Origin of the sequence: Salinirubellus salinus, from assembly GCF_025231485.1 — an archaeon.
GTDB classification, from domain to species: Archaea; Halobacteriota; Halobacteria; order Halobacteriales; family Haloarculaceae; genus Salinirubellus; species Salinirubellus salinus.
Window position 1 is genome coordinate 110,354 of record NZ_CP104003.1, and the last position, 108,052, is coordinate 218,405.

General features: G+C 70.3%; 118 protein-coding genes, 1 tRNA gene and 1 pseudogene (2 of these 120 cut by a window edge). 68 read left to right on the top strand and 52 right to left on the bottom strand.

What is annotated here, in order from left to right:
• Together N0B31_RS00600 and N0B31_RS00605 are read left to right on the top strand one after the other, a co-directional pair.
• Positions 1-71: the final stretch of an MGMT family protein gene (locus N0B31_RS00600; protein ID WP_260593783.1), read on the top strand. Its footprint begins 394 nt before the window's first position; the window shows 71 of its 465 coding nt (coding positions 395-465); its start codon lies beyond the left edge, outside the window; its stop codon occupies positions 69-71.
• Complete coding sequence (locus N0B31_RS00605; protein WP_260593784.1) at positions 68-481, top strand: hypothetical protein; 414 nt, start codon at positions 68-70, stop codon at positions 479-481. The genes N0B31_RS00600 and N0B31_RS00605 overlap by 4 nt, the downstream gene beginning before the upstream one ends.
• 43 nt (positions 482-524) lie before the next feature.
• On the opposite strand, the gene N0B31_RS00610 is transcribed toward N0B31_RS00605, so the two are convergent.
• Positions 525-1,316 (bottom strand): CPBP family intramembrane glutamic endopeptidase, encoded by a 792-nt coding sequence (locus N0B31_RS00610; protein ID WP_260593785.1) that lies wholly within the window; start codon positions 1,314-1,316, stop codon positions 525-527.
• 1 nt (position 1,317) lies between these two features.
• Positions 1,318-3,459, bottom strand: coding sequence for an ATP-dependent protease LonB (lonB, locus tag N0B31_RS00615; protein ID WP_260593786.1), 2,142 nt, complete (start codon positions 3,457-3,459; stop codon positions 1,318-1,320).
• A 310-nt stretch (positions 3,460-3,769) separates the two neighbouring features.
• Between lonB and N0B31_RS00620 the strand changes: the two genes are divergently transcribed.
• The 8 genes from N0B31_RS00620 to N0B31_RS00655 all read left to right on the top strand — a co-directional run bounded on the left by N0B31_RS00620 (position 3,770) and on the right by N0B31_RS00655 (position 10,392).
• A complete protein-coding gene (locus N0B31_RS00620) occupies positions 3,770-4,291 on the top strand; it encodes a nicotinamide-nucleotide adenylyltransferase (protein ID WP_260593787.1) in 522 nt (173 codons plus the stop codon).
• 7 nt (positions 4,292-4,298) lie between these two features.
• Positions 4,299-5,084 (top strand): SAM hydrolase/SAM-dependent halogenase family protein, encoded by a 786-nt coding sequence (locus N0B31_RS00625; protein ID WP_260593788.1) that lies wholly within the window; start codon positions 4,299-4,301, stop codon positions 5,082-5,084.
• Complete coding sequence (locus N0B31_RS00630) at positions 5,084-5,707, top strand: trimeric intracellular cation channel family protein (protein WP_260593789.1); 624 nt, start codon at positions 5,084-5,086, stop codon at positions 5,705-5,707. Before N0B31_RS00625 ends, N0B31_RS00630 begins: the two co-directional genes overlap by 1 nt.
• 509 nt (positions 5,708-6,216) lie before the next feature.
• The gene (locus N0B31_RS00635) at positions 6,217-7,140 is read left to right on the top strand and encodes a rhomboid family intramembrane serine protease (RefSeq protein WP_260593790.1); all 924 of its coding nucleotides are present in this window, start codon (positions 6,217-6,219) and stop codon (positions 7,138-7,140) included.
• On the top strand, positions 7,141-7,908 hold the full coding sequence (locus N0B31_RS00640) for an endonuclease V (RefSeq protein WP_260593791.1): 768 nt from the start codon (positions 7,141-7,143) through the stop codon (positions 7,906-7,908).
• 48 nt (positions 7,909-7,956) lie between these two features.
• Positions 7,957-8,781 (top strand): SDR family oxidoreductase, encoded by an 825-nt coding sequence (locus tag N0B31_RS00645; protein WP_260593792.1) that lies wholly within the window; start codon positions 7,957-7,959, stop codon positions 8,779-8,781.
• 6 nt (positions 8,782-8,787) lie between these two features.
• On the top strand, positions 8,788-10,149 hold the full coding sequence (locus N0B31_RS00650) for a glycerate kinase type-2 family protein (protein ID WP_260593794.1): 1,362 nt from the start codon (positions 8,788-8,790) through the stop codon (positions 10,147-10,149).
• A gap of 24 nt (positions 10,150-10,173) precedes the next feature.
• The gene (locus N0B31_RS00655; RefSeq protein WP_260593795.1) at positions 10,174-10,392 is read left to right on the top strand and encodes a hypothetical protein; all 219 of its coding nucleotides are present in this window, start codon (positions 10,174-10,176) and stop codon (positions 10,390-10,392) included.
• A 14-nt stretch (positions 10,393-10,406) separates the two neighbouring features.
• Here the strand turns inward: N0B31_RS00655 and N0B31_RS00660 are convergent, their stop codons facing one another.
• The 3 genes from N0B31_RS00660 to N0B31_RS00670 all read right to left on the bottom strand — a co-directional run bounded on the left by N0B31_RS00660 (position 10,407) and on the right by N0B31_RS00670 (position 13,266).
• On the bottom strand, positions 10,407-11,522 hold the full coding sequence (locus N0B31_RS00660) for an ArsA family ATPase (protein ID WP_380628433.1): 1,116 nt from the start codon (positions 11,520-11,522) through the stop codon (positions 10,407-10,409).
• Between the two features lie 24 nt (positions 11,523-11,546).
• Positions 11,547-12,092, bottom strand: coding sequence for a hypothetical protein (locus N0B31_RS00665; protein ID WP_260593797.1), 546 nt, complete (start codon positions 12,090-12,092; stop codon positions 11,547-11,549).
• Positions 12,093-12,165: 73 nt separating this feature from the next.
• Positions 12,166-13,266, bottom strand: coding sequence for a pyridoxal phosphate-dependent aminotransferase (locus tag N0B31_RS00670; RefSeq protein ID WP_260593798.1), 1,101 nt, complete (start codon positions 13,264-13,266; stop codon positions 12,166-12,168).
• 86 nt (positions 13,267-13,352) lie between these two features.
• Here N0B31_RS00670 and N0B31_RS00675 point away from each other — a divergent pair, with 86 nt between their 5' ends.
• A complete protein-coding gene (locus N0B31_RS00675) occupies positions 13,353-13,874 on the top strand; it encodes a CinA family protein (RefSeq protein WP_260593799.1) in 522 nt (173 codons plus the stop codon).
• Positions 13,875-13,911: 37 nt separating this feature from the next.
• A complete protein-coding gene (locus N0B31_RS00680) occupies positions 13,912-14,454 on the top strand; it encodes a metal-dependent hydrolase (RefSeq protein WP_260593800.1) in 543 nt (180 codons plus the stop codon).
• 10 nt (positions 14,455-14,464) lie between these two features.
• On the opposite strand, the gene N0B31_RS00685 is transcribed toward N0B31_RS00680, so the two are convergent.
• Both N0B31_RS00685 and N0B31_RS00690 read right to left on the bottom strand, forming a co-directional pair.
• Positions 14,465-15,217 carry a PHP-associated domain-containing protein gene (locus N0B31_RS00685; protein ID WP_260593802.1) on the bottom strand — a complete coding sequence of 251 codons (753 nt, stop codon included), beginning with the start codon at positions 15,215-15,217 and terminating at the stop codon, positions 14,465-14,467.
• Positions 15,218-15,243: 26 nt separating this feature from the next.
• Positions 15,244-15,684 (bottom strand): methylated-DNA--[protein]-cysteine S-methyltransferase, encoded by a 441-nt coding sequence (locus N0B31_RS00690; protein ID WP_260593803.1) that lies wholly within the window; start codon positions 15,682-15,684, stop codon positions 15,244-15,246.
• A 123-nt stretch (positions 15,685-15,807) separates the two neighbouring features.
• Here N0B31_RS00690 and N0B31_RS00695 point away from each other — a divergent pair, with 123 nt between their 5' ends.
• A complete protein-coding gene (locus tag N0B31_RS00695) occupies positions 15,808-16,095 on the top strand; it encodes a DUF7565 family protein (RefSeq protein ID WP_260593804.1) in 288 nt (95 codons plus the stop codon).
• A 21-nt stretch (positions 16,096-16,116) separates the two neighbouring features.
• On the opposite strand, the gene N0B31_RS00700 is transcribed toward N0B31_RS00695, so the two are convergent.
• The 6 genes from N0B31_RS00700 to N0B31_RS00725 form a co-directional block, all read right to left on the bottom strand.
• Positions 16,117-16,494, bottom strand: a complete 378-nt coding sequence (locus N0B31_RS00700) for a YybH family protein (RefSeq protein WP_260593805.1) — start codon at positions 16,492-16,494, stop codon at positions 16,117-16,119.
• Positions 16,495-16,651: 157 nt separating this feature from the next.
• The gene (locus tag N0B31_RS00705; RefSeq protein WP_260593806.1) at positions 16,652-17,089 is read right to left on the bottom strand and encodes a transcription elongation factor Spt5; all 438 of its coding nucleotides are present in this window, start codon (positions 17,087-17,089) and stop codon (positions 16,652-16,654) included.
• A gap of 1 nt (position 17,090) precedes the next feature.
• Positions 17,091-17,264 carry a protein translocase SEC61 complex subunit gamma gene (locus tag N0B31_RS00710; RefSeq protein ID WP_260593807.1) on the bottom strand — a complete coding sequence of 58 codons (174 nt, stop codon included), beginning with the start codon at positions 17,262-17,264 and terminating at the stop codon, positions 17,091-17,093.
• A gap of 119 nt (positions 17,265-17,383) precedes the next feature.
• Positions 17,384-18,556, bottom strand: a complete 1,173-nt coding sequence (gene ftsZ / locus N0B31_RS00715; RefSeq protein ID WP_260593808.1) for a cell division protein FtsZ — start codon at positions 18,554-18,556, stop codon at positions 17,384-17,386.
• 341 nt (positions 18,557-18,897) lie between these two features.
• On the bottom strand, positions 18,898-20,247 hold the full coding sequence (locus N0B31_RS00720; protein ID WP_260593809.1) for a D-aminoacyl-tRNA deacylase: 1,350 nt from the start codon (positions 20,245-20,247) through the stop codon (positions 18,898-18,900).
• Between the two features lies 1 nt (position 20,248).
• Positions 20,249-21,568, bottom strand: a complete 1,320-nt coding sequence (locus N0B31_RS00725) for a calcium:cation antiporter family protein (protein WP_260593810.1) — start codon at positions 21,566-21,568, stop codon at positions 20,249-20,251.
• Between the two features lie 164 nt (positions 21,569-21,732).
• Here N0B31_RS00725 and N0B31_RS00730 point away from each other — a divergent pair, with 164 nt between their 5' ends.
• The 5 genes from N0B31_RS00730 (at position 21,733) to N0B31_RS00750 (ending at position 24,925) form a co-directional block, all read left to right on the top strand.
• Complete coding sequence (locus N0B31_RS00730) at positions 21,733-22,530, top strand: shikimate dehydrogenase (RefSeq protein WP_260593811.1); 798 nt, start codon at positions 21,733-21,735, stop codon at positions 22,528-22,530.
• Positions 22,531-22,580: 50 nt separating this feature from the next.
• Positions 22,581-23,159: a helix-hairpin-helix domain-containing protein gene (locus N0B31_RS22545; protein ID WP_303655782.1), complete on the top strand. Its 579-nt coding sequence runs from the start codon at positions 22,581-22,583 to the stop codon at positions 23,157-23,159.
• A gap of 127 nt (positions 23,160-23,286) precedes the next feature.
• A complete protein-coding gene (locus N0B31_RS00740) occupies positions 23,287-24,159 on the top strand; it encodes an aminotransferase class IV (protein WP_260593812.1) in 873 nt (290 codons plus the stop codon).
• 152 nt (positions 24,160-24,311) lie between these two features.
• Positions 24,312-24,482, top strand: coding sequence for a hypothetical protein (locus tag N0B31_RS00745; RefSeq protein ID WP_260593813.1), 171 nt, complete (start codon positions 24,312-24,314; stop codon positions 24,480-24,482).
• 26 nt (positions 24,483-24,508) lie between these two features.
• On the top strand, positions 24,509-24,925 hold the full coding sequence (locus N0B31_RS00750) for a dual specificity protein phosphatase family protein (RefSeq protein WP_260593814.1): 417 nt from the start codon (positions 24,509-24,511) through the stop codon (positions 24,923-24,925).
• On the opposite strand, the gene N0B31_RS00755 is transcribed toward N0B31_RS00750, so the two are convergent.
• Positions 24,922-25,212: a transcriptional regulator gene (locus N0B31_RS00755; RefSeq protein ID WP_260593815.1), complete on the bottom strand. Its 291-nt coding sequence runs from the start codon at positions 25,210-25,212 to the stop codon at positions 24,922-24,924. The two genes, N0B31_RS00750 and N0B31_RS00755, sit on opposite strands and share 4 nt — an antisense overlap.
• A 102-nt stretch (positions 25,213-25,314) precedes the next feature.
• Here N0B31_RS00755 and N0B31_RS00760 point away from each other — a divergent pair, with 102 nt between their 5' ends.
• Positions 25,315-26,280 carry a nucleotidyltransferase family protein gene (locus tag N0B31_RS00760; protein WP_260593816.1) on the top strand — a complete coding sequence of 322 codons (966 nt, stop codon included), beginning with the start codon at positions 25,315-25,317 and terminating at the stop codon, positions 26,278-26,280.
• Positions 26,281-26,451: 171 nt separating this feature from the next.
• On the opposite strand, the gene N0B31_RS00765 is transcribed toward N0B31_RS00760, so the two are convergent.
• Complete coding sequence (locus tag N0B31_RS00765; protein ID WP_260593817.1) at positions 26,452-27,198, bottom strand: diphthine--ammonia ligase; 747 nt, start codon at positions 27,196-27,198, stop codon at positions 26,452-26,454.
• Between the two features lie 107 nt (positions 27,199-27,305).
• On the opposite strand from N0B31_RS00765, the gene N0B31_RS00770 reads away from it, so the two are divergent.
• The 5 genes from N0B31_RS00770 to N0B31_RS00790 all read left to right on the top strand — a co-directional run bounded on the left by N0B31_RS00770 (position 27,306) and on the right by N0B31_RS00790 (position 30,090).
• Positions 27,306-27,848 carry an FxsA family protein gene (locus N0B31_RS00770; RefSeq protein WP_260593818.1) on the top strand — a complete coding sequence of 181 codons (543 nt, stop codon included), beginning with the start codon at positions 27,306-27,308 and terminating at the stop codon, positions 27,846-27,848.
• Positions 27,849-28,023: 175 nt separating this feature from the next.
• Positions 28,024-28,674 (top strand): TVP38/TMEM64 family protein, encoded by a 651-nt coding sequence (locus N0B31_RS00775; protein WP_260593819.1) that lies wholly within the window; start codon positions 28,024-28,026, stop codon positions 28,672-28,674.
• Between the two features lie 70 nt (positions 28,675-28,744).
• A tRNA-Ile gene (locus tag N0B31_RS00780) sits at positions 28,745-28,819 on the top strand.
• A 130-nt stretch (positions 28,820-28,949) separates the two neighbouring features.
• Positions 28,950-29,441, top strand: coding sequence for a hypothetical protein (locus N0B31_RS00785; RefSeq protein WP_260593820.1), 492 nt, complete (start codon positions 28,950-28,952; stop codon positions 29,439-29,441).
• 298 nt (positions 29,442-29,739) lie between these two features.
• Positions 29,740-30,090, top strand: a complete 351-nt coding sequence (locus tag N0B31_RS00790) for a four-helix bundle copper-binding protein (protein ID WP_260593821.1) — start codon at positions 29,740-29,742, stop codon at positions 30,088-30,090.
• A 158-nt stretch (positions 30,091-30,248) separates the two neighbouring features.
• On the opposite strand, the pseudogene N0B31_RS00800 reads toward N0B31_RS00790, so the two are convergent.
• Positions 30,249-31,498 (bottom strand): annotated as a pseudogene (locus N0B31_RS00800) (acyl-CoA dehydrogenase family protein).
• A 155-nt stretch (positions 31,499-31,653) separates the two neighbouring features.
• On the opposite strand from N0B31_RS00800, the gene N0B31_RS00805 reads away from it, so the two are divergent.
• Entirely contained in the window at positions 31,654-32,505 is an 852-nt protein-coding gene (locus N0B31_RS00805; RefSeq protein ID WP_260593823.1) for a hypothetical protein, read from the top strand.
• Between the two features lie 10 nt (positions 32,506-32,515).
• On the opposite strand, the gene N0B31_RS00810 is transcribed toward N0B31_RS00805, so the two are convergent.
• Positions 32,516-34,468, bottom strand: coding sequence for an AMP-dependent synthetase/ligase (locus tag N0B31_RS00810; protein WP_260593825.1), 1,953 nt, complete (start codon positions 34,466-34,468; stop codon positions 32,516-32,518).
• A 134-nt stretch (positions 34,469-34,602) separates the two neighbouring features.
• Between N0B31_RS00810 and N0B31_RS00815 the strand changes: the two genes are divergently transcribed.
• Positions 34,603-35,298, top strand: coding sequence for a helix-turn-helix domain-containing protein (locus N0B31_RS00815; RefSeq protein ID WP_260593826.1), 696 nt, complete (start codon positions 34,603-34,605; stop codon positions 35,296-35,298).
• Positions 35,299-35,380: 82 nt separating this feature from the next.
• Here N0B31_RS00815 and N0B31_RS00820 read toward each other — a convergent pair whose 3' ends face one another.
• The 3 genes from N0B31_RS00820 to N0B31_RS00830 all read right to left on the bottom strand — a co-directional run bounded on the left by N0B31_RS00820 (position 35,381) and on the right by N0B31_RS00830 (position 37,171).
• Complete coding sequence (locus N0B31_RS00820) at positions 35,381-35,635, bottom strand: MTH865 family protein (protein ID WP_260593827.1); 255 nt, start codon at positions 35,633-35,635, stop codon at positions 35,381-35,383.
• A gap of 110 nt (positions 35,636-35,745) precedes the next feature.
• A complete protein-coding gene (locus tag N0B31_RS00825) occupies positions 35,746-36,267 on the bottom strand; it encodes an ester cyclase (RefSeq protein WP_260593828.1) in 522 nt (173 codons plus the stop codon).
• An 82-nt stretch (positions 36,268-36,349) separates the two neighbouring features.
• The gene (locus tag N0B31_RS00830) at positions 36,350-37,171 is read right to left on the bottom strand and encodes a M48 family metallopeptidase (RefSeq protein WP_260593829.1); all 822 of its coding nucleotides are present in this window, start codon (positions 37,169-37,171) and stop codon (positions 36,350-36,352) included.
• Between the two features lie 186 nt (positions 37,172-37,357).
• Between N0B31_RS00830 and N0B31_RS00835 the strand changes: the two genes are divergently transcribed.
• On the top strand, positions 37,358-37,945 hold the full coding sequence (locus tag N0B31_RS00835; protein ID WP_260593831.1) for a hypothetical protein: 588 nt from the start codon (positions 37,358-37,360) through the stop codon (positions 37,943-37,945).
• Positions 37,945-39,714 carry a GMC family oxidoreductase N-terminal domain-containing protein gene (locus N0B31_RS00840; RefSeq protein ID WP_260593832.1) on the top strand — a complete coding sequence of 590 codons (1,770 nt, stop codon included), beginning with the start codon at positions 37,945-37,947 and terminating at the stop codon, positions 39,712-39,714. The genes N0B31_RS00835 and N0B31_RS00840 overlap by 1 nt, the downstream gene beginning before the upstream one ends.
• On the opposite strand, the gene N0B31_RS00845 is transcribed toward N0B31_RS00840, so the two are convergent.
• The gene (locus tag N0B31_RS00845) at positions 39,711-40,064 is read right to left on the bottom strand and encodes a thioredoxin family protein (RefSeq protein WP_260593833.1); all 354 of its coding nucleotides are present in this window, start codon (positions 40,062-40,064) and stop codon (positions 39,711-39,713) included. The genes N0B31_RS00840 and N0B31_RS00845 overlap by 4 nt on opposite strands.
• Before the next feature lie 61 nt (positions 40,065-40,125).
• Positions 40,126-40,716: a nitrous oxide reductase accessory protein NosL gene (locus N0B31_RS00850; RefSeq protein WP_260593835.1), complete on the bottom strand. Its 591-nt coding sequence runs from the start codon at positions 40,714-40,716 to the stop codon at positions 40,126-40,128.
• Positions 40,717-40,856: 140 nt separating this feature from the next.
• Between N0B31_RS00850 and N0B31_RS00855 the strand changes: the two genes are divergently transcribed.
• From N0B31_RS00855 to N0B31_RS00865, 3 genes are read left to right on the top strand one after another with little or no spacing between them, the layout of a single operon-like run.
• A complete protein-coding gene (locus N0B31_RS00855; protein ID WP_260593837.1) occupies positions 40,857-42,821 on the top strand; it encodes a NosD domain-containing protein in 1,965 nt (654 codons plus the stop codon).
• Positions 42,818-43,690 (top strand): ABC transporter ATP-binding protein, encoded by an 873-nt coding sequence (locus N0B31_RS00860; RefSeq protein ID WP_260593838.1) that lies wholly within the window; start codon positions 42,818-42,820, stop codon positions 43,688-43,690. Before N0B31_RS00855 ends, N0B31_RS00860 begins: the two co-directional genes overlap by 4 nt.
• Positions 43,687-44,565, top strand: a complete 879-nt coding sequence (locus tag N0B31_RS00865) for an ABC transporter permease subunit (protein WP_260593840.1) — start codon at positions 43,687-43,689, stop codon at positions 44,563-44,565. Before N0B31_RS00860 ends, N0B31_RS00865 begins: the two co-directional genes overlap by 4 nt.
• Positions 44,566-44,584: 19 nt before the next feature.
• On the opposite strand, the gene N0B31_RS00870 is transcribed toward N0B31_RS00865, so the two are convergent.
• Positions 44,585-45,163: a conditioned medium-induced protein 4 gene (locus N0B31_RS00870; protein WP_260593841.1), complete on the bottom strand. Its 579-nt coding sequence runs from the start codon at positions 45,161-45,163 to the stop codon at positions 44,585-44,587.
• Positions 45,164-45,295: 132 nt separating this feature from the next.
• Between N0B31_RS00870 and N0B31_RS00875 the strand changes: the two genes are divergently transcribed.
• On the top strand, positions 45,296-45,613 hold the full coding sequence (locus N0B31_RS00875) for a hypothetical protein (RefSeq protein ID WP_260593842.1): 318 nt from the start codon (positions 45,296-45,298) through the stop codon (positions 45,611-45,613).
• On the opposite strand, the gene N0B31_RS00880 is transcribed toward N0B31_RS00875, so the two are convergent.
• Entirely contained in the window at positions 45,610-46,857 is a 1,248-nt protein-coding gene (locus N0B31_RS00880; protein ID WP_260593843.1) for a GNAT family N-acetyltransferase, read from the bottom strand. The genes N0B31_RS00875 and N0B31_RS00880 overlap by 4 nt on opposite strands.
• Positions 46,858-46,963: 106 nt before the next feature.
• Between N0B31_RS00880 and N0B31_RS00885 the strand changes: the two genes are divergently transcribed.
• Both N0B31_RS00885 and N0B31_RS00890 read left to right on the top strand, forming a co-directional pair.
• A complete protein-coding gene (locus tag N0B31_RS00885; protein WP_260593844.1) occupies positions 46,964-47,215 on the top strand; it encodes a DUF7996 family protein in 252 nt (83 codons plus the stop codon).
• A 90-nt stretch (positions 47,216-47,305) separates the two neighbouring features.
• Entirely contained in the window at positions 47,306-47,572 is a 267-nt protein-coding gene (locus N0B31_RS00890; protein ID WP_260593845.1) for a DUF8006 family protein, read from the top strand.
• 218 nt (positions 47,573-47,790) lie between these two features.
• Here N0B31_RS00890 and N0B31_RS00895 read toward each other — a convergent pair whose 3' ends face one another.
• From N0B31_RS00895 to N0B31_RS00905, 3 genes are all read right to left on the bottom strand, one after another.
• Entirely contained in the window at positions 47,791-47,985 is a 195-nt protein-coding gene (locus N0B31_RS00895; RefSeq protein ID WP_260593846.1) for a cold-shock protein, read from the bottom strand.
• Between the two features lie 130 nt (positions 47,986-48,115).
• Positions 48,116-49,162 (bottom strand): siroheme decarboxylase subunit beta, encoded by a 1,047-nt coding sequence (ahbB, locus tag N0B31_RS00900; RefSeq protein ID WP_260593847.1) that lies wholly within the window; start codon positions 49,160-49,162, stop codon positions 48,116-48,118.
• Positions 49,163-49,220: 58 nt separating this feature from the next.
• Positions 49,221-49,697 (bottom strand): redoxin domain-containing protein, encoded by a 477-nt coding sequence (locus N0B31_RS00905; RefSeq protein ID WP_260593848.1) that lies wholly within the window; start codon positions 49,695-49,697, stop codon positions 49,221-49,223.
• 210 nt (positions 49,698-49,907) lie between these two features.
• Between N0B31_RS00905 and N0B31_RS00910 the strand changes: the two genes are divergently transcribed.
• The 4 genes from N0B31_RS00910 to N0B31_RS00925 all read left to right on the top strand — a co-directional run bounded on the left by N0B31_RS00910 (position 49,908) and on the right by N0B31_RS00925 (position 53,395).
• Positions 49,908-50,867, top strand: coding sequence for an SDR family NAD(P)-dependent oxidoreductase (locus tag N0B31_RS00910; protein ID WP_260593849.1), 960 nt, complete (start codon positions 49,908-49,910; stop codon positions 50,865-50,867).
• Between the two features lie 93 nt (positions 50,868-50,960).
• Entirely contained in the window at positions 50,961-52,028 is a 1,068-nt protein-coding gene (locus tag N0B31_RS00915) for an anthranilate phosphoribosyltransferase (RefSeq protein WP_260593850.1), read from the top strand.
• Positions 52,028-52,771 (top strand): DUF7125 family protein, encoded by a 744-nt coding sequence (locus tag N0B31_RS00920; RefSeq protein ID WP_260593851.1) that lies wholly within the window; start codon positions 52,028-52,030, stop codon positions 52,769-52,771. The genes N0B31_RS00915 and N0B31_RS00920 overlap by 1 nt, the downstream gene beginning before the upstream one ends.
• A 57-nt stretch (positions 52,772-52,828) precedes the next feature.
• Positions 52,829-53,395, top strand: coding sequence for a peptidylprolyl isomerase (locus N0B31_RS00925; protein WP_260593852.1), 567 nt, complete (start codon positions 52,829-52,831; stop codon positions 53,393-53,395).
• Between the two features lie 35 nt (positions 53,396-53,430).
• Here N0B31_RS00925 and N0B31_RS00930 read toward each other — a convergent pair whose 3' ends face one another.
• Together N0B31_RS00930 and N0B31_RS00935 are read right to left on the bottom strand one after the other, a co-directional pair.
• Complete coding sequence (locus N0B31_RS00930; RefSeq protein ID WP_260593853.1) at positions 53,431-54,195, bottom strand: class I SAM-dependent methyltransferase; 765 nt, start codon at positions 54,193-54,195, stop codon at positions 53,431-53,433.
• Positions 54,196-54,240: 45 nt separating this feature from the next.
• Positions 54,241-55,500, bottom strand: coding sequence for an NAD(P)/FAD-dependent oxidoreductase (locus N0B31_RS00935; RefSeq protein WP_260593854.1), 1,260 nt, complete (start codon positions 55,498-55,500; stop codon positions 54,241-54,243).
• Positions 55,501-55,653: 153 nt separating this feature from the next.
• On the opposite strand from N0B31_RS00935, the gene N0B31_RS00940 reads away from it, so the two are divergent.
• On the top strand, positions 55,654-56,253 hold the full coding sequence (locus N0B31_RS00940; RefSeq protein ID WP_260593855.1) for a DUF6149 family protein: 600 nt from the start codon (positions 55,654-55,656) through the stop codon (positions 56,251-56,253).
• Positions 56,254-56,474: 221 nt separating this feature from the next.
• The gene (locus N0B31_RS00945; RefSeq protein ID WP_260593857.1) at positions 56,475-57,323 is read left to right on the top strand and encodes a hypothetical protein; all 849 of its coding nucleotides are present in this window, start codon (positions 56,475-56,477) and stop codon (positions 57,321-57,323) included.
• A gap of 31 nt (positions 57,324-57,354) precedes the next feature.
• On the opposite strand, the gene N0B31_RS00950 is transcribed toward N0B31_RS00945, so the two are convergent.
• Entirely contained in the window at positions 57,355-58,659 is a 1,305-nt protein-coding gene (locus tag N0B31_RS00950; RefSeq protein ID WP_260593859.1) for an NAD(P)/FAD-dependent oxidoreductase, read from the bottom strand.
• A gap of 63 nt (positions 58,660-58,722) precedes the next feature.
• Positions 58,723-59,745 carry a hypothetical protein gene (locus N0B31_RS00955; protein ID WP_260593860.1) on the bottom strand — a complete coding sequence of 341 codons (1,023 nt, stop codon included), beginning with the start codon at positions 59,743-59,745 and terminating at the stop codon, positions 58,723-58,725.
• Positions 59,746-59,829: 84 nt separating this feature from the next.
• On the opposite strand from N0B31_RS00955, the gene N0B31_RS00960 reads away from it, so the two are divergent.
• Positions 59,830-60,708 carry a homoserine kinase gene (locus N0B31_RS00960; protein ID WP_260593861.1) on the top strand — a complete coding sequence of 293 codons (879 nt, stop codon included), beginning with the start codon at positions 59,830-59,832 and terminating at the stop codon, positions 60,706-60,708.
• On the opposite strand, the gene N0B31_RS00965 is transcribed toward N0B31_RS00960, so the two are convergent.
• Together N0B31_RS00965 and N0B31_RS00970 are read right to left on the bottom strand one after the other, a co-directional pair.
• Positions 60,705-61,802, bottom strand: coding sequence for a phosphotransferase family protein (locus N0B31_RS00965; protein ID WP_260593863.1), 1,098 nt, complete (start codon positions 61,800-61,802; stop codon positions 60,705-60,707). The two genes, N0B31_RS00960 and N0B31_RS00965, sit on opposite strands and share 4 nt — an antisense overlap.
• Before the next feature lie 215 nt (positions 61,803-62,017).
• Entirely contained in the window at positions 62,018-62,440 is a 423-nt protein-coding gene (locus tag N0B31_RS00970) for an SCP2 sterol-binding domain-containing protein (protein ID WP_260593865.1), read from the bottom strand.
• A gap of 192 nt (positions 62,441-62,632) precedes the next feature.
• Between N0B31_RS00970 and N0B31_RS00975 the strand changes: the two genes are divergently transcribed.
• From N0B31_RS00975 to N0B31_RS00985, 3 genes are all read left to right on the top strand, one after another.
• On the top strand, positions 62,633-65,014 hold the full coding sequence (locus tag N0B31_RS00975; protein ID WP_260593866.1) for a hypothetical protein: 2,382 nt from the start codon (positions 62,633-62,635) through the stop codon (positions 65,012-65,014).
• A gap of 63 nt (positions 65,015-65,077) precedes the next feature.
• Positions 65,078-65,224, top strand: coding sequence for a hypothetical protein (locus tag N0B31_RS00980; protein ID WP_260593868.1), 147 nt, complete (start codon positions 65,078-65,080; stop codon positions 65,222-65,224).
• Positions 65,225-65,307: 83 nt separating this feature from the next.
• The gene (locus N0B31_RS00985) at positions 65,308-66,474 is read left to right on the top strand and encodes a thiolase family protein (RefSeq protein ID WP_260593870.1); all 1,167 of its coding nucleotides are present in this window, start codon (positions 65,308-65,310) and stop codon (positions 66,472-66,474) included.
• Between the two features lie 159 nt (positions 66,475-66,633).
• Here N0B31_RS00985 and N0B31_RS00990 read toward each other — a convergent pair whose 3' ends face one another.
• A complete protein-coding gene (locus tag N0B31_RS00990) occupies positions 66,634-68,067 on the bottom strand; it encodes a DUF7504 family protein (RefSeq protein WP_260593872.1) in 1,434 nt (477 codons plus the stop codon).
• A 255-nt stretch (positions 68,068-68,322) separates the two neighbouring features.
• On the opposite strand from N0B31_RS00990, the gene N0B31_RS00995 reads away from it, so the two are divergent.
• From N0B31_RS00995 to N0B31_RS01020, 6 genes are all read left to right on the top strand, one after another.
• Positions 68,323-70,938, top strand: coding sequence for a DNA topoisomerase I (locus N0B31_RS00995; RefSeq protein WP_260593874.1), 2,616 nt, complete (start codon positions 68,323-68,325; stop codon positions 70,936-70,938).
• A gap of 57 nt (positions 70,939-70,995) precedes the next feature.
• Positions 70,996-71,505 (top strand): universal stress protein, encoded by a 510-nt coding sequence (locus tag N0B31_RS01000; protein WP_260593875.1) that lies wholly within the window; start codon positions 70,996-70,998, stop codon positions 71,503-71,505.
• Between the two features lie 103 nt (positions 71,506-71,608).
• Positions 71,609-72,736: a polymer-forming cytoskeletal protein gene (locus N0B31_RS01005; protein ID WP_260593877.1), complete on the top strand. Its 1,128-nt coding sequence runs from the start codon at positions 71,609-71,611 to the stop codon at positions 72,734-72,736.
• Positions 72,737-72,778: 42 nt separating this feature from the next.
• On the top strand, positions 72,779-73,570 hold the full coding sequence (locus tag N0B31_RS01010; protein WP_260593878.1) for a sugar phosphate isomerase/epimerase family protein: 792 nt from the start codon (positions 72,779-72,781) through the stop codon (positions 73,568-73,570).
• 26 nt (positions 73,571-73,596) lie between these two features.
• A complete protein-coding gene (locus tag N0B31_RS01015) occupies positions 73,597-74,769 on the top strand; it encodes a thiolase C-terminal domain-containing protein (protein ID WP_260593879.1) in 1,173 nt (390 codons plus the stop codon).
• Complete coding sequence (locus N0B31_RS01020; RefSeq protein ID WP_260593881.1) at positions 74,766-75,197, top strand: Zn-ribbon domain-containing OB-fold protein; 432 nt, start codon at positions 74,766-74,768, stop codon at positions 75,195-75,197. Before N0B31_RS01015 ends, N0B31_RS01020 begins: the two co-directional genes overlap by 4 nt.
• 25 nt (positions 75,198-75,222) lie before the next feature.
• Here the strand turns inward: N0B31_RS01020 and N0B31_RS01025 are convergent, their stop codons facing one another.
• A complete protein-coding gene (locus N0B31_RS01025) occupies positions 75,223-75,579 on the bottom strand; it encodes a MoaD-like domain-containing protein (protein ID WP_260593883.1) in 357 nt (118 codons plus the stop codon).
• Positions 75,580-75,732: 153 nt separating this feature from the next.
• Between N0B31_RS01025 and N0B31_RS01030 the strand changes: the two genes are divergently transcribed.
• On the top strand, positions 75,733-76,914 hold the full coding sequence (locus N0B31_RS01030; protein WP_260593884.1) for a redox-regulated ATPase YchF: 1,182 nt from the start codon (positions 75,733-75,735) through the stop codon (positions 76,912-76,914).
• On the top strand, positions 76,911-77,126 hold the full coding sequence (locus tag N0B31_RS01035) for a hypothetical protein (protein WP_260593886.1): 216 nt from the start codon (positions 76,911-76,913) through the stop codon (positions 77,124-77,126). The genes N0B31_RS01030 and N0B31_RS01035 overlap by 4 nt, the downstream gene beginning before the upstream one ends.
• 1 nt (position 77,127) lies before the next feature.
• Here the strand turns inward: N0B31_RS01035 and N0B31_RS01040 are convergent, their stop codons facing one another.
• From N0B31_RS01040 to N0B31_RS01060, 4 genes are all read right to left on the bottom strand, one after another.
• Positions 77,128-77,553 carry a hypothetical protein gene (locus N0B31_RS01040; RefSeq protein ID WP_260593888.1) on the bottom strand — a complete coding sequence of 142 codons (426 nt, stop codon included), beginning with the start codon at positions 77,551-77,553 and terminating at the stop codon, positions 77,128-77,130.
• 39 nt (positions 77,554-77,592) lie between these two features.
• Entirely contained in the window at positions 77,593-78,507 is a 915-nt protein-coding gene (locus tag N0B31_RS01045) for an ornithine cyclodeaminase family protein (protein WP_260593890.1), read from the bottom strand.
• Between the two features lie 39 nt (positions 78,508-78,546).
• Positions 78,547-79,728: a lycopene cyclase domain-containing protein gene (locus tag N0B31_RS01055; RefSeq protein WP_368389210.1), complete on the bottom strand. Its 1,182-nt coding sequence runs from the start codon at positions 79,726-79,728 to the stop codon at positions 78,547-78,549.
• 68 nt (positions 79,729-79,796) lie between these two features.
• Positions 79,797-80,918 (bottom strand): pyridoxal phosphate-dependent aminotransferase, encoded by a 1,122-nt coding sequence (locus N0B31_RS01060; protein ID WP_260593891.1) that lies wholly within the window; start codon positions 80,916-80,918, stop codon positions 79,797-79,799.
• A gap of 96 nt (positions 80,919-81,014) precedes the next feature.
• On the opposite strand from N0B31_RS01060, the gene N0B31_RS01065 reads away from it, so the two are divergent.
• From N0B31_RS01065 to N0B31_RS01085, 5 genes are all read left to right on the top strand, one after another.
• Positions 81,015-81,824 (top strand): DUF429 domain-containing protein, encoded by an 810-nt coding sequence (locus N0B31_RS01065; RefSeq protein ID WP_260593893.1) that lies wholly within the window; start codon positions 81,015-81,017, stop codon positions 81,822-81,824.
• A gap of 141 nt (positions 81,825-81,965) precedes the next feature.
• Complete coding sequence (locus N0B31_RS01070; RefSeq protein ID WP_260593895.1) at positions 81,966-82,841, top strand: NmrA/HSCARG family protein; 876 nt, start codon at positions 81,966-81,968, stop codon at positions 82,839-82,841.
• A gap of 71 nt (positions 82,842-82,912) precedes the next feature.
• Positions 82,913-84,640, top strand: coding sequence for a radical SAM protein (locus tag N0B31_RS01075; RefSeq protein ID WP_260593897.1), 1,728 nt, complete (start codon positions 82,913-82,915; stop codon positions 84,638-84,640).
• A 199-nt stretch (positions 84,641-84,839) separates the two neighbouring features.
• Positions 84,840-85,079 (top strand): hypothetical protein, encoded by a 240-nt coding sequence (locus N0B31_RS01080; RefSeq protein ID WP_260593899.1) that lies wholly within the window; start codon positions 84,840-84,842, stop codon positions 85,077-85,079.
• Positions 85,080-85,250: 171 nt separating this feature from the next.
• Complete coding sequence (locus N0B31_RS01085; protein WP_260593901.1) at positions 85,251-87,056, top strand: flippase-like domain-containing protein; 1,806 nt, start codon at positions 85,251-85,253, stop codon at positions 87,054-87,056.
• A 9-nt stretch (positions 87,057-87,065) separates the two neighbouring features.
• Here N0B31_RS01085 and N0B31_RS01090 read toward each other — a convergent pair whose 3' ends face one another.
• On the bottom strand, positions 87,066-87,599 hold the full coding sequence (locus tag N0B31_RS01090) for a DUF84 family protein (RefSeq protein ID WP_260593902.1): 534 nt from the start codon (positions 87,597-87,599) through the stop codon (positions 87,066-87,068).
• Positions 87,600-87,815: 216 nt separating this feature from the next.
• Between N0B31_RS01090 and N0B31_RS01095 the strand changes: the two genes are divergently transcribed.
• The 4 genes from N0B31_RS01095 (at position 87,816) to N0B31_RS01110 (ending at position 90,908) form a co-directional block, all read left to right on the top strand.
• On the top strand, positions 87,816-88,775 hold the full coding sequence (locus tag N0B31_RS01095; RefSeq protein WP_260593904.1) for a transcription initiation factor IIB: 960 nt from the start codon (positions 87,816-87,818) through the stop codon (positions 88,773-88,775).
• A 79-nt stretch (positions 88,776-88,854) separates the two neighbouring features.
• A complete protein-coding gene (locus N0B31_RS01100; protein WP_260593906.1) occupies positions 88,855-89,286 on the top strand; it encodes a hypothetical protein in 432 nt (143 codons plus the stop codon).
• A 76-nt stretch (positions 89,287-89,362) separates the two neighbouring features.
• The gene (locus tag N0B31_RS01105; protein ID WP_260593908.1) at positions 89,363-90,556 is read left to right on the top strand and encodes a redox-regulated ATPase YchF; all 1,194 of its coding nucleotides are present in this window, start codon (positions 89,363-89,365) and stop codon (positions 90,554-90,556) included.
• A 40-nt stretch (positions 90,557-90,596) separates the two neighbouring features.
• Entirely contained in the window at positions 90,597-90,908 is a 312-nt protein-coding gene (locus tag N0B31_RS01110; RefSeq protein WP_260593909.1) for a DUF1330 domain-containing protein, read from the top strand.
• Positions 90,909-90,917: 9 nt separating this feature from the next.
• Here the strand turns inward: N0B31_RS01110 and N0B31_RS01115 are convergent, their stop codons facing one another.
• From N0B31_RS01115 to N0B31_RS01125, 3 genes are read right to left on the bottom strand one after another with little or no spacing between them, the layout of a single operon-like run.
• Positions 90,918-91,412 carry a DUF7109 family protein gene (locus N0B31_RS01115; protein ID WP_368389211.1) on the bottom strand — a complete coding sequence of 165 codons (495 nt, stop codon included), beginning with the start codon at positions 91,410-91,412 and terminating at the stop codon, positions 90,918-90,920.
• Positions 91,409-92,506, bottom strand: a complete 1,098-nt coding sequence (locus N0B31_RS01120) for a glycosyltransferase family protein (protein ID WP_260593911.1) — start codon at positions 92,504-92,506, stop codon at positions 91,409-91,411. Before N0B31_RS01120 ends, N0B31_RS01115 begins: the two co-directional genes overlap by 4 nt.
• Before the next feature lie 24 nt (positions 92,507-92,530).
• Positions 92,531-93,748 carry an MFS transporter gene (locus tag N0B31_RS01125; protein WP_368389212.1) on the bottom strand — a complete coding sequence of 406 codons (1,218 nt, stop codon included), beginning with the start codon at positions 93,746-93,748 and terminating at the stop codon, positions 92,531-92,533.
• 147 nt (positions 93,749-93,895) lie between these two features.
• Here N0B31_RS01125 and N0B31_RS01130 point away from each other — a divergent pair, with 147 nt between their 5' ends.
• Both N0B31_RS01130 and N0B31_RS01135 read left to right on the top strand, forming a co-directional pair.
• The gene (locus tag N0B31_RS01130; RefSeq protein ID WP_260593912.1) at positions 93,896-94,066 is read left to right on the top strand and encodes an HVO_0758 family zinc finger protein; all 171 of its coding nucleotides are present in this window, start codon (positions 93,896-93,898) and stop codon (positions 94,064-94,066) included.
• 92 nt (positions 94,067-94,158) lie between these two features.
• The gene (locus N0B31_RS01135; RefSeq protein ID WP_260593913.1) at positions 94,159-95,715 is read left to right on the top strand and encodes an alpha/beta fold hydrolase; all 1,557 of its coding nucleotides are present in this window, start codon (positions 94,159-94,161) and stop codon (positions 95,713-95,715) included.
• Here N0B31_RS01135 and N0B31_RS01140 read toward each other — a convergent pair whose 3' ends face one another.
• Entirely contained in the window at positions 95,716-96,801 is a 1,086-nt protein-coding gene (locus N0B31_RS01140; RefSeq protein WP_260593914.1) for an aldo/keto reductase, read from the bottom strand.
• A gap of 84 nt (positions 96,802-96,885) precedes the next feature.
• On the opposite strand from N0B31_RS01140, the gene N0B31_RS01145 reads away from it, so the two are divergent.
• Positions 96,886-98,007 (top strand): NAD(P)/FAD-dependent oxidoreductase, encoded by a 1,122-nt coding sequence (locus N0B31_RS01145; RefSeq protein ID WP_260593916.1) that lies wholly within the window; start codon positions 96,886-96,888, stop codon positions 98,005-98,007.
• A 17-nt stretch (positions 98,008-98,024) separates the two neighbouring features.
• Here the strand turns inward: N0B31_RS01145 and N0B31_RS01150 are convergent, their stop codons facing one another.
• Both N0B31_RS01150 and N0B31_RS01155 read right to left on the bottom strand, forming a co-directional pair.
• Complete coding sequence (locus N0B31_RS01150; protein ID WP_260593918.1) at positions 98,025-98,582, bottom strand: Hsp20/alpha crystallin family protein; 558 nt, start codon at positions 98,580-98,582, stop codon at positions 98,025-98,027.
• The gene (locus tag N0B31_RS01155) at positions 98,579-98,737 is read right to left on the bottom strand and encodes a DUF7559 family protein (RefSeq protein WP_260593920.1); all 159 of its coding nucleotides are present in this window, start codon (positions 98,735-98,737) and stop codon (positions 98,579-98,581) included. Before N0B31_RS01155 ends, N0B31_RS01150 begins: the two co-directional genes overlap by 4 nt.
• Positions 98,738-98,871: 134 nt before the next feature.
• On the opposite strand from N0B31_RS01155, the gene aspS reads away from it, so the two are divergent.
• Positions 98,872-100,176, top strand: a complete 1,305-nt coding sequence (gene aspS / locus N0B31_RS01160) for an aspartate--tRNA(Asn) ligase (RefSeq protein ID WP_260593921.1) — start codon at positions 98,872-98,874, stop codon at positions 100,174-100,176.
• A gap of 139 nt (positions 100,177-100,315) precedes the next feature.
• On the opposite strand, the gene N0B31_RS01165 is transcribed toward aspS, so the two are convergent.
• The 5 genes from N0B31_RS01165 to N0B31_RS01185 form a co-directional block, all read right to left on the bottom strand.
• Positions 100,316-101,758 (bottom strand): NAD(P)(+) transhydrogenase (Re/Si-specific) subunit beta, encoded by a 1,443-nt coding sequence (locus tag N0B31_RS01165; RefSeq protein WP_260593922.1) that lies wholly within the window; start codon positions 101,756-101,758, stop codon positions 100,316-100,318.
• Positions 101,759-101,761: 3 nt separating this feature from the next.
• A complete protein-coding gene (locus tag N0B31_RS01170) occupies positions 101,762-102,043 on the bottom strand; it encodes an NAD(P) transhydrogenase subunit alpha part 2 (protein ID WP_260593923.1) in 282 nt (93 codons plus the stop codon).
• A gap of 19 nt (positions 102,044-102,062) precedes the next feature.
• Entirely contained in the window at positions 102,063-103,316 is a 1,254-nt protein-coding gene (locus N0B31_RS01175) for a Re/Si-specific NAD(P)(+) transhydrogenase subunit alpha (RefSeq protein ID WP_260593924.1), read from the bottom strand.
• A 55-nt stretch (positions 103,317-103,371) separates the two neighbouring features.
• Positions 103,372-104,148 (bottom strand): SDR family NAD(P)-dependent oxidoreductase, encoded by a 777-nt coding sequence (locus N0B31_RS01180; RefSeq protein WP_260593925.1) that lies wholly within the window; start codon positions 104,146-104,148, stop codon positions 103,372-103,374.
• Between the two features lie 159 nt (positions 104,149-104,307).
• Positions 104,308-105,978 (bottom strand): flavin-containing monooxygenase, encoded by a 1,671-nt coding sequence (locus tag N0B31_RS01185; RefSeq protein ID WP_260593926.1) that lies wholly within the window; start codon positions 105,976-105,978, stop codon positions 104,308-104,310.
• Positions 105,979-106,125: 147 nt separating this feature from the next.
• Between N0B31_RS01185 and N0B31_RS01190 the strand changes: the two genes are divergently transcribed.
• Positions 106,126-106,632, top strand: coding sequence for a monooxygenase family protein (locus N0B31_RS01190; protein ID WP_260593927.1), 507 nt, complete (start codon positions 106,126-106,128; stop codon positions 106,630-106,632).
• Positions 106,629-107,066, top strand: coding sequence for an SHOCT domain-containing protein (locus N0B31_RS01195; RefSeq protein WP_260593928.1), 438 nt, complete (start codon positions 106,629-106,631; stop codon positions 107,064-107,066). The genes N0B31_RS01190 and N0B31_RS01195 overlap by 4 nt, the downstream gene beginning before the upstream one ends.
• On the opposite strand, the gene N0B31_RS01200 is transcribed toward N0B31_RS01195, so the two are convergent.
• Positions 107,003-107,647, bottom strand: a complete 645-nt coding sequence (locus N0B31_RS01200; protein ID WP_260593930.1) for a TetR/AcrR family transcriptional regulator — start codon at positions 107,645-107,647, stop codon at positions 107,003-107,005. The two genes, N0B31_RS01195 and N0B31_RS01200, sit on opposite strands and share 64 nt — an antisense overlap.
• A gap of 99 nt (positions 107,648-107,746) precedes the next feature.
• Between N0B31_RS01200 and N0B31_RS01205 the strand changes: the two genes are divergently transcribed.
• A protein-coding gene (locus N0B31_RS01205) for a DUF7522 family protein (protein WP_260593931.1) crosses the window boundary here: on the top strand, positions 107,747-108,052 show its 5' portion. Its footprint extends 114 nt past the window's final position; 306 of the gene's 420 nt are visible here — the first part of the coding sequence; the start codon lies at positions 107,747-107,749; the stop codon falls past the right edge of the window.

Here is a 108,052-nt window from a genome sequence, read left to right on the forward strand (position 1 = left end):
GGGTCCGCGACGGGCCGAGCGCCGCCCCGCCGGCCATCGAACAGCGGTTGCGCTCGCTCGAGGGGCTGTGAGCGGCCGTCGCCGCACGCTACTGGCGCTCGGGCTGTTGCTCGTCCCCGCGCTCCTCCTCGGGGTGTTCGTCGTCGGCCTCGGGAGTCCCGACACCGACGGCGCCCCCAGCGCCACCTACGGTATCGACTACGATGGCGAGACGCTCGTCGTCACGCAGAAGACCGGCCGGGTGCCCTCGGGGACGCTGTACGTCCGCTACGCCACCCCGAACGGCACCGACCGCGCGACGTGGGTCGCCCCCAACGGCACCGGCTACGACAACGGCGGGGCCGGCCACCCGGTCCAGCCGGGCGAGCAGTTCGTCTTCGCCGCCGACGTCGACGGCGCCGTCGAGGTGGTGTGGGTGGCTGGCGACGGCGAACGGCGAGCGACCCTGAAGGAGAAACGGTTCGAGACGCGGCCGGCCTGAGCGCCGTCGAGACGCGACCACCGACCCGCCGACCGGTGACCGACTACTCGGCCAGCGGGTTCAGCCCCAGTTCGTGGCCGACGAACTCCAGCGCGTTCACGAGGTAGTGCGCGACCACCACCGCGAGCAGACTCCCCGTGAGGACGAACAGCGCGGCCAACAGGAAGCCGAGCGTCCCCGTCACGGCGATGCCGACCGGCCCCTGTGCGCCGTGGCCGAGCGCGAACGCGACCGACGACAGGACGGCCAGCAGCCACGGCGAGAGGCCGAAGCCGGCGGCGAACACGCCGATCAGCACGCCACGGAAGAGGAGCTCCTCGAACCCCGCCACGATCGGGAGCGCGACCCCGAGCAGGAGCACCCAGCCGCGGGTCGTCTCCGGGGTGAGCAGTTCGCGGAGGTCAGCGCTCGGGTCGTAGCCCGCGTACGCCGCCAGCAGGCCGGCGGCCGTGTTCGCCCCGGAGAGCGCGACTCCCGCGAGGGCGCCCACCGCGAGCGCCTCGATGCCGAGTGCCGGAGTCGACAGCCCGAGCGCACTCGCCGGCACCTGCGTCAGGAACGCCCCGCCGAGCAGCAGGAACGCGAACACGCCCTGCGAGAGCGCGACGTTCACGACGAGCAGCGCGGTGGAGTAGCCCTCCTGTGGCGGCTCGGCCGGCCGGGTGGCCGTGCTCACGTCGAGGTGGTCGGCGTCGCTCTCCAGCGCGTCGAGCCACCGGAGGTCGCCCGGCCCGAGTCGCGGACCGTCGATGCCTCTCGCCGAGAGGTGTGCCAGAACGAGCAACAGGCCGAGGACCGCGAGCGCGATTCCCGCGAACGCGGCCCAGTCGGTCACCTTACTGCGGCGACGGGGAGCCGCCGGTGCCGGTACCGGTGCCGGACCCCGACCCACGCCCGACCTTGCGTTCGAGCGCGGAGCCGGTGATGTTCTTGAGGCGGTCGACCAGCGAGTCCTTCTCGGGCTCGCCGGCGAGGGCGACCTCGAGGACCTCCGAGATGTGGGTGACCGGGATGATCTCGATCTGGTCCTTGAACTCGTCCTCGATCATGACGTCCTGCTCGTTCGCGGCCGGGATGATGACCTTGTCGAGGCCGGCCTTCGCGGCCGCCTCGATCTTGTGTGTCACGCCCCCGACCGGGAGCACGTCACCGCGGACCGATAGGGAGCCGGTCATGGCGATGTTCTGCTCGACCGGGACGTCCTCCAGCGCCGAGATGACCGCCGTGGCCACAGTGACCGAGGCGGAGTCGCCCTCGACGCCCTCGTAGGACTGGACGAACTGGATGTGGATGTCGCGCTGGGAGATGTCCTCGTCGGAGAACTTCTTGATGATGGCCGAGACGTTCTGCACGGCCTCCATCGCGATCTCCTGCAGTTTGCCGGTCGCGATGACCTCGCCCGGCCCCTGCGACGGCGTGACCTCCGCCATCACGGGCATCACGATGCCCGAGTCCTCGCCCATGACGGCGAGACCGTTGACGCGGCCGACCACTTCGCCCTCGTTGACGTTGAGCTCGTAGTCCTTGCGGCGCTCGATGTAGTCGTCGGCCAGCTGCTGCTCGATGGAGCGGCTGCGGCGCTTGGCCTGCAGGACGTGCTCCCGGGTCGTCTCGGGGGCGTCCTCGGCCCGCGCGATGTCGCCGGCGACCCGAACCAGGCCACCGAGGTTACGCAGTTCGAGCGTGAGGTGCCCCTTCCGGCCCGAGCGGCGCTGGGCCTCGAGGATGACCTCCTCGACGGCCTGTGCGCTGAAGTGGGGCAGTCGGCCGTCCTTCTCGACCTCCTGGGCGATGAACCGGGCGTACTTCCGGCGCATCTCCGGGGTGTCGTCGATGGTGTCGTCCATGTACACCTCGTAGCCGTACCCCTTGATGCGCGAGCGGAGCGCCGGGTGCATGTTCTCCATCGCGTCGAGGTTCCCCGCCGCGACCATGATGAAGTCCGTCGGGACCGGTTCCGTCTGGACCATCGCGCCCGAGGAGCGCTCGGACTGGCCGGTGATGGAGAACTTCCCCTCCTGGATGGCGGTCATCAGTTTCTGCTGAGACCGGATGTCGAGGGTGTTGATCTCGTCGACGAACAGCACGCCCTTGTTGGCCTTGTGGATGGCCCCTGCCTCCACGCGGTCGTGGCTGGGGGTCTCCATCCCACCGGACTGGAACGGGTCGTGGCGAACGTCGCCGAGCAGTGCACCGGCGTGGGCGCCCGTGGCGTCCTCGAACGGGGCGGTCTGCCGGCCGGCGTTGTTGACCAGCAGGTTGGGGATCATCGCGTCGCTCCCGCGGCTGGAGTAGCGGAAGGCGAGGTAGATGACACCCGCCGCGAGGATGCCGAGCAGGAGCTGCCCGGCGATCAGCAGCGAGTAGCCGAACACCACCGCGATGATGATCCACATGAGGAACGAGCGCATCTGGTTGCGCTTGCGTGCCTCCTCCTTGTGGGCCTCGACGATCTGCTCGCCCTTGCCCGCCGGGACGGTGCGAACCTTCGGTTCGTTCCCGTCGTCGGGGTTGTGGTAGACGAGGATGTCCTGCAGTTCCTCGCGCGGGAGGAGCTGGCTCATCGCCTTCGCCAGCATCGACTTGCCCGTCCCGGGCGAGCCGATCATCATCACGTGTCGGCGCTGTTTCGCGGCCTTCAGGATGATGTCGCGGGCGTGGTCCTGCCCGATGACTTGGTCGACGAGTCGGTCTGGGACCTGGATGTCCTGCGTGGTCTCTATCTTCAACCCGCCGAGGAGGTTCTCCTCCTCGTCCGGGTCGTAGTCCGCACCAGGGCCGACGTCGACGTCGCTGCCGAGGTCCGAGCCGTTCCGGATCTCGTCCGGGTCGGTCGGCGTCGGGGCGTTACTGTTGTCCCGCCCCGGCCCGGTGGGGTTGTCGTACTCGTCCCGGTTCTCGTGCGGGACGCCCGGCTGTGAAGGGGCGTCCTCGTCGGCGGAACCGGGGGTTCCGTCTTGGTTCGGGTCGTTGCTCATAGAACGGGTTTCTTCATCAGACACAACGGCCCATCGGCTGATATACTTTCTCCCCGGTCTGCCCTTCGAAATCCCGAGAAACCGCAAGAGGGCGGCGGAATCGGTGTTCTCACAGACTCCCCGTGAGTGTCTCGCACGAGTACATAAAGGAGGCCAGCGCCCCCCCCACCGCGCCGGGCGTGACGTGGCCCGGTGTCGGAGGTGCGCGCCGGGGGCGCGGTCCGGTTCACGGTCTGCGTGGCGTCTCGCCTCGGCCCACGCCTCGCCCTCGCCGGAGTTAAGAGGTACAACGTAGAGCGTGTGGGTAGAGATGACGCGGGGGTTCTACATCGGCCGGTTCCAGCCCTACCACCAGGGCCACCACGAGATGGTGCGGCGCATCGCCGAGGAGGTGGACGAACTCGTCCTCGGTATCGGGAGCGCCGACCAGTCCCACACCCGCCGCAACCCGTTCACCGCCGGCGAGCGAATCATGATGATAACGAAGGCCACCATCGACATGGACCTCGTCACCTACGCGGTGCCCATCGAGGACCTCAACCGCAACTCGGTGTGGGTGAGCCACGTCCAGTCGATGTCCCCCCGGTTCGAGGTGGCCTACTCGAACAACCCGCTCGTCGTCCGCCTGTTCCGGGAGGCGGGCGTCGAGGTCCGGCAGTCCCCCATGTTCCGCCGCGAGGAGTGGGAGGGGACCGAGGTGCGCGGCCGGATGCGCAACGACGGTGACTGGGAGTCGCTCGTCCCCGCCCCCGTCGCCGAGGTGGTCCACGAGATCGACGGCGTCGGACGCATCCAGCAGGTGTCCGACTCGGACTCGAACGGCGAGGCCTGACCGGGGGATGATAACGCTCAGCTCCGACTTCGGGTCGCCCTACCCCGCGGCGATGAAGGGCGTGCTGCTCCAGCACACGGCCGCCCGCCTCGTCGACGTGAGCCACGAGTTCCCCCGACAGGACGTCCGCACGGCCGCCTTCTGGCTCCGCGAGGTACTCCCGTACTTCCCGCCAGCGGTCCACCTCGCCGTCGTGGACCCCGGCGTCGGCACCGACCGCGGCGCGCTCGTCGTCCGCGCCGGTGAGCACGCGCTGGTCGCTCCCGACAACGGCCTCGTCCTGCCGGTCGCCCGCCGACTCGCCGCCGTGAGCGACGCCGAGGACGCTACCGTCGAGGTGTTCGAGTGGGCCTACGACGACCCGGCGAGCCACACCTTCCACGGTCGGGACGTGTTCGCCCCGTGTGCCGCCGCGGTCCACGAGGTCGGCATCGACCGGCTCGAGACGCTCGACGCCGCCACGCCGGCCGACGAGTACGAGGACCGAACCTTCCCCGAACCGACGCTCCCGACCGCGGAGGCCGAGGCTCCCCGCGGCGAGGTGCTCGTCGTCGACGGCTTCGGCAACGTCGTGACGAACCTCCCGGCCTCGGTGCTAGAGGGCCACTACGGCGCGCACGTCACCGTCCACGGCACCAGCGGGCGCGTGGCCCGGGCGTACGACGAGGTCGACCCCGGCACCCGCGTCGTCACCGTCGGGAGCCACGGCAACGTCGAACTCGCGGTCAACCGCGGCCGTGGGGACAGCTCGTTCGGCCTCGAACCGGGGGACGAGGTGCGCCTCTCGTTCTGATGGTCTGGGTCGATCCCCTCGACCCCTTCGCGGTCGCCAACGTCGTGGGCCTGCTGGCGTTCGCGATAGCCGGGGCGCTGAAGGGCGCGGACGCGGATCTCGACCTGTTCGGCGTCGTCGTGCTCGGTGTCCTCACGGCGCTCGGCGGCGGGATGCTCCGCGACGTGCTCGTCGGCCGCGTGCCGGTGGCGCTGACCACGACGAGCGACGTGACCGTCGTCCTCGTCGGCCTCGCCTTCGCCGTCTTCCTCACCAGGCGGCTCGACCGGCGCCTGCGCGACCACCCCGCGTTCCTCCTCTCGGACGCGGTGGGGCTGTCAGCCTTCGCCGCGACGGGGGCGCTCGTCGGCGCCGGTGCGGGCGTCTCCCCGTTCGGTGTGGTCGTCCTCGCCACGCTCACCGGCGTCGGCGGGGGGTCGCTCGCGGACCTGCTGTTGACGCGCGTGCCGGCCGTCCTCCGCGAGGACTTCTACGCCACCCCTGCGGCCGTGGGTGGGGTCGCGTTCGTCCTCGCCCGGGTGGCGGGACTGGGGGCGCCGGTGCCGTCGGTGGCGTGCTTCGGGGCGGCGCTGGGGTTGCGCGTGCTGGCGCTTCGGTACGACTGGCACCTCCCGAGCGTGTAGGTCGTCCGCTCGTCACGCTTCGTTGGCGGAGCGGTCGGTGTGGTCGTGGTGAGGGTGTGGTCGGCGAGCAGTCGCGCGAGTCACGGTACGAGGTGACCCGCACCGCAGGAGGGGCCGGCCGTCGCTGACGCGACGGCACGGCGCGCCTGCCCTCCCCCGCGTGTCCAGCCGCGCTCGCGGTCGCGCGCGCGCCGGCCGGACAGGCCACGTGGGTCGGCCGGTCCGGGCGAGAGAGACGGCCTGCGGCGCGTCTCGTCGCGCCGAAACGGGGGAGCGTGGGGTGGCCGTGTACGCTCGCAGGGCGCACCGGCCATCCCTGCGGTGTCGTGCAGTTCAGTCGGACCGCGATAGCAGTCGGTGGCCCGCTCAGTCCCCACGATAGACACGCGGGTCCCCCTTCGGGCACCTCTGGACGCGGGGGACTCACCGCTCGCGCCCACGGCTCTCGAGACACACCACACGCGGCTCCGACCCGAAACGACTTGCGTCCCCCACGACTACCCGAACCAATGGCAACGTGCGACGTGTGCGGGAAACAGGTGGACCTCCCGTACAACTGCAGTCGCTGTGGCGGCACCTACTGCGGGGAGCACCGCCTCCCGGAGAACCACTCCTGTGCCGGACTGGACCAGTGGGACGACCCGAGGGGCGTGTTCGACTCCGGGTTCGACGACAGCGTGGACCAGCGCGGCGGCTCCTCGTCGTGGAGCGACCGCCTGCCCGGCACCAGCACGGGGGGCTTCTTCGGCTACTTCCGCGGGAACGTCACCTACCTGTTCCTCGCGATCATGCTCGTCGTCTACGTCCTCGAGTTCGTCGTCATCGGCCTGAGCAACGCGGGCGTACTCTGGCCGACGGCGTTCCAGGACATCTTCGTCCTCACCTCCGCGAACCCCCAGTACGTCTGGACGTGGGTGACGAGCGTGTTCTCGCACTCGCCGGCGACGTTCACGCACATCTTCGGGAACGGCATCGTGCTGTTCTTCTTCGGCCCGGTGGTCGAGCGCCGCATCGGGTCGAACCGGTTCGTCGCCCTGTTCCTCGCCAGCGGTATCGTCGCCGGCCTCGGGCAGATCGCCCTCGGGTTCGCGCTCGGCGACCCCGTTCCCGGCGTGCTGGGCGCGAGCGGCGCTGCCCTCGCCATCCTCGGCGTCCTGACGGTGCTGAACCCCGACCTGAAGGTCTACCTCTACTTCATCCTCCCCGTCCCCATCTACGTCCTCACGTTCGGCTACGCGGCGCTCTCGGTGCTCGGCATCGTCGCGCAGGGCGGCATCCTCGGCAACGTCGCCCACGGCGCCCACCTCGTGGGTCTCCTGCTCGGACTCGCCTACGGCAGCCGCGTGAAGGGCGAGGTGCGTGCGCCCGGCGAGTTGCAACTCGGGCGCGGTGGTGGCCCCGGCGGTCCCGGCCGCGGCCGTGGGCCGTTCTGAATGGAGCCGCCACCGGACCGCGAGCGGTTCCGCCCCACGCCCGGCCGCTCGCGCGAGGAGATGGAGGCTCTCCAGCGCGACATCGCCGCGAGCGCCCGATTCGCGGACGACCTCCCGTTCGACCCGGCGACGGTGGGCGACCCGGACGGCCCCCTCGTCGCCGGCGTCGACCAGGCGTTCCTGACCGACCGCGACCCCGAGATGGCGGTGAGCGCCGTCGTCGTCCGCCGTGGCGACGAGGTGATAGAGCGCGTCCACGCCATCTCGCCCGTCGAGATACCCTACGTTCCCGGCCTCCTCGCGTTCCGCGAGGGCGGGCCGATCCTCGACGCGTTCGCCGAACTCGAGACGGACCCCGACCTCGCGCTGTTCGACGGGTCGGGGCGTATCCACTTCCGGGAGGCCGGCCTCGCCACGCACGTGGGGGTGGCGCTCGACCTGCCGAGCGTCGGCGTGGCGAAGTCGTTGCTCTGCGGGACCCCCGCGCGTGACACCGCCGCCCTCGCCGCGGGTGAGCGCGTCCCCATCAGGGGCGACGACCGGATGTCCGCGTCGGCCACCGACACCGTCGTGGGCTACGCCTACCAGTCCAGACAGTACCCCGACTCGCGGCGCATCAACCCACTGTACGTCTCGCCGGGGCACCGCGTGAGCGCCGAGACGGCCGTCGACTGCGTCGCGCGGTGTGGCGGTGACTACAAACTCCCCGAACCCACCCGGCTGGCCGACGCGTACGCCGACGAGGTGAAGCGCTCGCTCGCCGAGTGAGTCCGCGCGACGGGAACGTCTATGTGCGGAGGCGCCGACGCCCCGGCTATGAGTCAGAAGACGGCCCTGATAACGGGCTGTTCGTCCGGTATCGGTCGCGCCACCGCGTGGGCGTTCCTCGACGACGACTGGAAGGTGTACGCTACGGCCCGCAACCCCGCCGACATCCAGACGCTCGGCGAGCACGAGGACTGCGACATCAACACGCTCGACGTGACCGACGACGAGGACGTCGCGCGCGTGGTCGACCGGATGGTGGACCAGGACGGCCGCATCGACGCGCTGGTCAACAACGCCGGCTACGGCGGGCACGGCCCGCTGGAGGACGTGACCGTCGAGCACCTCCACGAGCAGTTCGACGTGAACGTCTACGGTCCCCACCGCCTCGCCCGTGCCGTCCTGCCTCACATGCGCGCGGCGGGCGACGGCACCATCGTGAACGTCTCCTCCGTCGCGGGCCGGGTCGCCGCACTCGGCATGGGTGCGTACTCGGGGTCGAAACACGCGGTGGAGGCGATGAGCGACACGCTCCGGCTGGAGACCGAGCGGTTCGGCGTCGACGTGGTCGTCGTCCAGCCGGGTCCCGTCGAGACGCAGTTTCGCGAGCGGGTCGGCGAGGAACTCGACCGGTACGACCGGAGCGACGCCTACGAGGACATCTACGACTTCCAGGAGGACGCCAACCTGCTCGGCGGCGACGGCCCGTTCGCCGTCTCGCCCGACGAGGTGGCCGACGCCATCCTCGAGGCGGCCGTCTCCCCCTCGCCGAAGGCGCGCTACCCCGTGGGTCGGTTCGCCGAGTACGCGATGCTCGCCCGGTTCCTCCCCGACGGGATCCGAGACTCCGTGTTCGGCCTCCTGCGGAGACTGTAGTCCGCGATGTTCGAGGCACGCGAGCGCCACGCCCGGTCGCCCGCCCACGAGACCGCGCTCGCCTGTCTGGAAGCCGGTATCGAGGCGGCCGCCCCCGCACGGGCGGTCGAGCGCGCCGTCTCGCTCGACGGTGACGCCCTCCGCGTCGTCGACGCGACGTACGACCTCGGCGCGTTCGACCGCGTCCTCGTCCTCGGCGCGGGGAAGGCCACCGCGGCGCTCGTGCGGGCGCTCGAAGCCCGGCTCGGTGACCGACTCGACGGTGGGCGAGTCGTCGTCGACGCCCCGCCCGACCCACCGCTGGCCCGCGTCGAGGCCGCTGTCGGCGAACACCCGGTCCCCGGTGCGGGGTCGGTCGCGGGCGCCGAGCGCGTCCTCGAACTCGCCGAGACCTGTGACGAGCGGACGCTCGTGCTCGCGGCGTTCACCGGCGGCGGGTCGGCGCTCCTCGCGGCCCCCGTGGCGGGCCTCGCGCTGTCGGACCTCCGGGCCGTCACCGGGGCCCTGCTCTCCGCCGGCGCCGGCGTGGCCGAGGTGAACGCGGTCCGCAAGCACTGCTCGGCGGTGAAGGGCGGCCGGCTCGCCGGGGCCTGCGCGCCGGCGACCGTCGTCACGCTTCTCGTGAGCGACGTGGTCGGCGACGACCCGGCCGTGATAGCGAGCGGCCCGACCGTCTCCGACCCGACGACGTTCGCCGACGCGCTCGCCGTGCTCGACCGGTACGGAGTCGAGGCACCGGCGGTCCGTGCCCACCTCGAACGTGGCCGCGACGGCGAGGTCGCGGAGACACCGACCCCCGGCGCCCCGGCGTTCGACCGCACCGCGACGCACCTGCTCGCGAGCGGTCGGACCGCGCTCGAGGCGGCGCGCGAGACGGCGGCCGAGCGGGGCTACGCGACCTGCCTGCTCTCGGCGAGCGTCGAAGGCGAGGCCCGCGAGGCAGGACGGTTCCACGCCGCTATCGCCCGCGAGACGGCCGAACGGGGGGACCCGGTCGCGCCACCCGCCGTCCTGCTCTCGGCCGGAGAGTGTACCGTCACGGTCCGGGGCGACGGAACGGGCGGCCCGAACGCGGAGTTCGCACTCGGGGCGGCGCTCGACCTCGCCGAACTCCCCGACGGCGTGGTCGTCGGCAGCGCCGACACGGACGGTCGTGACGGCAGTACGGCCGCCGCGGGCGCGCTCGTCGACGCCCGGACGGTCGAGGACCTGCCCGAGGCGCGGGCCGCCCTCGCGGCCAACGACAGCTACGGCTACCTCGACGGCCGCGGCGCCCTCCTCCGGACGGGCCGGACGGGGACGAACGTGAACGACCTGCGAGTGGTCGTCGTCCACCCGCCGGCCGACGACGCGGGGAGCGGCGTTTAATCCCCCTCCCCGCGTAGGAGGGGTATGGGCTACGCGCAGTACTTCGCCGTCGGCGAGTACGACTGGACGCAGTGGGTGGTGTTCGGCGGGCACGCCGTCGTCGCGTTCCTCTTCCTCGCGGGTGCGGTGAACACGCTCAACAGTGGCGGCGAACCCCTCGGGGCGGGGTTGCAGGCGACGCTGGCGCTCCTCGTCGTCGGACTCGGTCTCACCGTCGCGCGGATGATGGGTCGACGGGAGTAGCGGGGGGTCGCCGGTCAGTCGAGACAGGCCGCGACGACGCGCAGCATCTCCTCGCCGTGGACCTCGTCGGCGAACAGGGGGACTCGCTTGACCGCACGACCACGGAACAGGTTCTGCGAGCGCGAGAGCGCGTTCCGCTGGACGTCCCAGCGGCGCTGGCAGAACTCGCAGTGTTCGAGGTCGGGCGCGACGAACCACTCCGTCTCGACGCCCGTCACGTCCGCGAGGTCCTGCATCACCCGGTTGACGACGAGCGTGGAGACGGGGATGCCGAACTCGGTCAGGCGCTCCACCAGCCGCTCGCTCTCGACGACGCTCATCTCCTCGGGGACCATCACCACCCGGAAGTCGGTGCGTGCCGGGTCGCGCAGCGCCGCGCGCAACCGCTCGATGCGCTCGGCCATCTCGCGCAGGTCGGCCATCCCCGCCTGCGGGTCGGTGTCGGCGCCGAACATCCCCTTCACGGAGTCCATCATCCCGGAGAGCCGCTCGCGCATCGCCATCATCCGGCCCATCATCGAGTCCATCAGCTCCGGGAGCTCGAGCAGTCGGAGGGTGTGCCCCGTGGGCGCCGTGTCGACCACGACGCGGTCGAACCGCGCGTCGTCCATGTACCGCAGGAGGAGTTGCATCGCGGCCGCCTCGTCGGCACCGGGCATCGTCCCCATCCCGCCGCCCATCGGGTCCGCACCCGCACCCTCGCCGTCTGCGCCCCCGAGGGGACCGTCTTCCCCGAGCAGTGCGTCCACCCCGCCCATCCCCATCGGGTCCGCACCCTCGCCGTCGGCGAACGGGCCCTCGTCCATCCGTTCGGGGTCGATCTCGACGCCGTAGAGGGGGACGTCCTCGCGCAACCGCGTCGGCTCGCCGGGCACCTCGACGCCCAGCGAGTCCGACAGCGAGTGGGCGGGGTCGGTGGAGACGGCGAGCGTGGCCGTCCCCTCGCGGGCGGAGGCGAGCGCCGTCGCCGCCGCCATCGTCGTCTTGCCGACGCCGCCCTTCCCGCCGTACAGCACGTACTCGGGGGCGTCGACGGTCACGTCGTCGTCCAGCGACTCGACGGCCTCCACCGAGAGTTCGCTCATACCCTCGCGTGCGAGATGGGGACCTATGGGTCCGTCGCTTGGGATTTCCTTCGCTTGATTGCGTATCGCTTAGCTTTCGCTCTTACCGCTCTCTATCTGCTTCGATATCTGCCGCAACGCACCCAAGACTGCAAAATATACGTCTTTCTCGTCGGTGGAGCGGATGGTCATCCTGAAGCCATATCCCCTGATACTGACGTGACTCATCATCTCCCCATCCGAACCAGAATCCTCGAACTGCTCAAACCCACGGTAGGCGATACTGTCGACTGAATCGAACTCATCCATAGACAGCCCAAAAGAGTCCTGCAAATCTGTGAACTGAACTACTCCGGCCCCCTCCGGGTCGACTGGTGTACAGCGGAACACAAGCGATGTTTGAGCAGGTGGACGAACTCTGACCTCCAATAGGTCCGGCGTTATTCTGTAGCCGCCTACCTCGATAGGTTCGATATCGGCAACGACGCCTCGAACGTTCGCTCTGACGGTGTAGGTGTAAGAGAGAACTGCTACTGTCAACGATGCCCCGGCGACGAATGACCCGACAACAGACGGGCCAGCGTTGCTAAATATGCGGATTATCTCGTTGACCGGCAACTGCGAGACGACATGCATCACTCTCTGTCGTATATCATTCTCGCTCAGTTATGTGTCTGTGGGGCGGCATGGTTCCGGAACCCCACAAATCTCAGCCGAGGTAGTCGGTCAGCCGCGCGGCCGCCTCGTCCACCCGCGGGGTCACCAGCGCGAACCGGAGCCACTCGGTCCGCGAGGAGCCGAAGGCCTCGCCCGGCATCCCGGCGACGCCGGCCTCGTCGATCAGGCGCTCGACGTTCTCGAGGGTCCCGGGGAAGCCGTCGAACCGAACGAGGACGTAGAACGACCCCTCGGGCGCGGTGTAGTCCGCGCCGGCCTCGTCCAGCGCCGCGGTGAACGTCTCGATACGGTCCTCGACGAGCTGGCGGTTCGCCTCGTAGTAGGCGTCGGGCGTCTCGCGCAGCGCCCGCAGGACGGCCGCTTGCGCCGGCCGCGAGGCGGCGATGGTCGTCAGCATGTGCCGGGTCCGGACCGCGTCCTGCAGGTGCGCTGGGACGACGCAGTAGCCCACCCGGAGGCCGGTGATGGCCATCGACTTCGAGAAGCCGTTCGTGACGACGCGGTTCGGCGAGTCGAACGCGAGCGCCGAGGTGAACCGCCCGGAGTGGTCGAACGCGTCGTACACCTCGTCACTGACGAGACAGGCGTCGTGGTCCTCGCACAGGTCGACGAGCGCCCGCTTCGTCTCGCGGCCGTAGACGGCACCGGTCGGGTTGTTCGGGGAGTTCACGACGACCACCGCGGTGTCGTCACCGATCGCCTCGGCCACCCGGTCCGGGTCGAGGTGGCCATCCGCGTCGGCGTCGACGTAGCGCGTCTCGGCCTTCAGCAGGTCGTTGCGCCCCGCGTAGTAGGGATAGACGGGGTCGGTCAGCAGTACCTCGTCGCCGGGGTAGGCGTCCAGCGCGCAGGCGGTGGCGACGTGGTTCGCCTCGGCGGTCCCGTTCGTGACGAACACGCTCTCGGTGTCGACGCCGTGTCGATCGGCGATGGCCGCACGGAGCGGCCGGTCCCCCTCGCTCGCTGAGTACTGGAACGCCTCGGGCTCCCGGTCGGCGAACTCCCGGAGGCCCTCGCGGAGCGCCTCGGGGGGCGCCCAGTCCGGGTTGCCGCTGACCATGTCGACCACGTCGCGGTCCGCGGCGTCGGCGTACTGCATCACCCGGAAGAACAGCGGCCGGTCGTAGTCCATACTGGCGAGGCGGGCCGCTCCGACGAGTCGGTTTCGGCTCCCGGTGGGGGAGGGGGATTCAATGCCGAGGCCGCCGAGCCACGGCCATGGACGATGCAGACGACACGCCGATCGAACGCCGGGTCGGCGAGGTGCTCCGTGAACGCGGCGAGACGGTGGCCGTCGCCGAATCCGCGACGGGCGGCCTCGTCGGGTCGCTGCTCACCGACGTGCCCGGCTCCTCGGACTACTTCGACCGCTCGCTCGTCACCTACGCCTACGACGCGAAACTGACCGAACTGGCCGTCTCGCGCGAGTCGCTGGACGAACGGGGCGCCGTCTCCGAACCGGTCGCCCGGCAGATGGCCGCCGGCGTCCGCGACGTCTCGGGGACCACGTGGGGCGTCGCCACCACCGGCATCGCCGGGCCCGACGGCGGCACCGAGGCGAAACCGGTCGGCACCGTCTACGTCGGCGTCGCCCACGCGGGCGAGTGGGGGAGCGGTGAGTCGTACACGAGCGTCGAACGCCACGAGTTCGACGGTACCCGCACGGCGGTGAAAGGCCGGTTCGCCCGGCAGGCACTCACGGACCTGCTGGCCGCCCTCACCGAACGGGACGGCGTATGACGGAAACCCTTAGGAACCGACCCGCGTCGTCTCGGGCGTGAACAAGAAGGGTCACGTCCTGAACGCCGTCCTCCTCGGTATCGGGCTGGCATACGTCCTCGAACCCGCGGGCGACGTCCAGACGTTCGTCACCATCGCCGAGGTGACGATACCGGTCACGCTCGGGGCGCTCCTCCCCGACGTGGACACGGCGTTCGGCAAGCACCGGAAGACGTTCCACAACCTCCCGACGCTGGTCGTCTTCCTCGCGTTCCCCCTCTACTTCGGGAACCTCCAGTGGGTCTGGGTCGGCGTCCTCACGCACTACGTGCTGGACGTGCTCGGGAGCAAGCGGGGCATCGCGCTGTTCTACCCGTTCTCGCCCCGCGAGTTCGGGTCGCCCACCGGCGTCACCACCTCCAGCAAGTACGCCGACGTGGTCACGCTCGTCGTCACGGCCTTCGAACTCGGCGTCGCGGCCGTCCTGGTCCACGTCGTCCCGGGGCTCGTCCAGCGGGTCCTCCAGGCGCTCCCCGGCGACGTCGGCAACGCCGCCTCAGAACTCGCCGCGACGCTGCTCGCCGTCCCGTTCCCGCTCTGAACCCGCCGGGTCAGTACACGGCGACGTCGTCGAACCGCCCCTCGTAGGCCGGGTTCCGCGGGTGCGTCGCCTCCTGCCCCTTCAGCACGACGCGTTCGAACTTCTCCCACGTGTTCTCCCAGCTCAGGTGGGCGAACTCCGCGTGACACCGGAGCCGGTGGCGACGGCCGGGGCGGTGGAACACCCGCCGCGGCTCGCCCGCTCTCAGGGCCGCCGCGAGGCCGTCGGCCGTCTCGAACGGCTCCTCGAACGCCGTCCACACCTCGCCCACGGTGGGCGTGAGGTGGGCGTACGATGAGGCGAACGGCGGGAGGCCCGTGTCGCCCGCCAGCGCCCGCGCCCGCTCGTTGTGCCCCGTCCGGTGTTTCGGATTGTACACCTCGATGCCGTCCAGCTGGTCACCGTAGGCGGCCAGCTCCGCGGCCCCGAAACTCACCGTCGCGAACTCCGGGTGCGGGACGAGCGTCGCGCAGTCCTGCCGGTCGAGTTCGGCCATCGCCCCCTCCAGCGTGACGAAGTCCGGGATGGGGTCGCTCGGGGCGACCGCGAGGACGTGCTTGCGGTCACGCCACGACCCGGTGAACACCTCGCGGGCGGGGACGACGAGCAACTCGTCGTCGGAGAACCGCTCGGCGCGCGCCTCGACGTCGGAGAGGTGGGTGAAGTGCGGCGCGTAGACGAGCGCGTCGAGACCACGGGCCTTCGCACGCTCGACGACGCGCTCGTCGAGTATCTTCACGTGGGGGTCGACGCGGAAGGTCACTGCCCTCGGGTACCGGCGGCCGAGGTTTAGCGGTTACCGTTCGCCCCGTACCCAGCCAGCGAGGCCTGCCGCTCGCCCCCGGCGTGCTCCCGCTCGTGGGCCAGGAGCGCTCGCTTCAGGTCGACTCCACCCTCGGCGGAGAACCCACCCAGCCTGTCTCGCCCGACCACGCGGTGACACGGGACGACGAGCGGCACCGGATTCCGCCCGCAGGCCCCACCGACGGCGACCGGGCTGGTGTCGAGTTCGCCCGCGAGGTCACCGTACGTCCGCGTCTCGCCGTAGGGGATGGCCGCCATCGCGTCCATCACCCGTCCCGTGAAGTCGTCCGGGACGGCGACCGTGAGGTCGAACGCGTGGCGCTCGCCACGCTCGTACTCGCGGACCTGTCGACGCACCTCGGCCGGCGACTCGGTGATCCGCGACTCGTCCACCTCGAACCTGTAGCCCCAGAGTGCGACCTCCATGCGCGTCGCTGGTGCCCGACCGGTATCTACCTTGGCCGAGCGGGGTGGAACTGGAGGGTGGACGACGCGACACGCCGGCCCCTCGTCGGAACGTTCTTGCCCACCGCCCCGGACCCGACGGGTATGTGGGAGTGTGCCATCGAGGGTTGTGGCGAGCGGACCGAGACGGCCGAGGAACTCCTCTTCCACCAGGCCACCGACCACGAGCGCGTCCGCTGTGCGGTCTGTGGTACGACCGTCGCCGACGGCTACTTCGCCATGCGTCACACCGCCTCCGAGCACACCCGGACCCAGTACCTCAGGGCCTACGACGCCGACCGCGAGGACCTGAAACACCGCGAAGCGGTCCTCGAGCGCGTCGAAGCCGAGGCCGACGTGGCGTCGGTCCTCGACCGCTTGCGGGACGAGTGATCCGTTCCCGTCCCGCCCGGTTCACTCCTCGCCCATCCCGTTCCAGACGTCGCGGTGGATGCGCCACGTCCCGTCCTCGGGTCTCCAGACCTCGACGAACTTGACGTGGTCCAGCACCTCGCCCGCCGTGTCCTTCATCCAGGCCTCGCCGGTCCGCATCGCCAGCTCGTCGTCTCGCTCCACGTCGCGGGCCTCGATGTCTACCGACGCGACACCTGCCTCTGCGACGTCTTGCCAGTACGACACGACGGACGGCACTCCCGCGACGAAGTCGCCGTCCGGCGGGAGCAACTCCGCGTCCCGCGTGTAGAGGTCGCCGAGTCGCTCGGCGTCGCCGCTCGGCAGCACCTCGCTCACCGACTCGATGCGCTCCTCGAACGCTGTCTCTCCCATCGCCATCGGTCTCTCCCTCGGCGCCTGCCACCGGCCGTGTCCACGACCGGTCGCTGACGCGCCGCACAACTACGGGTCGGGGGATGTTAACAGTTCGCAAGAGTCGTTCCCCGTGACACTCCCGGCCGGAGGCGGGTCCGTGCTGGTACCGGTGGACGAGTCGCTACCGTTCTTCCGAGTCGAGGACGCGAATCTGGTCGCCGCGGACCGTCACCGGGATGGGGACCGTCGCCTCGTAGAGTTCGACCGTCACCTGGTCCTTGCCCTCGTCGATGCGCTGGACCTGTGCCTTCTCGCCCTTGAACGGGCCGGCGATGAGTTCGACGATGTCGCCCTCGGCGATGCCCTCGACGTCCGGCTTGGGCGAGAGGAAGTGCTCCACCTCGGCGATGGAGGACTTGCCCTGCACGACCCCACGGGCGTGGGGGATCTCGTCGAGGATGCGCTCGAACACGCTGGCGTCGTCGGCCTCCACCATCACGTAGGAGGTGAGCGAGTCCGGCGCCAGCGCCGCGTGGACCGACGCCTCCTCGCGGTTCATGATCATGTCCGCGACGGTCCGCTCCTGCGAGGCGGTGGTCTTGACCGCGAAGATGGCCATCCTAGATCCCTCCGGGCATGAACGTCATGATGACGAAGATGACGAAGCCGAGGAACCCCACGAGCATGATACCCGCACCGGCGACGAGCGAGACCTGCGAGAACTCCTCGGTAGAGGGCGTGCTGGCGAGCTTCAGCACGCGGACGTACGAGGTGAGGTCTTTGGGTACTTCCATACCTGCGGTATCCTCGCGGGCACTTCTATACCTGTTGGTCCGTCACGGAATCGCTCGCGGGCGTCCGCGGCGCTCGTGGGTGTCGAAAGAACGGAGAACGTCGGGGCCGACGGACGGCGTTACTCGATGAAGTCGATGCCGCCGTCGGAGGTGGCCGGCTGCTGGCTCCCACCCTGCTGGCGGGCGGCGCGTTCGCGCTCGGCCTCCGACTTGCCGTATATCTGCGGGCTCTCGACACCCGTGACGACGACCATCGTCTCCATCTTCCCGTCGAACTCGTTGTTGACCGAGGCGCCCCAGATGATGCGGGCGTCGGGGTCGATGCGGTCGTAGATCTCCTCGACCACACCCTCCGCCTCCTCGATGGACATGTCGGGGCCACCGACCACGTTGACGAGCGCCGAGTTCGCGCCGTCGAACTCGACGTCGAGCAGCGGCGAGCGCAGCGCCGAGCGCATCGAGTCCTGCGCCTTGTTCTCGGAGTCGGACTCGCCGAGGCCGATCATCGCGACGCCACCGTTCTCCATGATGGTCTTCACGTCGGCGAAGTCGACGTTGACGAGGCCGGGCTTCGTGATGAGCTCGGTCATCCCCTTGACCGAGCGCATCAGGACGCGGTCACAGATCTTGAACGCGTCCTGCAGGGGCAGGTTCGGCGCGTAGTCGAGCAGTCGGTCGTTCGGGATGACGATGACCGTGTCCGCCACCGCACGGAGCCGTTCGAGACCCGCGTCGGCGTTGGCCCGCCGTCGCTCGCCCTCCGCGGTGAACGGGATGGTGACGACGGCGATGGTGAGCGCGCCGGCCTCCTGCGCGGCCTGCGCGACGACCGGGGCGCTCCCGGTGCCGGTGCCGCCACCGAGGCCGGCGGTGACGAACACCATGTCCGAGTCGTCGATGGACGCCTGGATGTCGTCGATGTTCTCCTGTGCCGCTTCCTCGCCGATCTTCGGGACCGAACCCGCCCCGCGGCCGCCGGTCCGCTGGCGACCGATGAGGATCTTCGTGTCGGCGATGACCTGCTGGGCGAGGTGTTGGGCGTCGGTGTTGGCCGCGACCAGCGAGGCCCCGTGGATGCCCTCCTGGGCCATCCGCGTGACCGTGTTGCCGCCGGCACCGCCGCAGCCGACGACCGTGATGTTCGTCTCGAGGTCCTTGACGACCTGCGCCAGCTCGTCGTCGGTCATCGTCCCCGACGTGTTCGGGCTGGCGCCGCCAGCACCCGACTCCCCAGTCGGGCTCTCCCCGTGCTCCTCGGCCTCTTCGATGGCGTCCTCGATCAACGAGTCCATGCTACTCGGCGCCTTGCGTGTGCATCATATGTATCTATCGCCGGCGTCTGACGCCTGTCATACGGTCTCGGGCCGTCTGTGGGCCGATTTCCCGGTTCGAGCGTAAACCGCTGACCGCGATATAGAATCCTGTCGGTCGGGGTCCAGTGGGTGCCGCGGGTGTCTGACGCGAGCGCGCCAGCCGTGGTGAGCGCCCGTAGCGTCGAGTGGTGGGTCGGTGTCCGTGGGATTGAGCGGGGGTAGCGTGGTACAACGTGAACCGCACCCGCACCGCACCAGCACTGCTTCCGCACCGCTTCCGAACCGCCTCCGCACCGCGTCCCTCCCCTCGACCTACCGACCTACACCTCGAACGTCTCCTCCCGCACGCTCGTCACCGCCTCGGGGTCGATGGTCCGACCGCCGACCTCAACGGCCTGCCCGCTCGCCAGTTTGCCGAACGCCGGCCCCTCGCTCACGCCGAGGGTCGCCGCCTTCTCTGGGTCGAACTCGCGCGTGCGTACGGTGACAGTGTCGCCGTTCCGGGTCACCTCGTCGTAGCGCGTCTCCAGCAGCGGGACGAGGGCGTCGACGACGGCGTCCCGGTCGGCCCCGTCGACGAGCAGCACGGGGCCGGTCGGGACCGTGCCGCCCTCGTCGGTGGCGAACGCCACGCTGCGTTCGGCGACGGCCGCCCGCGCGCGGTCACGGTCGATGCCGACGCACTCCTCCAGCAGACGCTCGGGAAGGGTCGCCTCGACGAACGCGTCGGGGGCGGTCTCGCCGGCGATGTCACCGAAGCGGGTCCCCTCGTCGACGCTCCCGAAGCGATGTTCGACCCGCTCGACCACGTCGAGCGGGACGCCACTCGTCTCGCGGAGCCACGTCTCGCTCACCACGTCGTAGCCGAGGTCCGCGACCAGTTCGCGCATCGCGTCGGTGTCGCCGTCCCCGTCCAGGAGCGCGCGGGTCGCCGCCGACGCCTCGAACGCCTCGCGGAACACCGCGGGGTGCTCCCGTGGGTCGCCGACGTCCCCGAGCGCCCAGTCCGAGGCGACGTGGCCCACCGCCCAGTCCGTCTCGACGACGAGGCGCTCGAACCGGTGGACGTAGTGGCCCCCACCGAGGCCGACGACGCTTCGCTCGCGGTGCGGGTCGACGCCACGGAGGTCGAGGACCGCCCGGGCGACGGCCTCGGCGCCCGCCTCGTCTCCCCACTGCGGTTCGTCGCTCCCGAGTTCCGCGAACAGCGACGGACACCCCACGTCGGTCGGGCCGTGGTGGGTACACTCCATCCCCACCTCGTAGCCGTCGGGGGCGTGCTCGGCGAACGCCTCGCGGATGCGGGCCAGCGCGTTCGGGGCGGCCTCGGCGAGCGCGTAGTCCTCGCCGCCGAACTCGGCCGGCCCGAAGTTGCCGGTGGTGTGGGCCGTCAGGAGGGCGTCGGTGTCGCCGGCGTGCCGGGAGGCGAACACGAGCAGGTCGGGTGTCCCGGAGAAGGCGTCCGCGGGTCGTCCGAGGTGGAGGTGGAGTGCCTCGAAGGTACGGAGTTCGACGGCGCCCGGAGCGCCTTCCAGTCGGTGGTAGGTCCCGCCACCGTCGCTCTCGGGTCGCTCGCGGTCCTCGTGGGTGGTCCAGTCGGCCAGTTCGAGCAGTCGGTCACCGACGTTGACGGAGGCCTCGTCGGCCCGCGAGACGACGATCGCCAGCACGTCAGTCGGCGCGCTCCGGCGTCGGTTCCTTCGACCCGAACGCCACCTGCACGGTGTCGCTCGCGCGGCCGACCAGCCGTCGCAGCGAGTCGCGCCGCCGGACGAACATCGCGGTCCCGACGATCATGTAGATGGCCGTGTAGATCAGCAGGAGTTCGTAGCTCGTCAGCACCTCCGGGACGAACCCACGGATGAGGCCGAACTCGAGGAACACCTGCGAGAGGAACAGCACCAGCAGCGCGACGGCCTCGCGGAGACTGATGTCGAAGTTGACGAGGATGGCCAGCGCGAAGTACGACTGGGCCGCGGTGATCCATATCTCGGCCGCCTGCTTCTCGTCGAACGGGAGCGGTCCGTACGCGCCGAGCCCGATGGAGTAGACGACGACGAGCGTCCCGATGAGCAGCGTCCACTGGTTCAACTTCGAGGAGATGAGCGCGTTGAACCCCGCGGTCGAACGGGCCTTGTTCACGAGGTAGGCGACGACGATGAGTTCGGGTGACTCGCTCGCGAGCGGAGCGATCCACTGGACCATGAAGAACGCGGGGATGCCGAAGTCCTCGCCGAGCACCTCCAGCCCGTGCGCGAACGGCTCGACGGCCGTGAATATCATGAGTCCGGAGTAGGCGAACAGACCGATGACGATGGGGACGCGTGCCGCACGGGCGAACGACTGGAAGTAGGCGGGGACCCCGACCTGCTCTTCGACCTCCTCCACGTCGCCCCTGAGGACGACGGCGATGTAGGCGACGTAGAGACCGACGAGGAAGAACGCGTCTATCGCGTCGATGCCGCCACCGAGGGGGACGAGGAATGCCCACATCGTGGCGAGGAAGAGGAACATGACCTCGAGCGAGATGTCGCGGTCGAGGTTGACCCTGTCCGCGAGGAAGCCACGGCGCGTCTCGACGGCGGGGTCGTCGGTGGCCTTGGCCTTGTAGACGGTGAACAGCGCGATACCGGACCAGCCCAGGCCGATGAGGATGCGGTTCGCGCCGGTCATGTTCGCGACGGCGAGGTTGGCGGACTCGGGGTCCCCCCGGCCAGCCTGGAAGGCGTAGAGGGCGTCGACGGCGTACTCCGGCGCGACGGCGAGCACCGCGAGGACGGCGATGGCGAACGCCCGTGGGACGTCCTTCTCGGCGGTCTCGGCGCCCCACGCGAGGAGGAACGAGGCGCCGAGGACGGACAGCCCGGCGACGGTGACGACGGTGATGTTCGAGAATCCGCCGACGGCGCCGAAGAGGCTCGACCCCACCCACGGGGCCGTGAGGAGGAGCGCCATCGCGACGCCGACGAGCGGATGACGGAGACGACTCATTGGCCGGACAGGGGCGAGGTACGCACCTAACTCTGACGCTCTGGGGCCGGGTGTGCGGGCCGGTCCCACCGCTCGGACGCCGTCTCGCCGGCTGCCTGTCTGCCGCCGTGACCGCCGTCGCCGCCACCGTCACCGTTTACCCGACGCCCCCCGCACCGCGGGGTATGCAGGTGTACGGTTTGCTCGGCAACCCGGTGGGGCACTCGCTCTCTCCGCCGATGCACGAGGCCGCCTACGAGACGCTTGGGCTGGACGCCCGCTACGTCACCTTCGAACCGGCCCGCGACGACCTCGCCGCCGCCCTCTCGGGGGCCGAGGCGCTCGGCATCCGGGGGCTGAACGTCACCATCCCGTTCAAGGAGGACGTGTGCTCGCTCGTGGACACGGACCCCCTCGCCGAACGTATCGGCGCGGTGAACACCGTCGACCTCTCGGGTGAGCGCCCGACGGGGCACAACACCGACGCACTCGGGGTGACACGGGCGTTCGAGCACCACGGCGTCGACATCGCGGGGACGGCGGTGGTCGTCGGTGCCGGCGGGGCGGGCCGGGCCGCCGCGTTCGGCCTCGCCGACGAGGGTGTCGAGGTGCGTATCGCCAACCGGACCGTCGAACGGGCCGAGTCGCTGGCGAGCGAGGTGCCGGGCGCGAGCGCCCACGGCCTCGACGCGCTGGGTGACCTGCTCGCCGACGCGGACCTCCTCGTCAACGCGACGAGCGTCGGCATGGAGACAGACGAGACGCCGGTGTCGAAGGCCGCGCTCCACGCGGACCTCGCCGTGCTCGACGCGGTGTACCGACCGCTCGAGACGCGACTGCTCCGGGAGGCGAGCGCCGTGGGCGCGCTGACCGTCGACGGGGCGTGGATGCTGCTGTTCCAGGGGGCCGCCGCGTTCGAGCGCTGGACGGGCCACGAGGCCCCCGTGGACCCGATGAACCGGGCATTACGGGCCGGTCTATAAGTGCCACCGTTGTGTACGAGTTTAAGTAGTGTCGTTCACTTGTAACCACTATGAGCGTACTCGGCATCATCGGGGACATCCTGTCCATCTTCGGACTGGGGTCCTCACGTAGCGACCGTGGGAAGTCGAACGGGTCGTCCAGCACGGACGTGCGCATCGAACGCGAGAGCGGTGACGGCGAGGCCGCCACGGAGAACGAGGCGGCCGTCAAGGGGACGGAGGAGTCGCCCGAGCACGAGGAGAGCGAGGCGGTCGACGCCGACACCGAGGACGAGGAGCCGGTGGCCGCCGAGACGGACGCCACGGCCTCCACCGGGTCGATGGCCGACGAGTCCGGCGAGAGCGAGGTGGCCGAGGACGCGGAGGCCACGGGCGTCACGGAACACGCGGGCACGGAGGAGTCGGCGGCCGAACCCGCCGAGGCGGCCGGTCCCGTCCCGACCGAACCCGAAGCAGGCGAGGAACCGGTCGACTCCGTCAGCGGTATCGGCCCAGCCTACGCCAAGCGCCTGAACGAGGCCGGCGTCGAGAGCGTCGCGGACCTCGTCGCGGCCGACGCCGCCGAGGTGGCCGACGAGACGGGTATCTCCGAGAAGCGCGTCCGTGGCTGGCAGGACGCCGCGGAGTAACACCGCCCCGCCGCCGCTTCTCCGACCTGCACGCCCGTCAGCGGCGGCGCCGGGTCGCATCACGCCAGCCGTGGGCCGGGCGCCCCGCACCCAAACAGGGAAACCGCCGTGCCCCGACCGTGAGCGCATGTACCACGTCGACGGCGACCTCGTCGCCCGCGAGGACGCCACAGTCAGCGTCGAGGACCGGGGATTCCGCTACGGCGACGCCGCGTTCGAGACGATGCGGGTCTACGGCGGTACCGTCTTCGAGTGGGAGCGTCACCTCGCGCGACTCCGGCGGACCTGCGAGACGCTCGGGATGCCCGACGCCGTCCCCGGCGACCTCGCTGCGCGCGTCTCCGAGACGCTCGCGGCCAACGACCTGCGCGAGGCCTACTGCCGGGTCTCGGTCACGCGCGGCGTCCAGCCCGGGAAACTCACGCCCGACCCCGAGGTGGACCCGACGGTGGTCGTCGTCGTCCGAGAACTCCCGGTGGGAGGTGTCGGCGGCGGGAAGTCGTGGACCGACCCCGCGGTGGTCCGTAGCGTCGAGACGCGGCGGGTGCCCGACGCGTGCCTGCCGGCGGACGCGAAGACGCACAACTACCTGAACGGCATCCTCGCCCGCGTGGAACTCCGGCGGGCGGCGGCCGAGGGCGACGGACGGGTCGCCGACGAGGCGCTGATGCGGGACACCGAGGGGTTCGTCGCCGAGGGCGCCTCGAGCAACCTGTTCTTCGTCGACGACGGGACGCTCCACACCCCCGCGGCGGGTGACCTCCTCCCCGGCGTCACCCGCGAGGTGGTCCTCGAACTCGCGGCCGAGGAGTCGTTCCCGGTCGAGGAGGGGCGCTACACCGTCGGTGAGGTCCGTGGGGCCGACGAGGTGTTCCTCACGAACTCCACGTGGGAACTCCGTCCGGTCGCGAGTGTCGACGGTGTGATCACCAGTGACGGGCCGATCACGAACCTGCTGACACGCCTCTACGAGGGGCGCGTCGAGGCACGGTGCTACTGAGTGACGTGTGTAGCACTCGCACGAACTGTCGGGCCTCTATACAGTGTGTGTGGCCAACAGGTTCTTGCTGTCTCGCCGTGTTCCGCCTCACGGATACCATCGTGAGCAGAACGTGTCGGCTCTGCGGGGACAGGTCGGGGACGTACCGTACGGTGCAGGTTGGCGACGGCCTGAGCCGTCGGTGGGCGGTCTGTGACCCCTGCGTCGACACGCCCCGTGGGGCCACGTGGCTGTCGGTGGACGAGGCGGGCGACCCGGAACGGGTGGTCCTCCGGGTCGAACCGGAGTCGGTGGTGGGAGCGATGTGGGACGACGAGACGTGAGCGTGCCGCTTCCGAGCTGAACGACGATGGACCGAGTCACGCCGAACCTCTACGTCGGGTCGCTCGCCGACGCTGGCGACGTGGCGACACTCCACGACGCCGGCGTCGAGACCGTGATTCGACTCACGCACGAGACACCGAGCGACGCTCCGACCGACCCGAGGGTCCACGCCCGCCCGATGGTCGACGGGCCACGGAACGACGCCGAGCGTTTCGCGGCGGCCGCTCGCGCGGCGGTGGCGGCGCTCGAACGCGGCGAGACGACACTGGTCCACTGCTCGGCGGGGGCCTCACGCAGCGTGTCGGTGGCCGCCGCGGCACTCGCGGTCCACGACGGGACCGACGTTCGCGAGGCGTTCGCTCGCGTCGGCGCGGCCCGCGACGAGGCGGACCCGCACCCGGCGCTCGTCAGGCGGGCGGCGGCGTTCGTGGAGCGGGCCTAGTCGATGGTGAACGACGGTTCCTCCACGTTCTCGGACTTGCACTCCGGGCACCGTGAGGGGCGATTGACGAGGTCGTCGAAGTCGGTGAACCCGCAGTCGCGGCACTCCGGCGGGGCGACGAGGAGTTCCTCGTCGGTGCCCTGCAGCGACGCCGCGATGTGTTCGACGTGCGTGAGCGCCGTGTTCGTGGTGACGCCGAACTCGTTGGCGAGGGTCCCACCCTTCGCGGGTTCGTGACGGAGGTACTCGGCGATGCGCTGGCGGGTGGTCCGTTCGGCACCCTGCATACCACCCGTTCGCGTCGCCCGAACAAGTGCCTTCTCCCCGCCACGGCCCGCGAAACTGTCGAAGGGAAAGGGACTTACCGGCCCGGAGATAGGTCACACGCCATGAGAGCAGTCGTCCTGGCCGGCGGGTACGCCACCCGCCTGTGGCCGATCACGAAACACCGCCCCAAGATGTTCCTCCCCGTCGGCGAGACGACGGTCATCGACCGCATCTTCCGGGAACTGGAGGCCGACGAGCGCATCGAGGAGGTGTTCGTCTCCACCAACGAACGGTTCGCCGCGGACTTCGAGCGGTACCTCGCAGAGAGCGAGTTCGAGAAGCCCACCCTCTCGGTGGAGGAGACCACCGAGGAGGACGAGAAGTTCGGCGTCGTCGGTGCGCTCGCCCAGCTCGTCGACCGCGAGGGCGTGGACGACGACCTGCTCGTCGTCGCCGGCGACAACCTCATCGGCTTCGACCTCTCCGAGTTCGTCGACTTCTTCGAGGCCAAGGAGGGCCCGGTCCTCGCGGCCTACGACGTGGGGAGCAAGGAGAAGGCCCGCTCGTACGGGCTCGTGGAACTCGACGGCGACACCGTCGTGGACTTCCAGGAGAAACCCGACGACCCCAACAGCACGCTCGTATCCATCGCCTGCTACGCGTTCCCGCGTGAGTCCATCCGGTTCGAGGAGTACCTCGAGGGGGGGAACAACCCCGACGAACCCGGCTGGTTCATCCAGTGGCTCGTCGACCGCGAGACCGTCTCGGCGTTCGCGTTCGACGAGGCGTGGTTCGACATCGGCACGCCGGCGTCCTACCTCGAGGCCGTCTCGTGGGCGCTGAACGGGACCAACGTCGTCGCCGAGAGCGCCACGGTCACCGACAGTGTCGTCGACGCGGACTCGCACGTCATGGCCGGCGCCCACGTGGAGAACAGCGTCGTCCGCGGCTCCGTCGTCTTCCCCGGCGCCCGCGTCGTCGACTCGGAGATCCACGACACCATCATCGACGAGCAGACCACCATCGAGAACATGGACCTCGCGGGGGCGTTGATCGGGGCGCACACGCAGCTGACGACCGAAGAATAGAACCCACTTTTTACTCCTCGGGTGCGCTCGCTCCGCTCGCGCACCTCTCGTCGCAAAAACGTGGGGAAAAACTGCGCCGTTCGCGCCTCCGGCGCTCACGGTGGGTAGGTGCGCTGGTGGTCACCGCTCAGCGCCGCGACCGCACAGCCACCGCTCAGCACCGCGACCGCCCTACTCCAGAGACGCGTCCGTCACCTCGACGTGTCCCCGGTCCCCCTCCCACACCGTCTCGTACTCCAGTGCGATACGGCGGTCCATGTGCGGCCCGTCGACGACGAACGTCTCGAACTCGCCGCCTTCGCCCAGCAGGTGGACGCCGTACTCGTCGTGGAGCTCCTCGAGCTCCGCGAGGGCCTCGTGGTCGAGCGTGCGCCCGAGCCACGACTCGTCCAGCCCGTAGGCGGCCACCTGCACGATACGTATCTCGAAGCCCGCGTCGAGCATCTCCTCGGCCAGTTCGCGGGGGGAGCGCTGCCAGAGCGGGGCGAACAGCTGACAGCCGAGCCGGTCGGCCATCGCCCGGATGCGCGAGGTCTGGTACTCGCTCTCGATGGCGCCGGCCGTGACGCCGGCGAGTCCACCGAGCTCGTCGCGGAGTGACTCGAGCGCCCGCTCCATCGGTTCGAGCTCGCGGTCGCCGCGCTCGCCCGAGTCGGTGTCGCGCTCGGCGTCCGCCTCGAAGTCCTCCGGGTGGACGTCAACGAGGTCGATGCCGACGCTCTCGGCGGCGAGCGTGGCGAGGTGCGTCGCCGGCGTGTGGTACATGAACGACTCCCCCCGCGGGTGGACGGTGAGCAGTCGTTCGACGGGGAGGTCGAGCGAGAGTGCGCGGTAGAGCGCCCACGAGGAGTCCTTGCCGCCGGAGAACAGGCTCACCCACGGCCCGCCGCGGTCCCACTCGTAGTCGTGGTCGGTCATGTGGCCCCTCGGTCGGGTCGGGGCTTGTGCCCGTCGCTTCGCCACGGGCGCGGACGAGCGGCCTCGGCCATCGAAACCGGTTTGACGCCGACGCCGGTATGAGGGGTATGGTAGACCTGCGGGTCGTCGGCGTCCTGTTGCTCATCCCGCTCCTGGACGCGATGTTGCTCGTCACGCTCGCCACCTCGATCGGACCGGTGGACCTGGGTGCCGTCGCGACGGTAGCGCTGGTGGTCTTGACGGCGCTCATCGGCCTCCTCCTCGTCCGGGCGGAGGGGCGACACACCCTGCGCAGCCTCCAGTCCAAACTGGCACAGGGGGAGGTCCCGACCGACCAGTTGCTCGACGGGGTACTCCTCCTCGTGGCGGCGGTGCTCCTCTTGACGCCGGGTCTCGTCACGGACCTGCTCGGTATCGTGCTCGTGCTGCCACCGACGCGATACCCCATCCGGGTCCTGCTGAAGAAGTACGTCGTCGTCCCCTACGCCGACGCGAAGGCGGGCGGGATGATATCGGGCGGCGTCTACACTGGCGGGTTCCCCGGCGGGGTGGGTGCCGGCGGCGGCGAGCGCCGCGAGGTGAACCTCGACGAGGACGACTACCGGTTCGAGGACAGCGACCGGAACCGGGGCGAGACGGGCGAGAACTGACTCGCGTTCCGGACGGACGAGCACTTCGGCCCGCCGCTGCTAGACTCCGGCGCCGAGTCCAGCGACGGGGACTGTCCTCGGCCAACCACACGCCTTTGCCCTCGGGGCATCTCTTTCCGATATCGACCTCTTCGCCTCCCGCGCCGCCCGTGACCGCACTCTGCTTCTCGGAGCGGTGGCGCTGGCCGCGCTCGGCCTCTTCGCGCTCTTCGGCTGGCGCTACGTCGGGTGGCTGACCGACGCCGACGCGGTCCGGGCAGCGGTCGACGGGTACGGCCTGCTGACGCCGGTGGTGTACGTCCTCGTCACGGCCGCCGGCATCGTGGTCGCGCCCGTCCCCGGCCCCGCGGTGGCGCTCGCGGGCGGCTACCTGTTCGGGTGGCTGGGCGGCACCGTCTACACGATGGTCGGGGTGACCATCGGCTCCGTCGCCGCCTTCCTGCTCGCGCGCCGCTGGGGGCGCGCGTACGTCGAGCGGGCGTTCACGCCCGACGCGGTCGAACGGTTCGACGACCTCGTCGCCGCGCACGGCGACACCGTGCTGTTCCTCGCGTTCCTCGTCCCCGGGCTCCCCGACGACGCGCTGTGTTTCCTCGCCGGGCTGACGGCCATCCCGTTGCGCCGGTTCGTCCTGCTCGTCGTCGTCGCGCGCACGCCCGCGCACTTGCTGGTCGCCGCGGCTGGCGCGGGCCTCGCCACGGGCGACCTGGAACTGGCCGTCGGGATCCTCGCTGTCCTCGCCGTCCTCGGGCTGCTGGGGTACCGCTACGGCGGACGGATGCTGGGGGCCGGTGGCACGGACCGTGAGACCGCGGCACGCCGCTGAGGGGTCGCGGCTGCTCCCGAAACGATACCCTTAAACGAATCACGGCGGTACGGTGGAATGCGCTCATCTAGGGCCAGTAGCTCAGCTAGGTACGAGCGCTCGGCTGATAACCGGGAGGCCCTCGGTTCAAATCCGAGCTGGCCCACTTCTCGGTCTGACTCACACCGTGAGCACCGCGGAGCGTGTGCGAGCCAGTGCGTCGCCGACCACTCCACTTCAACACCCTCCGTCCAGAGGCCCAACGACCGTGCCCGAGACCGCCGACGGGCGATCGTGTGACACTCACCTTCCCGAGTGAAGCGTGGTTCGCCGCGTATGGCGAGCGCATCGACGAGAGGGAGGCGGACGCCGAGTCCGCCAGCGACTGGGGCGTCGGGTTCGACGGCGACTTCCTGTTCGTGATGACCGACGTGCCCGTGGCGTCGGTGTCCGACGAGTTGCCCGAGGACCTCGCCGCGGAGATGGACACGCACATCGAGGACGGCACGGGCTACGGGTACCTCGGGCTCGAGGCCGGGGTGTGTACCCGCGCGGAGTTCGTCGCACCCGACGACCCCGCGGTCGAGCAGGCGGGTTTCGTGATGGCCGCGAGCCGAGATGATCACCGAGCGGTACGGCTGAACGGCGGCTTCGGACTCCTCGAAGACCGAGACGACCGTCGTGCTGGCTACGGAGTGGGTCTGCTCGGCGGTCGGAGGCACTACTGTACGGCACCACGCCGGTATGCGACGTCTGCCGACGGAACTCCCACGATTTTGTCGTCGTGACCACGCCGACGGCGACGGTCACGAGCGTGAACACCGCCGGACTCGCGTTCTCGGTACGACCCACGGCCACCGAGAGCGGCTCCGGACTCACCGACGCTGGACTTTCTGATGCAGGGTCCTCTCTCGACCCCAAGCCCGCGTACGAACCGTCTCGCGTCGGTTCACCTCGCTCTCCACGTTTCGGGGCCCGGACTGGTCGGCGAATCCTGACCCCGGTCGGGGGACGTCGGCCGAGTCGGAGAGGCTTGCACTCGAAGGGGTAACGGGGGAGAGAGTCGGAGCGTTAGGTGGGACTGCAATGTCCCTTGCAGAGACGGTCGGGAAGATCGACCACCTGAGCGGAGAACAGCGCGAGTGCATCGAGAACTGTAACGAAGCCGCCCAGACCAGCGAGTGGTGCGCCGACGAGTGTCTCGGTGAGGAGGAGATGGAGCGATGCGCCCGGCTCTGCCGGGACGTCGCCGACATCGCCTCGTTGCACGCCCGATTCATGGCCCGCGATTCGGAGTACAGCGGCCACCTCGCCGAGGCCTGCGCGGAGGTCTGTGAGGCCTGCGCCGAGGAGTGCCGCCAGCACGATCACGGCCACTGTCAGGTCAACGCCGACGTCCTCGCCGACTGCGCCGAGAGTTGCCGGCAGATGGTCTGAACGCGGTACCGGACTCGGAACGTCCGGGCGTGACGGGTCGGACACCACACGACCTTCCGTTCGTCCTCCTATCGAGGAGTGTTCCGTGGCCGGGCCGCCCCTTCGCTACAGCGTCGGCCAACCGAACTACCGAACGACGGCCGGGGGGTGCGTGTCGACTACACGGGTGTATGCAGTGACGTCTGTTCGGCGCGTCGTTCGGCGTTCTCCGTGTACGCCGAGTGCTCGGTCGGTTCCTTGCCGACGACGAGCTTCTGTCTCTCCGTCGTCCCGTCCGGGATGGTCAGGGTGCGGGCGTCGCGGTAGTACCGTTCGAGGCGGTTCCCGGTCTTCAGGCCCTCGCCACCGTGGACTGGAGCGCCGAGTCGGCCACGTCGACGGCCCGCTCGCAGCAGAACCCCTTGGCGAGCGAGGTGAGCCGGCGGACGTCCTCCGAGCCCTCCTGCAGGGCCTCTGCCGCCGTCCGGGCGAGACCCCGAGAAGCCTCCAGATCGGCGTTCATGTCGTAGAGGTGGCTCTGGACGAGCTGGTGTTGCGCGATGGGCTTGCCGAACGTCTCGCGCTGCTGGACGTACTCGAGCGCCTCGGCGAACGCGGCCTCCATGATGCCGATGCCCATGTAGGCCATCCCCGTCCGCATGAACGAGAACGTCGCGTTCAGCGGCTTCTGTCGGGCGAACAGGTCGGTGACGCTCTCGGGGAACGGGACGATCTCGGTCAGCTCGTGGCCGTCGACCATCGCGTTGCCGACGATGTTCGTCAGTTTGTTCTCGGCGGGCACGCGCACCTCGTCGAACTCCATCCGGGCGTTGTAGACACCTTTCCAGCCGAGCTTGTCGAGCGGCTCGGCCTCCCACGGGCTGTTCTCCCGACTCACGAGGAACGTGTCGGAGGCGCCGATCTCGGTGTCCTCGGCGACGACGAGCGCCACGTCCGCGATACCGCCGTTGCCGACCCACGTCTTCGACCCCTCGAGGACGTACTCGTCGCCGTCCCTGTGGGCCTTCCTTCGCGGGCGGGCCGTGTCGGAGCCACTGTCCGGCTCCGAGACGGCGAGACAGGCGATGCACTCCCCGCGCTGGAGCTTGTCGAGTTCCGCGGCCCGCGTCGACTCGGCGGCGTGCTGGACGAACAGGGCCGGGAACGACAGCTGGATGGTGACGTTGAGCGACGGCCACACCCGCGATATCTCCTCGCTGGCGACGGCGAACCGCGGCAGGTCGTCGAAGTACTGCGGCGCCGTCTCGGGGTTGAACCCGACGCCGAGTTCGCGCAGGTCCCGCAGATAGGCCACGAGTTCGTCGCGGGCCATCGGGCCGTTCCGGTCGGCCTCGTCGACGACCGGTTCGATTTCCTCCTCGAGGTAGTCACGGAGGGCTGCTCTGAACGCCGCCGTGTCGTCGAACATCACCTCGTGGTCCGGCCGGGCGGGCAAGCGACTATCCCGTCACATCGGAGGCCCTTGACGTGGGACGGTCACGCTCGGCGATACACTCCCGCGCCGTGGGACCCAGCCCGCGGCTCTAACGTCCCGGTGAGCCAACGTCGTGGCGGGTGAAGATCATGACCAGAGAACTCAGACGATGGCACCGCTGGTCGACGGTCGCCATCCTCGCCTTTTCGGTCGGCTCGTCGCTCGTCGGACTGCTCCGCCCCGGCCACTACCGGGCGCCGCCCGACATCGCCCTCTCCTACCAGATCCAGGACCTCACCGTACTCCTCGTCGGGGTGCCCGTGCTCGCCGTCGGGCTGTGGTCCGCCGCCCGTGGCTCGCCGCGCGGCCGTCTCGTCTGGCTCGGGGGGATGGCGTTCATGACGTACATCTGGGCGTCCGCCGCCATCCAGATACCCTACAACGAGCTGTTCCTCGTCTACGTCGCGCTGTTCGGGCTCTCGCTGTTCACGTTCGTCGGCGGGATGTGGAGCACCGACCCGGAGCGCATCCGCCGGCGGCTGGAGGGGCGCGTCGACCCCGCGCTGTACGCCGGGGCGCTGTTCGTCGTCGGGCTGGGTCTCGCCGCGCTGTGGCTCTCTGACATCCTGCCGGCGCTCCTCCAGGGGACGACCCCCACCATCGTCGAGGAGTCGGGGCCGCAGGCCTTGACGAGCCACGTCGTCGACCTCGGGGTCGTGGTGCCCTCGATACTCCTCGCCGCCGTGTGGCTCTATCGACGGCGCACGTGGGGCTACGTCCTCGCCGGTGTCGTGCTGATACTCGGCGCGACGCTCGCGGCCCCCATCGGCCTGATGACGCTCGTCCTGCTGACGGGCGAGACGGTGACGGTCAGCCCCGTCGCTGCGTTCTTCACCTTCCTGCCAATCGTCGTCTCGGCGTTGCTGGCCGTGGCGTACGTCCGGTCGATGAGTGGCTCCGGCGGAATCCCCGGCGACGGTGAGGGTGCCCAGTCGACCTGAACGCCCGCGGCTACCCGTAGATGTCGTCCAGCAGGTCTTGGTGCTCCTTCGAGATGTGCCGGCGCTTCTTCTTCATCGACGGGGTGAGCAGGCCGTTGTCCGCGGTCCACTCCTTCGAGACCAGCCGGAACTCCTTGACCCGTCCCGACTTGTCGAACCGCTCGTTCGCCTCGGTGACGGCCGCCTCGACCCAGCCACGGACCGTCGCGTCCTCGCAGCGAGCGCCCTCGTCGTCGGGCAGGTCGTACCCCTCGCGCTCGGCCCTGCGCTCGAGTTCGGCCGCGTCCGGGACGACGATGGCGCCGATGAACTTCTGGTCGTCGCCGACGACCATCGCCTGCGCGACGACGTCCTGCGTCGTCAGCGCGTCCTCGATCGGCTGGGGCGCCACGTTCTTCCCGGTGTCGAGCACGATGAGTTGCTTGAGCCGGTCGCGGTAGGTGAGGTAGCCGTCGTCGGACTGCTCGACGAGGTCACCCGTCCGGAACCACCGCTCACCGTCCATCTCGGTGAAGGCTCCCTGCGTCTCGCCGGGCTTCTCCCAGTAGCCCTGCGTGACGTTCGGCCCGTTCACGAGCAGTTCGCCGAGGCTCCCCTCGGCCTCGGCCTGTTCGTCCTCGTCGACGACGCTCTCGTCGATGTGGACGTCGACGTTCGCGAGCGGCGGGCCGAGCGACCCGTGTCGCGGCGCCTCGGGCGGACTGACGCTCACGACGGGTGACGTCTCGGTGAGGCCGTACCCCTGGTTGATGGGCAGACCCATCCCGTCGAACAGCTCCGTGAGCTCCTGCGGGATGGAGCCGCCGCCGGAGATGAGCGCCTCGACGCGGCCGCCGACACCCTCGCGGACCTGCGAGAACACGAGGCTGTCGGCGATGGCGCGCTTGACCTTCAGGTCGAGGCCGACCGGGTCGTCGGTCCGTTTCACCTCGCCGTAGTCACGCGCCACGTCGAGCGCCCACTGGAAGATGCGCCCGCGGGTGCCGTCGCCGGCCTGCTCGCGCATCTGGGCGTAGATGCGCTCGTAGACGCGCGGGACGCTGTTGACGCCCGAGGGCGCCACGGCCTCCATGTCGTCGCCGACGGTGTCGGTGGACTCGGCGTAGGCGACGGTGCCACCGGAGCCGAAGATGAGGAAGTGGCCCGCCATCCGCTCGAAGACGTGGGCCAGCGGGAGGAACGAGAGCATCCGTATCTCCTCGTCGATGACGGGGACGTCGTCGCCCTTGTCGGGTCGCGGGCCGAACCGCTTGCGGACGCCCGCGACGTTCGACCGGAAGTTCCGGTGGGTGAGCTGGACGCCCTTGGGCTGGCCCGTCGTCCCGGAGGTGTAGACGAGCGAGGCGAGGTCGTCGGGGTCGCGCTCGACCGGGATGCCGTCCCGGTCGGCCTCCCGACCGAGCCGGTAGACGTCCGCGAGCGTGAGCACGTCCTCGCGGTCGCTCTCGTACTCGTCGACGACGACGACGAACTCGAGGTCGAGTTCGTCCTCGACGGAGAGGACCCGTTCGAGCAGTTCCTCGTTCTCGACGACGACGCCGTCGGCGTCCGGGTCGTCGAGCAGATACTGGATGCGTTCGGGTTCGGACTCGGTGTAGACGGTGGTGACCACCGCGCCGGCCGAGAGGAGCGCGAAGTCCGACTGCGCCCACTCCATCCGGGTGTTGGCGTGGATGCCGACCCGGTCGCCGGGTTCGACGCCGAGTTCGCGGAACCCCGCGGCGAGCCGCTCGACGATACCCGCCATCTCGGCGTAGGTGAGCGACGCCCACTCTCCCTCCAGCGCGGCGTGGAACGCCAGCCCCGAGAGCGAGCGGTCGTAGACCCCACCCTTGTACCACTGGGCGTCGCGGCTGCCGTGGCGCTCGGCGGCCGCGAAGAACAGCTCGGGGAGCGTCCCGTCCTCGGTGACGTAGTCCTCGTACTCCCGCTCGGCGCGTCGCCAGTCCGGCTCTCCTGTCATCGTTCGCTCCCCACGAGCCGCTCGTGCACTGTGTTTTCCCCGTTCATGCTTGGCGCTTCTTGTGTCGGGGAGCCTGAAAAGCGACCCGGAACTCCCGGCAGAAGGGGTATCTATCCCCCTGCGAAGGGTGGGGTATGCGATTCATCGACTTCCGACTGGTCCCACCCAACGGCGGGTTCCACCCGGCCGAGCGGGTGGTCGGTGAGGACCCGACCATCCGGCGGGTCGCCATCCACCAGTTCCGCACGCTCGACGACGGGACCGCCGTCGCGATGTTCGAGTCGGTTGGCGACGCCGCGCGGGCGGCCGAACTCCTCGAGGCCGAGCCCTCGGTCCACTCGTTCGACATCGCGACCACCGGCGGCGACCGGCTGTACGCCCACTGCCACGTCGACGTGGCCGACGGCGTCGCCCGCGTGTTCGGTATCGCCGAGCGCCACGAACTCGTCCTCGACATGCCGATGCGCTACGCCGAGCGCGGCGGCCTCGAGATACGCGCCATCGGCAAGTACGAGACGTTCCGCGACGCGATGCAGGAGATCCCAGAGTCCGTGGCGTTCACGCTCCTCCGGACCGGCGAGTACGCCCCCGGCGCCGAGGGGTTCTTCCAGCGACTCACGCCCCGGCAACAGGAGACGCTCCGGACGGCCGTCGAGGTGGGCTACTACCAGGAGCCACGGCGCGTCACCTACCAGGACATCGCCGACCGCATGCACATCTCGGCGGGGACCGTCGGCGAGCACCTCCGGAAGATCGAGGCGAAGATACTGACGAACGTGGTGCCCGAGCGCCAGCCACGGGCCGTCACCGACGGCTCGGGCGAGCGGTAGGCGTCGTCGGGACCGGGCCGCGTCGCTCGTGGCGTCGTTCCCCCGAGAAGTGGGCGGGGGCCGGGCGGACCGCCGCGACCGTTCAGATGTGGTCGCGCTCTTCGAGTCCGTCCAGCAGCGCCTCGACGAGGTCGTCGACGCTGTCGTAGGGGTAGTCGGCCTCGCCCTGCGCGCGCTGGTTCAGCTCCATCGCGGTGATGGTCTCCTCACCGACGTCGAACCGTGTCGCCGGGCCGTTCGGAAGGGCCGGGACGAGGTCCATCGGGCTGTTGACCGGGTAGTCGGCTCCCTCGAACGCTTCCACGAACTGCTCTCGAACCGCCTCTCTGTCTGGCATCACTCTCCCGTACGACACGGTGACGGGTGTGTCTGTCCCCGCCGAACGGAGGCCCATCAAGTGGTTCGGAGGTCGCTCCCCGAGCTGTGAGAGGGCTTCTGGAGTCGCCCTCAGCGCCCGCCGCGGACCGCCCCGAGCAGCAGTTTCGGGAGCTGGAACAGGACCGCCGGGAACGTCATCCCGAGCTGTTCCATCACCTCGCGGGTATCGAAGTAGACGCGGTGTTCGGTGACGCGACCGTCGTCGAAGGTGAGCTTCGAGACGCCCCGGACGTCCATCCGGCGACCCGTGGGCGGGAGGCCGTTCAGGTTCCCCTCGTGGGTGCCCGTCAGGCGGACCTCGTACATCGCCCCCGCCTCGTCGGCGAACAGGTCCAGTACCTCGACCTCGAAGTCGGGGTAGCCCGTCGTCACGCCCTCGAGGAACTGCCGGAGCCCCTCGCGGCCGTGGACCTCGCCCTTCGGCCCCGCGACGCCCTCTTCCGGCGCGGCCGGGTCGTACATCACGAACCAGTCGGTGACCAGCTCCTCGATGGCCGACGAATCACGGGTGTTCCACATCTCGACGTACGCCTCGACGAGTTCGACCGACGCTGCCGGTGCGGTCGACGCTCGCGTGTTCTGGGACGCCATGGTTCCTCGGGTCCCCGAGGCGAGACTCCGTAATCAGTGTTGGTCCGGTGTGGTTCCGGAGTTCGAGACGGTCGCCGGCCGACTACCGCAGGCGCTCGATGCGCTTCTCCGTCGGCGGGTGCGTCGAGAAGAGCTTCTGGAGCAGGCCCCGGTCAGTGTTCAGGATACAGAGCGCGCTGACGCTGTCGTCGAGCTGTGACTCCTTCCCCTCTGCGCCCCGACTGATCTTCTCGAGCGCCCGCGCCAGCGGGTCGCCCGTGCCGATGGCCTCCTTCGCGTCGGCGTCGGCGACGTACTCGCGGTAGCGCGAGATGGCGAGCACGAACAGCATCACGAGCGCGTTGGCGATGGATGAGGCCACCATCGCGACGAGGAAGCTCCCGATGTTGCGCTCGCCGCCCATCAGCACCGCGAAGTAGGCGACGTAGCCGACGAGCATCGCGATGGACTGGCCGACGACCATCGTGATCACGTCGCGGTTCTTGATGTGGGCGAGTTCGTGCGCGAGGACGCCCTCGAGTTCGTCGCGGTCGAGCAGGTGGAGCAACTGGGGGGAGACGGCGACGACGCCGGCCCCCTTCCGCCCGACGGCGAACGCGTTCGGGACGCCCATCTCCATCACCATCAGTTTCGGCTTCGGGACGTCCATGTCCCGCGAGAGGGACTCGACGGTGCGGTGTATCTCGGCGTACTCGCCGCGCTCGGGCATCTCCTCGGCGCCACGGAGCGCCATCCACTTCCCGAGCTTGTACTGTAACGCCGGGACGACGACGATACCGACACCGAAGACGAGCCACAGTGGGGCGCCCGTCGCAGCCGTGACGAACGCCGCGACACCGAGGTAGAACGCGAACAGGATGGCCCCGACGATCGCCATCCGCACGCGGAGGTTCCAGTCTGTCATCAGTGACCGTAGGTGCCGGACCGGTGTTAAACGCCGTGGCCGACGCGCCGGGAGAAACCCCGCGTGCGTTGCCCGGCGTTGGACGTGCCACGGACCGAACAGGTATTGTGCGAGGACTCCCCACGGGCGGGTACGAATGCGAACTGCTGACACACGCGACGGTGCGGCCGACGTGGGGGGCACCTCGTGAGCTACGTCCGTGGCACCCTCGCGGCACTCGTGGACGCCATCGTCCCGGAGACGCCCGAACTCGCTGCACTCGGCGAGGAACACGTCCCCGGTGGGCTAGATGCTGGACTGGACGAACTGCTCCACGAGCGCGTGAACCAGTTGCAGGAGGCCGACGGCGGCGTCTGGGGCGCGCTCGGGTACGACACCGTCCCACTGGGGCCGCTCGTGGCCGCGTTGCTCGACGTCGCGGCACTGGAACTCACCCTGCGTGGGAAGCGCGAGTCGGGGTTCCAGTCGCCCGAGTCGGCGTTCTCGGTCGGGCCGTACTCGTGGCTGGCGCCGCGTGACCGCCTCCGGGCGGTCCGGATGCTCGAGTCCGAGGGCATCGTCCCGAGACTCGCCGAGGACAACGAGAACCTCGGTATCGTCCAGTACATCGCGGGCGCCACGGTCGTCCTCGTGCAGTTCTGTTACTACACGGAACTGACCGGTGACGGCGAGGGCTCGCAGGGCTGGACGCAGGCGGGCTACCCCGGTCCCGCGGAGGGGTACGCCGTCTCGATGGGCTACGAGGTCGACGAGTTCGAGGAGGACGATTACTGATGCGCGAACGCGAGACGGACGTCGTCGTGGTCGGGGCGGGTGGCGACGGCCCGGCGCTGGCGTGGCGCCTCGGCGAACTCGGTATCGACGTTACCGTCCTCGAGGCGGGGCCGTTCTACGGCAACGAGCAGTGGCCCGCGCCGCGCGAGGCACCGGGTGGCGAGTCGTCCTCGGACCCGAGCGACCTCTCGGGCGACCGGTACGACGAGCAGTTCACCGCGAAGGAGGGCGAGATGAACGACCTGATAATGGGGAAACTCCGGTGGGGTCCCGCCGACGGCGACCGCCCAGCGTGGGCACGCACGGTCCCCCAGCAGGCCATCGTCGCTCAACTGGCGGGCGTCGGCGGCACCACCCAGCACTACTACGCGAACCACCCGCGGGCGTTTGTCGGGAGCGTCGACGACCAGCCCGACTGGCCCATCGACTACGCAGACCTCGTGCCCTACTACCAGCACCTCGAGGCGACCCACCCCATCAGGCCGGCCCCGACGACTCCCAAGGCCGAACTGTTCTTCGAGGGCGCCCGACGGGCGGGCTACGACCTCACGACGGGCTACAACGTCACCGAGGAGGGCTACCGGCCGTTCCCGAACGCCATCCTCCAGCCCGACGAGCGACTCGCCCGAGACGGCGACTACGACGGCGACTTCGGGGACGTCGAGGGTGACACGCTCGCCGCGCACGAGCACCAGGGCGGCCCGCACCCCCGTGGGTCCGACTTCGAGGACCGGGCGCGACGCTCCTCGAACGTCTCGCTCGTCCCGCGGGCGATGGAGACCGGCCACGTCGAGATACGGCCGAACGCGTTCGTCACCGAGGTGCTGACCGGGGGCGGCACGGGTGACCCGCAGGCGACGGGCGTCGAGTTCCGCGACACGTGGGCCGGCACGTGCGAGCGCGTCCACGCCGACGTGGTCGTGCTGGCCGCCGGCTGCATCGAGACGCCCCGGCTCTGGCTCGACTCCGGCCTCCCCGACAACGGCTGGGTCGGCAAGGGGATGACCACCCACTGGTTCGACTTCGTGGCCGGTGTCTTCGACCCGGACACGCTGGAGGGGACCATCGGCCAGCGCGAGGTGAACCCCCATCAGGGACAGGCCGCCGGGTCACGCCTCGACGTGCCCGGCGTGGGCGGTATCGCGGTCAACACGTTCGCGCCCGGCATCACCTCGATGGCGATGTACGGCGGCGGGCAGGGCGAGTTCTGGTTCGACCGCGACACCGCGGGGGAGCCGTGGGACACGGCCGGTCGCGTGACCGGCCGGAAACTGAAGGAGCTGATGAGCAAGTACCGCCGGACGCTCACGCTCATCTGTCACACGGACGACCGACCCCGGCGAGAGAACGGCGTCTCGCTCGACTTCGACACCGAGGACGAGCACGGTCCCGTCCCGCTCGTGAAGTTCCAGCCGCACCCGGAGGACGACGCGCGGCGCGACGAGCTCGCCGAGCGGGCCGCTCGTCTGCTGCGCGAGGTGGGTGCCGAGCACGTCCACCGCGCGGACGCCGCACCCATCCTGCTCCACCTGCAGTCCTCGATGGCGATGGGTCGCGTGCTCGACGAGGGGTGTGAGGCCTACGACGTGGACCGCCTGTTCGTCGCGGACCACTCCGCGCTGGCGAACGGGGTCGGCGGCGCGAACCCCACCCACACGGGCCAGGCGCTCGCGCTCAGGACGGCTGAGACGGTGGCAGAACGGTACTTCGACGGGGTCACGGACCCCATCGGCGGGCGGACGGCGCCCGCGACGGCCGACGAAGACTAGATCGCGTCGGGGTCCTCACCGAGGAACTCGAGCACCCCGTCGGCCCCCACGAACCCCTCCGAGAGTCGGTCGACCTCCTCGCCGTCCTCGAACAGCAGGAGGGTGGGCACGGAGCTGATGCGGTACTCGCTCGAGAGGTCGAACAGGTCACCGCCGTTGACGAGGGCGATGGGCGTCTCGGTCACCTTCGCGACGTTCCCGAGCACCGGCTCCATCGCGGCACACATCGAGCAGTTGCGGGTGTAGAACTCCACGAGGACGCGTGGCTCGCTCGCGAGGAGGTCCTCGAACGCCTCGGTGGAGTCGATGCTGACGGGCCGGTCGTACGTTGGTGACTCGGGTTCGCTCATGGCAGTGGTACGCGGTCGGTGCACAAGTGTCTGTCACCCGCCGTCGACGGGGTGGACGGGGTCACTTCCCCACCAGTGCCGGGCCGATGTCGTCGTAGCGGACGACGCGGCCGCCGTACTCGTCGACGAACGCCTCGGCGTCACTCTCCACCGAGAACGGGACGAAGTCCTGTCCCATCGCGCCGCGGATGTCGCTCTCGACGACGTAGTAGAGGTCCTCGGCGAGCGCGAACGACTCGGGGGCGACGTGCGAGGAGATGTAACTCCGGCGCGGCTGGCCGTCGCCGGAGACGTCGTAGTCGACCTTCGAGTAGTCGGTGACGTAGACGGCCTCGACCGTCCAGCCGCGCTGCTCGCGCTCCATCGTGTACGGGAACAGACACTGTTTCAGCGCGTCGAAGCGCGCGGGGTTCTCGTGGCCCTCCGGGGACTCGTCCGCGAAGAACACCTGGCCGTTCGGGCCGGGGTGTTTCTCGACGACCATCCCGCAGTTGTCACACTGCAGGCCGCCGGCGAGGGAGACGGCGGCGGGCGTCTCCCCGCCGGTCAGGGAGGTACAGCCGGCGAGCGCGAGGGTGGCGAGCGACCCCCCGGCGGCGAGCGTCTCGCGGCGGGTCAGGTGGTGGACTGGGTCGGGCGGCGTGCGTGTCATGACGTGGAATCACCGGCGGGCGACAACCCGCCCTGCTATATTGCGCTAGACGCGCAACACTATTTAACCGGAACGCCCGCTCCCACGAGATTGGAACGACAGGGGTACCCTTGTGCGGCGGGTACGAACAGTCACTACAGATGGACCCGCGTCCCGTCCTGGTCGGTCTCCTCGTGGTGCTGCTCGTGGCGGCGGCGGCGTTCGTCCCCCAGGTCGGCGGTGACGCCGGCGGGAGTTACGACCCCGTCGCGTTCGAGGACACGGTGAAACTCGGGCTGACGGACGCGGCGGCCGTCGAGGTGCGCGCGTCGAACCGGACGGTCCCGCAGGGACAGGTGTTCTACTCGCAGTATCGCTACGTCGTCGGCTACTACGGCGTGGAGGCGCTGGTGAGCGACCTGCAGCGCCCCGGCCGGGAGCGACAGGTGGGCCGGCCGCTCGCCGTCTTCGTCACCGCGTACGAGGGGACCGAGCTCCGGGTGAACGACGACGACGAACTCTACATCCCCAGCACGACCCCGGCGACGGTCTCGTGGGTTCCGGCGGACTCGGCCACCTACGTCGTCGGGAGCGAGGCCCGCACGCCCGCCGGCGAGGTGGTGGTGCCGTTCCAGACGGCGGCAGCCGCCCGCGAGTTCGCCGACGCCCACGGCGGGCGCGTCCTCGGGTGGGACGCGGTCCGTGACCTCGACCTCCCGGGTATCGAGGCCACGCGCGACCGGATGCGGACCGCGGTGGCCGAGCGGACCGGGTGGGCCGACCGGCAGTCCGCGGCGGCACACGCGCTGCTCGACCGACCGGTCTCCGTCGTCGTCGGCGAGGACGCCCCGACGCTGGCGGCGGCCGTCGAGCAGGCCCCTCCGAACACCACGGTCCGCCTCCCGCCGGGGACCTACGAGGCGAACGTGACCGTCTCGAAGCCGCTGACGCTCCGCGGCGCGGGCAACGACACCCACCTGCTCGGCGACGGGAACGGGAGCGTCGTCCGGGTCCACTCGCCGGGCGTCGCCGTCGCGGACCTCCGGGTGACGGGGGTCGGAAACAGCACCAGCCCCGACGTGCGCCCCGAGGACACCGGCGAGTGGGACTACGCGGTCCAGATGGGCTACGGCTACGGCGACGCGGCCGTCTCCGTCGTCGAGTCGGACGGGGTGCTCGTCTCGAACGTCTGGACGCGGACGCCCGCCAACGGCGTCCTCGTCCGGGACAGCGACGGTGTGGTCGTCGCCAACGTCACCGTCGTCGGCAGCGGGGAGTGGCAGGACGGGTTCATGGGCGTGATGTCGATGCGTGCGCGGCCCGTCGTCCAGGACTCGACGTTCGTCGGCGGACGCGACGGCGTCTACATGCACCTCTCTGACGGCCTCGTCGTCCGCGACTCGCGGATGGTCGGGATGCGCTTCGGCGTCCACGAGATGTACTCCTCCGACATCCTCGTGGCGAACAACACGGTCCGGGAGACGGACGTGGGGCTCATCACGATGACCCGCCCACGTGGCAACGCCCTCGTCGACAACGACGTTCGCGAGAGCGGCGCCGGCATCGCCATCAGCGGGTCGGCCACCTACGTCGCCGGCAACGTCCTCGTGGACAACCGCTACGGCCTGCAGATACCCTCGGAGACGAGCCTCTACGAGCACAACGTCGTGGCGTACAACGAGATCGGCGTCAGGGCGACCGCGCTCCTCCCGTCGAACACCGTCGTCGCCAACGACTTCGTCGGCAACGACCGCCCGGTCGTCGCCCCCCTCGGCCCGCTGCGCGTCTGGACCGTCGACGGCGAGGGCAACTACTGGGACACGGCTCCCGGACGGGACCGCGACGGCGACGGCACGCTGGAGCGAGCGTACCGTCCGACGGGTGCCGTCGACGGACGCGTGGGACGCGTCCCGGGTGCCGAGACGCTCGCCCGGTCGCCAGCCGTCGCCGGCCTCCGGACCCTGCAGGAGGCCGTCCCCGGCCTGCGTTCGAGGGGCGCCGTCGACCTCGCGCCGAGCGTCTCACCCGGTCGCCCGACGGTCGTCGAGCGACTGAACGCCACCCGACCCGAGCCGAGCACCGCCCGCGACGTGACGACCGACCGGACCCTCGACCCCCAGCCATGACCACCTCCGACTCGACCCAGCGGACGGCCGACCCGACCGGTACCGACAGCCAGTCCCCGCCCGAGCAGGCTCGGGCGGACGAGACGTCCACCGAGGTGTCGGACGCGCGGACGCCACTGCTCACCGTCGACGGCGTCTCCAGGTCGTTCGGCGACCTCCGGGTCCTCGACGACGTCTCGTTCGTCGTCGAGCGCTCGTCGGTGGTGGCACTGGCCGGACCGAACGGATCGGGCAAGTCGACGCTCCTCCGGATCGTCGCCGGGCTCACCGAGAACGGCGGGACCGTCACGCTCGCGGCGAGCGGGCCGCGACGGGTGGGCTACCTGCCGCAGTCACCCGCGTTCCGACCGGGGTTCACCGTGGACGAGACGCTCTCGTTCTACGCCGCGTTGCTCCCCGGCGACCCGTCCGTCGAGGCGGCGCTCGAGCGGGTCGGCCTCTCGGCCGCTCGCGACCGACGCGTCGAGGACCTCTCGGGCGGGATGCGCCGTCTACTCGGGCTGGCGCAGGCGTCGCTCGGCGACCCGGCCCTGCTGTTGCTCGACGAGCCGACGAGCGACCTCGACCCACGGATGACGGCCCACGTCTTCGCCGTGGTCGACGAGCTCGCGGCCGCCGGGGCGTCGGTGGTGCTGGCGACCCACGACCCGCGTGGGGTCGACCGGAGCGACGTGGCGATGTTGCTGGCCGACGGCCGGATCGTCGCCCGGGGCCCGCCGGCCGAGTTCCGCGACGGGGACCACGACGCCCTCGCGGGGCTGTTCGAGGCCGCACCGGGTGGCGCCGTCACGGAGGCGGGGGTCGCGCCGATGGTCGGAGCGGCGGCCCGACAGGCCGAGGGTGACGAGGTCGGAGGTGACGGGCGATGAGCGAGGCGACCACGGAGGCCGGGTCGGCCGCGGAGTCCGGGGCCGAACGCGGCGGTCGGCGCGCCGCCGTCGACCGCTTCCTCGCCGTCGTGGAGCGAGAACTGACGACGACGGTCCGGACCCAGAGCGTCCTCGCGCTCGCGGTGGGGTTCGCCCTCGTGGTGGTCGGGCTCGGCTGGGTCGGCGGCACCGTCGGCTACGTCCCGGCGGTGCTGAACCTGCTCACGCCGACCGAACTGCTCGTCCCGGTGCTCGCGCTGGCGTTCGGGTTCCGTGCGGTCCTCGGTGACGCCGAGCGGGGCGAACTCGACGTGCTCCGGACCTACCCCGTCGAGCGGACGGAGTACGTCCTCGGGGTCTACGTCGGGCGCGCGGCGGCGCTGGTCGTCGTCCTGCTGGTGCCGTACCTGCTGGTGGGGCTGCTGGTCGCCGTCGCCGGTGGGGCCGGCACGAGCGTCGTCGCCTCGCACGCGGGCGCGGACTCGATCCTGCTCTACGTCCGGTTCGTCGTCCTGACGGTCCTGCTGGGGCTGGTGGCGCTCGCGGTGGCACTCGCCATCTCGGCAGCCGCCGCGGGCGCCCGGAGCGCCGTCGCGCTCGCCGTCGGCACGGCGCTCGCGCTCGGCGTCGGGTTCGACCTCGCCGTCGTCGGAGGGCTGAGCGGTGGCTACGTCTCCGAGGGGGCGGTCCGCTGGCTACTCGCGCTGAGTCCGACCGGCGCGTTCCGGGGGCTCGTCCTCCGGACCGTCCTCGACCCGGTGCTGTCGGGGGCGAGCGGGTCGGGCCTGCCGGACCTCGTCGGGCTGGTGCTGTGGCTCGCCGGGGCGCTGTTCGTCGCACTGGTGGCCGTCGCCCCCGTCCGGTGGCGGCGCTGAGCGACGCGCGCCGGGCGGGTCAGTCGACGACCTCCTCCATCGTCCGTCGGTCGGTCCGGTAGGTCCGGCCGAGTCGCTCGGTGTCGACCTCGAGCAGTTCCTCGAACTCCTCGGGGTAGCGGTAGCCCGAGACACGGGCGTCCTGCTGGACGCGGAGGACGTGGGCGTACTCGCCGGCGGTGGACGGGGCCACGCCGAGCTCGGCGGCGGCGTCCGCGACGCTCGCCCCGCCGTCGAGGAGTGTCCGGAGCGCGTCCACGTCGAACGTCGCCTCGGTGTCGGCCGGCCGGAACAGGTGGAGGTTCACCCGAGCCCGGGCGACCGTCTCGGGGCTGACCCCGAGGTGGGCGGCCACCTCGGCGTCGGACCGTCCGGCGTAGTACCCCCTGACGACGGTCACGAGCGCCGGGCGGTCGAGCGAGGTGCGGAAGCCGTAGCGTTCGCGCATCCGCTCGACGACGCGCCCGAGCCGCTCGTCGACGGTCGCCTCGTCGGGGAAGTCACCCCGCCGGGCGTGCTGTCGCTCGGTCGAGGTCGGCTCCCCGCCGAGGTCGATGTACAGTTGCTTGAGGCGCTCTACGCGGTCGTTCGTCTGCATGGTGGTACCTCGCCCGGCCGTCGCTGGCCGAGCAGTATAACGCTCACAGTAGGTCCCGTGAGGATATAGCCCTTCCTCGCCACCCGACGCGAGGCGGTAGGCCTTTGCTACTCCCGCACGTACCTCGATACAATGATTCAGCGTCTGGTCGACCAGCTGGAGAAGCAGGCACGTGACCTCACTGTCCTCGAGACGGTCATCGAACACCACCCCATCGGCATCGTCCGGCTCTCGCAGGAGACGGACGTTCCCGAGCACAAGGTGCGCTACTCCCTCCGGATGCTGGAGAACGACGGGCTCATCGAGGCGACCCAGCAGGGGGCCATCCCCGCCGAGGGCATCGAGGAGACGGTCGAGGACATAAATGCGAGCATCGACGACCTGATCGCCCGCATCGAGGCCATGGGCGAGGGGCCCGTCGAGGAAGTGACCGACGCGACGGCCGACTAGAAGCCCTCTCTGAGGAGCGTCGGTTCTGCGGGGAACAGCGCGTCGAGCGACGCCACCGCCGGGTCCGTCGGGGCGGCGGCTATCGCCCCCGTCTCGGCGAGGAACGTCGCGTCGCGGAAGCCGACGACCAGTTGCGAGAGCGCCCGCATCGGGAGCGTCACGACCGGGTCCGCCTCGGTCGGCTCGCAGCGTGGCTCACCTCCCTCGACGGTCAGCCGGAACGTCCCGTCGTTCGCCGGGAGGACCGGGTCGGTGACGCCGACCGTGACCGTCCCGTCGGTGGGGTAGTCGAGCGTCGAGAGCGCGTCGACCACGTCCACCACGCGGACCATCGGGCCGGCCTTCGTCCGGACGGTCACCGCGGAGGGGTCCTCGACGAGGTCGAGCAGCCGCGCGTCCGGGTCGGGCGGGCAGTACCACTCGACGGTCTCGACCTGCGAGTCGTGGTCGCCGAGGAACCGCAGGAGGTGGCGGTACGCCTCGTGGTCGGTCCAGGCCGACTCCAGCACCCGGAGCGTCCGGCCGTCGTCGCCGTCGCCGTCGGCGAACCGGTAGACGAGGTACGCGCGGGCCTCGCCGCCGTCGTCGTCCCAGCGGTAGCCGAAACTGTCCTCGCCGCCCCACCACTGGAAGACGCGCTTCTCCCACCACTCGGCGGTCCGGTCGACGTGGAGCGCGCGGTCGGCCTCGTGGGCCGCCAGTACGGGCGCGAGCGTCTCCCAGTCGTCGGGGCCGGAGGGGACGAACTCGCCCGCCGGCGCGGCGCCCGCGCCGCGCAACTGTTCGGGCGGGGTCTCCACCTCGTCGTACAGCGAACAGGTCTCCCAGCCCAGCGCGCGGTAGAACGACCGCTTGAACGGCCAGAGCACGGAGAGCGGCAAGTCGGCCTCGCGGAACTCCACGAGCATCTCGGTCAGGAGGTCGCGGACGTGACCGCGGCGGCGGTGTTCGGGCGGGGTGGCGGCAGCCGTCACCGCGCCGAGCGGGTGGAACGCACCGCGGACGCGGGTCTCGAACTCGTGCCACCCGGCGACGGCGACCGGGTCGGCGTCGGCCTCGCCGGCGGGGAACAGGCCACGGTTCTCGCGGGCGACGAGTTCGTCGTCCTCGACGCGCTCGCGGAGGTCCTCGCGGGCGTCCTCGTCCCACGGGCCCGCCGTCGGGCGGAAGGCGTAGCGGACGTACTGGTGGAACCGCTCGTCGTCGGCCGGCAGGTGCCGGTACTCGGTCCGCGGGGTGTCCATATCCCCGAGGGGACGGCGCGGGTCAAGAGTGCGTCGGCGGCGTGTGTGGTGCTCACGCCCGCCGTGGGGCGTCAGATTCAGGGTTCGGCCACCCGTACTCGGTGGTATGCCCACTATCGTCTCGCCAGAGATGGAGTCGGACCCCCCGCGGTGGCTGCGTGCGCTCGTGGTGCTCGCGGCGGGGATCGCGCTCTCGGGGATCGCCGACTTCGCGCTGACACAGGCCGGCTACAGGGGGCTCGGGGCCTACGTCTGGGCGACGGGGTACGCCGGCACCATCCTGCTCATGTTCTTCCTCTACCTGCGGCCGCTCGACCTGCAGGGACCGGACGGGGAGGGCGAGGAGCGGGCCGACTGACGGGGCCGGCCGCGGCGCCCGCCGAGTGTTCCACGGTCCCGCTCGCTAACGGAAACCTTATGCGCGAATCCACGCCATTTCGGGGCAAGGATGTTCGCGCTACCGCTCCAGCTCGTCGACAGCTTCCTCCTCCAGTACAACGTGGGGCAAGCCATCCTCGCGCTGTACATCCTGAGCACGCTCGCGGCGCTCCCGCTCAAGTCGCAGAAGATAATCGGCATCAACACCGTCGTGTTCGGCGTCATCTTCCTGCTGACGCCGACGGGCCCGGCGGCGCTCCAGCCGGTCCACTTCCAGTTCCTCGGCATCGCGCTCATCTTCGTCGGGCCGTTCCTCGTCCTCACCGCCGACCGGTGACCCGGCCCCGGTGGTGACCTGCCCCCGGCTCCGACGCGCGCGAACCGCCCCCGCTCTCTCCGCTCTCCTCCCGATCCGTCCCGTTCCACCCACCCGACAGTCCCCACGCCCGGCGAGCGCCGTCGTCACTCCCCGGGCGAGTGCCGGCCGAGCCGACACGGCTGTCGCTCGGGAGTGGTGATAATACGGTCTGAGTACGGTACCTCTACTCGACTGCCTTACAGGCGGACGAGGTTCTTCGCGCGCGGGCCCTTGTCGGACTGCGTGATCTCGAACTCGACCTCCTGACCCTCTTCCAGGTCCGGGCCGCCGACGTCTTCCATGTGGAAGAAGACGTCCTCGTCGGAATCCTCAGTCTCGATGAAGCCGTAGCCGCCAGTGTCGTTGAAGAAATCAACCTTTCCGGTCGCCATTTGCGATTGGAGGGAATGCAGCCCCACGTATAAGGCTTCTGGCGTAGACGTTCAGATAGTCGACAGGTGTCTAGGCACCCCAGACTGGTCCGAACGGGTCGTAGAACTCTCCAGAGTGCCGTCTGGGCGCTCAGTCGCCCCGGACGAGCTCCTCGTAGCGCGCGCCCGTCTGCTTGAGCGTCTCCGTTGAGTAGAGTCGCTCGTGCTCGAACGGGAGGTGCTCGCTCGCGAGTTCGTCCACCTTCGCGTCGACGGCGTCGGCCTCGCGGCCGTGGACCATCGTGAAGAGGTTGTAGTGCCAGTCCTGCTCGGGCCGGCGTGGTCGGTGGTAACAGAGCGTGACGTACGGGAGCGTCCCGACGGCCTCGCCCCGCGCGTCGAGTTCCTCGTCGGGGACGTCCCAGACGACCATGCAGTTGGCGTCGAACCCCGTGACGACGTGGTTGACGACACAGCCGATGCGCTTGATACAGCCGCCCGCGAGGAGGCGCTCGACCGCCTCGAGTACCTCGGCCAGGTCGGCATCGATGGCGTCGGCCACGTCCCGGTACGGTGTCGCGGTGAGTGGGAACCCACCCTGGATCTCGACGAGGAGTCGCTTCTCCATCTCGGAGAGGTCCGCGGTCGCCGACTCCGAGATGCGCGTGGCGTTCACCTCGGTCGACTCCAGCGACTCGCGGGCGAACCGGTCCTCGTTCATCACGGGGAACTCGAGGTCGATGTAGTAGTCCGTCAGCATCGGGAGGTTCAGCACCTCCAGCCCCGTGCGCTCCTCGATCTCCGCGAGGATGCGGTCGCGCGTCTCGCGGGAGGCCGCGGTGACGACGAACCACATGTTCCACTCGTGGCTCCGGCGGTAGTTGTGGTTCACCTGCTCGTAGCCGTTCACCACCTCGGCCACCTCGTCGAAGCGGTCCTCGGGCGCCGAGACGGCCGCGAGCGTCGAGGAGCCGATGACCGGCGGGTTGAGCACCGCGCCGAACCGTCGGAAGACACCCCGTTCACGCAGCCGCCGCACGCGGTCGAGCGCCTCGTCCTCGGTCACACCTAGCGCCTCCCCTACCGCGCGGAACGGCCGCTCTTCGACGGGGAAGCCGCTCTGGAACTCGTCGACGAGGGTGGCGTCCACGTCGTCGAGGCCGGCCCGCCAGTCGCCGTCCTCGGCCTGCGAACTCATTGCCCTGACGACGGCCCGACGGGGCCTATCGCTTTCGTTCCCGGCTCGGTCGCCCGGTTCAGGCCGCCGCCTCGACCGCCTCGAGCAACGCCTCGTAGTCCGGTTCGTTCGTCGGGTCCTCCGTCGTCCAGACGTACGTCACGACGCCGTCCTCGTCGAGGACGAACACGGCGCGGTTGGCGACACCGTGCAGGCCGAGGTCGTCGATGTCGATCTCGAGGTCGTAGGCGTCGATGGCCTCGCGGCTCATGTCGCTCACGAGGTCGAACTCGATGCCGTGTTCCTCGCGGAAGGCGTTGAGCGAGAACGCACTGTCGGCGCTCACGCCGAGGAGCGTCGCGCCCGCGGCCTCGAACGCGTCGAGGTGCCCCTGTAGCGCGACCATCTCGTTCGAGCACGGCGGGGTGAACGCGCCGGGGAAGAAGGCGAGCACGACCGGGCCGTCACCGAGGTACGCCTCGAGGTCGAACGGCTCCAGGTCCCCGTTGGCGAGCGTCGCGGTGAACGTCGGTGCGGTGTCAGATTCGGAAACCATCACTCACCTGTAGGGTCGGCCGACGGAAAACATCGTGGTCGGAGCGTCGAGGTCGTCGGTCGCCGCGACCGGGCTCGCAGTCGTCGTGCGACGGCGTGTGACCACCGCCGCCGAAATAAAGGAACGCCGTATTGCCGGCTCACAGGCCTCACGTCGCGGAGTTCGCCGCAACGCCGTACGTTCATACCAGTCGGCTCCATACCCCTGCCCATGTCCGAACTCACCTTACGCGATATGTCCGGAGAGACGGCCCTCGTCACGGGCGCGACGAGCGGCATCGGCCGACACGCGGCCGTCCTGCTCGGCCGGGCCGGTGCCCGGGTCCTCGTCCACGGCCGGAACGAGGAGGCCGGCGCCAAGACCGTCCAGATGGTCGAGGACGCCGGCGGCGAGGCGTCCTTCCACGGGGCGGACTTCGCGGACCTCGACGAGGTACGGGCGCTGGCCGACGAGGTCCGCGAGGAGACGGACGAACTCGCCGTCCTCGCCAACAACGCCGGACTCACCGTGACGGACTATCAGGAGTCGAAACAGGGCTACGAACTCCACCTCGCCGTCAACCACCTCGCGACCTACCTCCTGACCCACGACCTCGTCGACCACCTCGCCGACGAGGCCCGCGTCGTCACCACCTCCTCGCTGGCCCACCGCAACGGCGGCATCGACTTCGACACCCTCGCCGAGGAGGGGTCGACCGGCGACATGAGCATCTCCGGGCGCTCCGACATGGCGCTCGTCTCGAAACTGACGCGGGCGACGGGACTCGCCCGCGTCTCCGGACTCTCCGGGTTCTCCGCCTACTCCGACTCCAAGCTCGCGAACGTGCTGTTCACCCGCGAACTGGCCGCCCGACTGCCGGCGGGCCAGACGGCCAACTGCTTCCACCCCGGCGTCATCCCCGGCAGCGGCTTCGCCCGCGGGATACCGTTCCCACTGTCGATGGGGTGGGAGGCCGTCGAACTCGTCCCCGGCGTCACCGACAGCGTCGAGGACGGCGGTCGGGCGCTCGCCTACCTCGCCGCCTCGCCCGCGCTGGAGGGGGTCACCGGTCAGTACTTCGACCAGCAGCGCCAGCGTCGCCCCTCTCGGTCCGCGCGCGACGACGAGACGGCCGACCGGCTCTGGGACCTGAGTGCCGACCTCGTGGGCGTGGACCCGGACTGGCCGTAGCGCGACGGACCGGAGGAGGACGACGGGCGGACGACACCGGCCCGTGTCGCCCGGATGGGACGCTTTTTGTCGCTCGCGCTCCGACAACCGAGCATGGCCGAGACCACGACGAAGTACGGCGAGTGGCCGCTGAAACGCCTGATGACGGAGGTCGTCGGTTCCGGACACAAGTCCGCCGACGACATGACCCGCGAGCAGGCTCGCGAGGCGATGCAGCGCATCCTCGCGGACGAACCCGACCACACCACGCTCGGGGCGTTCTGGCTCGCCAACCGCTGGAAGCGCAACACGCCCGAGGAGCTCGGCGCGTACCTCGACGTCATCGTCGAGGAGTCGCTGGAGCCGTACGCCCCCGAGGCCGACCCGGTCGACTGCGGGGCCAACTACGACGGCAAGGGTCGGACCGCCATCCTCGGCGTCGCTGCGGGTGCCGTCGCCGCCGCCGCCGGCACCCCCGTCGTCACCCACTCGGGCGACCGGGTCCCGACCCAGAAACAGGACGCCTACAAGCACGTGCTGGACGAACTCGGCGTCCGCACGGAGCTCCAGCCCGAGGAGTCCGCGGAGATGGTCGACGAGACGGGCTTCGGCTTCTACTACCAGCCGAACTTCAACCCCGGCCTGCACGCCATCGAGGACCGGCGCGACCAGATGGGGGTCCGCACGTTCGTCAACACCATCGAGACCATCTGCAACCCGGCGAACGCGGACTACCACCTCGGCTCGTTCTACCACCTCCCCTACGCCAAGCGCATCGTCGACACGTTCCAGGAGAGCGAACACGTCTCGCCGCGCCGCGTCGTGATGTTCCAGGGGCTGGAGGGGTACGACGACATCCGACCGGGGAACACGAAGGTCGGCGAGTGGTCCGCCGGCTCCGAGTTCACCGACTTCGACATCAAGACTCCCGAGTACGGCATGGACTGGGAGGAGGCCGACCTCTCGGTCGAGAACGTGGCCGAGGAGTCCGCCACCATCACCGAGGCGGTGCTGGCCGGCGAACGCGACGGCCCCTTCGCCGACGCCGTCGCGCTGAACGCCGCCGTCCGCATCTACGCCCGCGAGGACTGTGCGGACCTCGACGCCGGGCTGGAGATGGCCCGCGACGCCATCGCCGACGGCTCCGCCCACGAGGTCCTCGAGGACCTCCGGGCGTTCTGATGGCCGAGGACGAGGGGACCGACGGGCCGTTCGAGGCGACACTCCCGGGGGACGAGGCGCGCCGGGCGGCGTTCCGCGAGGCCGTCGCGGCCGGTGACGTGCCGTGGGACGGCCCACGCGTGGCGGGGAACCTCTCGACCGGGTTCCAGGCGCTCGACGAGGGCTGGGGCGGCTTCTCGCCGGGGGCGCTCGTGGCGCTCGTGGCCCCGCCGGACGCGCCGAGCGAGGAACTGCTGTACCCGCCGGCGACGTTCGCGCCGGCCCGGTACCTCTCGCTGTTGCGGAACGCGCCCGAGGTGGCGCGACACGCCGCCGCGACGGGCTACGAGGCCTTCGACGTGACCGAGACGGACACCACCCGCCTGCTGGACGACCCGGCCGGGGCGCTCTCGGGGCTGGACCCGGAGTCCGTCGTCGTCGTGGACCCGGCGACCGAACTCGAACGCGAGGGTCGCGAGCGCTACCTCACGTTCGTCTCGACGCTGAAACGGGCGGTCGAGACGACCGACAGCGTCGCCGTCCTCCACTGCCCGCGGATGAACCCACGAGCGCTCCAGCGTGACCTCACCCTCGCGCGGGCCGACGTGGTGCTCGAACTGGAGCGCTACCGGGCCGACGAGCCACGCCACGGCGTCCAGTGGTTCTGCTACTGCCACAAGAACCGCCTCGGGCGCGTCCCCGACACCCCCGTCCGGTTCGCGTTCGACGACGGGCCGCGGACCGTCCAGCCGCGGGACGCCTGAGCGGCCTCCGGGGCTCCCACCGGCACCCTTTTCGGACCCGCACGCCACCTGCCGGGTATGAGCAACGAGGTCAGCAACCCCGACAACCCGACCGCGACGTTCCACACCACCCACGGCGAGTTCACGGTCGAACTGTTCGCGGACAAGGCGCCCAAGACGGTCGAGAACTTCCTCGGACTCGCCCGGGAGGACCCCGCCGCGGACGCGACGCCCGCGCCCGACACGAACACCTGGAAGGACCCCGAGAGCGGCGAGGTGCGAGGGGACTCGCTCTACGCCGGCGCCGTCTTCCACCGCGTCATCGGCGGCTTCATGATCCAGGGCGGGGACCCGACCGGCACCGGCCGTGGCGGTCCAGGCTACCAGTTCGAGGACGAGTTCCACGACGACCTGACCCACTCCGGGCCGGGCATCCTCTCGATGGCGAACTCCGGACCGAACACGAACGGCTCGCAGTTCTTCGTCACGCTCGACGCCCAGCCCCACCTCGACGGCCGACACGCCGTCTTCGGGCAGGTGGTCGAGGGGATGGACGTGGTCGAGGAGATCGGCTCGGTGCCGACCGACCGCAACGACCAGCCGCGCGAGGAAGTGAAGATCGAGCGCGTCGACATCGACGAGTAATCGAGCGAACCGACACCGACGAGTAACGACCCGACTCACTCCTTCTCTGCGCACACCACGAGGAAGCGCGGCGTCCGCTCGGCGAAGTACCGCAGGTGCTCGGCGTCGGACTCGGGTTCCGGTTCCCGGAGGTCGGTGACCGCGAACCCGGCCGCGAACAGGGGGCGCGTCACCTCGGCGAGCGGCCGACGGTAGACCGGCATCCGGGTCTCGCCCTCGCCCTCGACGTGGGGCCACACCTTCTCGAACCGCTCGACAGCGTAGTAGTCCGCGGACTGTGCGGTGGCGTTGCCCACCGCCTCGGGTTCCTCCTCGACGACGAAGTAGGTCGTGAACGGGTGGTCGACGCTGACGACCAGCGTGCCGCCGGGCCGGCAGACGCGGGCGAACTCGGCGAACGGGGCGTCCCAGTCCTCGACGTGGTCCAGCGTGAGTTGCGAGCAGACGAGGTCGAACGTCGCGTCCGGGAAGGGAAGCGGCGCCCGGAGGTCGCCGTGGACGAACGCCGGGCCGTCGGTCCGCTCGTGCGCCTCGCGGAGCATCCCGGCGCTGGCGTCGAGGCCGACCACGTCGGCGCCGCGTTCGGCCAGCCACGCGGCGTAGTGACCCGTGCCGGTACCGGCGTCGAGCACCCGCCGGCCGTCGACGTCCGGGAGCACCTCGCGGACGGCCGGCCACTCGTAGGCGGCGCGGGCGTCGGCGCTCGGGTTCCCGGCGGCGTAGGCGCTGGCCGTCTCGTCGTACACCTCGTGGGCCTCGTGCGAGCCGTCCGTGGCCTCGGCTGGCGGGTCGTCGGGCATCGCTCCTCGGTCGACGCCGCGGGTGAAAAGTCCGGGGTGCGCGTGTTACTCCGCCTGCGCCTCGGGGCTGTCGGCGACGAGGTCGTCGACCGGGATTCGCTCCTCCAGCAGTTTCTCCTCGCGGCCGGTCAGGTCGACCTGTTCGCGGGCGAGCCGCTTGAGCGCGGACTGCGGCGAGAGGTCGCCGATGAGGACGCCGCCGATGACCCTGCCGTCCTTCAGGGCGACGCGGCGCCACTCGTCCTCGCTGTACTTCTTCTCGACCGAGTCGTCGCCGAGGGTGGGGTGGCCGAACGAGAGGAACGGGAAGTCGAAGTGGGTGATGGAGTACGAGGAGACCCACTCGAACGTCTCCTCGGGCTCGTCCCACTCCCCGACCATGTTCGCGCCGGCGATGGAGCCCTGTTCCTTCGCGCTGCCCCACGCGCCGTTCTGTGCGCGCTCGCCGAGCAGGACGTCGTGGAACTCCGTGATGTCGCCGGCGGCGTAGACGTCCTCGACGTTGGTCCGCATGTGCTCGTCCGTGAGCACGCCGTCGTCCGTCTCGACGCCGGAGCCACGGAGCCACTCGGTGTTGAAGTTCAGGCCGATGGCGACGCCGGCGAACTCGGCCTCGTAGCGCTCGCCGTTCGGGTCCACGGCGGCGACGACGTGACCGTCGTCGTCCGTCTCGAAGTGGTCGACGCCGGAGCCGAAGACGGGCGTGACGTTCCGCTCGCGCAGGGCGTCGTGGATGATCTCGGCACCCTCCTCGCTGAGGGCGTAGCGCCACCACGCCTGCCCGCGCATCAGGTAGTGTGCGTCCAGTTCCTGCGCGGCGGAGATAGCCGCGAGGTCGATGCCCAGCAGGCCCGCGCCGACGACGACGCCGGTGTCGGCGTTCTCGGCGTTCTCCTTGATGGCGCGGGCGTCCTGGAACGTCCAGAAGTGGTGGACGCCGTCGGCGTCGCTGTTCTCGACCGGCAGCTGCGTGGGGGTCCCGCCCGTGGCGACGAGCAGTTTGTCGTAGTCGTAGGTGTCGCCGCCGTGGGTGTGGACCGTCTTGGCCTCCGTGTCCACGCGGACGACGTGCGTGTTCAGCTCGAGGTCGATGTCACGCTCCTCGTACCAGTCCGGGGAGTGGATGGAGATGGGCGCCTCGGGGAGTTTCCCCTTGGCGAACTCCTTGATGAGGATGCGGTTGTAGAGGGCCTCGCCCTCCTCTGTGAGTACAGTCACCGACGCATCGGTGTCGGCCTCGCGGATGGTCTCGGCGGCAGAAGAACCCGCGATGCCGTCGCCGATGATCACGTGCGACGTCGCCATATCCGCGCTAACGCACCCTGCCTATTGGGCGTTGCCATCTCCTCGGCACGCGGATTCGGGCGCAGGTCCGTGGGTCGGTCGGCGGCCGATTCGGTCCCTGCCGAAACGACCGGATACCGGACGTTCAAGGGACTCGAACCCGAACAGCAGGGTATGAAGATACGCCAGAACCTCCGGCACTGGGCCGCGAAGAAGGCCCTCACGACACCCGTCGTCGGCCCGCGGGTCAACGACAAGCTCGTGGACATGCACACGGGCATCTTCCTCGGGAAGACCGACGAGTCCAACCACGACGAGCGCCGTGCGCACCTCGACGACTTCTTCGACGCGACGATGGACACGTACGTCGCGGCGCTGGAGAGTGGGTACCCGGAGGCCGAGGCCCGCGAGATAACGCACGTCCAGGCCAACTTCGACTTCTTCAACCACGGGTGGACGGAGATGATGGAGATCCCCGGTGACGAACTGGAGGACCACTACCGCCGCTACGAGGCGTTCTTCGCAGACCACGGCATCACCATCGACGACCCGCTCGGCGAGTTCCGCCCGCTCGGCGGCATCGCCGAGGCCCCGAAGACCCCGGAGAGACTTGAGGAACCGGAGTACGAGAACGCCCTCGCCGGCTTCGCCGACGACGTATACGTCGAGACGCCGGAGGGCACCTTCGAGGGCCACGGCACCGAGGAACCCGAGGACGTCGACGTGTCGCAGGCCCCCGGTGCCGACGCCGACGAGGAGGCCAGGGCGGACTGACCGGGTCGCGGGTCGGGTGACCCGCCCCGGCCACTCACGGTCCCAGTCGCACCCGGTCCGGTCACGGCATATCTCGTCTCGGTCACAGCACGTCCCCTCTCGGTCACCGGCTACCGCCCGTCAGTGCGGCGACTCGTCCTCTGCCACCCGTCTCCGTTCGACAGCTGTGCGGAACGTGTATATCCCAGTAGGTCGAACGTGAAGGGACTCGGGAGGAAACGATGGCCGCACCGACCCCGGTTCCGCGGCGCTGGATCGACACCTCGGTCCGCGACGGGCACGTTCTCCCGCTCACTCGGTGGGTCGCACGGTTCATCATCCCGTTTCTCGCCGCGGCCGCGCTGGTCCTCTACGGCGTGCCGGGTCGGACCACCGAACTCTTCGCGTGGACGATCCGCCCCGACACGACGCCCCTCATCATGGGGGCTGGCTACGGCGCGGGCGTGTACTTCTTCTACCGGGTGTCTACCGTCGACGCGTGGCACACGGTCGCGCCGGTGTTCCCGGGCATCGCGACGTTCACGTGGTTGATGGCGTTCGCGACGGTACTCCACTGGGGCAATTTCAACCACGAGCACTACACGTTCTTCCTCTGGGTGTTCCTCTACGCGGTGACGCCGGTCCTCGTCCCGGGGCTCTGGGCACTCAATCGGCGGACAGAACCCGTCTCTCCCCGGGTGACTGAGCCTCGGCTCCCCCGGGCCGTGCGGGTGCTCGGCGGGGCGCTCGGCGTGGTCATCACGGTCAGTGCCGTGGCGCTGTTCGTCGTTCCGGGGCCGATGATCGAGCTGTGGCCGTGGAGCGTCTCCCCGCTGACGGCACGGGTCCTGACGGGCTGGTTCGCGCTGCTCGGTATCGTGAACGCCGTCGTCGTCCTCGACCCGCGGTGGAGTGCCGCGCGGATACTGGTCCAGAGTCAGCTCCTCGGCTTCGGACTGGTGTTGCTCGGGGTCGTCCGTGCCTGGGGCGACTTCGACCAGTCGAACGTCCTGACCTGGAGCTTCGTCGGCGGGATGGTGCTGTACCTCGGGGCCGTACTCGTGCTGTACGTCGGGATGGAGCGTCGGTGAGCGACCCACCGACAGCCCGTCTCGTGGTCCCCTACTCCAGTATCCGGTCGGCACACTCGTAGCCCGCCAGGACGCCGCCGTCGAGCGACCGCTCCGGGTACTGTGCCCGCGAGGCCATCCCGGCGTAGTAGAGGCCGTCGGTGACGTCCGCCGCGAGGTCGTACGGGACCACCCGGTCGAGGTAGCCACGGGAGTAGATGGGGGCAGTCCGTGGGTTCCGAGCGACCTCCATCCACTCGACGGCCGAGCGGTCGAAGTCGGGGTAGAGGTCGGCGATGCCGTCCAGCCACAGCTCCCGGACCTCGTCGTCGTCCAGCCGCCAGAGCTCCTCCTCGGTGTCCTGGACGTAACTCGCCACGTAGAGCAGGTGTTCGCCCCCGTAGCGCTCGGGCGGGACGAAGTTCGTGTGCTCGATGAGCGCGCCGAACGGCGCCTCGTCGGCGATGTTGAGCCAGTAGGTGTCCATCAGCGACTCGGACATCCCGACGACGGCGCAGACCGAGCCCTGGAACTCCACGTCGCACTCGTAGCCGGTCAGCGCCTCGAGGACGTTCGGCATCGTCGCGACCACCACGTCGTCCACGTCGTACTCGGTGGTCCCGTCGGGTGTCTCGACGGTCATCGACTCCACGCTGTCGCCGAACGCGAGGTCGGTCACCCGGGCCTCGGTCTCGATGTGCTCCGTGCCCACGGCGTCGACGAGCGCGTCCAGCAGGCGGCCGAACCCGCCCTCGACGTAGCCCAGTTCCTCGCCACGCAGGAGGTCACGCTCCGAGCGGAACTTGATGCGCCCGAGGAGCCACGCTGCCGAGACGTCCTCCTTCCGGGAGCCGAACTTCGCGTCCAGCAGGGGCTCGAAGAAGTACTCGTAGACGCCGCGGGTGGTGTGTTCGAGCAGGAACTCCTTGATGGGGACGTGCTCGAACGCCTCGAGGTCCTCGTAGGTGTCGAACGTCGGAATCCCGCCGCGGACGTCTATCTCCTTGGTGAGCATCGCGAGGCGGAACTTGTCGTACACCGAGAGGTAGGGGTAGGCGGCGATCTCCCAGGCGGTGTCGAGCGGGTGTTCGACCCCCTCGACGTAGTAGGCGTTCTCGCCGATACGCCACTCGACGGCGTCACCGAGGCCGAGTTCCTCGGCGAGTTCGACGATGGTGGTCTCGTTCTTCGAGAGGTGGTGGTAGAACTTCTCGATGCGGTCGCCCCGCGTGTCGTAGGTGGCGGCGAGACCGCCGACGTCGTCGCTGGCCTCGAACACGCGGACCTCCTCGCCGGCCTCCCGGAGTCGGTAGGCGGCCGCGAGTCCCGCGATGCCGCCGCCGACGACGCCTATCATATCTCGAGCGTCGCCGCGGGTCGGTATGGGCCTTTTGACCGATGGTCGGAGACGTCGGCGGCCTCAGCCGTACTGCTCGCCCAGCGCCTCGATGCGCGTCTCGAGTTCGGCCACCGTCGTCTCGTATGTGGTGGAGACGGTGTCGCCGTCCTGCGAGACGGTCAGGCGGTCGAGGGCGGCCTCGACCTCCTCGGTCGTGCTCTCCGTCGACTTCGCGACGGTGACGAGTGCCTCCGTCTGCTCGACCACCGCCTCGGCGGCCTGCGAGTCGACGGCGACGAACACGACTTCGAGGCCGACCGTGTCGCCGTTCGAGTAGAGCGCCCCACCGCTGTGGGTGACCCGCTGGTAGGCGTCGAGTTCGACCGTCTCGCCACCAACCGGGATGCGCCGGGGAAGCGAGTCGTCCGGGACCTCCGCTCCGTAGCGGACGTAGCCGTCGCGGGTGCCGTCGTAGGCGTTCGAGAGCGCCGACCCGATGGCGTCACCCTCGCCGTTCGCCACGTCGACGGCGTCCTCGACGGCGTCGGTGGAGCCGACGACGTACCGGCCATCACCGAGGACCGCCAGTTCGGCCTCGACGTACTCGCTGTCGTTCGTGTACGTGGTCGTCCCCGAGTACTCACCCTCGGTGTAGGTCGCCCCACCATCCTCGAGTGCGTCGACGACTTCCGTCTCGGACCACTCGGCCTCGAACACGGCACCGGCGTAGGCGTCACCACCGAAGCCGAAGTAGCCGAACTCGCCGAACCCGAGGACCGACTGGAGGCCGGAGGGCGGGAGCGTCGCCTCGGCCTCCGCCTCGTCGAGGACCGCCTCGTAGCTCTCTGGGCCGCTGTAGTACTCGTTCTGCGAGACGACGCCGAGGTAGGCGTTCGCGAGGCGGGCCGTGTTCTCGTCACCGAGGAGGCCCTGTACGTCTGCGGTGAACACGCCACGGGAGGCCGCGGGCGCGCTGTCGGTGCTCACGCCACCGCCACCGGTGAAATCGCTTATCTGCTCGGTACAGCCGGCACTGGCGGTGAGGGCGGCGAGGCCGACGCCGGCGCTCGCGCGGAGGACGTCTCGTCTAGAGGGACCAGTCATGTAGTCGAGACGCGTGCCGGGACCGGTATAGGCCTTCTTGCTTCGTTCGGGTACATTTAACCGTCCCCTCTCGTTACGCCGGGTATGCTCACCGTCCGGGCGCCGGCGACGAGTGCGAACCTCGGCAGCGGGTTCGACGTCTTCGGCGTCGCCCTCGAACGCCCGGCGGACGTGGTCCGCGTCGAGAAGGCCGCAGAGACCACCATCACCGTCACGGGCGCGGGGAGCCAGTACATACCCGAGGACCCGCGGAAGAACACGGTCGGTGCCGTCGCCGAGGCGCTGGAGGCGCCCGCCCACATCCGCATCGACAAGGGGATCCGCCCGGCCTCGGGGCTCGGCTCCTCGGCCGCCAGCGCCGCCGCCGCCGCCGTCGGGCTGAACGAACTCTACGACCGGGGCTACACCCGCGAGGAACTCGTCCCCATCGCCGCCGAGGGCGAGGCCGTCGTCTCGGGGGCGGCACACTCCGACAACGTCGCGCCATCCATCCTCGGCGGGTTCACCATCGCCCGGCACGACGGCGTGACGAGCGTCGACGCGGACATCCCGCTCGTCGCCTGCCTCCCCGAGATCGTCGTCTCGACCCGCGACGCCCGTCGGGTCGTCCCCGACGGCGCCCGGATGGAACAGGTCGTCGAGACGGTCGGCAACGCCGCGACGCTCGCCGTGGGGATGGCCCGCGACGACCCCGACCTCGTCGGCCGGGGGATGCACGACTCCGTGGTCACGCCCGCGCGTGCGGAACTCATCGACGGGTACGGGAACGTCCACGCCTCCGCGGTCGAGGCGGGTGCCACCGGCGTCACCATCAGCGGCGCCGGCCCGACCGTCATCGCGGCCTGTCACGAGGGTGACCGGGGCGCGGTGGCCAGCGCGATGCTCGACTCCTTCGAGCGCTCGGGCGTCGAAGCCCGCGCGTTCAAGACGCGCATCGGGCGTGGCGCCGAGATGTTCGACTAGGCGTCGAGTGCGCGTTCGACGTCGGTGCGGAACCGCGCTGCGACCGCCTCGACCGTCCCGTCGGGGAGGTCGAGGTGGCCGAAGTCGTTCATCACCCGCGTCGCCGCCAGCAGCTCGTAGCACGGCGTCGGCTCGCGCACCCGGTCGACGAGGCCGGATGCTGTCTCCGCGTACCCGTCGAGCAGCGCCTCGCGGACGAGGGGCCGGCGGTCCCGTGGCTCGCCACGGACCTCGTGGCGCGACGAAGTCGTGACACGGCGGTCACGCACGTCGGGGAGGCCAGCGAGGAACGACCCGCCGTAGAGGTAGGCCGCGAACTCGAAGTCGAACGCGGGCGGCACGGCGAGCGTGTACGCCCAGTCGGGCTGGGCGGTCACTCGACCCGCGTCGGGGTCCACGAGGAGGTTGTGGAAGCCGTGGTCGTTCCGGCCCAGCGCGGGCCGGAACGGGCCCGAGAGCGCGGCGATTCGCTCCTCGAACCACACCGTCAGCCGCTCGGTGAGGGCCGCGAACCGGGAGTCTACGTGGCGGTCGAGTTCCGCCCGCGTCCGCGCCCACAGATACTCGGGCCACGTCTCGCGCCCGCGGACGACGCGGAGGTCGCTCGGGTCGCCGCTCGGCCGCTCGCCGTCGAGCGACGGCCCTCCGTTGGCGACGTAGCCGAAGGCGTCGACGGCGTCGAGCGTGTGCAGCGACCCGAGGTGGCGTCCCACGTCACGCGTGAGGCCCTGCAAGACGTCGTCGGAGACTCGGCCGACGGCCTCGTAGGGGAGGGTCTCGCTCGGCACGGCGGCGCTCAGGTGGAACGGCGCGGGCAGGTCGGGGTCGTCGTCGACGACGCCGAGGACCGGCGTCACCGGGACGTCGGTCCCGTCCTCGAGGAGTCGCTGGATGCGGGCGTCCGCCGAGACGCCCTCGCCGTCGCCCTCCGTGGTACACTTCAGGTAGCAGGTGTCCACGTCGCCACCGGAGACCGAGAGCCGATAGACCGCCGAGAACCCACTCTCGACCGGTTCCGCACATTCGAGCCGCCACTCGGGTTCGACGCGTTGGAGCATCCGTTCGAGCGTGGCGTAGGGGAGGGCATCGGTCATACTCGCGCCGTACGGGGGGTCAGGGAAGTGTCTTTGCGTGGGGCGAGACGGACCGACACGGTGCCACGGCTGTACGGTGCGAGGCGGTGCGGTAGAAGCCAGCGTACCGCGGCGACGCCGCGGTTTCACTCGCTCCGAGTGGAGCGAGGAGCGCCGTTCGCACCCACTGTTTTACGCGAGTGGTCCGCGAAGCGGACCCGAGCGTAACAGGATGGTCAGTACGCGTACTCGGTGTCGATGCTCGCGCTCGTCTCCGTCATCGCCACCGCGGCACCGGAGTACTGCATGACCTTCTGCATGTCACCCTCGAGGTCGAAGACGCCGGACATCATCCCGTCGATGGCACCCATCTCGCCGTCGTTGAGCTTCTGCCAGTCGGAGTAGGCGCCCCGCATGACGAAGCCGTGCTCGACCTCGTCGAGGTCGTCGACCTCCTTCACCGCGGTACACTTGCCATCCTCGAGTGCGATGTAGAAGTAGCGGTCCTCCGGGAGTCGGTCGTCAGCGACGATGTGGAAGATGAAGTCGCCGTCGAACCCGACGCCCCAGCCGGCGCCCTGCTCTCCGTACTCCTCGCTCTCGTTCAGTCGGTTCTTGTACTCCTCCATCCACGCCTCACTCGGGAACTCGTATGCCATGATGTGTGCCTCCGTACCACGTATCGGAGGCCCGTGTGCCGAATAAGCGTTCTGCCGCGCTGACGGCGAACGTATAAATACCAGGGGGTGGCGAGCGGCGGCGTCCCGTCAGGCGGTTCTGTGGCGCCGGACATAAACTCCCGTTTCATCCCCACGGAACCCTTTACCGTGCGGTATTCCAGACGGTGGACAGTGACGACCCGAGAGATACGAGATCACACGAACACGTCCGCATCGCGGCTCGGCGGGGCCGAGTTCCAGGCGGCCGTCGTCGGAGCCCTGGTGGGTGGGGCCGTCGGCGCGGCCGCCATGGAGCGACTGGCGCCGGGCCACCTCCGACTGGTGGGTGCACTCAGTGGCGAGGCAGCGTTCGCCCAGTCGCTCGTGACCTGGTTCGGGCTCTGTCTCCTCCTCGGTCTCGGCTTCGCCTACGTCGCCTCGCGCAGTCTGAACCGCTACACCACCGTCGTGGTGGCGCTGACCTCGCGCAGCACCACGCTCCGACGGCTGTTGATGCCCGCGGTCCGGCGGTCAATGCTCGGGACCACCGCCGCCGGCATCGGCGTGCTGTTCGGTGCCGCCGCGGCCGTCGTCGTCGGCTTCGTCGGCGTCCCCGTGGCCGTCGACGTGGCGACGGACTACCGCCCCTCGGTGCCCATCGTCGACTCCTCCGTCGCCCTCGGCTACGTCCTCACGGGGACCGTCATCGGCGCTGGCTACGGGACGACGCTGGACGGGTCGCTCCCCACCCTCGGCCTCGGGACCGACCGTGGACGTGGGGTCGTCTACGGGACGCTCCTCGGAGGAGCGCTGGGCGGGGGGACGCTGGCTCTGCTCGCGCCGCTGCACCTCCGGTATGTCGGCGCCGTCGTGGGGAGCGGGTCCGTGGGTCGTGGTCTGCTCGTCTTCTTCGCCACCGCGTTCGTCCTGACAGCCGTCTTCGCGGTGACCGCTGCGAAGCTCGGCGGTCGTGGACCGGGATACACCCGGCGGACGGCGTTCGCGGGCATCTGTTTCGGGGCACTCGCCGGCGTCGCCCTGAGCCTGTTCGCCGTGCCGGCCGTCGTCAACAGCGAGACGCAGTTCACGCTCGCCTCCCCGCTCGGTGACCGGGCCGTCCTCGCCGGGTGGACCGTCTACGGCCTGTTCGCGGGGTACGGCTACGCCCGCGGCGTCGAAGGGGGCTCGGTCCTCCCGGACAAGCTCGTCGACCGGGTCGGTGCCGTCACCGCGTCCACGCTCGTCGCGGGGACCGTCGGCTCGGTGTTGCTCTACCTCATCTCGCCGGTGCACCTCCGGTTCGTCGGCACACTCACGCGCTCCGGAACGCTCGAACGCGGCATCCTGAGCGTCTACCTGTTCGCCCTGCTCGCGGCCGTCGGCGTCGCGCTGTTCGCCGACGAGACGGCCCGCCGCTCGGGGCTCCGTCTCGGGAGTGCCGTCGGCGTGCTGAGTGTGCTGTTCGGCCTCTTCACTCTCCCACTCTACGTGAACCGCGTGACGACGTTCACGCTGCAGGTGCCGCTGGGTACCCCCCGCGTCCTGCTCGGGTGGGGTGCCTTCGGGATGGTCTTCGGGTTGACATATGGCGTCGTCCGCCGGCGCGAGACACCCCTGCTCGGCGCCGAGCGCACCCGGGCGACGGTGTACGGTGCGGCCGGTGCGGCCGTCGCCTCCACGTTCGTCTTCTACGCCGGGTGGCCGGTCTACCTGCGGTACTTCGGCGACCTCGCGGGGAACGCGACGTTCGCCCGCGGGACGGCCGTCTGGGCCGCGCTGGCGGTGCTGTTCGCGCTCGGGTTCGCGCTCACGCTCGGCAAGCAGGTCGAGTCGTCGACGCCGTTCGCCGACGCCGTCCGCCGGGGGGCGGCCTACGGGGCCGGTCTCGCGGCGGTGGTCGGCCTCGTGCTCGTCCCGTTCTTCGTCGACGAGACGACGGCCTCGGCCCTGCCACTGCCGCACACCGACCCCGCCGTCCTCCTCGGGTACGTCGCGTTCGGTGGCGTCCTCGGCGCGACGTACCGCTCGACGCTGCCGACGGACGCCGAGACGCTGGGGGCCGACCTCTCGGCGCGGGCGCGCCGTCGACGCGCGACCCTCTTCGGCGCGCTGTTCGGCGCGTTCGTCGGCGGGCTCGTCCTCCAGCACCTCGCCGGCCTCGTCCACCTGCGGTACGTCGGCTCGCTGGCCGGGCAGGGTGGCTCGGTCGTCGGGTCGTGGGCCGTCTGGCTGGCGCTCGCGGCACTGTTCGCGGTGGCGTTCCGGGTCGCCGTCGGCGGTCGGTTCGACGAGTACGAGCGGCGCGTCCGGACCGTGGCGAAGCAGGACGCCGACCTGAACCGACTGCTCGGCGGCGCGCTCGACGACACCCCGCGGGCGACGACGGGGCTGCTCGTCGGCACGGGGTACGGGATCGCGCTGGCCGTCGGCGTCGGGATACTCGCCGTCCCGCTCGTCGTCAACACCGCGACACCGTTCCTGATGCCGCTCCCGAACCTCGACGCCTACGTCCTGCTCGCGTTCGTCGCCTACGGTACCGTCCTCGGGACGGGCTACGGCGTGATGCTGGAGTAGGCCCGTTGCCCGTTCTTCCGGCGGGACCACCCCACCTTAGTGTCGCGGCCGCTTCGGACGGGTATGGACGACTCACTGGCGGCGTTCTTCGACGAGTACGACGACGCGGTGCGCGACTACGAGAAGGGGTACGCGGACGCCGACGCGACGCTCGAACGGGTGACGAAGGCGGCCGAGGCGCTGCGGGAGGCGGCCGACGACGACGCGTAGCCGTCTCGCGCCCACGACGGCGAGGACGGCGGTTACCCTCGACTCACGAGCCTCTATATGTGTGTCGAGGTACAGACCTCGGTATGCACGACGTCGTACTGGTGGACGGTGCTCGTACGCCTCACGGCGCACTGCTCGGCGGCCTCGCGGACGTGAGCGCCGTCGAACTGGGGCGGACGGCGCTCGACGGACTGCTGGACCGCGTTGCCCTCGCGCCCGAACAGGTCGACTACGTCACCGTAGGCAACGCCATCCAGGCCGGCATCGGGCAGGTTCCAGGCCGCCAGGCGGTGTACGCCTCGACGCTGCCGAAGGAGACGCCGGTGACGACCATCAACGAGGCCTCCGGGTCGGGGGTCCGGGCCATCATGAACGCCCACGACCACCTCGCGGCGGGGCGGGCCGAGTTCGCCATCGCGGGCGGGATGGAGTCGATGACGAACGCCCCGCACGTCCTGCCGGGCCACCGGAAGGGCGAGCGGATGGGCGACGCGACGCTGAAGGACTCGATGATCTACGACTCGCTCTGGGACGTCTCGTACGACGCCCATATGGGCGAGCTGACCGAGGCACTGGTCGAGCGCGAGGGCATCACCCGCGAGCGACAGGACCGGTACGCCCTGGAGTCGAACGAACGCGCCGTCGCGGCGACGGAGGCGGGCCTGTTCGACGACGAGATGGTCCCCGTCGAGACGCCGGACCGGGTCGTCGACACGGACGAGGGGCCGCGTGCCGACACGTCGCTGGAGGCGCTCGGGCGACTCCCGACGCCGTTCGCCGACCCCGGGACCATCACGCCGGGCAACGCCTCGAAGCTCTCGGACGGTGCGGGGTTCGTCCTGCTGGCGACGGCCGAGGCCGCCGAGGCCGCCGGGCTCGAACCGATGGCTCGCGTCACGGACTACGCGGTCCAGTACCGCGACCCGAAGTGGTTCAACGACGCCGTCGCCGCCGCCGTCGAGGCCCTGCTGGCGCAGAACGACCTCGCGGTCGAGGACGTCGACCGCTACGAGGTGAACGAGGCGTTCGCCGCGCAGATGGTCCACGTGATGGACCGGGTCGGCGTGCCGCGCGAGCGACTCAACACGCGTGGTGGGGCCGTCGCCTACGGCCACCCCATCGGGGCCAGCGGTGGGATGATAGCCGCGTCGCTCGCCTACGAACTGGAGCGCGAGGACCTCGCCCGTGGGTTCGTCGGGATGAGCGTCGGTGGTGGCGGTGGCGTGATGGCGATGCTCGAGCGGCCGTAGCCGTCGCTCGGGAGTGGCGGACAGGCCGGCCGTCACGTCGCTCCACGCGGGGTGGCCGACACACCCGCTCCGGCCCCGCGTGGCTCCGTCCAGGGCACGCGCGGGACTGGTCGCGCCATCCGACTTAAACCCTCGCCGGTTCGTGGATGTCTCCCGGACTCAGGCTTCGACGGCGCCGTACTCCGTCTCGAGGTAGTCGAGGGCTCGCTCGACCACGGCCCCATCGTAGCTCCAGAAGCCGTCGTAGCGACCGGGCTCGAGTTCGCGCGTGACGAGTGCACCCCCCGCGTCCGTGTCGCCGTCGTAGACGACGAACCACGCGTCGCCCACCTCCTCGGCGGGGAGCCCGCGGACGACGGCGCCGTCGAGCGGCTCCGGCAGCGAGGCGTCCAGTTCGCCGTATAGGTGGACCTCGACGCCCTCCGCCAGCAGTCGCTCGTAGACGCCGACCGTGTCCCGGTCGCGCGTGAGTCGGGAGAACAGCTGGAAGCCGGCGTGGACCGTCCCGGACCCCTCGCGGAGCGCCAGTCGCTCGACGGTACGACTCGCGCGCAGTAGACGGCCCCTGCCAGCCTCGTTCGTCGCGAACACGTCCGTCGGGAGCGCCTCGACGACGGACGAGCGGGTCCCGTCCACGTCGCCGAACGGGTCGTCGATGCCGACCACAGCCTCTTCGAGTGCGCCCGCGGCCAGCAACTCCGCGCCGTCGTGGAGCATCGCCACACCCGCTGGAACGCCGCCGCCGAACTGGAGTTCCTCGACGCCGACGGCGTGCCGCTGTGCGCGCTCGACGAGCGGCCCGACGTCCGTCTCTGACGGGACGTTCCCGAACGTGAGCGTCGGCCGTCCCTGTCGGACGGCGGCGATGAGTGCCGCCAGCGACTCCTGACTCGTGTGGGTCTGGCGTTCCACCCCCGGTGCCGCGCTGTCCGTGGCTGCCGCCGTCGCCGCCTCGCCCGCATCGACGGTGACCGTGCCGGGGTCCTCCAGCCGACGCCACTCACTGGCGCCACCCTCCTCGTCGACGAGTCGGCACTCGGCGGCGTTACGACACTCGACGCGGCTGTCGGCGATCGACAGGAACCGGCTTCGCTCCTCGCGGGCGACGCTGTCGTCGTCGAGGCTGAACGCGACGACGCCGCCCCGGTCTCGGACCTGCTGGATGAAACTGTGGAGGAACCGGAACACGCGGCCGAACGCGGCGTAGAGCGTGAGCGTCGTCACGGAGTCGACGACCACGACGACCGGTCGGTCGCCGTGGTCGAGTTCGTCCAGCGCCTTCGAGACCGCGACGGCGATGCCGGTCAGGTCGGCCGCGGAGGCGACCCGATGGACGACGTGTCCCGTCTCGGGTGGTCGCGAGTCGGTGCAGTCCACGATGCCGGTCCGGTCGGCCGGGAACGCGTCGGGATAGCGACTCAACAGCCCCGCGGCGTTCTCGTCGGTGGTGACGAACAGCGCGGGGTGACCGGCCGCTACCGCCTGGCCGACGAGGGTGACGAGGAACTCGCGCTTGCCCGTGAGCGGTGGCCCGTGACAGAGGACGGCCTGGCCGTCGCCCGCTCCTTCGAGGACGCGGCGAGTGACGTGCATGCTTGACGGTCACGCCAGCGTGGCAAAGTCGTTCGCTTCGCCTCGCGGTGGGTACCCGCAGCCCACACGCGGGTGTCGACAGTCGCCGCCTCGTGAGCGTACGTTCACGTGCGCGCGCCGCCGCACGCGCCCCTCGCCCGAGGCCGCGTACGCGCGCCTTCGGGCGGTTTCCGGCGTTCTGGCCCCGAAAGGTTTAGACACGGGAACGGCATAGTCGCCCCCAATGAGCACGACGCGGACACGCGGGTGGACACCGTGGAACTGATAATCACGGAGAAGGACAACGCCGCCCGCCGTATCTCGGAGATCCTCAGTGACGGGTCGTTCGGCACGGACCGGCGCAACGGGGTCAACGTCTACCGCTGGGGCGGCAAGCGCTGCGTGGGTCTCTCGGGCCACGTCGTCGGCGTCGACTTCCCGCCGGAGTACGACGACTGGCGGGACGTCGAACCGGTCGAACTCGTCGACGCGCCGATGGTCAAGCGCGCGACGAAGGAGAACATCGTCCGGACGCTGCAGGACCTCGCCCGCGAGGCCGACGCCGCGGTCATCGCCACCGACTACGACCGCGAGGGTGAACTCATCGGGAAGGAGGCGTACGAACTCGTCGAGGAGGTGGCGGACGTCCCCATCAGGCGCGTCCGGTTCTCCTCCATCACCGAACGCGAGGTGACCGAGGCGTTCGCCGACCCCGACGAACTGGACTTCGACCTCGCCGCCGCCGGCGAGGCCCGACAGATGATCGACCTGATGTGGGGGGCCGCACTCACCCGGTTCCTGTCGCTCTCCTCCGGCCAGCTCGGCAACGACTTCATCTCGGTCGGCCGGGTGCAGTCGCCCACGCTCAAACTCATCGTCGACCGCGAACGCGAGATCGAGGCGTTCGACCCGGAGGACTACTGGGAACTGTTCGCCGACCTCACGAGCGAGGACGCCGACGGCGCGTTCGAGGCCCAGTACTTCTTCCGCGAGGAGGGCCGCGAGAACGAACGCGTCTGGGACGAAGCGGCGGCGAACGCCGCTCACGAGCAGCTGCTGGCGGCGAGCGAGGCCACCGTCACGGAGGTCGACCGGCGGACCCGCACCGACCAGCCGCCGACCCCGTTCAACACCACGCAGTTCATCAGCGCCGCCTCCTCGCTCGGGCACTCCGCGCAGAAGGCGATGAGCGTCGCCGAGGAACTCTACACGGCTGGCTACATCACCTATCCCCGGACGGACAACACGGTCTACCCGGAGGACACCGACCCCGTCGCCCTGCTGGAGACGTTCGCCGACACCGGGACGTTCGGCGAGGACGCCGCCTCGCTGCTGGAGGCCGACGACGTCGAACCCACGCGCGGCGAGAAGGAGACCACCGACCACCCGCCCATCCACCCGACGGGTGAACTCCCGCCGCGACAGGATCTCTCGGCGGACGAGTGGGAACTGTACGAACTCGTCGTCCGGCGGTTCCTCGCGACCTGTGCGGAGCCGGCGACGTGGGAGCACCTCCGCGTGGTCGCGGCGGCCAACGGCTGTCTGCTGAAGGCCAACGGCAAGCGCCTGCTCGATCCGGGCTACCACGCGGTCTACCCGTACCTCTCGACGAGCGAGAACTTCGTCCCGGACGTGACCGAGGGCGAGTCGCTGGCGGTGAGCGACGTGCGACTGGAGGCCAAGCAGACCCAGCCCCCGCGCCGGCGTGGTCAGTCGCGGCTCATCGAGACGATGGAGGACCTCGGCATCGGGACGAAGTCGACCCGGCACAACACGCTCCAGAAGCTCTACGACCGGAACTACATCGAGGGCGATCCGCCGCGCCCCACGAAACTCGCGATGGCCGTCGTCGAGGCGGCCGAGCAGTTCGCCGACCGCATCGTCGACGAGGGGATGACCGCGCAACTGGAGCGGGACATGGACCGCATCGCCAGCGGCGAGGTGACGCTGGACGAGGTGACCGAGGAGTCCCGCGAGATGCTCTCGGTCATCTTCGAGGAGCTCCACGAGTCACGCGAGGCGGTCGGGGACCACCTCCGCGACGGGCTGAAGGCGGACAAGACGCTCGGCCCGTGTCCGGAGTGTGGCGAGACGCTGCTGGTGCGGCGCTCCCGGCGCGGGTCGTACTTCGTCGGCTGTGACGGCTACCCCGACTGCGAGTACACCCTGCCGCTCCCGTCGAACGGCGAGCCGACGCCCATCGACGAGACGTGCGAGGAGCACGACCTGCGCCACGTGAAGATGCTGGCTGGCCGTTCGACGTACGTCCACGGCTGTCCCCAGTGCGAGGCCGAGAAGGCCGAGGACGAGGAGGACGTGGTCATCGGGGCCTGCCCGGACTGTGGTGACGACCACGAGGGGGCACTCGCCATCAAACGGACCCGTGCGGGTGGCCGGCTCGTCGGCTGTACGCGCTACCCCGAGTGCGACTACTCGCTGCCGCTCCCGCGGCGTGGCGACATCGAGGTGACCGACACCTACTGCGAGGAGCACGACCTGCCCGAACTCCACGTCGTGCAGGACGACGAGGACGACCCGTGGGAGCTGGGCTGTCCCATCTGTAACTTCGAGGAGTACCAGGCCCGCCAGCGCAAGACCGACGTGGAGGACCTCGACGGCATCGGGAAGAAGACGGCCGAGAAGCTCGCGGACGCGGGAATCGACTCGCTCGTGAAGCTCGCCGACGCCGACCCGGAGGCGGTGGCGAGCGAGGTGCAGGGCGTGAGCGCCGACCGGGTGCGTGACTGGCAGGCGCAGGCCCGCGAGGCCATCGACGAAGGCGGTGACGACACCGACCCGGACGACGGGGAGGAGACGGTCGTCGAGGACGACGAGGGACGGGACACCCTCGGCGACGTCGAGGCCGAGGTCGACGAGGCCACCGCGGGCTGAGCCGTCCGGTCGTGTCGCTCGTGAACTTGATTATCGACGGCTCGTAAACGCTGCACGATGACGTTCGTCGTCGCCTTCGACGGGAGTGAACTGGCCGAGGCGGCCCTCGTCAGGGCCGTGGAGTTCAACAAGGTGCTCGGAGATCGGGTGGTGGCGGTGACCATCATCCCGGACGGGAACCGTTCGTACGCACGGGAACGGGGCTGGCTCGACGCCGGCGAACCGTTCGACCGTGAGGACATCCTCGCCGGGGTCCACGAGCAGGTCAGTCGGCTCGCACCCGCCGCCGACTTCGTCCACCGTACGGTCGACGAGCACGCCACGGCCGGCACCATCGCCTCGCGGCTGCGGACCCTCGCGCTGGACGAGGAGGCGACCTTGGTCTTCGTCGGGAGCGAGAACGCCGGCCGCCTGGCGACGACGCTCAGCAGCGTCGGGAGCACCGTCGCTGCCGGCGACGCCTACGACGTCGTCATCGTCCGCCACCCGCGTCCCTCGGCGGTGGAAGCCGTGCGCGACCGCTCGCCCTTCCGCCGCGAGAAGTCGGAGTTCTTCCTGACGGAGTAGCGCCGGACCGGTTGAACCGTCCGAGGTTCCGACGCCCTGGCGTCTGCCGAACGTCAGACGCTGGGCTGACGCGGCGTGAGGGTTTAAGCAGGCGCCAGCGTCAATGCCTGCCGTGTCAGTCCGTTCCGACCCGCTGGACCGACTCGCCATCCCCGACGGGACGACCGTCGAGGAACACGATCTCGTCACGGACGGTGACGTGGTCGTCGGCGGGCAGAGCGCCGTCGAGTTCGGCGTCCGAGGGCGGAACGTGTTCGCCGGCGAGCGCGTGAACTTCGGCGGCGACATCGAGGCCAACGGCGACTGCCGCCTCGACATGTGGTGCGACGTGGACGGGAACGTCCTCGTCGGCGGCGACGCCTACCTCGGCGAGCGGGTCCACGTCGGCGGCCAGTTGATGGTGTCGGGTGACCTCGACATCGGCGACGACGTGGACATCGAGGAGGGGTTCGAGGCCAACGGCTGGATCGTCATCCGCAACCCGATGCCGGCCATCGTCTTCTTCTTCATGTACCTCACCCAGTTGCTGCGGATGGGCGAGGACGAGACGGCCGAGGAGATGGTCGACGAACTCCACGCCGCGCAGGAACGCGAACACGACCCCGTCGTCGTCCCGCGTGGCTCACGCGTGAGCGACGACGCGTGGCGCGTCTCCACGCCCGCGACCATCGGCGACGGCTGTCGGCTCCACGGCAACGTCCGGGCCAAGACGCTCGAGGTGGGCTCCGACAGCGAGATGTTCGGCTCCCTGCGCGCGAAGGGTGACCTCTCCGTCGGGCAGGCCACCGTCGTCCACGGTGACGTGACGACCCGCAACGGCCACGTCACCATCGCCGCCGACGCGCACGTCCGCGGCGACGTCTCCTGTGAGGACCTCACGCTCCACCACGACGCAGAGGTGGACGGGTCCATCCGCGCCCGCGGTGAGATGAGTATCGTCCGCGACGAGGCCCGGCCGTCCATCGGGGACGTGGAGAGCGAGGCGGGACTGGAAGGAGCGCCCCGTGACCAAGCGGAGACGGTCGAAGACGACCCGAGCGAGGAGACGGACCCGGCGCCCGAACCCCCCGAGACGGACTGGGACTCGCTCACGCCCGCGGTCCGGCGTGTCGAGGACGCGGCGGAGGACGCGGACACGGTTGCAGACGCCGACGAGGAGTACGACTCCATCGGCGACGACACGGCGATGGAGGAGACCCTCGGGGACGCCATCGCCGAGGCCGAGCGGTAGGCTGGCGCACACACTTTTGGTCGACGACGACCCCCACCGGGTATGACGATTCAACAGGGGTTCACCGTCGAGAACGGCGCCGACGAGGAGACCGCGTTCGCGTTCGCCGCCGAGCGGGGCTTCGACTTCCTCGAACTCAACATGGACCACCAGTTCGACCGGCGACGCGTCGACACCGAGGCGGTCCGTGACCTCGCGGCGACGTACGACCTCGACCTGCTGGTCCACCTCCCCTATCGCGTCGACGTCGGCACCCCGCTCGAACACGTCCGCGAGGGCTCGCTGCGCGAACTGGAGGCGAGCATCGACACGGCCGTCGAGCTCGGGGCCGAGACGGGCGTCTACCACGCCACGACGCAGGTGCGGGCATCGAAGTGGCCGCACGACCAGGTCCGGGACTGCCTCTACGAGTCCATCGACCGCCTGACCGAGTACGCCGACGAGCGGGGGTTCGAGGCCGTCGTCGAGAACGTGAAGTCGCCGTTCTTCGACGCCGGCGACCTCCCGGACCTGTTCGAGGAGACGGCCGCGACGGCGTGTCTCGACAGCGGCCACGCCCACGTCACCGGCCAGTACGGGAGCGAGCAGGCCGACCTCCTGCGCGAGTACGGCGACCGTATCTCGCACGTCCACCTGAACGAGACCCGGACCGCGAGCGGCGACGAACACCTCCCGGTCGGGCTGGGGAAGGTCGACTTCGAGGCCATCGCCGAGGGGATGGTCGAGACGGACTGGTCGGGTACCTGCACCCACGAGGTGTTCACGTTCGACAACGAACCACGGGCGTTCGGCAAGGAACGGTTCGACGAACTGCTCTCCACCGCCAAGAGTTAACACGGTTCGGCCGTGACCTCCGGAGGATGCCAGAGCCAGTCGTCGCCGCCGTCGGCAGTTCCACGCTCGGTCGGACCGACCTCCCCGGGCGCGACCTGTTCTCGGTGGCACTCGCAGAAGCGTTCGACGGCCTGCCGGACCCAGCAGACGTGTGTGAGGCACTCTACGTCGGCAACCAGTCCGAGCAGTACGAACACCAGATCATGTTGGGTACCCTGCTCGCGGAGTGGGCGGGGATGCGTGACGTGCCCGCCGAGCGGGTCGAGGGATGTGCGGCCGCGGGCGCACTCTCGTTCCGTCACGCGGTGAAGGACGTCCGCAACGGCGAGCACGAGGCGGTGCTGGCCTGCGGCGTCGAGAAGATGACCGCCGGGGGGACCGGTGGCGCGACGGACGCGCTCTCGGCGGCGTTCGACCGGGCGCTCGAACAGCGCTCGGGCGTGACCGCGCCGAGTCAGTACGCGATGCTGGCCCAGCGGTACCTCCATGAGACCGACGCCACGGAGCGTGATCTCGCCGAGATCGCGGTGAAGAACCACGGCAACGGGGCGCAGAACCCGCGGGCACAGTTCCAGGAGGAGATAGACGTCCAGACCGTGCTGGAGTCACCGCCGATCGCCCAGCCGCTGAAACTGTACGAGTGTGCGCCGGTGGGCGACGGCGCGGCGGTGGCGCTCGTGACGACGGCCGAGAAGGCCGCAGAACTCGGCGTCGACGCGGTCCGGGTCGCCGGCAGTGGCGCGGCGGCACACACCCTCTCGGTGGCCGAGCGCGACCTGACGGAGGTGCACGGCGCGCGTACCGCAACCCAGACGGCCTACGACGAGGCGGGTCTCGAGGCCGGGGACATCGACATCGCCGAGGTCCACGACGCGTTCACCGTCTGCGAGGCGCTGTTGGCGGAGGCCGCCGGGTTCGCACCGAAGGGTCGCGGCTACCAGAGCCCGCTCCCGCCCGAGGAGCGCGACGAGGGGTGGACGGACGTCGAACTCAGCACGAGCGGCGGCCTGAAGGCTCGCGGTCACCCCATCGGCGCGACGGGCGTGTTGCAGGCCGTCGAGGCCTACGAGCAGTTGACCGGCCGGGCGGGCGACCGGCAGGTCGAGGGGGCCGAACACGCCCTCCTGCTGAACGAGGGCGGCCTCGCCGACGCCGTGACGGTCGGACACGTCCTGACGACCGAGGGGGTGGCGCGATGACGGACCACGAACTGGACGCCGACAGCCCGCTCACGCTGCCGGGGTTCTTCGACGCGCTGGCGGACGGGGACCTGCTCGGTGGTGTCTGTGCGGACTGCGGGCAGGTCCTGATCCCGCCGCGGCCGGCCTGTTACGAGTGCGGGAGTCGCGCGGTCGACGTGGAGTCACAGCCGAACACGGGCCACGTCCACAGCTACACCGAGGTCCACACCGCGCCGCCGGCGTTCGAGGGCGACGCCCCGTACACGGTGGCCGTGGTGGAACTGGACTCCGGGGGGCGACTGCTGGGACGCGTCGACGCCGCCTACGAGGACGTGGCCATCGACGACCCGGTCGAACTGAGCGTGCGGGCACCGACCGAGGAGGAGCGGGCCGTCGCGCTCTCCTACGAGACGGAGTGGCCGATCCACGAGTTCGAGTTGCGTTGAGTCTCCGGGCGAAGCGGCCCCGGACTCACCCGGGGGCACGGAACGCCTTCAGGCGGAAGTGGAGGATGACGTCCTCGAGGACGGCCCGGTCGCCGACCCAGCTGATGGTCACCTCTGTGAGCCGGTAGGAGGGGCCGACCGGGACCTTCCGTGCCGTGAGGGTCGCCTCCCAGCCGTCACCCGTGACGGTGTGGGCGTCGCGCCGCGTGCCACCGAGGTGCGTCAGGTAGCCGATGGCCTGCTCGCGGCTCAGTCCGCGGAACCGGCGTGTCTCGTGGAGGGTACCGTCCGCCACGGTCCGTTCGACCGGCGGCAGTCCGGCGAGCGTGGCCCGCCGTGCGTCGAAGGCCGCCCCGCCGCCTTCGTGTTCGAGTCGCTCCATGGGTCGGTATCGGTCGGCCGAGACGATAGCCGTGTAGGTGGTTCTCACGGTGCTGGAAACACGGCCCACCTGTCCTGAGAAAAAGCGTCGCCGGGGACGTACACCGGGTCGAACGACCGAAACCCCCTTCCGGCCGTCTGCGGTACCCGTACCATGCTCTCTATCGCGCTGGCCGGCAAGCCCAACGCCGGCAAGTCGACCTTCTACAAGGCCGCGACGATGGCCGACGTGGACGTGGGGAACTACCCGTTCACCACCATCGACCCGAACCGCGGGGTGAGTCAGGCCCGCACCGAGTGTCCCTGTCTCGACCGCGAGGAACGGTGTGGCGACGAGCACTGCCACGACGGCAAGCGCTACGTCCCGGTCGAGCTCATCGACGTGGCCGGTCTCGTCCCCGGCGCCCACGAGGGGCGTGGACTGGGCAACCAGTTCCTCGACGCGCTGACGAACGCCGACGTCATCCTGAACGTCGTGGACGCCTCCGGGGGGACGAACGCGGAGGGCGAACCGGTCGAACTCGGCTCGTACGACCCGGTACAGGACGTGGACTTCGTCGAGGAGGAGATGGACCTCTGGCTGGCGAGCATCGTCGAGCGCAACTGGGAGAGTATCGGCCGCAAATCGAGGTCGCCGGAGTTCGACCTCGACGACGCGCTCGTGGACATGCTCACGGGGGTGGGGGCGACGGAGTACGACGTGGCGCTCGTCCTGCGCTCGATGGAGTACCCGGAGGACCCGTTCCAGTGGACAGACGAGCACAAGGAGGAGCTCGCGCGGAAGATCCGCCAGCAGACGAAACCCATCGTCGTCGTCGCGAACAAGGCCGACGTGGCGCCGGCGGAGAACCTCGCGCGACTGCGCGAGGCGGCCGACATCGTCGTCCCCTGCACGGCGGAGGGTGAACTCGCGCTCCGGCAGGCCGCGAACGCCGGCCTCGTCGACTACGACCCCGGCGACGAGACGTTCGAGGTGACGGGCGACCTCAGCGACGCGCAGGCGAAGGGACTCGAACAGGTCCGCGGGGTGATGGACGAGTTCGGCGGGACGGGCGTGCAGACGGCGCTGAACACGGCCGTCTACGACCTGCTCGACCACGTCACCGCCTACCCGGTCCAGAACGAGGGGAGGTGGACCGACGGGGACGGGAACGTCCTGCCCGACGCCTTCCTGCTCCCGAGCGGGTCGACGCCGAAGGACCTCGCGTACGCCGTCCACTCGGACATCGGCGACGGCTACCTCCACGCGGTCGACGCGAAGGCCGGCCGGCGCGTGGGTGAGGACCACGAACTCGAGGAGGGCGACGTGGTGAAGATCGTCTCGACGGCGAGATGAGCGGCGAGGAGGGGAGCGAGGGGGCCGACGCCGGCCGCGACCAGCGCGTCCGCCTCACGGTCGGCGGGTTCGTCGTGGCGGCGCTCCTCGGGCTCGTGCTCGAGGCGACGCTCCTCCCGCCCGAGCAACTACCCTTCGGCGTCCAGAGCCTCTTCATCGCGGTCGGCGCGGCCGCGGGGATGTGGCTCGTGGCGGGCGAACTGGAACGCTGAGTCAGCGCCCACCTCGGCCGGCTTCGAAGCTCTGGCGGGCGTGGCCGAACGGCACGGCCAGTCCCCCGGCGAGGAGGCCGACGAACGGCGCGAGCAGGAGGACGCCGCCGGCCGCTGCGGGGTTCGCCCCAACCAGGCCGGTGAAGGCTCCGAGGACGGCTCCGGCGACGGCACCGGCAGTCCCACTCACGAACCCCGTTCCGAGTTCCGCGTCGTAGACACGGTTGGTGAGGCCCGCGACTGGTCCCGCGACGAGGGCCGCGAACGCCGGGCCGATGAGAGTCAGGGCGGCCACCCCCACCGCGACCACCGCGCCGAAACCGGCCGCAAGCAGGTCGAGCCGGGCCGTCGTGAGCGGTCCTTCCCTCCCGCCCGACCAGATGCGACGACCGACCGGCTCGTCGTTCGGGACGTTATCGGACTTCACGGCTGGACGTGTCGGCGGTCCTGTATGAGTCTTCGGGCGCTACCCGCCGAGCAGTCGGTCGGCCAGCACCACCTCGGTCCCCGCCAGCCCCACCGAGCAGAACAGCGTGACGTCGGCCGGGTCGCGTCCGAGCTCCGCCGACACCACGTCACCCAGTTCCACGAACCGCTCGGGCGCGAGGAAGGACGGGTCGCGGTAGTCCGCGTAGCCGTCGACCTGTGCGAGCGAGTCGGTGACGACGGCACTGGCACGGTCCGCGAGCGCGAGCGGCACCTCGTGAGCGCCCTCGAACTTCGGCCCGAGGGTGCAGACGTGGGTCCCGTCGCGCACCCAGTCCGGCTCGAAGACGGGCGACCGAGCGTCGGTGGCGACGTAGAGCACGTCCGACTCGCGGACTACCGGTTCGGCCGACTCGTGGGCCTCGACGGGGACGCCGAGTTTCGCGGCCATCCGCTCGGCGAACGTCTCTCTGTGCTCACGGGTCGGCGAGAACACCCGCGCCGAGTCGAACTCGCGGACCGCACAGGCGACGCGCGCGCCCATCCGGGCCTGCGGGCCGGTGCCGAGCACGCCCAGTACGGAGGCGTCGTCCCGCGCGAGGTGGTCGATGGCCACGCCGTTGAGGCCTGCCGTGCGGGCGACACCGAGGCGGTGGCCCTCGACGAGTCCGCGGAAGCGGCCGTTCTGGCCGTCCCAGACCGCGGTGAGCTGGGTGTGCCCCTCGCCGCTCCCGAGGGTCTCGTAGACGCGGAAGCCGATGGCCTCGGGGGTGGCCCCGCAGGTGAACACGAGGTCGCCCGGTGGCTCGTTCCCGCCAGCACCGACCGCCTCCACCGACCAGCGCGGTGGTGCCCGGAGTTCGCCAGTGGCGTGGAGCCTGACCGCCCGTTCCATCGCGCCGACGACCTCGCTCGGCTCGAGGGCGGCCACGTCGTCGTCCGTGAGCAGTCGCATGGTGGGGAGTCGGCGGCGGCCGACAAAACTCCGGGCGTCCTACTCGCCTTCGCGGTCGACCTCGCGGTCCGCCCGCCGCAGGTTCTCGTGGACCCCGACGACGAACGCCGGGACGACGAGCATGAAGAGGTGCTCCTCCAGCGGGATGCCGAGGAGTTCGATGCCGGTGCGGAGCGGGATGGAGAACACGCCGACCTCGAGCGTGTACCAGTCCCAGAGGTACGCGACGGGATAGAGCACGGCGACGGTCCGGGCGGCAGACCACCACGCCCGCGCCCGGTGGAGGAGGAGCGCCGCGGCGGTGCCGAACCCCACCTCCGTGACGAGGTAGGTGTACGGGCCGAACACGCCGATGTCGGGGAGCGACAGGCCCGCGAGCGGCTGGAACCAGACCGCCACGAGGAGGACGGCGAGGAAGACGTAGGCACCCCGGACCAGCAACATCGTCGCGAGTCGAGGCGGGGCGCGGTAGGCGACGGCGGCGACGAGGCCGAACGCCACGGACGCGAGCGGCGCACTCGGCGGGAGCACTCCCTCGACGGCCATCGCGAGGACGGCGAACATCCCGACGCCCATCAGGAGGTAGGCGAACGAGCGGGCCCGGGCGGGTCCGAGGACGACGGCGACGGTCCGCTTCTCGATGGAGCGGTCGTACTCGTAGTCCTTCGAGTCGTCGATGACCTTCACGCCGGCGAGCGCGAGCAGGAACACGCCGGCGAGCGCGAGGACGAGCGGCGAGAGCGACCCCGCCTGCACGTAGTAGCCCCCGAGGAGCGCCAGCGCGATGCCGGCCGGGTAGCCGACCGTGGCCGTGACCGGGTTGGTGTCGAGCTGCGGAGCGTGGAGGTAGCCGATCAGCCACCCCGGCGCGACCAGCACCGCGGCGAAGGGGTCCGTCAGGGCGACGATGGCGGCGAGGACGACGACGAACCCGAACGTCGACCCGGCGAGTGCGAGGCGACAGCCACGGGCGGTCATCGGGTGGTCGTCGTCCTCGCCGCGGCGGTGGAAGTCGACGTAGCCGTCCTTGACGTGGGCGGTGTAGAGCCCGAAGAACACCGCGAGGAGGTGGCAGACCAGCAGGGTGGTGTCGAGCGACCCCGCCAGCACCGCGCCGAACGCGGAGGTCGCCAGCGGCGGCAACATGAACACCGGGTGGACCTGCGAGGCGAGCGCCCGGGTGCCGACCGCCAGACCGGGTCCCTCGCGTGCGATTGCCATGCACGAGGATGTGTCTCCAGCGACATAAACCGTACCCGGCCCGGGTCTCCCCGCCGCCACGAACCGTCCTACTGCAGGGCGTTCGTCGCGCCGCGCATCGCCTCCAGCGCCTCCTTCAGCGTCTCCACGTCGACGGCGTAGGAGATGCGGGCGTGGCCGGCCCCGTTCGCGCCGAACGCGTCGCCCGGCACCACCACCACACCGCGGTCGATGACCTCGTCCACCCACCCGTCCGGCACGCGGGGCATCGCGTAGAACGCCCCCTTCGGCGTCGGCACGTCGAGTCCCATGTCGGTGAGGCCGTCGAGCAACACGTCCCGGCGCTCGGCGAACGCGCCGACCATCTCGTCGACGACGTCCTGCGGTCCGGAGAGCGCGGCCTCCGCGGCGAACTGGGAGGGTGCGGCGGCACACGCCTGCGCGTACTGGTGGACCCGGAGCATCCGCTCGATGCGGCGGTTCGAGGCGGCGACCCACCCGAGTCGCCACCCGGTCATCGAGTAGGTCTTCGAGCAGGCGTTGACGACGACGACGTTGTCAGTCTCGGCGAACTGCATCGGCGAGTGGTGCGCCCCCTCGAAGACGATGCGCTCGTACACCTCGTCGGAGAGACAGACCACGTCGTGCTCGTCGGCGATGCGGGCGAACTCGCGCATGTCGTCCTCGGACTGGACCGCCCCGGTCGGGTTCGCGGGCGAGCAGACGACGAACATCGCGGTGTCGTCGGTGATGGCCGCCTCGACGTCGGCGGGGTCCATCGTCAGGTCCTCGCGAAGGTCGACGGGGACGGGCGTCCCGCCAGCGAGGTGCGTCAGCGCCTCGTAGGAGACGAACCCGGGGTCCGGGATGAGCACCTCCTGTCCCGCGTCGACGTGGGCCTCGATGGCGACGTGGAGCGCCTCACTCCCGCCCGCCGTGGCGATGAGGTGCGCCGGGTCCACGTCGTAGCCGTTGTCGCGGGCCGTCTTCTCGGCGATGGCCTCTCGCAACTCGATGGTCCCCTTGTTCGACGTGTAGGCGTCCGTCGCGCCCGACTCGATGGCCTCGACGGCGGCGGTCCGGGCGTGTTCGGGCGTCGGGAAGTCCGGCTGGCCGAGCCCGAGGTTGATGGCGTCCTCGCCGGCGGCCTCGAACACCTTCCGGATGCCAGAGATGGAGACCTGTTCGACGCGACTGGAGAATCCGGTCATGTCCCCGACTCCGGCGGGGGCGCCGATAACTGTTCAGGGTCACGCCCCGCCTGCCGCCGCCGGTAGGATTTCACACCCACCGCCCGAACCCCGACCGTGCAGGTCACCGGCGTCGACTTCAGTGGCTCCGCGGAACCGGGCGAGGACGTGTGGCTCACGACCGGCGAGTGGGACGGCCAGCGGCTACGGGTGACCGACGCCCGACCCGCGAGCGAGGCGTTCGACGCGAGCGGCCGTAGGGCCGTCCTCGCTGGCCTCCGCGCGTTCGTCCGTGAGGGGGACGTGACGGGACTGGACTTCTCGTTCGGGCTCCCCCGACCGGTCCTCCCCGAGTCGGTCGATTCGTGGGCCGCGAGCCTCGGGTGGGTCCGCGAGCGCGAGTACGCGGACGCGCTGGCCGCACAGGCCGACTGGAAGGACCGGGCCCGCGCGAGTGACGCCGACGGCGTGGAACTCAAGCGGGCCACCGACCGCCCCGTGGGGGCCTCCTCGCCGTACTCGTTCATCACGCGCTACCAGACGTTCCACGGGATGCGGGACGTGCTGGGGCCGCTCGTGAGGGACGGGGCGGTGTCGGTCCAGCCGATGGTCGACCGGGACGCCGACGCGACGCTCTGCGAGATATACCCCGCGGGCACCCTCCGCGACCTCGGCCTCCCGGACACGAAGTACAAGGACGACGCGAACTACCCCGACGGCCCCGAGAGGCGCGAGCGGATTCTCGACGGCCTCGTGGCGTGTGGCGTCGAGGTGCCCGACCCGATTCGAGAGCGACTGCTCGGGGACCCGGAGGGGGACGCGCTCGACAGTCTGGTGGCGACGGTGGCGACGGCGTGGGCCGTGGACAGCGGGTTCGCTGTCGAGGAGGACCGCTACGACCCGGTTGAAGGGTACATCTACGTCTGAGTCCGCCGGTCCCGGCCGGTGGCGTGTTCCCCTCGGCGTGTCGGCGGGTGTCCGTTCACACGTGCGACGGCGAACGTGCCGCAGTTAGCATGTGTCGTCGAGTGCTTATGCCGTCAGCCAGCCATCGGAGCGTGTAGAGTCATGAAGGTACTCGTAGCCGGTGCGACCGGTACACAGGGTGGTAGCGTCGTCGAACACCTCCTCTCGGGAGCGTACGGCGACTACGACGTCTACGGACTGACCCGTGACGCCGACAGCGACGCGGCCCGCGCACTCGAGTCGCGCGGCGTGACTGTCCTCGAAGGAGACCTCACCGACGCGGCGCGGATGCGCGAGTGCTGTGAAGGGATGGACGCCGTCTTCTGCGTGACGACGTTCTTCGAGGCGGGCACAGACGCCGAGACGGCGCAGGGAATCACCCTCGTCGAGGCCGCGAAGGAAGCCGGTGTCGAGCGGTTCGTCTACTCCTCGGTCGGGAGCGCGGACGCGGCACCGTTGGCACACTTCGCGTCGAAGGCTCGCGTGGAGGAACGGATCGAGGAACTGGGGTTCGACTACACCGTCGTCCGGCCGGTGTACTTCATGCAGAACCTCGCGTCCTTCCAGGCCGAGGAGATCGCCGACGGGACGGTGACGATCCCCATGTCGCCCGACACGCCGCTCGCGCTCCTCGACGCGACGGACATCGGCAAGACCGTCGCGATGGCGCTCGCCGACCCCGAGCGGTTCGTCGGCACGACGGTCGAACTCGCCGGCGACAACCGAACCCCAGCGGAGATCGCGGCCGCCCTCTCGGACGTCGTCGGCCACGACGTTGCGCACGTCCGCCCGGACATCGACGACTACCGGGCGATGGCCGGCGACGAGATGGCCGACATGTACGCCTGGTTCGAGGAGGGTGGCTACGGGGCGAACCCGATGGCCGACGCGGAGACCTACGGCATCGAACCGAACGACTTCGAGACGTTCCTCTCCGAGAGCGAGGCGTTCCGGTCGTCCCGGCCCGTCGCCAGCTGAGACCGGACCCGCCGCGGTGACACCCACCGCACAACCGCACCCTTTTGCGCGTCGGCCCGCTTCTCCAACCAATGACTGACCCCGCGAACCTCTCGGTCACCGTCGTCGACGGCTACGTCGACGAACCGGCGCACTTCGGGGTCCCGCCGTACATCTCCACCTACCCGCGCTACACCGCGGGGGCCATCGTCGACGCGGGCGTCCCCGAGGAACAGGTCCGGTACCTGACCATCGACGCGTTGCGCGAGGACCGGAACCTGTGGCGCCACGTCGACGAGGCCGACCTGATGGTCTACGTCGGCGGGATGACCGTCCCCGGCAAGTACGTCGGTGGCACGCCCGCCGAACCCGACGAGGTGAAGGAACTCGCGTGGACCGCGAACGGGACGACGCTGCTGGGGGGTCCCATCCGGTTCGGCGTCGGCGAGCAGAACGAGGGCGCGAGCGACATGGAGCGAAAGGACCTCGACTACGACTTCGTCGCCAAGGGCGACGTCGAGGCCGCCGCCTACGACCTCGTCCACGGGGGCATGGAGGGGTTCGGCGACCGCGTCCGCTCGAACGAGGAGATCGACCGCTGGGGCGCGAAGGGGGCGTTCGTCGTCGAACAGCACCCGAACCACCCCGAGTACCTCATCGCGGAGATGGAGACCTCGCGGGGGTGTGCCTACCGGTGTTCGTTCTGTACGGAACCGCTGTACGGGAACCCCGCGTTCCGCACGGCCGACTCGGTCGTCAAGGAGGTGGAGCACCTCTACGACCGCGGCCTGCGACACTTCCGCCTCGGCCGGCAGGCCGACATCCTCGCGTTCGGTGGGGACGGCGAGGCGCCGAACCCCGAGGCGCTGCGCGACCTGTACGGCGGTATCCGCGAGGTGGCCCCCGACCTCGGGACGCTCCACCTCGACAACATGAACCCGGTCACGATAACGGAGTACCCCGAGGAGTCACGGGAGGGCATCCGCATCATCGCGGAACACAACACGCCCGGCGACACCGCCGCGTTCGGGCTGGAGTCGGCCGACCCCGTCGTCCAGGAACAGAACAACCTCCTCGTCACGGCCGAGGAGTGTCTGGAGGCGGTCCGCATCGTCAACGAGGAGGCCGGGTGGCGACCGGGCGAGGACCCCGGGAGCGGGCCGACGTTCGGTGACGACGCGGCGCCACGGCTCCCGAAGCTCCTGCCCGGCATCAACCTCGTCCACGGGCTCGCGGGCGAGCGACCCGAGACCTACGAGCACAACAAGCGGTTCCTCCAGTCGGTGCTGGACGAGGGGCTGATGCTCCGTCGGGTGAACATCCGGCAGGTGATGGCGTTCGCGGGCACGGAGATGGCCGAGACGGGCGCGGACGTCGCGAAGTCCCACAAGGAGCAGTTCAAGCCGTACAAGCGGGAGGTGCGTGAGACCATCGACAACCCGATGCTGCAGCGGGTGGTCCCACCCGGGACGGTCCTCCCGGACGTCCACCTCGAGTACCACCAGGACGGCAAGACGTTCGGCCGGCAACTGGGGACCTACCCGCTGCTCGTCGGGATTCCGGAGGAACGCGAACTCGGACGGGCCATCGACGTGGCCGTGACGGGCCACGGCTACCGCTCGGTGACCGGGGTCCCCCATCCCCTCGACGCGAACGAGGCGACAATGAAGGAACTACAGGCCATCCCCGGTATCGGCCGGCAGCGGGCGGGCGACATCGTGGTCGGGCGACCGTACGTCTCCCCGGCGGAGGTGCCGGGGGCCGCGGAGTTCTCGCTGGAGCGGTTCCTCTCGGTTCGACCCGCGGGGCGGGCCGACTGAGCGACTGCCCCGGCGGGGAAGTGATTTCCCGTCGACACGTTCGGTCCTCACTGGTGCCAGCTCGGGGCGGTATTATCACGTCCGGTAACGTCATTCGCTCGATTTCGCGCCCCTGAGCGTTTGTCGAAGCAGGCGTTATCACGAACGGAAGGCGCGCGAGCGTGGTATATATACCGCCGCGAAAGCGGTGGTGAGGACGATGCAGGCGAACGGGGTGGACGAACCGACGGTGCTGGTGGTCGACGACGGCCCGGGCGTGGCGGACACGTCCGCGCGCCGTCTCGAGGACGAGTACCGGGTCGGCGTGACCTATAGCGGCGAGGACGCGCTCGACTACCTGCGTGCGTTCCCCGTCGACGTCGTGGTGCTCGAACGACGGGCGGCCGACTACCGCGCCTCCGACGATGGGGTCGTCGGGTCCTCAGCAGCCCACGAATAGCCATCCGAACGAGTCGCCGATTCCTTCCGCGCCTTCCTCCGACCGGTCTCGAGGGACCGACCTCGGAGTGAACGGCACTCTCACACCGTCAGCGTGTCGAGACACTCCGCCGGCGACCACTGAAGTAGGGGGAAGGGAAGACACTTACTGGGCGACGACCACCCCTCGCCAATGAGCGTCGAGGTGAGTGTCGTCCTCCCGGCCTACAACGAGGAGCGGACCATCGAGTCGACGGTCGGGACGACCCTCGAGACGCTGGCCGAGTTCCTCCCCGAGGGCTCGTACGAGGTCATCGTCGCCGAGGACGGCTGTGCGGACCGTACGCCCGAGATCGCCGACCGGCTCGCCGCCGAGGACGACCGGGTGCGGCACGTCCACAGCGACGAGCGACTGGGCCGCGGGGGGGCCCTCGAACGCGCGTTCGAGGCCGCACGTGGCGAGACGCTGGTCTACTTCGACACGGACCTCGCGACGGACATGCGACACCTCGAGGAGCTGGTCGAGTCCATCCGCTCGGGCGAGTACGACGTGGCAACCGGGTCGCGCTGGATGCCCGAGAACGTCGCCGACCGGCCGGCCAAGCGCGGTATCCCCTCTCGCGGGTTCAACACGATGACCCGCCTGTTCCTCTCCTCCGAGCTGCGCGACCACCAGTGTGGGTTCAAGGCGTTCGACCGCGAGGCGCTGTTCCACATCCTCCCGGACGTGCAGGACGACCACTGGTTCTGGGACACGGAGGTGCTCGTGCGCGCCCAGCGCGAGGGCTACCGGGTCAAGGAGTTCGCCGTCGACTGGGAGCCCAGGGGCGACACCAAGGTCGACCTCGTCCGCGACGTGCTGGGGATGGGGAGCCAGATACTCAGGACGTGGTGGGAGTTCTCCGTCCAGCCGCGCATCACCCGCCGGGTGACGCTCGCCGGTGGCACCCTCCTCGTCCTCGTCGCGCTGGCGCTGATGACCGTCTACCTCGACCCGACGGCCGTCCTCGAGGCGCTCGAAGGGGCCGACCCCACGCTCGTCGGCGTCGCCGCGCTGGTCTACCTCCTCTCGTGGCCGGTGCGTGGCGCCCGGTACCGCGACATCCTCGCCGAACTGGGCCACCGGGGGACCGTCGGCTTCCTCACGGGCGCCATCTTCATCTCGCAGACCGGGAACCTCGTGTTCCCCGCCAGAGCGGGTGACGCGGTCCGTGCCTACGTCGTGAAGGCCCGACGGTCGGTCCCCTACCCCTCGGGGTTCGCGTCGCTCGCCGTCGAGCGGGTGTTCGACCTCCTGACCATCACGGCGCTCGGGGGCGCGACGCTCGTGGTGCTCTCGCTCTCGGGGTACGACTTCGGCGGCCTGCAGGCGCTCCCGCCGGAGTACCGACAGAGCGGCCGGACCGCGCTGCAGGTGTCGGCGCTCGTCGCCGGCGTGGCCGTCACCGGCCTCGTGGCGCTCGTCCTGAGCGCCCGGACGGGCGACGGGACCCGCGTCCGTCGTCTCGTCGGACGGCTCTCCGACGACTCCTACGCAGACTACGTCGCCAGCGTCATCGAGCGGTTCGTCGGCGACATGCAGGCGGTGGCGAGCGACCGGCGAGCGTTCGCCCGCGTCGGCGCCACCAGCCTCGCGGTCTGGACGCTGGACGTGATAACGGCGGCCGTCGTCTTCGCCGCGTTCGACGTGGGCCTCGCCCCGCTCGCCCTGCTCGGCATCTCCTTCTTCGCCGTCTCGGTCGGGAACCTCGCGAAGGTGCTCCCGCTCTCGCCGGGCGGTATCGGCCTCTACGAGGGCGCGTTCACCCTCCTCGTCGTCGCGCTGACCGGCATCGCGTGGCCCGTCGCGCTGGCCGCGGCCATCGTCGACCACGCGGTGAAGAACCTCGTCACCGTCGTGGGTGGCGTCGCGTCGACGCTGGCGCTGAACGTCTCGCTGACGACGGCCGTGGAGGAAGCGAGTGAGGCGGAGGAGGACGTGGTGCGGAGCGACGACTGAGGTCCCGCGTCACCGGTAGTGGTCGGTCACGAACGGCCCGAGCGCCCCCGCCACGGCGTGGGCCAGCGCCGAGGTCCGGTCGCTCGCACCGCCGGTGAACACCCCCGCCGCACCCTCGCCGTGCTTGATGCCCGCCGTGCCGAGATACTCGTCGAGGACGGGGCCGAGTTCGCCGCCCTCCCGGACGGGGTCGGCGACGACGTCGGGGAGGACGAGCGACGGGCCGGTGCCGTACCCCCAGCGGTCCCCGTCGGTGACGGCGGCCCACATGACGAGCCACAGTCGGCCGTCGGTGCCCTCGAACGCCCCCTCGAGCGTCGCTACCCCGCCCTCGAGGCCGACGCCGTGAGTCGCGGCCGTGTCGCTCGCGTCGAGGGCCCGACGGGCGCGATTCTCGGCACCCGCTCGGCAGGCTGCGTGCCCCCGTGGCTGGTCGCTCACGCCCGAGTCGACGCCGAACGCCAGCACCGTTGCATCCTCCGGCGCGGCCCGTTCCGTCGCCCGGCGCTTCACCGGGTTCTCGCTGCCGACGACCAGTTCCATGCCCCGACGACTCGCGCCGTGGGATTGTCGGTTGCCCTCTGGCCGCGTATTTAAATATCGCCGTTGGTCGGCTCTCCACGGCCAGTACGGGCCGTCTGGCGCTGTCTCCTCTGAGCCTACCAATACGCTCAAATACGCACTCCGAGTAGTTAGAGTAGCGAACAGACGTCGGGCGCTCGGGGGGGGGGGCTCGCTCGGCGACATCCGCCTTCACCGATGAGCGAGAACGTACGCGAACGAGAGACCGAGCGAGAACAGGAACGGGACGACGAGCGCGTGGGGTGTCCCGAGTGTGGCGGCGACGTGGTGGCCGACGCAGAGCACGGTGAGACCGTGTGTCAGGACTGTGGCCTGGTGATCGAGGAGGACACCGTCGACCGCGGCCCGGAGTGGCGCGCGTTCGACGCCGGCGAGCGCGACCGGAAATCGCGGGTCGGCGCCCCGACGACGAACATGATGCACGACAAGGGGCTGTCGACGAACATCGACTGGCGCGACAAGGACGCCTACGGCAACTCGCTGGGCTCCAGACAGCGCCAGAAGATGCAGCGGCTCCGCAAGTGGAACGAGCGGTTCCGCACCCGCGACTCGCGCGAGCGCAACCTCAAGCAGGCGCTCGGCGAGATCGACCGGATGGCCTCGGCGCTGGGGCTGCCCAAGAGCGTCCGCGAGACGGCCAGCGTCATCTACCGCCGCGCCCTGACCGAGAACCTCCTGCCGGGGCGCTCCATCGAGGGCGTGGCCACGAGCGCCGTCTACGCCGCCGCCCGACAGGCCGGCGTCCCCCGCTCGCTCGACGAGGTGGCGGGCGTCTCCCGTGTCGAGAAGAGCGAGATAGCCCGGACCTACCGGTACGTCGTCCGCGAACTCGGTCTCGAGGTCGCGCCCGCCGACCCCGAGAGCTACGTCCCGCGGTTCGTCTCCGAACTCGGCCTGAGCGAGGAGGTGGACATCCGCGCCCGACAGTTGCTCGTGAACGCGAAGAAACAGGGCGTCCACAGCGGGAAGTCGCCGGTCGGACTGGCCGCGGCCGCGGTGTACGCCGCCGCGCTGCTGACGAACGAGCGGACCACCCAGTCGGCCGTGAGCGAGGTGGCCGACATCAGCGAGGTGACCATCCGGAACCGGTACCACGAGCTGCTGGAGGCCGAGCAGAACGCGAAAGGCGCGGCCTGAACACCCTCCCCTCCGCGCTGTTCTCGCCGCGTGACAACCACCTCTCCTCGTTAAGCCCCGTTCCGACCGACCAGTAGCCATGACGACACGACTCGAACGGTACGGCACCGGGGGCGGTATCGCGTTCGGTGCGGGTGTCGGTGGCACGGCGGGTGCGCTCGCCGGCGTCGGGAGCGACTTCGGCGTGGTCGTCGCGTTCGGCGTCGTCGGTGGTCTCGTCACCGGTGGGCTCGTCGGCCGGTTCGCCGACGAGCGACGCGAGCGCGAGGACTGGGCGAGGACGACGCTCACCTACGCCGTCGGCGTCGGCATCGTCGGCGGCGTGCTCCTCGGCACGCTCACGGGGTGGATGGTCGGCGGGTCACTCCCCGTCGGTGCCGCCGTGGGTGGGGCCGCCGGCGTCGTCCTCGGCCTGATGCTCGGGACCAGCCTCGTCGCCGTCGCCCGGCGTGAGGAACCTCCGGGCGACGACGCGACCACCCCGCCCGAGGGGCCGACCGGCAGCACGTAATCCGTCCCCTGCCACCGGACCGCACGCGGGCACGCGTGTCGCAAGCCTTGAATCCGCTGGCCCGAACCTCGGACCAATGAGTTATCGCATCGGTCTGGTGGGCAAGCCCTCCGTGGGCAAGTCCACGCTGTTCAACGCGGCGACGATGAACGACGTCCCCGAGGGGGCCTATCCCTTCACCACCATCGACCCCTCGGTGGGCGAGGCGTACGTCCGCGTGGAGTGTCCAGCCCCGGAGTTCGACCAGACCTGCACGCCCGAGACGGGCTTCTGTCGCCACGGGACGCGCTACGTCCCCGTCAAGCTCGTCGACGTGGCTGGCCTCATCCCCGGCGCCCACGAGGGGAAGGGCCTCGGGAACCAGTTCCTCTCGGACCTGAACGAGACGGACGTGCTGGTCCACGTCGTCGACTTCTCCGGGACGACGGACATCGAGGGGGAGTCGACGGAGGGCCACGACCCACGCGAGGACATCGACTTCCTCGAACGCGAACTCGACCAGTGGTACCTCGGCATCCTCCGGAAGGCCGTCGAGAAGTACGAGGGGGCCTACGAGGGCGCCGAACCCGAGATCGAGGAGTACGTCGCCACGCAGATGGACGCGTTCGGCGTCTCGCCGGACCTCGCCAAGCAGGTGATACTCGCGCAGGGGCTCGACCTCGACCCGGCGACGTGGGAGGAGCAGGACGAGCTCGAACTCGCCCGCGAACTCCGCGTGCGGACCAAGCCGATGGTCGTGGCGGCGAACAAGATGGACCACCCCGCCGGCGCCGCGAACTGGGCCGAGATAACCGAGGACCCCGAGTACGACCACCTCACGTTCACGCCGGTGAGTGCGCACGCGGAGAAGGCGCTCAAGCAGGCAGACGAGGGAGGCGTCGTCGACTACGACCCCGGCGCGGACTCGTTCGAGATCGTGGGCGACCTCTCGGCCGAACAGGAGAAAGGGCTGGGCGCCATCGAGACGTTCGTCTCGGAGTTCGGCGGCACGGGCGTCCAGACGGCGCTCGAGACGGCGCTGTTCGACGTGCTCGGTGTGGTCCCCGTCTTCCCCGGCAGCGCGAAGGGCGTCGTCACGGACGAGGGGAAGGTGCTCCGTGACTGCTTCCTCCTGCCACCCGACGCGACGGTCGAGGACTTCGCGTACTTCCTCCACACAGACATCGGCGACGGCCTGCTCCACGGCATCGACTGCCGGACCAAGCGGCAGGTCGGCGCCAGTCACGAACTGGAGGAGCGGGACGTGGTCGAACTGATTACGACGGCCTGAGCGGCGGAGGTTTATCGCCCCCCGGCCCGACGCCCGGACGATGAGCGACAGCGAGACCGTCTACGTCGCCGCACAGATCCAGGTCGAGGACTGGGACACCTACCAGCGCGAGTACATCCCGAAGACGTTCGAGCGCATCACCGCGCACGACGGGGAGGTGCTCGTCGCCAGCGAGGAGGCCGAGGAACTCGAGGGGGAGTGGGACGGCAACTGGACCGTACTCATCGAGTTCCCGAGCGAGGACCACGCCTACGCGTTCATGCAGGACGAGGAGTACGTCGAGGTGATGAGTGCGCGCCACGAGGCGAGCGCGTGGAGCGACATCGCGATGCTGCCCAAGTTCGACGGCTGAGTCGGTCCGTCAGTCGAGGACCGCGTCGAGCCGTCCGCGCAGGTCGGCCATCTCCAGCCCCCACGCGTCGAGGTCGTAGGAGACGTCGAGCAACCGCCGCACGAGTTGTTCGTCCTCGTCGGCCACCGCGCGGGCCACGTCGCCGCGGAAACGGGCCTCGGCGGCCCGCTCGACGGCTTCCCGGTCCGCGATGCGGGTCGGCACGTCCATGATGTGCGGGAGGTCGGCCGCGCCCTCCGGGAGCGAGGGGAACGCCGAGGGGCCGGGCACCAGCAGTCGGTCGGGGTCGTCGTCGAGCGGTGAGTCCACGTCCCCCTCGGGGTCGTAGGCGACGAGGACGTACCGCTGGAGAGCCAGCTCCACGACGGCCGGCCCCGGGGGCTCGGCCCCCTGCTTGTACGCCAGTTCCTCCAGTGCCCGGTCGAGCTCGTCGCGCGTGAGCGTGCCGAACAGGTCGACGACGCCCGCGAGGTCGTCCGGGTCGAGGTCCAGCGACTCGGTCATCGCGCGGCGGCCTCCTCGATGTCCGCCTCGACGGCCGCCCGTACCGCCGCGGGCGTTATCGGGGCCTCCTCCCACGCCGGGAGGCGGGTGTCCTCACCGGGGCGGCGAACGGCCTCGGCGTAGTTCTCGACCTGTTCGCGCTCGCTCGCCCGGTCGTACGTCAGCCCGTTGAACGCCGAGTCGGCGGCGTACTTGCGGACGAACTCGCTCGCCGTCTCGCGGTAGCGGTCGACCAGCGTGTCGTAGTCCGGCGAGACGCCACCCTCCTCGACGGCGCGGAACAGCGCCTCGCCCACCTCCTCGCTCATCGTCTCCAGCCCCTCCGGGCCGCCGACGGCGCGGTGGTCGTGTTCGTGGATGCCGAGGTCGACCTGCGCGGAGCCGTCGGCCCCGACGGCGTGGAAGGCGTCGCCGAGGGTGCCGACCTCCAGCCCCCAGCCACGCTGGACCCGGAGCGAGCGGACCACGTCGCTCGTGGCGGCGAACTCGCCGGCCAGCGCGTAGCGGAACGCGGCGAGATAGTCGAGGATGTCGGCGTCGTGGGCCTCGGCGAGCGTGCGGACCATCGGGGTGTAGAACAGCCGGAACAGCCGGCCGTAGAGCCGGCGGTTCTCCACGCGGGCGTAGAAGCCCTTCGAGAAGCCGTAGCCGTGTTCGAGCGGGAACAGCAGACGGGGGACGTGTGCCCGCGAGTAGGTCTTGGCGTCGGCGTCGTGGACCGCGACGTACGGCGACTCGGCGGCGAGGCCGAGCGCGAGCCACACGTCACGGCCCTTGCCGTGTGCGCCGTTCAGCCCGTGCTCCGCCAGCAGCGACTGCAGCCGGGGGCCGTCACACCAGCAGGTCTCCACGTCCAGCTCGAACGTCGAGAGCCAGCGGTCCACGTCTCCAACCGTGTCGGCATCGGCCTGCAGCGCCACCACGACCCGGCCGGGGGCGACGTCCTCCAGCGCGGTCAGCACGCGCTCGGCGGCGAGGCTGGCGTGTTCGCGCTGGGTCATCGGGACGACGACGGCCGCGTCCCCGACGGGTGCGTCGGGCACGGGGTCGGTGAAGGCGTGGAGCGTGGTCACGCGCTCCTGGACGTACTCCATCGACTCTAGGGAGGGCCGGTCGCCTCAAGTGGTTTCCCCTGCCGGCGAGGAATCCGCCTCGCCGGGGACCCGACCCGCCGGGAGGCGGCCGGTGAGGTGGAGCGCGACCATCGCCGCGAGGACGGCCCCCACGACGCCGACGAGGCCGAGGAACACGGTGTCGAACGGGAGGCCCCCGGCGACGAGTCTACCGATGACGACGCTCCCGCCGGCCTGTACGATCATCGCCGAGGCGGAGTAGGCGGTGTACGCCGAGGCCCGGTGGTGGTCCGGGAGCGACGCCAGCAGGTAGGTATCGGCGACGGGGAACAGCATGTGGACGACGTAGCCCATCACCGCCGTCAGCGCGACGATGGGCCAGAACCCCCCGGTGAGCGTCAGCAGGAGCACACAACAGAGGAACCCGCCGACGACGCCCAGCAGGAGCGGGACGTTCGGGAACCGGTCGGCGAGTCGGCCGGTGAGGAAGAACGCGGGGACCCCGGCGGCGAACAGGAGCGTCAGCAGGAGGTTCCCGGTCCCCGGTGCGATGCCCTTCACCTGGCTCAGGTAGCGGACGTAGAAGTTGAACAGGCCGGTCCAGAGGAAGCCGACTGTGCCGACGACCACGACGCCGGTGAGGACGATGCGCCACTGGGCGCGCGCGGCGCCGAGCAGGTCGCGGTCCTCGCTGCCCGCGTCGGGGAGGTCCGCACGCCGTGCCGCGCCGTAGATGGCGACGGTGGCGAACACGCCAGCGACGGCCAGCAACCGGAAGGTGAGCCGCCAGTCACCGAGGACGAGGACGGCGACGACGAACAGTGGAGCGCCGACGGCCGCCAGTTGCGCGGCGGTGCCGTGGATGCCCAGCGCCCGACCCACGCCCCCGGGGAACAGTTCCGAGACGAGCGGGTTCGCGGCGATGAAGTACACGCCGGAGGAGAGCCCGAGCAGGAACGCCCCGAGGGTGACGAGCGGGAGGGTGGGCGAGAACGAGGTGAAGACGGCCGCCCCGACCAGCAGGCCGCCGGAGCCGAGGACGACGTGGTGGCGGGGCACCTTCGTCAGCAGGTAGCCGGTGGGGACCCGTGGGAGTGCCGACCCGAACCACGCGGCGGTGGCGACGGCGCCGAGGGCGGCCTCGTCGACCTGGAAGTCGACCGCGATGGGGTCCAGCAGGGAGGCGAAGACGACCCGCGCGAAGTTGACGAGGAACACCATCGAACACAGCGAGAGGAACAGGCGACGGCGGGTGTCGGTCACGGTGGGCTTTCACGTGGGGACCGTTCAAGCGTTCCGGAACCACCGCTCGTCGTGTGTGAGTGACACGCTCGCCGGGGCCGACCGGCGCCGGCACTCCGGGCGCGAGGGGCCGCCGGGCTTTTTGTACCCGCTCCGTTAGAGACCGGTATGGAATCAGTCCGCAAGGGTCTCCGCTCGAAGGCCATCACGAAGGACACCTACGAGCGCCTGGAGTGTGCGGAGTGCAAGGAGCGGCTCAAGACCCGGAACGACCCGGACGAGGTCGGGTCGGTTCGGTTCTGCCCGGAGTGTGGCCGCGAGTGGAAACAGGTCGGCTGACCCACGGCGCCGCAGTCGGTGACTTTTCTTTCACGCTGGCGGAGAGTGTCGTCGAGAGATAACTACTTGTTCAGCCAGCGGTAGGTGGGGACGTGACAGACAGTAACACATTCTCGCGGCGCGACGTACTGAGAGGACTCGGCGTCGGCGGTGCGGCCCTGTTTGCCGGAGTCGACCCGGTGCTCGCGGCCGTCCAGCGGGACGCCCCGCACGGCGACGGCGACCACTCGGTGGCGGTGACCGACCCCGTCGAGGTCGAGTCGTTCGACGGGACGACCATCGTCGCCACGCTGTACGAACCGGACGTCTCGGACCCGCAGCCGGCGGTCCTGACCACGCACGGCTGGGGTGGGACCCGGGCGGACCGCGAACCGCTCGCGCGGTTCTACGCCAGCCACGGCTACGTCGTCCTCGCGTACGACTCGCGTGGCTTCGGCGCCTCGGGCGGGCAGGTGGACGTCGACGGCCCGAACGAGGTGGGCGACGCACAGGCGCTCCTGACGTGGCTCGCGGGGCGCGAGAACGTCGTCACAGACGGCGAGGACGACCCGCGCGTGGCGATGGACGGGTTCTCCTACGGTGGCGGTATCCAGCTCAACACCGCGGCCGAGGACGACCGCATCGACGCCTTGATTCCCCGATGGGCGTGGCACGACCTCGCGTACTCGAACGCGCCCAACGGCGTCCTCAAGAGCGGGTGGGCCGGCCCGCTGTTCGTCTCCGGCCGGCAGAACGGCGACCTCGACCCGCAGTTCCTCCAGCTGGCGGGGCCGGCGCTCCAGTCCGGCCAGCCGAGTGAGGAACTGCTGGCGTACTATCGCGAGCGCTCGCCCGTCTCGAAGATGGCCGACATCACGACGCCGACACTCACCATCTCCGGGTGGCACGACCGGCTGTTCTGGGTCAACGAGGCGCTGGCGAACTGGTCGGGCATCCGTGAGAACGACGTGGACAGCCGCCTGCTGCTGTACGACGGCGGCCACGACTTCGAGGGCGCACCATCGACGCCGGTGCAGGAGGAGTACATCCAGGAGAGCGTGCTCGCGTGGCTCGACATCCACCTCCGGGACGGTGACGGGGCGAGCGACCTCCCGACCGTCAGCGTCTACCGCGAGGCCACGGACTCGTTCGAGTCGGCAGACACCTTCCCGCCCGAGGGGTTCGAGACCGAGACGTTCGCGCTGGGTGACACCGTCGACGCTGGCGACGCCCCCTACTTCCTGCTTGGCAACGGCACCGAGTACGCGAACCCGACGCTCTCGTTCGACTTCCCCGTCGAGACCGAGACGGAGGTGGTGGGCGTCCCGCGGCTCACGCTCCCCACGTGGGGAGCGGGCGGGCAGGCGAACGTCTTCGCCGCCGTCCAGACGGTGGACACCGACGGGAACGCCACCGTGCTGAAGGACCAGGTGGCGGCCGGGAGCGTGCAGAACGACGGCCCGCTGGAACTGGACCTCGTCGCGGTGGAGACCACGCTGCAGGCCGGCGAGACGCTCCGGGTGACCGTCGCGCTGCGCGACGGCGAACTCGTGGACGTGCCGGTGCCGGGCGTCGGGAGCGACCTGTTCGAGGAGAGCGAGACCCCGGAGTACCTGTACGTCACGGCCGACGGGGACGCGACGCTGGAGGTACCGGTCCGGCGCGCCTGACTACTCGAACACCTCGTCGAACGCGCTCGCCCCGAGCGGCTCGAACGTTCCCGCGGCCACGTCCTCCCGGACGTGTTCCGGCCGGCCCATCCCCACGAGCGACGAGGTGATGCCCGGTCCCGAGCGGGCGAAGTTGATGGCCTTCTGCGCGAGCGTGTCCCCCTGTAGCCGGTCGGCCACGTCCGGCGGCATCTCGCTCGCCAGTCGGCCCTGGAGGATGGACGCGGAGGTGAACACGTTGAGGCCGGCGTCCTGCGCGAACCAGAGCGCCGACTGGGGGCCGTCAGCGCCGACGTGTGACTCGACGGTGAACGCGTCGGCCATCCCGACGTTGAACGGGAGCTGGACGGCCCGGAGGTGGGTCGCGGCGTTGTCGGCGCGCCTCGCGGCCGCCCGTGCCCGCCGGACCACCTCGGGCAGCGAGAGGTACTTCGGGTGGTCCTCGGGCACCCGGAACGCCTCCCACGAGGCCACGCCGTAGTGTCGGAGGGCACCCGCGGCCGCCCGCTTCTCCAGCACCGTGAACGTGTCCTCCAGCCGGTCGTAGACCGTCTCGCGGTCGAACCGCTCCAGTTGTGTCTCCGGGTTGTGGACGTAGTAGAGGTCGAGGGTGTCGACGCCGAGCGTCGCCAGCGACTCGTCGAGTTGTGCCGAGACGAACGCGGGCGCGATGCAGTTGCCCGTGACGATGTCGTCGTGCTCGGCGAGACCGGGGTCGACGTAGCGCTCGCGGACGTAGTCCGCCGGGTCGGCCGGCCGCTCGCCGTCGAACGCGACGAACCCCCCCTTCGAGCAGAGCAGGACGGCCTCGCGGTCGACCTCGCTCTCGCGGATGGCCTCGCCCACGACCCGCTCGGAGCGGCCGTGGCGGTAGTTCCGAGCCGTGTCGAGGACGTTGACGCCCGACTCCAGCGCCTCGACGACGGCCTCGCGGTATCGGTCGTCGGCCGCGTCGGTGGCGTCGCCGAGGTAGGTGCCGACGCCGATGCTCGACACCGCGTTCCCGGCGAACCCCCGGAAGTAGGTGCGGGCGAAGCGGTCGCCGAAGCGGTCGCGGTAGTCCCAGGTCGCCTCCCTCGTCGCCATTCGGTGGGGGTTGGCGCGTCGCCGGCTAAAGGCTCCCGTTCCGCCACCGGTGGTGACTAAGCCCACGGCGAGACAGGGGCCGGTATGCGAGTCGCAGTCGTCGGCGCGGGTGCGGTGGGGGTCACCGCCGCACACGCGCTGGCCGAACGGGACGCCGACGTGGTGCTGTTCGAGGCGGGCGCGGTGGCGAGCGGGTCGTCCGGGCGCGCGGCGGGGGTCTGTTACGATGCCTTCGCGGACCGCGTGGACGCCGAACTTGCCGACCGGTCGCTCGCCCGGTTCCGCGACCTGTCGGGCGCCGGCGGGTTCACGTTCACCGACTGCCCGTACGTCTGGCTGGCCCGCGAGGGTGACGAGCGGCACGCCCGCGCCATCCGCGAGGGCGTGGCACGGATGCGCGACCACGACCGGGCCGTCTCGCTCCTCGACGCCGCGGCCCTCGGCGAGCGGTTCCCCACGCTCGAAGCGGACGTCGCGGTCGCGGCCGTCGCCGAGGACGCCGGGTACGCCGACCCGGACGCGTACACGCGGGCGGTGGCGGGACTGGCCGAGCGGGCGGGCGTCGACCTCCGGACCCGTGTTCCCGCCGGCGTGCGCGAGGGGCCCCGCGTCGAGACCCACGAGAGGAGCGAGTCGTTCGACGCGGTCCTCGTCGCCGCGGGCGTGCACACGAGGCGCGTCGTCGAGTCGCTCGCGCCGCTCCCGGTCAAGCCCTACCGGGTGCAGGCGCTCACGACGACCGACGGGCCGGAGACGCCGATGCTGTACGACGCCACCGAGGGCTACTACTGCCGGCCGCACGGCGACGGCCTGCTGGTCGGGGACGGGACCGAGCCGGTGGAGCAGCACCCGGACGTCTGGGACCGTGAGGCCGACGACTGGTTCGTCGCGGCCTGCACGGGCTACGAGACGCGCGCGTTCGACGCGTCGTGGCCCGTCGAGCGGGCGTGGGCCGGCCTCTGCACCGCGACGCCGGACGGCCACCCGCTGGCGGGGGCGCTCCCCGGTGTCGACGGCGTCTTCGTCGCCACGGGCTGGCAGGGGCACGGCTTCATGCGCGCGCCAGCCACGGGCGAGCGGCTGGCCGAGCAGGTGCTCGGTGGGAAGGGGATTCCGCCGTTCGACCCCGGTCGGTTCGACGGGGACGAACCGTTCGAGATCGTCGAGGGGATGGCGGTCGAAGAACGGCTCTCGAAGGGGGAGTAGCGTCGACGGGGCGTCGGTTACTCCTCGTCCTCGTCCCGGTCCTCGGGCGCGGCCGCGTCCGTCTCGTCGGTCTCGTCGGTCTCGTCGACGTCGGTCTCGTGGGTGTCGTCGCTCTCCTCGGCAGGGGTCGCCTCGCCGCCACCGACCTCGACGTCCGTAGTGGTCTCGCCGACCTCGGTGTCGACCGTCTCGGAGGGTTCGACCTTCGGGAGTTCGACCCGGAGGGTGCCGTTGGCGGTGACGGTGGCCGTCGCCCCCGCGGGGTCGACGCTCGCGCCGTCCGGGAGCGCCACCTCGCCGTCGAGGCTCATCCCGCGGCCGGGCAGGCGCATCTCGTAGTCGTCGTAGAACTCGCGGAAGCGGTCGATTCGGACGTTGAGGACGCCGTGCTCGAACCGGACCGCCACGTCCGGGGCCTCGACGCCCGGCGCGTCGAACACCGCGAGGAACGACTCCTCGGACTCCAGCAGGTCGACCGGGAGCGGTTTGCGCTCCTGTACCCGCGCGGAGGCTCGACCGATGCCGTCCAGCACGGTGCTGCCGATGGACTCGCCGAGTTCGCGCAGTCGGCTCATACGTGGATCTCCTCCAGCGAGTCGGCGCTCCCGCAGTAGGGGCAACTGAACGCCTCGACGCCCGTCCCGTCGGGCATGTCGTAGGTGTAGTGGAGTTCGAACATGTCGAGTGCACACTCCTGGTCTCGACAGACGACTTCCAGGGTCTTCGGCATACCCCGGACTACGCGGGCGTGGCGTATGAATATCCCGGCCTCGGTGCTCCCCGCCTGCACGACCGCGTGCCTTCGGGTGCCACACCGCCTCACCGTATGGATGGATTTTAGCCCCCGACGCCGGAACGACGGGTATGGAAGACCGCACCTACACCGCGGACGCCGAGCCGGGCGACACCGTCACCGTCGCCGGCTGGGCCCACGAGATCCGCGACCTCGGGGGTATCGCGTTCCTCATCGTCCGGGACACCAGCGGGAAGATACAGGTCAAACTGGAGAAAGACGAGATGGACGAGGCGCTCGTCGAGACGGGTCTCGGCGTCTCGCGCGAGTCCGTCATCACCGTCTCGGGTGACGTGAAGGAGGAGCCCCGCGCCCCGACCGGCGTCGAGATTGTCCCCGAGTCCATCGAGGTCGTCGCCGAGGCCGAGACGCAGCTCCCCCTCGACCCCTCCGGCAAGGTCGACGCCGAACTCCCGACCCGACTCGACAACCGGACCCTCGACCTCCGACGTGACGAGGCCAAGGCCATCTTCGAGATCCGCGCGGAGGTCCTTCGCGCCGCGCGCGAGGCGTTCCGCTCGGTCCACGCCACGGAGATCAACACGCCGAAGATCGTCGCCACGGGCACGGAGGGTGGCACGGAGCTGTTCCCCATCACCTACTTCGGCCGCGAGGCGTTCATGAACCAGTCCCCACAGCTGTTCAAGCAGCTGATGGTCGGCTCCGGGCTGGAGCGCGTCTTCGAGATCGGTCCCATCTTCCGCGCCGAGGAGCACAACACGCCCCGGCACCTGAACGAGGCGACCTCCATCGACTTCGAGTCCGCCTTCTTCGACCACACGGAGGCGATGGACGTCTGCGAGCACGTCGTCCGCTCGGCGTACGAGGCCGTCGCGGAGAACTGCGAGGCCCAGCTGGAGACGCTCGGCCTCGCCGACGAGTTCGAGGTGCCCGAAGACGAGTTCCCGCGCCTGACCTACGAGGAAGCCATCCAGCGCATCAACGCGACGGGCGAACTCGACGAGCAGCTCGTCTGGGGCGACGACCTCCCCACCGAGGGCGAGCGCGCGCTCGGCGACGACGTCGGGAGCCACTACTTCATCACCGACTGGCCCAGCGAGATCAAGCCGTTCTACATCAAGGACCACGACGACGACGAGCAGCTCTCGACCGGGTTCGACATGATGCACCCGCGGATGGAACTCGTCTCCGGCGGCCAGCGTGAGCACCGCTACGACCTGCTCATCGAGGGGTTCGAACAGCAGGGGCTCGACCCCGACCAGTTCGAGTACTACACGAAGATGTTCAAGTACGGGATGCCCCCGCACGCCGGCTGGGGCCTCGGTGGCGAGCGCCTCGTGATGACGATGCTCGACCTGCCGAACATCCGTGAGGCCGTTCTCTTCCCGCGAGACCGCCAGCGCCTGTCGCCGTAGGCGACGGCGCTGGCCAGCGAGCGGGAGCTCGCTGGACGAGTGAATCGAGTCGAAGAGTGTTCCCGCGGGACCGTCAGCGGCTGAGCCCGTAGGAAGCGAAGTCACCAGGAGCCGGCGATGCTCCCGCGTCCGTTCGCTCTCATCGGGTCTCCTTGTACTCCGTGACGAGCGCCTGCATCGCCTCCCGCGCATCGCCGAACAGCATGTACGTGTTGTCGTAGGTGAACAACGGGTTCGGAATCCCGGCGTAACCGGGGCTGAGACTGCGCTTGTTCACGACGACGGTCTGGGCCTCCCAGACGTGGAGCACCGGCATGCCGGCGATGGGACTGGACTGGTCCGAGAGCGCGGTCGGATTCACCACGTCGTTCGCCCCCGTGACGATGACGACGTCGGTCTGTGCGAACGTCGGGTTGACCGTCTCCAGTTCCTCCATCTGCTCGTAGGGGACGTTCGCCTCGGCGAGGAGGACGTTCATGTGGCCGGGCATCCGGCCGGCCACCGGGTGGATGCCGAAGACCACCTCGACACCGCTCGCTTCGAGGAGCGTCGCGAGTTCCGCGACGGCGTGCTGGGCCTGCCCGACCGCCATCCCGTAACCGGGGACGACGACCACGCGTCGTGCGACGTTGAGCAGCATCGCCACCTCCTCGGGAGAGGTCGACATCACGTTCCCCTCGTAGATGTCGGGAGCGTCCTCGCCGGGGGCGCCAGTGCCGTACCCGCCGAAGAGGACGTTCGTGAGCGACCGGTTCATCGACTCGCACATGACGACCGTGAGAATCAGGCCGGACGCGCCGACGAGCGTCCCGGCGACGATGAGGACGCTGTTGTCGAGCGCGAACCCGGTCGCCGCGGCGGCCAGCCCGGAGCAGGCGTTCAACAGCGCGATGACGACCGGCATGTCGGCCCCACCGATGGGGACGACCAGCAGGATGCCGAGGACGGACGCGGCCGCGACCAGCACCCAGTAGGACGGCACCCACGTCGCCGTCGCCAGCGCGCCCGGGAGGTCGATTCCGGTGACGAGCGCCCCGCCCGCGATGACCGCGACGGCGAGGAACGCGGCCTTCAGTGCGTCCTCGCCCGGGTACTTGAGGGGGTCCTCGACGTACCCCTGGAGTTTCCCGGCGGCGACGAGGCTCCCCCAGAACGTGACCCCGCCGACGAGTCCCGTGACGGCCGCAGCCGTCGTCGTCTCGACCGGGAGCGTCGCGGTCCCGGTGGGTCCGAGACGGGTGACGAGTTCCGCGCCGGCCACGAGCGCGGACGCGCCACCGCCGAACCCGTTGAACAGCCCGACGAGCTGTGGCATGTCCGTGGTGTCGACGCTCGTCGCCAGCCAGGCCCCGAGCGCCGCCCCGACGAGGAGCCCGGCGAACAGGACCACTGGCGAGAGGATCTCGAACCAGAGGAGCGTGACGCCGACCGCGACGACCATCCCGGCCGCCGAGAGCAGGTTCCCCCGGCGCGCCGTCCGGGGGTGTGTCAGCGCCCGGAGCCCGAGGATGAACAGGACGGCAGCGACGAGGTACGCGAGTGAGAGTGTCGCCGGAGGAAGCCCGGCCGTGGAGCCCAGCACGGGTCAGTCCTCCCGCCCCCGGAAGCGCTCGAGCATCCGGTGGCTCACCAGATACCCACCGACGACGTTGGTGGTCGCCATCACGACCGCGAGGAACCCCAGCACCGTCGCGAGCGTCGAGTGTCCCGCTCCGGCGACCACCACCGCGCCGATGAGCGTGATGCCGGAGATGGCGTTCGTCCCCGAGATGAGCGGCGTGTGGAGCGTGGCCGGAATCTTCGTGATCACCTCGTAACCCACGAACGCGGCGAGGACGAACAGCGTCAGGTTCTCGACGAACCCCACTCACCACCACCTCCGCGTCTCAGGCATCGGACCCTCCATCGGTCGGCTCCGGGCCGGAACCGGCGGTACTGTCGGTGCTGTCGTCGCTGCCGACGCCGCCGGGGTCGTCGACACTGTGGGTTCCCGGAGCCGCGTCGGCCTCGTCGCGGCGGTTCGGGGCCCGGACCGTGCCGTCGTGGGTGAGGAGTGTGGCGTCGACGATCTCGTCGTCGATATCGACGTGGAGACTCCCGTCCCGGAGGAGGTGTTCGAGGAAGTTCGCGACGTTGTTCGCGAACAGTTGACTGGCCGTCCGGGGGACCGTGGCCGGGAGGTTCGTCGGTCCGAAGACGGTGACGTCGCCGTACTCGACGGTCTCGTCGGGACGCGTCGGCTCGCAGTTGCCGCCACCCGCGGCCGCGAGGTCGACGACGACGGAGCCGGCGGCCATCCCGTCGAGCATCGCCTCGGTCACGAGCGTCGGGGCGGGCCGGCCCGGGACCGCCGCCGAGGTGACGACGACGTCTGCCGCGCCGACGGCGTCGGTCATGGCCTCGCGCTGCTCGCGGTAGAACTCGGGGTCCTGCTCGCGGGCGTAGCCGCCCCCGGTGGCGGCCTCGGCCGTCTCGAGGTCGAGTTCCACGAACCCCGCACCGAGGCTCTCGACCTCTTCCTTGACGGCGGGTCTGACGTCGTAGGCCCGGACTCGCGCGCCGAGGCGCCTGGCGGTCGCGATCGCCTGCAGCCCCGCGACGCCCGCCCCGACGACGAACACGGACGCTGGCTGGATGGTCCCGGCCGCGGTCATCTGCATCGGGAAGAGCTTCGGGAGTGCGTCGGCCGCCACGACGACGGCCTTGTACCCCCCGAGACTCGCCATCGAGGTGAGCACGTCCATCGACTGAGCCCGCCCCGTCCGGGGGAGGAGTTCGAGGGCGAAGAGGGTGACCCGTCGGGCCGCGAGCGCCTCGAGCGTCGCGTCCTCGACGGCGTAGGGGCCGAGCATCCCGACGACAGTCCCGCCCTCACGGTACGGGTCCACCTCGCCGTCGGGTCGGGCACCGAGGCCACGGACCTGGAGGACGACGTCCGACCGCTCGAACACCGCTGCCCGGTCGTCGAGCACCGTACAGCCGACGGCCGCGTACTCGTCGTCGCTCCAGTCGCTCCCGGTGCCCGCCCCCGTGGCCACCAGCACGTCGAGGCCACGCTCGACGAGCCGTCGGGCGACCGGTGGAACGAGCGCGACGCGGGTCTCGCCCACCACCGTCTCGCCCGGGACCCCGATCTTCATCGGTCGTGTCGGGTGCGACCGGTGGCGCGTTCCCTGCGACCCTGTCGCGTCCCACTCATCGCCAACTCGTCCACCCGCCGTCGACGACGAGCGACTCGCCGGTCACGTACGCCGCGAGGTCACTCGCGAGGAAGACCGCCGCGCCGGCGATGTCCTCGGGCTGGCCGTACCGGCCGAGGGGGACCAGCTGCGTGAACTGCTCGGCCTGCGCCGCGGTCGCTTCGGGGTCCGGCGATTCTCCCCCGATGGTCGTCTCGATCCCGCCGGGGTGGATTGCGTTGACCCGGATACCGTGCTCGCCCAGGGCGTGTGCGAGCGAGTAGGTCATCGTGGTCAACCCACCCTTGGACGTGGCGTACGTGGACCAGTTCCCGTTCCCGAACAGCCCCGCGACACTCGAGATGTTGATGATGGACCCACCCTCCCGGTCGAGGAGCCGTTCCGCGGCGACCTGGGCCCCGAAGTACGCGCCTTTCGTGTTGACGTCCAGCAGCTGCTGGTAGTCCTCTTCGGTCACCTCGAGGAAGCCCGTCATGTGCAAGATGCCGGCGTTGTTCACCCAGACGTCGAGGCCGCCGAACTCCTCGGCGGCATCCGCGGCCGCCACGAGGTCGTCGGTGTTCGTGACGTCGCAGTGCACGAACGTCGAGGCGGTGTCGGTCTCCTCCGCCAGCAGTTCGTGTGTCGGCCTTCCACCCTCCTTCGGCTCCTCGCGAACGTCCGCGACCACGACCGCGGTCGCGCCGTGTTCCGCGAAGCCACGTGCGATTCCCCGCCCGATACCCGAACTACCACCCGTGACCACCGCGGTCTTTCCATCGAGGAGCGTCATGTCTGATTCGACCAGTCCGAGAGATTCGTGTCATAACGATAAAAAGAGACGACGTGTCCCACGCGCTTGGAACGTCAACACGAAGAGACGTCTCGGCCGAGAGGCCCGGCCCCTCCGGCTCGGTCGCAGGGCCGTCGACACCTATCGCCGCTCGCGTGTCTAGTCCGCCGCCTCCGCCTGCTCCCGCCGCCCCAGCTCGAACCCGTCGTAGTCCTCGCGAGCCACGCGCTCGCAGATGCCGCGGTACATGTCCAGCCCGGCCGGGAACGGGGTGAAGATGGTCGGCTTGCCCGGGACGTTCGCCCCCCGGTACCACGACTCGGCCTCCGAGAACAGCATGTTCTCGGCCAGCATGTTCGTGTTCTGGACCCACTGCTCCTCCGAGTGTTCGGTCGCCTCGATGCGGTCGTAGCCGTGTTCGTCCAGGTAGCCGATGCAGTCGTCGATCCACTCGACGTGCTGTTCGATGGACATCGGCATGTTCGTCAGCACGCTGGGGCTCTGCGGGCCGGTGATGGTGAACAGGTTCGGGAAGCCGTGGATGCCCAGTCCGAGGTACGTCTTCGGGCCGTGCTGCCACTTCTCGGCCAGCGTCAGCCCGTCGCGCCCCTCGATGTCCATCGCGAGGAGCGCCCCGGTCATCGCGTCGAACCCGGTGGCGAAGACGACGACGTCGAGGTCGTACTCGGTGGCCGTCGTCCGGATGCCCGAGGGCGTGAACCGCTCGATGGGTTCGCCGTCGTCGCTCACGTCGACGAGGCTGACGTCGTCGCGGTTGTACGTCCCGTAGTAGTCGCCGTAGTCCATCGGTGGGCGCTTCGCGCCGTACGGGTGGTCGCTCGGGACGAGCTTCTCGGCCGTCTCGGGGTCGTCCACCTTCGCGCGTATCTTCTCGCGGATGAACTCCGAGACCGTCTCGTTCACCTCGGCGTCGGTGAGGATGTGCTGGGGTTCGAACGCGTGGAGGAACCGGAACCCGCCCTGCTGCCAGCGGGCCTCGAGGACCTCGTGTATCTCCTCGTCGCTCAGGCGGCGCGAGTGGAGGTGGTCGACCTCGAACGGCATCCCGAGTCGCGAATCGCGGGCCCGCTCCCAGATATCGTCGTAGTTCGCCTTGATGTCGGCGTACTCGTCGTCCTCGAGCGGTCGGTTCCGCGCGGGGACGGCGTAGTTCGGCGTCCGCTGGAAGACGGTGAGGTGCTCGGCCGTGCCACCTACCTCGGAGATGAACTGGATGCCGGTCGACCCGGTGCCGACGACGCCGACGCGCTTCCCCTCGAGATCGACGCCCCCATCGGGCCAGCGGGCCGTGTGGTACCCCTCGCCCTCGTAGGTCTCCAGCCCCGCGAAGTCGGGCTTCATCGGCTTCGAGAGACAGCCCACCGCGCTGACGAAGAAGCGCGTCGTGACGGTCTCACCGTCCGCGAGTTCGACCGTCCACGTGCCCGCGTCGTCGTCCCACGTCGCCCCCGCCACCTCCCGCTCGAACTCGACGTCCCGACGCAGGTCCAGTCGGTCCGCGGCGAAGTTCAGGTACTCCAGTATCTCCGGCTGTTCGGGGTAGCGCTCGGTCCACTCCCACTCCTCGTACAGGTCCTCGTCGAAGGAGTAGCAGTAGATGTGACTCTCGCTGTCACACCGAGCGCCGGGGTAGCGGTTCCAGTACCACGTCCCGCCGACCTCCTCGCCCTTCTCGAACACGCGGACCGAGAGGCCACGTTCGCGGAGCCTGTGCAGCATGTAGAGCCCGGAGAACCCCGCGCCGACGACGACGGCGTCAACGTCGACGTCGGTGGCTCCGCCGCTCGTGTGTGCGTCACTGTCGGACACGGTCGCTCACTGGGCGTAGATTTCCCCACCCGCGGTTAAACCTGATGCCGTGCTGAACAGGGTGTCTCTCGAACAGGCTGGACAGCCCCTCCCGGAGCTGGCTGAGTGAATACTCAGATTTATGCCGGCTGAGTGCTCACTCAGTCCATGGGAGAGAACGACGACCGCGTGTCCGCGGCCCGCGACGAGGGCTTCGGCGTCTTCCTCGTCGGGATGCGCATCGACCGGCTGCGGGCGGTTCGCGGGGGGCTCCCCGTCGCCGCCGCGGCCCCGCGGATGGTGCGCGAGCAGGCGCCAGCGGGGTTGCTCGGGAGCCGGTACCTCCGCGACGGGTGGCAGGGCCCGACCATCGTCCAGTACTGGGCGTCCTTCGAGGCGCTGGAGCGGTACGTCGCCGCGCCCGGCACGGAACACCGACGCCGGTGGCAGCGGTTCGACGCACGGGCCGCCGAGAGCGACGCCATCGGCATCTGGCACGAGACGTCCCTCGTCGAGTCCTACGAGACGGTGTACCGGCATGTGCCGCCCCACGGCCTCGGGGCGGCGGGGAGCGAACTCGTCCCGGCGGACGCCGAGCGTGAGACCGCGGCCGGCCGACTCGGCCGCGACCCCGACGGTGCGCCGTTCACTCCCGACGGGGAGGTGTCGGGATGAACCACCACGAGTCCGGCTGTCGGGAGCCGCCGACCCCCCTCGTCGGCGTCGTCGCGGGCGGCGTGACGCTCCTCGTGCTGGCGACGGCCTTCTCGCTGCACGCGCTCGACGTGTCGTGGGCGTGGGTGGTCTACCCGCTCGGGTTCGGCGGCGTCCTGCCGCTGGCGATGGGCGTGGCCGCCCGGGCCCGACGCGAGGAGGAGTCACGCCCGACGAGGCGGTCACCCGACGGGCACCACGGCGACACGCCGTCGGCGGCACTCGACGACCTCCGGCTGCGCTACGCGCGTGGCGAACTGGACGAGGCGGCGTTCGAGCGACGGCTCGAGCGCCTGCTGGCGTCGGAGGCGTCCGAAGGAGTGCCAGACCGCTACGACGAGGCGTACTCGGCAGGCGGCGAGACCCCCTCGGCCAGCACCACGCGGTCGAGGTAGTCGAACAGCCGTTCCCTGACCCCTTCGCCCACGTCCCGCATCCCGAGTGCCTTCTCCGCGCCCGCGGTGCCGTCCGTCGTCGTCAGCAGGTACGCCGCGGTGGCCTCGGGGTCGACGTCGCGGAACACGCCGGCCTCGACGCCCTCCCGGAGCACGTCGGCGAGGTCGGTCAACACCGCCCGCTCGTAGGCGGTGAGTCGCTCGCGGAACCGTTCGTTGTGTCGGGCGTGCGCGAGCAACTCCATCACGGCGACGGCGATGCCGGTGTCCACCTCGTCCTCCGGGTCGCCGAGCAGGCGGTCGCAGGCGGCGTAGAGCCGTGTCACGGGGTCGGCGTCGGCGAGTTCGGCGAGGCGACGGGCGATGCGGTCCGTGGCGAACTCGAGGAACGCGATGACGAGGGCCTCCTTGGTGTCGTAGTGGTAGAAGAAGAACGCCTCGCTCTTCTCGGACTCGGCGGCCACCTTCTTGGTGGTGAGGCCGGCGTAGCCGTGGCGGGCCAGCGCCCGCATCACCGCCTGGACGGCCTCCTCGCGGGCCGCGGGTGGCACCTCCGAGACGCCGTCGGCGTCGTCGCTCATACCCGGCGTAGGCCGACCGGTGGGATACGGTTTTCCCCCGACGCGCTCTCGCGTTCGTGACAGCGAGAAGGCTATACGCTCCGGACGCCTCCCGGTAGCATGGTTCACAGCACGACCCGCGAGTTCACGGAGGGTCTCGTCGCCACCTGCCGGACCGCGCTGGGTGACACCCTCCGCAGCGTCGTCCACTTCACCCCCGACGGGTACGGGGTGCTCTACCTCCGGTCGGACCTCGGGGCCGACCCGCACGACGCCCACGAGGCCAAGCGCGCGCTCGTCGAGAACGAGCGACTCGGCTTCGACTCCCGTGAGACGTACAGCGACCTGCAGGAGGCGCCCGGCGTCGACGGGTCGCTCGGGGAGTACCTGTTCACCGTCCGCGCGTTCACCGACGGCTACCTCGCG

Excerpts from the sequence above, each read along its gene's own strand:
- N0B31_RS01020 (WP_260593881.1), top strand. The coding sequence starts at position 74,766 with ATGACGGACCACGAACTGGACGCCGACAGCCCGCTCACGCTGCCGGGG.
- N0B31_RS01130 (WP_260593912.1), top strand. The coding sequence starts at position 93,896 with ATGGAATCAGTCCGCAAGGGTCTCCGCTCGAAGGCCATCACGAAGGAC.
- N0B31_RS01010 (WP_260593878.1), top strand. The coding sequence starts at position 72,779 with ATGACGATTCAACAGGGGTTCACCGTCGAGAACGGCGCCGACGAGGAG.
- N0B31_RS01045 (WP_260593890.1), bottom strand. The coding sequence starts at position 78,507 with ATGCGACTGCTCACGGACGACGACGTGGCCGCCCTCGAGCCGAGCGAG.
- N0B31_RS01175 (WP_260593924.1), bottom strand. The coding sequence starts at position 103,316 with ATGAAGATCGGGGTCCCGGGCGAGACGGTGGTGGGCGAGACCCGCGTC.
- N0B31_RS01030 (WP_260593884.1), top strand. The coding sequence starts at position 75,733 with ATGCTCTCTATCGCGCTGGCCGGCAAGCCCAACGCCGGCAAGTCGACC.
- ftsZ (WP_260593808.1), bottom strand. The coding sequence starts at position 18,556 with ATGGACTCGTTGATCGAGGACGCCATCGAAGAGGCCGAGGAGCACGGG.
- N0B31_RS00980 (WP_260593868.1), top strand. The coding sequence starts at position 65,078 with ATGGACGACTCACTGGCGGCGTTCTTCGACGAGTACGACGACGCGGTG.
- N0B31_RS00855 (WP_260593837.1), top strand. The coding sequence starts at position 40,857 with ATGGACCCGCGTCCCGTCCTGGTCGGTCTCCTCGTGGTGCTGCTCGTG.
- N0B31_RS00990 (WP_260593872.1), bottom strand. The coding sequence starts at position 68,067 with ATGCACGTCACTCGCCGCGTCCTCGAAGGAGCGGGCGACGGCCAGGCC.
- N0B31_RS01015 (WP_260593879.1), top strand. The coding sequence starts at position 73,597 with ATGCCAGAGCCAGTCGTCGCCGCCGTCGGCAGTTCCACGCTCGGTCGG.
- N0B31_RS00625 (WP_260593788.1), top strand. The coding sequence starts at position 4,299 with ATGATAACGCTCAGCTCCGACTTCGGGTCGCCCTACCCCGCGGCGATG.
- N0B31_RS00830 (WP_260593829.1), bottom strand. The coding sequence starts at position 37,171 with ATGACAGACTGGAACCTCCGCGTGCGGATGGCGATCGTCGGGGCCATC.
- N0B31_RS00675 (WP_260593799.1), top strand. The coding sequence starts at position 13,353 with ATGGACGATGCAGACGACACGCCGATCGAACGCCGGGTCGGCGAGGTG.
- N0B31_RS01105 (WP_260593908.1), top strand. The coding sequence starts at position 89,363 with ATGAGTTATCGCATCGGTCTGGTGGGCAAGCCCTCCGTGGGCAAGTCC.
- N0B31_RS00870 (WP_260593841.1), bottom strand. The coding sequence starts at position 45,163 with ATGCAGACGAACGACCGCGTAGAGCGCCTCAAGCAACTGTACATCGAC.
- N0B31_RS00810 (WP_260593825.1), bottom strand. The coding sequence starts at position 34,468 with ATGACAGGAGAGCCGGACTGGCGACGCGCCGAGCGGGAGTACGAGGAC.
- N0B31_RS01080 (WP_260593899.1), top strand. The coding sequence starts at position 84,840 with ATGCAGGCGAACGGGGTGGACGAACCGACGGTGCTGGTGGTCGACGAC.
- N0B31_RS00925 (WP_260593852.1), top strand. The coding sequence starts at position 52,829 with ATGAGCAACGAGGTCAGCAACCCCGACAACCCGACCGCGACGTTCCAC.
- N0B31_RS00875 (WP_260593842.1), top strand. The coding sequence starts at position 45,296 with ATGATTCAGCGTCTGGTCGACCAGCTGGAGAAGCAGGCACGTGACCTC.
- N0B31_RS00770 (WP_260593818.1), top strand. The coding sequence starts at position 27,306 with ATGGTAGACCTGCGGGTCGTCGGCGTCCTGTTGCTCATCCCGCTCCTG.
- N0B31_RS01200 (WP_260593930.1), bottom strand. The coding sequence starts at position 107,647 with ATGAGCGACGACGCCGACGGCGTCTCGGAGGTGCCACCCGCGGCCCGC.
- N0B31_RS00750 (WP_260593814.1), top strand. The coding sequence starts at position 24,509 with ATGGACCGAGTCACGCCGAACCTCTACGTCGGGTCGCTCGCCGACGCT.
- N0B31_RS00635 (WP_260593790.1), top strand. The coding sequence starts at position 6,217 with ATGGCAACGTGCGACGTGTGCGGGAAACAGGTGGACCTCCCGTACAAC.
- N0B31_RS00760 (WP_260593816.1), top strand. The coding sequence starts at position 25,315 with ATGAGAGCAGTCGTCCTGGCCGGCGGGTACGCCACCCGCCTGTGGCCG.
- N0B31_RS00690 (WP_260593803.1), bottom strand. The coding sequence starts at position 15,684 with ATGGAGGTCGCACTCTGGGGCTACAGGTTCGAGGTGGACGAGTCGCGG.
- N0B31_RS00825 (WP_260593828.1), bottom strand. The coding sequence starts at position 36,267 with ATGGCGTCCCAGAACACGCGAGCGTCGACCGCACCGGCAGCGTCGGTC.
- N0B31_RS01085 (WP_260593901.1), top strand. The coding sequence starts at position 85,251 with ATGAGCGTCGAGGTGAGTGTCGTCCTCCCGGCCTACAACGAGGAGCGG.
- N0B31_RS00985 (WP_260593870.1), top strand. The coding sequence starts at position 65,308 with ATGCACGACGTCGTACTGGTGGACGGTGCTCGTACGCCTCACGGCGCA.
- N0B31_RS00890 (WP_260593845.1), top strand. The coding sequence starts at position 47,306 with ATGTTCGCGCTACCGCTCCAGCTCGTCGACAGCTTCCTCCTCCAGTAC.
- N0B31_RS00950 (WP_260593859.1), bottom strand. The coding sequence starts at position 58,659 with ATGATAGGCGTCGTCGGCGGCGGCATCGCGGGACTCGCGGCCGCCTAC.
- N0B31_RS00940 (WP_260593855.1), top strand. The coding sequence starts at position 55,654 with ATGAAGATACGCCAGAACCTCCGGCACTGGGCCGCGAAGAAGGCCCTC.
- N0B31_RS22545 (WP_303655782.1), top strand. The coding sequence starts at position 22,581 with ATGAGCGTACTCGGCATCATCGGGGACATCCTGTCCATCTTCGGACTG.
- N0B31_RS00965 (WP_260593863.1), bottom strand. The coding sequence starts at position 61,802 with ATGACCGATGCCCTCCCCTACGCCACGCTCGAACGGATGCTCCAACGC.
- N0B31_RS00700 (WP_260593805.1), bottom strand. The coding sequence starts at position 16,494 with ATGGCGATGGGAGAGACAGCGTTCGAGGAGCGCATCGAGTCGGTGAGC.
- N0B31_RS00850 (WP_260593835.1), bottom strand. The coding sequence starts at position 40,716 with ATGACACGCACGCCGCCCGACCCAGTCCACCACCTGACCCGCCGCGAG.
- N0B31_RS00805 (WP_260593823.1), top strand. The coding sequence starts at position 31,654 with ATGACCAGAGAACTCAGACGATGGCACCGCTGGTCGACGGTCGCCATC.
- N0B31_RS00955 (WP_260593860.1), bottom strand. The coding sequence starts at position 59,745 with ATGACTGGTCCCTCTAGACGAGACGTCCTCCGCGCGAGCGCCGGCGTC.
- N0B31_RS00730 (WP_260593811.1), top strand. The coding sequence starts at position 21,733 with ATGCAGGTGTACGGTTTGCTCGGCAACCCGGTGGGGCACTCGCTCTCT.
- ahbB (WP_260593847.1), bottom strand. The coding sequence starts at position 49,162 with ATGAGTTCGCAGGCCGAGGACGGCGACTGGCGGGCCGGCCTCGACGAC.
- N0B31_RS00630 (WP_260593789.1), top strand. The coding sequence starts at position 5,084 with ATGGTCTGGGTCGATCCCCTCGACCCCTTCGCGGTCGCCAACGTCGTG.
- N0B31_RS01145 (WP_260593916.1), top strand. The coding sequence starts at position 96,886 with ATGCGAGTCGCAGTCGTCGGCGCGGGTGCGGTGGGGGTCACCGCCGCA.
- N0B31_RS01090 (WP_260593902.1), bottom strand. The coding sequence starts at position 87,599 with ATGGAACTGGTCGTCGGCAGCGAGAACCCGGTGAAGCGCCGGGCGACG.
- N0B31_RS00910 (WP_260593849.1), top strand. The coding sequence starts at position 49,908 with ATGTCCGAACTCACCTTACGCGATATGTCCGGAGAGACGGCCCTCGTC.
- N0B31_RS01110 (WP_260593909.1), top strand. The coding sequence starts at position 90,597 with ATGAGCGACAGCGAGACCGTCTACGTCGCCGCACAGATCCAGGTCGAG.
- N0B31_RS00620 (WP_260593787.1), top strand. The coding sequence starts at position 3,770 with ATGACGCGGGGGTTCTACATCGGCCGGTTCCAGCCCTACCACCAGGGC.
- N0B31_RS00740 (WP_260593812.1), top strand. The coding sequence starts at position 23,287 with ATGTACCACGTCGACGGCGACCTCGTCGCCCGCGAGGACGCCACAGTC.
- N0B31_RS00880 (WP_260593843.1), bottom strand. The coding sequence starts at position 46,857 with ATGGACACCCCGCGGACCGAGTACCGGCACCTGCCGGCCGACGACGAG.
- N0B31_RS00865 (WP_260593840.1), top strand. The coding sequence starts at position 43,687 with ATGAGCGAGGCGACCACGGAGGCCGGGTCGGCCGCGGAGTCCGGGGCC.
- N0B31_RS00665 (WP_260593797.1), bottom strand. The coding sequence starts at position 12,092 with ATGCATGTCGTCTCGCAGTTGCCGGTCAACGAGATAATCCGCATATTT.
- N0B31_RS01055 (WP_368389210.1), bottom strand. The coding sequence starts at position 79,728 with ATGGCAATCGCACGCGAGGGACCCGGTCTGGCGGTCGGCACCCGGGCG.
- N0B31_RS00820 (WP_260593827.1), bottom strand. The coding sequence starts at position 35,635 with ATGCCAGACAGAGAGGCGGTTCGAGAGCAGTTCGTGGAAGCGTTCGAG.
- N0B31_RS01190 (WP_260593927.1), top strand. The coding sequence starts at position 106,126 with ATGGGAGAGAACGACGACCGCGTGTCCGCGGCCCGCGACGAGGGCTTC.
- N0B31_RS01100 (WP_260593906.1), top strand. The coding sequence starts at position 88,855 with ATGACGACACGACTCGAACGGTACGGCACCGGGGGCGGTATCGCGTTC.
- N0B31_RS01155 (WP_260593920.1), bottom strand. The coding sequence starts at position 98,737 with ATGCCGAAGACCCTGGAAGTCGTCTGTCGAGACCAGGAGTGTGCACTC.
- N0B31_RS01180 (WP_260593925.1), bottom strand. The coding sequence starts at position 104,148 with ATGACGCTCCTCGATGGAAAGACCGCGGTGGTCACGGGTGGTAGTTCG.
- N0B31_RS00970 (WP_260593865.1), bottom strand. The coding sequence starts at position 62,440 with ATGGCATACGAGTTCCCGAGTGAGGCGTGGATGGAGGAGTACAAGAAC.
- N0B31_RS01035 (WP_260593886.1), top strand. The coding sequence starts at position 76,911 with ATGAGCGGCGAGGAGGGGAGCGAGGGGGCCGACGCCGGCCGCGACCAG.
- N0B31_RS00860 (WP_260593838.1), top strand. The coding sequence starts at position 42,818 with ATGACCACCTCCGACTCGACCCAGCGGACGGCCGACCCGACCGGTACC.
- lonB (WP_260593786.1), bottom strand. The coding sequence starts at position 3,459 with ATGAGCAACGACCCGAACCAAGACGGAACCCCCGGTTCCGCCGACGAG.
- N0B31_RS01095 (WP_260593904.1), top strand. The coding sequence starts at position 87,816 with ATGAGCGAGAACGTACGCGAACGAGAGACCGAGCGAGAACAGGAACGG.
- N0B31_RS00840 (WP_260593832.1), top strand. The coding sequence starts at position 37,945 with ATGCGCGAACGCGAGACGGACGTCGTCGTGGTCGGGGCGGGTGGCGAC.
- N0B31_RS00695 (WP_260593804.1), top strand. The coding sequence starts at position 15,808 with ATGTGGGAGTGTGCCATCGAGGGTTGTGGCGAGCGGACCGAGACGGCC.
- aspS (WP_260593921.1), top strand. The coding sequence starts at position 98,872 with ATGGAAGACCGCACCTACACCGCGGACGCCGAGCCGGGCGACACCGTC.
- N0B31_RS01150 (WP_260593918.1), bottom strand. The coding sequence starts at position 98,582 with ATGAGCCGACTGCGCGAACTCGGCGAGTCCATCGGCAGCACCGTGCTG.
- N0B31_RS00650 (WP_260593794.1), top strand. The coding sequence starts at position 8,788 with ATGTTCGAGGCACGCGAGCGCCACGCCCGGTCGCCCGCCCACGAGACC.
- N0B31_RS00895 (WP_260593846.1), bottom strand. The coding sequence starts at position 47,985 with ATGGCGACCGGAAAGGTTGATTTCTTCAACGACACTGGCGGCTACGGC.
- N0B31_RS00905 (WP_260593848.1), bottom strand. The coding sequence starts at position 49,697 with ATGGTTTCCGAATCTGACACCGCACCGACGTTCACCGCGACGCTCGCC.
- N0B31_RS00930 (WP_260593853.1), bottom strand. The coding sequence starts at position 54,195 with ATGCCCGACGACCCGCCAGCCGAGGCCACGGACGGCTCGCACGAGGCC.
- N0B31_RS00710 (WP_260593807.1), bottom strand. The coding sequence starts at position 17,264 with ATGGAAGTACCCAAAGACCTCACCTCGTACGTCCGCGTGCTGAAGCTC.
- N0B31_RS01060 (WP_260593891.1), bottom strand. The coding sequence starts at position 80,918 with ATGACCGGATTCTCCAGTCGCGTCGAACAGGTCTCCATCTCTGGCATC.
- N0B31_RS01075 (WP_260593897.1), top strand. The coding sequence starts at position 82,913 with ATGACTGACCCCGCGAACCTCTCGGTCACCGTCGTCGACGGCTACGTC.
- N0B31_RS00915 (WP_260593850.1), top strand. The coding sequence starts at position 50,961 with ATGGCCGAGACCACGACGAAGTACGGCGAGTGGCCGCTGAAACGCCTG.
- N0B31_RS01140 (WP_260593914.1), bottom strand. The coding sequence starts at position 96,801 with ATGGCGACGAGGGAGGCGACCTGGGACTACCGCGACCGCTTCGGCGAC.
- N0B31_RS01005 (WP_260593877.1), top strand. The coding sequence starts at position 71,609 with ATGCCTGCCGTGTCAGTCCGTTCCGACCCGCTGGACCGACTCGCCATC.
- N0B31_RS00725 (WP_260593810.1), bottom strand. The coding sequence starts at position 21,568 with ATGAGTCGTCTCCGTCATCCGCTCGTCGGCGTCGCGATGGCGCTCCTC.
- N0B31_RS01000 (WP_260593875.1), top strand. The coding sequence starts at position 70,996 with ATGACGTTCGTCGTCGCCTTCGACGGGAGTGAACTGGCCGAGGCGGCC.
- N0B31_RS01070 (WP_260593895.1), top strand. The coding sequence starts at position 81,966 with ATGAAGGTACTCGTAGCCGGTGCGACCGGTACACAGGGTGGTAGCGTC.
- N0B31_RS00960 (WP_260593861.1), top strand. The coding sequence starts at position 59,830 with ATGCTCACCGTCCGGGCGCCGGCGACGAGTGCGAACCTCGGCAGCGGG.
- N0B31_RS00765 (WP_260593817.1), bottom strand. The coding sequence starts at position 27,198 with ATGACCGACCACGACTACGAGTGGGACCGCGGCGGGCCGTGGGTGAGC.
- N0B31_RS00845 (WP_260593833.1), bottom strand. The coding sequence starts at position 40,064 with ATGAGCGAACCCGAGTCACCAACGTACGACCGGCCCGTCAGCATCGAC.
- N0B31_RS00705 (WP_260593806.1), bottom strand. The coding sequence starts at position 17,089 with ATGGCCATCTTCGCGGTCAAGACCACCGCCTCGCAGGAGCGGACCGTC.
- N0B31_RS00655 (WP_260593795.1), top strand. The coding sequence starts at position 10,174 with ATGGGCTACGCGCAGTACTTCGCCGTCGGCGAGTACGACTGGACGCAG.
- N0B31_RS00920 (WP_260593851.1), top strand. The coding sequence starts at position 52,028 with ATGGCCGAGGACGAGGGGACCGACGGGCCGTTCGAGGCGACACTCCCG.
- N0B31_RS01115 (WP_368389211.1), bottom strand. The coding sequence starts at position 91,412 with ATGACCGAGTCGCTGGACCTCGACCCGGACGACCTCGCGGGCGTCGTC.
- N0B31_RS00640 (WP_260593791.1), top strand. The coding sequence starts at position 7,141 with ATGGAGCCGCCACCGGACCGCGAGCGGTTCCGCCCCACGCCCGGCCGC.
- N0B31_RS01120 (WP_260593911.1), bottom strand. The coding sequence starts at position 92,506 with ATGGAGTACGTCCAGGAGCGCGTGACCACGCTCCACGCCTTCACCGAC.
- N0B31_RS00670 (WP_260593798.1), bottom strand. The coding sequence starts at position 13,266 with ATGGACTACGACCGGCCGCTGTTCTTCCGGGTGATGCAGTACGCCGAC.
- N0B31_RS00815 (WP_260593826.1), top strand. The coding sequence starts at position 34,603 with ATGCGATTCATCGACTTCCGACTGGTCCCACCCAACGGCGGGTTCCAC.
- N0B31_RS00790 (WP_260593821.1), top strand. The coding sequence starts at position 29,740 with ATGTCCCTTGCAGAGACGGTCGGGAAGATCGACCACCTGAGCGGAGAA.
- N0B31_RS00755 (WP_260593815.1), bottom strand. The coding sequence starts at position 25,212 with ATGCAGGGTGCCGAACGGACCACCCGCCAGCGCATCGCCGAGTACCTC.
- N0B31_RS00935 (WP_260593854.1), bottom strand. The coding sequence starts at position 55,500 with ATGGCGACGTCGCACGTGATCATCGGCGACGGCATCGCGGGTTCTTCT.
- N0B31_RS00945 (WP_260593857.1), top strand. The coding sequence starts at position 56,475 with ATGGCCGCACCGACCCCGGTTCCGCGGCGCTGGATCGACACCTCGGTC.
- N0B31_RS01195 (WP_260593928.1), top strand. The coding sequence starts at position 106,629 with ATGAACCACCACGAGTCCGGCTGTCGGGAGCCGCCGACCCCCCTCGTC.
- N0B31_RS00645 (WP_260593792.1), top strand. The coding sequence starts at position 7,957 with ATGAGTCAGAAGACGGCCCTGATAACGGGCTGTTCGTCCGGTATCGGT.
- N0B31_RS01025 (WP_260593883.1), bottom strand. The coding sequence starts at position 75,579 with ATGGAGCGACTCGAACACGAAGGCGGCGGGGCGGCCTTCGACGCACGG.
- N0B31_RS00885 (WP_260593844.1), top strand. The coding sequence starts at position 46,964 with ATGCCCACTATCGTCTCGCCAGAGATGGAGTCGGACCCCCCGCGGTGG.